The following is a 115,343-nucleotide window of genomic DNA, read 5'->3' as shown; positions in this document are numbered from 1 at the left end:
GGCGCCAAGCTGGCAAGTTGCGCGGACCTGGCAACCCGTGCGCCATACGCCGGCATGACGATCACGGCGGCGACCGTGGCCCCGGCGGGCAGCGTGACGCAGACGCTGAACGGAGCGAGCGTGCCGATGCCGGAGCATTGCGTGCTGCAAGGCCGCCTCAACGAACGCACCGGCAGCGACGGCCGGCCGTACGCGATCGGCTTCGAGATGCGCCTGCCGCGCGACTGGAACGGCCGCTTCTTCTACCAGGCGAACGGCGGCAACGACGGCAGCATCACGGGCGGCAACGCCGCGTTCGGCAACCTGCCGGGCGGCGGCGCGACGAGCAATGCGCTGGCGCAGGGCTACGCGGTGATCAGTTCGGACGCCGGCCACGTGCCGGATGCGACGCGGCCGCCGGCGATCGCCGGCCAGGTGTATGGCCTCGATCCGCAGGCGCGGCTCGACTATGGCTACAACGCCGTGGCACAGCTGACGCCGATGGCGAAGCACCTGATCCGCGCCGCTTACGGCAAGGGCCCGGACCGTTCCTACATCGCCGGTTGCTCGAACGGCGGCCGGCATGCGCTGGTGGCGGCGAGCCGCTACGGCGACCAGTACGACGGCGTGCTGGCCGGTGCGCCCGGCTACAACCTGCCGAAAGCGGCGGTGGCGCAGATGTATGACGCGCAGGCACTGGCGCAAGCCGCGCCGCGCGGCGCAGACGGCCGGCCCAACATCGGCGCCGGCTTCACGGACGCCGATCTGCGCCTGGTGGCGAACAAGGTGCTGGAGCGCTGCGACGCGCTCGATGGGCTGGCCGACGGCATCGTCGCCGCCACGGCGCGCTGCCAGCAGGCGTTCTCGCTGGAGCGGGACGTGCCCACCTGCACGGGCACCGCGGACGGCACGTGCCTGACCGCCGTGCAGAAGGGCGCGCTGGCGAAGGTGTACGCGGGTGCGAAGAACGCGGCCGGCACGGCGCTGTATGCGGCGTGGCCGTACGATCCCGGCATCGCGGCCTCCGGCTGGCGCGCCTGGAAGCTGGGCAGCGCCACCGCACCCGGCCTGACCGCGACACTGGGAGCGCCGTCGATGGCATACATCTTCTCGACGCCGCCGGCCGATCCCGCCGTGCTGACCGGCACCGGCACCACGTTGCTGGACTACGCGCTGCGCTACAGCTTCGAGACGGATGCGCCGAAGATCCACGCGACGACCGATGTGTACCGCGAGTCGGCGATGGCGTTCATGACGCCGCCGAACCCCGGCCACCTCGACACGCTGCGCAGCCGCGGCGGCAAGGTGCTCGTCTACCACGGCGTCAGCGACCCCGTGTTCTCGTTCGACGATACGGTGGCATGGCTCGACGCGCTGAAGGCCAATTACGCCGACACGCCCGCGTTCGCGCGTCTGTTCGCCGTACCCGGCATGAACCATTGCTCCGGCGGTCCGGCCACCGACCAGTTCGAGATGCTGGGGGCGCTGGTGGACTGGGTGGAGAAGGGTATCGCACCGGAGACGATCCGCGCCACGGCACGCCCGGCCGCCGCCAACCCCGGCATCGGCACGATCCCGGCGGGCCGCACGCGGCCGCTGTGCAGCTGGCCGAAAGTGGCGACCTACGCGGGCGGCAACGTCGACGACGCGGCCAGTTTCATCTGCCAGTGAAGGTTGGCTAAATAGCGCTTGCATGGCCGCCGGCATCGGTATAGTATGAACTTAATATCAGGGTGCCTGATACACATTGCAAGCTAAGAACCGAGAACCCGACCCCGAGAACGAAGGAGACGTAGATGTCGAAATACGAAGCGCGCTGGCAGACCGTGAAGGTGGAGGTCGCCGATGGCATCGGCTGGATCACGCTGAACCGTCCGGAAAAGCGCAATGCGATGAGCCCCACGCTGAACCGCGAAATGATCGATGTGCTGGAAACGCTTGAGATGGACCAGGACGCGCAGGTGATCGTGCTGACGGGCGCCGGCGAATCGTGGTCGGCCGGCATGGACTTGAAGGAGTACTTCCGCGAGACGGACGGCCAGCCGGAGATTATGCAGGAACGCGTGCGGCGCGACTGCTCGCAGTGGCAGTGGAAGCTCTTGCGCATGTACAGCAAGGCGACGATCGCGATGGTGAACGGCTGGTGCTTCGGCGGCGCGTTCTCGCCGCTGGTCGCCTGCGACCTGGCTATCGCGGCGGACGACGCCGTGTTCGGCCTGTCCGAAGTGAACTGGGGTATCCCGCCGGGGAACCTCGTCAGCAAGGCCGTCGCCGACACGATGGGCCACCGCCAGGCGCTGTACTACATCATGACGGGCGAGACGTTCACGGGCCGCCAGGCCGCCGAGATGGGCCTGATCAACCGCAGCGTGCCGAAGGAGGAGCTGCGCGATGCCGTCGTGGCGCTGGCGCGCAACCTGCTCGAGAAGAACCCCGTCGTGCTGCGCTACGCGAAGCAGGGCTTCAAGCGGGCCCGCGAGCTGACGTGGGAGCAGGGCGAGGATTACCTGTACGCGAAGACCGACCAATCCAACTACCGCGACCCCGAGAAGGGCCGCAAGGAAGGCTTGAAGCAGTTCCTGGACGATAAGACGATCAAGCCCGGCCTGCAGGCGTACAAGCGCTGATTCCAAGCGCTGATCCCATAAAGTGCCGACAAGAGCGGGGCGCACGACGCACCCGCCGGCCAATCCGAACCGCAGAGGAGACCTGTGATGTTTGCAACCGATTTGCTGGTGGACGGGCAACCGTCCGCCGCTTCGAACGGCGCCGTGTTCGAGCGCCGCGATCCCGCCACCGGCGACACCGCCACCCGTGCAGCCGCCGCCACCGTCGACGATGCCGAACGTGCTTGCGCCGCCGCGCAGCGCGCCTTTCCCGCCTGGGCTGCAACGGCGCCGGGCGAACGCCGCGCACTGCTGCTGCAAGCGGCCGACACGATGGAACAATACCGCGCCGAATTCGTCGCACGCGGTGTGCGCGAAGCGGGTGGCAGCCCGATCTGGTACCAGTTCAATGTGACCCTTGCCGCGAACATGCTGCGCGAAGCGGCCGGCATGACGACGCAGGTGGCCGGCGAAGTGATCCCGTCCGACGTGCCCGGCTCGCTGGCGATGGGCGTGCGCCAGCCTTGCGGCGTGGTGCTGGGCATCGCGCCGTGGAATGCACCCGTGATCCTCGGCACGCGCGCCGTCGCGATGCCGCTCGCCTGCGGCAATACCGTGGTCCTGAAGGCTTCCGAACAATGCCCGGCGCTGCACCGGCTGATCGGCACCGTGTTCGACGATGCGGGATTCCCGCCCGGCGTCGTCAACGTGATCACCAATGCGCCGGATGATGCGGCGGCCGTCGTCGAGCGGCTGATCGCCCACCCGGCCGTGCGCCGCATTAACTTCACTGGTTCAACAGCCGTGGGGCGCATCGTCGCGCAGCAGGCGGCCCGGCACTTGAAGCCCGTGCTGCTGGAACTGGGCGGCAAGAACCCCGTCGTCGTGCTGGACGATGCGGACCTGGATGCGGCCGTCGAGGCGGCGGCGTTCTCGGCCTTCTTCAACCAGGGGCAGATCTGCATGTCGGCCGACCGCATCATCGTCGACCGCAAGATCGCCCCGGCCTTCCTCGACAAGTTCGCGGCCAAGGCGGCCACGCTGAAGGCCGCCCATGCGGATGCGCCGCTGGCCGGCATGGTGGACCCGGCCGCCGCGGAGCGCGTGGCGCGCATGGTGCGCGATGCCGTGGAGCGCGGTGCCACCGTGCTGCCTGGCGTCCCGGCGCCGGACGGCAACCTGCTGCAGCCGGCGATCGTCGACGGCGTGACGCCGGAGATGGCCGTGTACCGCGAGGAGGCGTTCGGCCCGATCGTGTCGATCGTGCGCTTCGATACGGACGAGGAGGCGATCGCGCTGGCGAACGACAGCGAATATGGCCTGTCCGCCGCCGTGTTCAGCCGCGACATCGGCCGTGCGATGGCGGTGGCGCGCCGCATCGAATCGGGCATCTGCCACATCAACGGTCCGACCGTGCACGATGAAGCGCAGATGCCGTTCGGCGGCGTCAAGGCCAGCGGCTACGGCCGCTTCGGCGGCAAGGCGGCCATCGCCGAGTTCACCGACCTGCGCTGGATCACGGTGCAGACGACCCCACGCCACTACCCGATCTGAGGAGGGCCCATGACTGCATCGGAGATGCCGGGGCGCTGCCGCCCCGTCAGCATCGGCTGCCCGCAGATCGCTGTCCGGCGCACCGGCGACACGTGGTACGTGGACGCGGCAACGCCACTGGGCGATGTGCCGCGGCGCTTCACCGACCCGCTGGTACGCGGTGCCCAGCGGCATCCGGCGCGCACGCTGGTGGCGCGGCGCGGTGCCGACGGCGCGTGGATCCGCATCGGCTACGGCGACATGCTGGAACGGGCGCGCCGTATCGGTCAGGCGCTGCTGGACCGGGGCTTGTCGGCCGAGCGGCCGCTCGTGATCCTGTCCGGGAACGACCTGGAACACTGCCAGCTGGCGATGGGCGCGCTGTACGCGGGCATCCCGTACGTGCCCGTGTCGCCGGCGTATTCGCTGGTGGCCACCGACCACACCCGGCTGCGGGACATGGTCGCGCACCTGACGCCGGGCGCCGTCTACGTGTGCGACACAGACCTGTACGGCCGCGCGCTCGATGCCGTGCTGCCGGCCGGCGTGGAGCTGATCGCGGAACGGGGCACGCGGCCCGCCACGCCCTTTGCCGCGCTGATCGAGACGCCGCCGGCGACCGTCGATGCGGCCTGCGCAGCCGTCGGCCCGGACACGATCGCCAAGTTCCTGTTCACGTCCGGCTCGACGAAGGCGCCGAAGGCCGTCGTGACGACCCACGGCATGTGGGCCAGCAACCAGCAGATGTTGCTGCAGACGTTCCCGTTCTTCGGCGAGGAGCCACCCGTGCTGGTCGACTGGCTGCCGTGGAATCACACGTTCGGCGGCAGCCACAACCTGGGCATCGCGCTGTACAACGGCGGCACGCTGTACCTGGACGACGGCCGCCCCACGCCACAGGAATTCCACAAGACGCTGGACAACCTGCGGGAGATCGCGCCGACCGTGTACTTCAACATCCCGAAGGGCTGGGAGATGCTGGCCGATGCGCTGGAAGCGGACGAAGGCCTGCGCACCACGTTCTTCGCGCGTGTGAAACTGTTCTTCTGCGCTGGCGCCGGGCTGTCGCAGGCGGCGTGGGACCGGCTCGACGGGATCGCGCTGCGCCATTGCGGCGAATCGATCCGCATCATGACGGGCCTGGGCATGACGGAAACGTCGCCGTCCTGCATGTTCGGCACGGGCCCGATCGTGCGCGCCGGCTATGTCGGCGTGCCGGCGCCGGGCTGCCGCGCGAAGCTGGTGCCCGTGGGCGGCAAGCTCGAAGCGCGCTTCAAGGGGCCGCACGTGATGCCGGGCTACTGGCGTATGCCGGCCCTGACGGCCGAGGCGTTCGACGACGAAGGCTACTACCGCACCGGCGACGCGCTGCGCTTCGCCGACCCGGCGCACCCGGAACTGGGCTTCATGTTCGACGGCCGCATCGCCGAGGACTTCAAGCTGTCGACCGGCACCTTCGTCAGCGTGGGGCCGCTGCGCGCGAAGGCGATCAGCATGGGCGCGCCGTATGTGCAGGACGTGGTCGTCGCCGGCATCGACCGGCATGCGATCGGCCTGCTGGTGTTCCCGCGGATGGAGCATTGCCGCGTGCTGGCCGGATTGCCGGACGATGCGCCGGTGGCCAGCGTGCTGGCCAGCGCTCCCGTGCGCGACTGGTTCGCGGGCCTGCTGGATCGCCTCAATGCCGATGCGACGGGGGCGTCGACGACGGTGGCGCTGCTGCGGCTGCAGCACGAGCTGCCGTCGATCGACCATCGCGAGCTGACCGACAAGGGCACCGTCAACCAGGGCGCCGTGCTGGCGCGCCGGGCCGCCGAGGTGGCGGCGATGTACGAAGGCCGCGACGACGGCACGATCCGCGCCGCGCAAGCGCACCGATAACTACAAGGAGGAGACAGATGAGAATCCGCACCATTGCAGCCGTCGTCGCCATTGCCTGCCTGCCGCTGGCGGCCCAGGCGCAGGACACGATCAAGATCGGCGTGATCGCCGCGCTGACCGGCCCATTCGCCAACACGGGCAAGCCGTTCGAGGACGGCATCCGCACGTGGCTGCAGCAGAACGGCAGCACCGTCGCGGGCAAGAAGATCGAAGTGATCTACCGCGACGATGGCGGCACCAATGCCGACCTGTCCAAGCGCGCCGCGCAGGAACTGATCGCCCGCGAGAAGGTGAGCTTCCTGATCGGCTTTTCGCTGACACCGAGCGCGCTGGCCGTGGCGCCGATCGCGACCCAGGGCAAGACGCCGATGATCGTGATGAACGCCGTCACGACGGGCATCACGGCCAAGTCGCCCTACATGGTGCGCACGTCGATGACGATGCACCAGATGACGGAGCCGTTCGGCACATGGACGGGGAAGAGCAAGATCGGTAAGGTGTACACGCTGGTCTCCGACTACAGCACCGGCATCGACGCGGAATCGAAGTTCATCAAGGGCTTCAACGAAGCGGGCGGCAAGGTGATCGGCTCGGCGCGCGTGCCGCTGGCGAACCCGGATTATTCGCCGTTCGTCCAGCGCATCAAGGACGAGAAGCCCGATGCGCTGTTCTTCTTCGCGCCGGGCGCCGAGGACGGCACGGGGCTGCTCAAGGCGTTCACCGACAAGGGCCTGGACAAGGCGGGCATCAAGTTCCTAGGCGTGGGCGACATGACGAGCGATACGCCGACCTTGGAAGCGCTGGGCGAGCGCGCGCTCGGTGCCGTGACGGTGCTGAACTACTCGACGGCGCTGGACAACGATGCGAACAAGGCGTTCCTGAAGGCGTATGCGGCAGCGAATCCGAACCGGCCGCCCGCCACGTTCGTCACCGTGGCCGCCTACGACACGATGGGGATGATCTACGAGACGATCCGCAAGCTGAACGGCAACGTGACGGGACCCAAGGCGATCGCCGCGCTGGCCGGCATGAAGTGGAACAGCCCGCGGGGGCCGATCACCATCGATGCGACGACGCGCGACATCGTGCAGAACATGTACATTCGCGAGGTGAAGAAGGTCGGCGGCAAGCTGGTCAACGAGCCGATCGGGGTGCTGAAGGACGTGCCGCCGCAGTAATGTTGAAATAAAAGTGGCAAGTGTGACCTTTGGAGAGATTTCCAAAGGTCAATTTCTTTTATCGTTACGCTTTTTGGCAACAACGATAAAGGAACGCGTTTTGGACCCGCAGCAGTACACCCGCCTCGTCAGGCGCCTGGAACTCGATTCGCATGCCGATCCGGCCGCGTTCCGCCGCCGCGTGATGCTGGTGAGCCTGGGTGCGTATGCCGTCATCGTCGGCACGCTGGCACTGTGCGTGCTGCTGGTGGGCCTCGCGGTGCGCTTCGCGCTGGCCGCCTACCTGAACGCAGGCGTCGTCAAGTTCGCGCTGCTTGGCGCGGTGTTCGTCGTCTTGCCGCTGGTTGCGCTGGCGCTGGTGCTGCGCACGCTGTTCACTCGCCTGGCACCGCCACATGGGCGTCCGTTGACCCGCGACGAGGCGCCGGCACTGTTCGACATGCTGGACCGGATGCGCGCGAAACTGGGCGGGCCTGGCATCGACCACGTGCTGATCGACGACCGGTACAACGCGGCGATCGCCCAGTTGCCCCGTTTCGGCCTGTTCGGTTGGCACGCGAATTACCTGACGATCGGCCTGCCTTACCTGCTGGGCGTGCCGATGAAGGAAATGCTGGCCACCGTCGCCCACGAGTATGGCCACATCTGCGGCAACCACGGCAAGTTCGGCGCGTGGGTGTATCGCCAGCGCCAGGTCTTCGTCGCGTTGTACGGCCAGGTACGGGAACAGGCGGACGACAACCTGTTCCAGCGCGCCGTCGCCGCCGTCCTCGACCGCCTGATGCCTTACTACAATGCGTACACGTTCGTGCTGTCGCGCCAGAACGAATACGACGCAGACCGCACGGCCAGTGCCCTGGTCGGCACGGTCGCCAATGCGCAAGGACTGGTTCGCGACGCGCTGCAGTCGCGCTGGATGGCCGAGGAATTCTGGCCCACGTTGCTGCGCCACGCCGAGCGCGACGCGCGCCCGCCATTCATGCCGTTCGCGGCGATGAAGACGGCGTTCAAGGCCGGCTACGAACAATGGGCGCGGCCGCAGGTGCTGGCCGCCGCGCTGGCGGTGCGCTCAAGCCCGCACGACACCCACCCGTGCCTGCGCGAGCGGGTCGACGCGACAGGCGAGAAGGCCGCGCTGCCGCGGCCAGTCGACCGTCCCGCCGCCGACGTGCTGCTGCCGCCCGAGCTGCTGCGCACATTGATCCGCACGTTCGACGACGCGTGGTGGGAACGCGAAGGCCGGCATTGGGAAGCGCGGCATCGCCAGGCCAGCCGCGCGCGGTTGCGGCTGACGGAGCTGAGTGCCCGGCCGCTGGCCGAACTGGCGCTGGGCGACCTGCAGGAGCTGGCGCTGCTGCGCATCGAACTGGTGGGCCCGGCGGCCGGCAAGGACGTGCTGGCCTATCTGCTGGCGCAACCGGGCGGGCCGTTCCCGAAGGCCGCGTATCACTACGGCTGCATCCTGCTGGGCGAGGGCGACGACGAGGGCCTGTTCCACCTGGAGGCAGCCGTGGCGCACGACCGCTCGCTGGCCGATGCAGCCTGCGACGCGGGCCACGCGTTCCTGCTGCGTACCCGCGGCGAACGGGCCGCGCAACTGTGGATGAACGGCCTGCTGCCGCGCGCCGCTTAAGCGAACGGCTGGCGCTATACTGGACAACCCTCATTGAACAGGAGCTGACGATGAATGCCTATCTGGTGGTGGTCGATACGCTGGCCGATTGGGAAATCGGCTACCTGACGGCGGAGCTGCACAGCCGCCGCTTCTTCGCCAACCCCCTGATGGAGTTCAAGTTCCTGAAGGCGGGCCTGACGGACGCCCCCGTGACCAGCATGGGCGGCGTCACCCACACGCCGGACCTGCAGCTGCGCGACATCGTGCTGCAATCGGGCGACGTCGTCATCCTGCCGGGCGGCGAGACGTGGGACCAGCCGGCCACGCGCCCCATCCTTGAATTCGCCCGCGATGCACTGGACGCGGGCCACAACGTCGCGGCGATCTGCGGCGCCACGATCGGCCTCGCGTCGGTCGGTGCGCTCGATGCGCGGCGGCACACCAGCAACGACCTGGGTTTCCTGAAGCAGACCTGCGCCGATTACAAGGGCGAAGCGCTGTACCGGCACGAGCCGGCGGTGCGCGGCGATAACCTCGTCACGGCCACGGGCCTCGCGCCGCTGGAGTTCTCGGCCGAGGTGATGAAGATGCTGAAGGTGTGGCGGCCGGAGACGATCAGGGCGTGGTACCAGCTGCACAAGACGCGCAAGGAGCGCTGGTATCACGCGCTGGTGGCGTCGATGCAGCCGGGCGCTGGTGTGGTCGGCGGGGCCGGCAACGGCGGTTGAAGCTGTAGCCGTAAAGATAACGACATCGCCAGTGCCGTACGTAGCGAGAATATGTGATCTAGACAGCGCGCTACTGTTTGCGCCAGATGACTTTGCTGGCCGGTGCTAAGCTCTGTTTTTGAAAATATTTGGTAATGACGAAGAAATCGAACCGTACCGTCGTGCATCTGATCCACGGTACATGGGCTAACGGCTGGGTGAAGCCGAAAGAAAGTTGGTTTCAAAGCTCTTCGCCGTTGGCGAAGAGACTTGTGGAAATATCTCCTAGCGAAATACAACTAAAGCCGTTTTTTTGGAGCGGACGTAATAGCGTAAACGGACGAGAGCGAGCAGCTGAAAAATTTGCGGCTGAATTGAGGGCTTTGGATGATGATAACGTAGACCAGGTAATCGTAGCCCATAGCCACGGAGGAACGGTAGCGTATGAGGCGGTCCAAAAAGTAGAAGTGGATCGAGATTCGATTCCTTCGTTGAAAGGGATGGTCTGCATGGGTACGCCCTTCGTCAACGTAACTTCGACGACAAGCCATCGCTATATGTCTGATCTATTGCTCATTGCAGGATTCATTGATGCGCTTATTTGGACGGGCGTTCTAAAATGGCAATCAACCTTACTGAATACAACCTGGATGTTGATATTGGTCCCGGCGCTTACACTTCTCACCTTACTCGTGCTGAAGGTTATCTCACCTTTTCCGAGCCCCCAGAGGCTCAAGCCTGCAGAAAACTTATCACGGATACCGATATTTCTGCTGCGGGCTACAAGGGACGAAGCGGCGCTTTCGCTGGGGTTAATGCAGACATTCAATTGGATATCGTCTTCTTTTGCCTTGCGAAACGAGTTCTTCTTTATATTATTTCGTAGGCCTCTAACGCTGGTTATATTCGCGGCCGTTTATATGGCAAGCGTGGTTCTCGCGGTCCTGGCGGCGATGAAGGTCCGTCGCGCATTCGGTGGCGCCCTGGATTCGGAAGGGGCATTTAATTTGGTGTTGATCTATTCGTTTGGTGCGGCAGGGTTTGTTTTTCTGCTTGGCTATTCACTCTTGGCGTTCTCGGTCGGCTTTTTTCGAGCATGGAGGTGGCCAGGCATGAGAGTGGAGGTCGATGGCGCTCCACCAGGTCTCTTTTGCAAAATCAAAGTTTACAGCTCTTTGGGCCAATTTTCCGGACTCCGGCATGGCTTATATGTGAGTGATGACGTTATCGCGGACGTCGTTCAAATCGTCCGGGACGTCACAGCTAGGCAATAGCGCCGGCAGCTTTTATTGGGCAGAAATGCACGGCAAGAACTGGAACGATTATCTCCACACTTTTCCGAAGCGGATAACCTTCGTCCTATCATGAGATGTTTGGTAGGAGATGATACGAATTGACACGATGTCAGACCAGCGCGCATTTGGCGGGACAGTACTTTACGGTTGTCGTTCGTGCACTAGGACCATCTCCTCACTGATGAAAATACCTAGCCGTACTTAACGATGCAATCTTACACCGCCATCGGCGCCGTCAGCGGCGGATGATGCTGGTAGCCTTCGAGGCTGAAGTCCGACGGCTCGATCTTCTCCAGCCATTCCGGTTCGTACTTGCCAGTGGCAGCGAACTCCGGCACCCGGTCCGCGATCGCCAATTTCGGCAGCGGCAGCGGTGCGCGCTTCAACTGTTCCTTCACCATGTCCAGATGGTTTTCGTAGATGTGCGCGTCGCCGATGAAGTAGGTAAACCAGCGGGGCGTGTAACCCGTCAGGCGGCCGACGAGGTGCAGCAGCGCGGCGCCTTCCGCGATGTTGAACGGCGTGCCCAGACCAATGTCGTTGCTGCGCACGTACAGGCACAACGAAATCTCTTTCGTGGCCGGATTCGGAATGAACTGGTACAGCAGGTGGCAGGCCGGCAGCGCGACCTGGTCCAGCACGGCCGGGTTCCAGCCGTGGAACAGGATGCGCCGGCTCGACGGATTGTGGACGATCGTGTCCAGGCATTCGCGCAGCTGGTCGATCGCCTTGTACATCAACACCTTGTTGACGCCATCCACGACGAGCGGCGCCACTTCGGTGAAGCCGTTGCGGCGCGCGGCGGCGATCTGCTCGGCCGCGTCGGCGTCCAGCACCTTGTAGCCGGGCCACTGGCGCCACTGCACGCCATACACGGGGCCGAGATCGTCGGTGCCGGTGCGGAACGGGTTCGCCAGCCACTGCGCGTTTTCGTTGGCGTTCTGGTCCCACACCTTGCAGCCCAGCGCACGGAAGTCGGCCGCGCTGCGGGAAGCGCGCAGGAACGCGCACAGTTCGCCGACGACGGACTTGAAGGCGAGCTTCTTCGTCGTCACGGCCGGGAACCCTTTCGCCAGATCGAAGCGCATCATCGCGCCCGGCACGGACAGCGTACGGATGCCGGTGCGGTTGTCCTGCCACGTGCCTTCGGCCAGGACGGTTTCGATCAATTGCTGGTACTGCTGCATGCGGTTCTCCGGCTTACAAAAACGGGTGATTTTATCAGTTTGGTACGGGTCAGCGTTTCTTCGGCCCGCGTGAGGTGGCCTTCACTGCGGTCTTCGCTGCCGCCTCCGCGGCGGACTTCGCGCCGCGCCCGGCCGCCACGACGACCGCGCCCTTCGGCACGCGCGGTTGCGCGGGCTTGGCCCGTTCCTGCGCCGCCTGCCCGAAACCTCCGGCAGGGCGGGGCGCATTCGATGCCGGCATCGGCCTGGCCTTCGGGACTGGTTTGCGCGGTGCCGGCGCGGCGGCCTTTGGTGCATTGCCGGTCGATGGCACCCGATGATCCGCCTCGAAGCCCGGCGCCTCGCTGCGCGGCAGCACCTGCCGGATCAGCGTTTCGATCGCGCGGAGCAGCTCCACCTCGTCGGCGCACACCAGCGAGATCGCCTCGCCTTCGGCACCGGCACGGCCCGTGCGGCCGATGCGGTGCACGTAATCCTCGGCCACCGTCGGCAAGTCCAGGTTGACGACCAGCGGCAGGCCGGCGATGTCGAGGCCCCGCGCGGCCACGTCGGTGGCGACCAGCACCTGCACGTCCTTCGCCTTGAAGCGAGCGAGCGCGCGCAGGCGTGCCGGTTGCGGCTTGTCGCCGTGGATCGCGTCGGCCGCGATGCCTTCGCCCTGCAGCACGTCCACCAGTTGGTCCACGCCCTTGCGGGTCTTCGCGAACACCAGCACCTGGCCCCAGCCGCGCGTGCGCAGCAGGTGCAGGAACAGGTCGGCCTTGGCCTTCTTGTCCGTCGTGACGACGAACTGGCGCACCGTCTTCGCCGCCGCATTGGCGGGGCTGGCCTGCACGGAGATGGGATCGCGCAGCAGGCGGTTGGCCAGCGCGCGGATCGCATCGGGGAACGTGGCCGAGAACAGCAACGTCTGGCGCTCGGGCGGCAACGCCGCGAACACGGCATCGAGGTCCGCCGCGAAGCCGAGGTCCAGCATGCGGTCCGCCTCGTCCAGCACGAGGGTCTCCAGCTGCGCGAACGTCAGCAGGCCCTGGCGCTGCAGGTCGAGCAGGCGGCCCGGCGTGGCCACGAGCACATCGAGGCCTTTTTTCAGCTTGGCCGCTTGCGGCTCAATCGGCACGCCGCCGTACGCGACGCCGAAGCGCAGCGGCACGTGCGCGCCGTAGCGGCGAAAGCTCCCGTAGACCTGTTCGGCCAGCTCGCGCGTGGGCGCCAGCACGAGGCAGCGCACGCCCAGCGGCGCCACGGCGCCGGCCAGCGTGAGGCGCTGCAGCAGCGGCAGCGCGAAGCCGGCCGTCTTGCCGGTACCCGTCTGCGCGGCGGCCATCAGGTCGCGCCCGGCCAGCACGGCCGGTATCGCCTGGCGCTGCACGGGCGTGGGATCGTCGTAGCCCAGGTCGTCCAGCGCGCGCAGCAGCGGGTCGATCAACTTCAACGTGCGAAAGCTCATCGTGCCGCCTCCAGCGCGGCCTGCCATGCTCCCAGCGCCGCATGCACCGCTTCGTCCGGCAGGTGCAGCAGGTTGTCGCCGACGTACCATTCCGTGTAGCTGGTGCCGTCCAGCTGGGCGTGGTGCACGGCGTTGTGCAGCCAGATGCCGTGCGCGGCGGCGACGTCGTTGCGGATGGCCAGCGCGCGCTCGCGGTCCACGGGCAGGTGCAGGTGCAGCAGGTTGGCCTGCGGCGCGACCGGGTTGGCGCTCAGTAGAGGATAGCCGCGCAGCGCGTCGTACAGCCATTGGGTGCGGCGGAAGTACGCCGGCATCGCGGCCAGCCGCGCATCGAGCTGCATCGCGGCCGCCACGACGTACGGCGAGCGGTGGATCACGTTGCCGCCCTGGCGCCGGTACCATTCCTGGGCACGGGCGATGAAGGCCTTAGGGCCCGCGAGCAGCGCGCCACCGAGGCCGCCGATACCCTTGTAGAGGGACACGTAGACGGTGTCGAAGCCGGCCGCGATCTCGGCATGGCTGCGGCCATACGCGGCGGCCGCTTCCCACAGCCGCGCGCCGTCCATGTGCAGGTGGATGCCGCGCGCGCGGCAATAGTCCTTCATCGCTTGCAGTTCATCCCACGCCGGCGCCTGGCCGCCCAGCTCGCGCGCCGGCAGTTCCAGCGCCACGGCGCCCAGCCGGTCGGGGATCGCCTGCAGCTCCGCCAGGGTGAACGGGCGGTGCGGGCTGCCGATCGTCAGCGCATCGAAGTGGCCCAGCAGCTGATGGTTGCCGCGTTCGTGCTTCAGGATGTGCGCCGTCGGATGCAGCGCGACGAGGCGCGAACCCCGTTCATCGCAGGCCAGGCGCAGCGCGGTGGCTTGCGCCATCGTGCCGGTGATGCAGAACGTGGCAGCTTCAGTGCCGAGCAACGCGGCGACCTTGCGCTCGAGCGCCTCGATCAGTTCCCCTTCGCCATATACGTCGTGGGCGATGCCGTTTTCCTCGCACCACGTGGCCATCGCCGCGAAGAGTTGCGCGGGCGTCTGCTGCCGGTGGCCCGGCAGCACCGTGTGGCAGCGCTGCCGCAGGTCCGCCTCATCCATGCGCATGCTCCACGTGCACGTTGTGGAACTGCAGCGCTGCCAGCTTCGCGTACACGCCGCCCAGCGCGACGAGCGTCTGGTGCGTGCCCGTCTCGACGATGCGGCCGTCCTCCATCACGATGATGCGGTCGGCGCGCTGCACGGTGGCGAGACGGTGCGCGATGATGACGGTGGTGCGGCCTACCATCGCTGCTTCCAGTGCCGACTGCACCAGGCGTTCCGATTCGGCGTCCAGCGCGCTGGTGGCTTCGTCCAGCAACAGCAGCGGGGGATTCTTCAGCAGCGCGCGGGCGATCGCGATGCGCTGGCGCTGGCCGCCGGACAGCCGCACGCCGCGCTCGCCCAGGAACGACTGGTAGCCGTTCGGCAGGCGTTCGATGAATTCGTGCGCGGCGGCCAGCTTCGCGGCCTGGATCACTTCCTCGTCGGTCGCACCGGCGCGGCCGTAGCGGATGTTTTCCATCGCGTCGGCCGAAAAAATCACGGTGTCCTGCGGCACGATGCCGATCGCGTTGCGCAGGTCGTGCAGCGCGATCTGGCGGATGTCCACGCCGTCGAGGCGGATCGTGCCCTGCTGCGGATCGTAGAAGCGCAGGAACAGCTGGAACAAGGTCGTCTTGCCGGCGCCGGACGGGCCGACGATCGCCACCGTCTCGCCGGGCCGGATGTCCAGGTTCACGTGCGACAGCGATGCCGTATCCGGGCGGGAAGGGTAGTGGAACGTGACGTTCCCCAAGGTCAGCGCGGCCCCGTTGGCGGCCCGCGGCGGCAGCGGCAGCGGGTGTTCCGGCGACTTGATGTCGGAATTCGCGGCCATCAGTTCCAGCAGCCGCTCGGTGGCGCCGGCGGCGCGCTGCGCTTCGCCCATCACTTCGGACAGCGCGCCGATCGCACCAGCGACGATCGACGCATACAGGATGAACTGGCCCAGGTCGCCGCCGGACATCGTTCCTTCCAGCACAGCATGGGCACCGAGCCACAGCACGAACACGATCGCGCCGAACACCAGCACGATGGCGAGCATCGTCAGCAGGGCGCGGGCCTGGATGCGCCGCATCGCGGTCGTGAACGCGCCTTCGACGGAGCTGCCGAAGCGCTCCGTCTCGATGTGTTCGTGCGTGAACGCCTGCACGGTCGGCATCGCGTTCAGGATCTCGCCGGCCACCGCCGAGGCATCGGCGATGCGGTCCTGCGAGTCGCGCGACAGCTTGCGCACGCGGCGGCCGAACATCACGATCGGCAGCACCGTCAGCACGAGCAGGCCGATGATGATGGCAGACAGCTTCGGGCTCGTCACGAACAGCATCACGAGGCCGCCGGCAAACAGCAGCATGTTCCGCAGCGCCATCGAGATGCTGGTGCCGACGACGGCCTGGATCAACGTCGTATCGGTGGTGATGCGCGACAGTACCTCGCCCGTCTGCGTCGTCTCGAAGAACGCGGGGCTTTGCTGCACGACGTGGCGGTACACGGCGCTGCGGATGTCCGCCGTCACACGTTCGCCGAGCCACGACACGGAATAGAAGCGCGCGGCGGTCGCCAGCGCCAACACGACGGCCACGCCGAACAGCGCCAGGAACACGGCGTTCACGTGCTCGGCGCTGTGCACGCCGGCACCGGCGCCGAAGCCCAGGTCGATCATCCGCTTGAACGCGGCGGGGATGGCCAGGGTGGCGGCCGCCGCGACGACGAGCGCGATGCCGGCCATCGCGAAACGTGCGCGGTAGGGCTTCAGGAAGGGCAGCAGCCCGCGCAGGGCGGCCAGGCTGCCTTTTTCCTGTGCGCGGTTGGCGGGAGTGGTCACGGTGTCGCGGGCGCTGCTGGTGGTGCTGTTGCTCATTCTGGTGGCTTTTGGTGTTGTTACAGTTTCATCGGCCTGACGTAGCCCGTCAGCTCGAGGTAGGCACGCCCACGCGGGCGGCCGTCGCGGCTGACCGTGACGGCGCCTTCCCAATACACGGCACCGGTCGAGCGGCGCGAGTCGAGTTCCTGGTCCTGCTGCAGGGGATCGAGCTGCCAGAGCGTGGCGCCGGTGCTCACCGTCATCGCCACGGGGTACTCGGCTCCCGTGCGCGGCGAGCGCCAGCGCGTGCGCGGCGTGAACGTCACGTCGTCCGGGCCGTAATGCGTGATCTTACCGGATGCGTCGCGCCACGTCGCGTGGGCCCATAGTTTACCACCTCGCTTGTCGCGGATGCGGAAGGCCATCAGCGCGCCGCCGTCGTCCAGGTTCGCGCCGACCCAGTCCCAGCCGGCGGCTTCCGGGTCCAGCACCTGGCTGGACCACTCGTGGTCGAGCCACGTCACGCCGGTGACGGCACTGCGCTTGCCGCCGGCGCCGACGATCGTGCCCGTCGTGCGCAATTGCGGCTTGCTGTAGTAATAGCTGGCCTGGGCGGGCCGCGGGCCCTTTTGCGAGTAGCCGCGTTCCCCTTGCAGCAGGATCGGCTGCGTCGGTTCCAGCACCAGCTCCAGCGCGAAGTCGGCCGCGGGGATGGTCACGCGGTAGCGGCCGTCGGCGGCGCGCGTCATGCGCCAGCCGGCCAGCTTCACGTCCGTATCCGTCTCGCTGGCAAAGGCCAGGCCGAAGCCGGCGCGCGCGCTGCGCTGGTCGTGCAGCAGCTTGCCCTGCGCCGGATCGGACAGCGCCGCGTGGCCGATGATCAGCTGCTTGGGCGCGAAGCGGCTCGGATTGGCGTCGTCGACGCCCGTGCGGCTGCGGAAGAACGTCACCTGGTAGCCCAGCGCCTTGCCGTCCGCCGTCGTCAGCCAGCCCGTGGCATACCACCATTCGGTGCGGTGCTGCGGGTGGGCGCCGAAGTCGCGCGGGAAGCGCAGCGCCTCGCCCGGGGCCAGCGGTGCGACGGGTGCGAAGGTGGGCGCGGCGCACCACGCGGGCAGGCACAGCGCCAACAGAAGCAACAGCAAGGTGCGCATCACCAATCCTCCCTGACGGCGCGGATCGGCCCGCCGGACAAGGCCTGCCGGCCGGACGCCAGCGCCGTCAGCATGCTGGCGGCCAGCAGCGCACCGGCCACGGCGCCCAGCAGCGGCCACGGGAAATGCATCCGCATCGTCCAGTGGAACGATTGCGGGTTGACGATGTGAACCAGGATCAGGCTGATGGCCCAGCCCAGCGCGAAGCCGGTGGCGATGCCAAGACCCGTCAGCGCGCCGCCTTCGAGTGCGAGGATGCCGAGGATCTGGCCGCGCGTGACGCCGATGTGACGCAGCATGCCGAATTCCTTGGCGCGCGCCAGCGTCTGCGCGGAGAACGTGGCGGCCACGCCGAACAGGCCGATGACGATCGCGATCGCTTCCAGCAGGTACGTGACGGCAAAGCTGCGATCGAAGATGCGCAGCGACAGGGCGCGGATCTCGGACGGTGCCGTCACGTCCAGCGCGGCGCCGAACGGCAGCCGTTTCAATGCGGCCTGCGCATCGCCGGTGCGGGCATCCTTGGCCAGCCACAGCGCGGCATCGCTGACGTCCGCATCGCCCGTCAGCCGAACGTAGTCGGCGCGCGCCACGATCACGGCGCCCGTCGAACGGGCGTAATCGCGCCATACGCCCGCGACAAAGAACGGCACGGTGCGGCCGGCCAGCGGCAACGGCAGCGTCTGGCCGGGCTGGATGCGGTACAGGTCCGCCATCGCTTCGGACACCCAGGCGCGCGGCAGGTTGCCGGTGCGCTGCGGCACCTGCTCGCCGACCAGCACCATCGAGCGCTCCGGGTGGGCCGGGTCGAGGTCGCGCGCCAGCAGTGCCACGTTCGGGCGATCCGGCGCCAGCGACACGGAGCGCAGCCGCAGGAATTCGACGCGGGCTATGCCCGGCGCGGCCTGCAATGCGGCCTGTTCGCGCGGTGTCAGGCCCGCCGTGCTGCCGCCGCTGGCGGTGCGGGCATACAGGTCGGCCGGCAGCACTTGCAAGATCCATTCGTCAACCGAGGCGCGGAAGCTGGCGACCATGATGGCCATCGCCACCATCAGCGAAAAGCTCGACAGCACGCCGCCCAGCGCGATGCCGGCCTGGCCGGAAGCATTGGCGAGCCGGGCCAGCGTCAACGTCGGCACGGCCGGTGCTGCCGGGTCCTTCCCGGTGGCGGCGCTCCAGCGGCGGTGCGCGAAACGGAACGCGGCCGCGGCGATGCGCGGCATCAGCGCGATGCCGCCGATCAGCAGCAGCGCGATGGACAGGTAGCCGAACACGGGCAGCTCGAACACGGGCGGCAGGCGGGTCAGCACGCCGGCAAGGACCAGGCAGGCCAGCGCGGGCCAGGGGCGCGCAAGCCGGCGCAGCGCGACTTCGTCCGCACCTGACTTCAAGGCGACGGCCGGCGCAGCCCGCGCCGCTTCCCACGCCGGGGTGGCGCAGCCGACCAGCGCGACGCCGGCGCCGAGCGCGAAATAGACGACGGCGGCGACCGGCGTGAAATGCACCGACGGTTGGACGCCAGCGAAGTAGCCGGCACCCAGGTCGCCGCCGAACAGCTTGAGCGCCGCGGCGGCGATCGCATAGCCGCCGGCGATGCCCAGCAGCGAGCCGATCACGCCCAGGCTCGCGCCTTCGATCAGTACCTGGCGCAGCAGCTGACGGCGTTCCAGTCCCAGCACGCGCAGCAGCGCGAACTGGCTGCGCCGGCGCATCACGGACAGCGCCTGCGTCGAGAAGACGAGGAAGGCGCCGGTGAACAGCGCGACCAGGGCCAGCACGGACAGGTTGACGCGATATGCCCGGCTCATATTGCTGTTGCGGCTTTCCTGGTTCGCGTCGTTGGGCTGCCCGACGCGGAAGCGGCCCGGGTAGGCGCGTGCCAGGTCGGCGGCCAGGGCGGCCTGGAATGCGTTGCGGTCGACGCCGTCGCGCAGCTTCAGGTCCACGCGCGACAGCTTGCCGAGCCGCCCGAAGCGCCATTGCGCGGCGCCGATGTCCATCACGCCCAATCTCTGGCCGACGCGGGCACGCTGCAGCGAACCGGCCACCCGCAGTTCGAGTTGCCGGGTGCCGACCTGGAACGCCAGCTTGCCGCCGGGTGCGACGTTCAGCCAGCGCTGCGCGGCGGGGGACAGGAACAGGACGTCGTCCGCCAGCGTGTCGGTGGCTTCCTGCGTGGCGGGCGCGCCGATCAGGTCCGGCGTGATGAAGCCGGCCTGGAACACGTCGAGCGCGACGATCTTCAGCGGTTCGGTGCCGCCCGGCAGCGATGCGGCGAATTCCAGCACGGGCGACGCGACGGCGACCTCGGGGCGCTGCGCCAGGCGCGGATAGATGTCCTCGTCGAACAGCGGCTCGGTGCCGGTCACCTGCACGTCGGCCTGGCCGGACAGGCTTTGCACGGCGGCGGAAAACTCGTTGAACGCGGCCGCATTGATCAGGTGGATCGCAAAACCGAGGGCGACGCCGACGGCGATCGCGGCCACCGCCGTCAGCGCGCGCACGGGATGGGCGCGCCATTCACCGAGCAGCAGCCAGCGGGACAGGGTTTGCAACGACGTCATTGGCCTCACTTGCACGCGGCCGCGTAACGTTCGGCGGCGCGGCGGGCTTTCAGCCGTGCCGCTTCTTCCGCCTGCGGGTCGGCGCGGCGGGCGTCTTCCTCGGCCCACTTGCGCGCAAGCTGCAGCTGTTCGCATTTTTCGCGGCGCCGCAGGGCCTGCCGGCCGGCCTGCGCTTCTTCCCTCGCTTGCACGGCCTCGCGGGCGTGCCGTTCCTTTTCAAGCACCTTCGACTCGCGCCGCAGCCGCTCCAGCTCCCGGGGGGCATCCGGCGCGGCGCTCGGCGCAGGCACGTCCAGCGTGCTCTGGGCACCGCCGGCGCACGGGGCTTCGCTGTACGTCACCTTGCCGTCGCGCGTGCATTTGTACACCTGGCCGTAGGCAGGCAGTGCCAGCACCAGCATCAAGGTCAGCGAAAAGCGCGTCACAGGATCTTCCCCGGGTTCATGATGTTGTGCGGGTCCAGCGCCGCCTTCACCGCGCGCATCAGGTTCAGTTCCACGGGCGACTTGTAGCGCGCCAGTTCGTCGCGTTTCAACGCGCCGATGCCGTGTTCGGCCGAGATCGAGCCGCCGTATGCGACAACCGTGTCGTGCACGAGCCGGTTGACGTTGGCCTGGTTGGCGAGGAAGGCCTCGTGGCCGATGCCGTGCGGCGGTGCGACGTTGAAGTGCAGGTTGCCGTCGCCCAGGTGGCCGAAGCACACGAGGCGGCAGCCGGGGAAAGCCTGTTGCAGCAACGGTTCCGTATGCGCGATGAAGCTGGCGATCGTCGATACGGGCAGCGAGATGTCGTGCTTGATGTTCTTGCCGTCCGCCGCCTGGGCCAGCGGGATGTGCTCGCGCAAGGCCCACAGCCCCCGCGACTGCGCGACGGACGTGGCGACGACGGCGTCCACGACGATGCCCGCATCGATGGCCGCGGCGATGGTCCCTTCCAGCAGCGCCACGCCGTGCGCCTCGCTTTCATTGCTGGAGATTTCCAGCAGCGCATACTGCGGATGGGTCGTCGCGAAAGGGCGCGGCAGTTGCGGGAAGTGCGTGGCGACGAGCTCCAGGCAGTATTCCGAAATCAGTTCGAAGCCCGTCAGGCTGGCGCCCGCGCGGTCCTGTGCCAACGATAGCAGCTGCAGCGCGTGAGCGGGCGAGGGCAGGGCGGCCAGCGCCGTGATCGACGCTTTCGGCAGCGGATACAGCTTCATTACGGCACCGGTGATGATGCCGAGCGTGCCTTCGGCGCCGATGTACAGGTCGCGCAGGTCGTATCCCGTGTTGTCCTTGCGCAGGCCGCGCAGGCCGGACCACAGCTCGCCCTGCGCCGTCACCACTTCCAGGCCCAGGCACAGCTCGCGCGTATTGCCATAGCGGAGCACCGCCGTGCCGCCCGCATTCGTCGACAGGTTGCCGCCGATCGTGCAACTGCCTTCGGCCGCCAGCGACAGCGGGAACAGGCAGCCCGCGTCGAGTGCGGCCTGCTGCACGTGCTGCAGCACGGCGCCCGCATCGACGGTGATCGTGCGGTTCACGGCATCGATGGCGCGGATGCGGTTCAGGCGGGTCAGCGACAGCACGACGGCCGTGCCGCCGGCATCAGGCACGCTGCCCAGTACGAGGCCCGTGTTGCCGCCTTGCGGCACGATGGGCACGCGGGCATCGGCACAGGCTCGCACCAGTTGTGCGACTTCGTCGACGGAGCCGGGGCGCAGCACGGCGCGCGCGGCGCCCGTGAAGCGGCCGCGCCAGTCGCGCAGGAACGGCGCCATGTCGCCGGGGGTGTCCAGCACGAAACCGGCGCCGACGATGGCGCGGCACCGGTCGAGGAAGGCATCCACACTCATCGCGTCATTGGTGACTTCATTGATGACGTCATTGTTGACCATTGCGGCTGCGCGCGACCTTGTCCAGCAGCTGGCGCGCGGCCAGCTTGGCCGCCTTCTTGTACGGGTGGACGTACATCAGCGCGCAGGCGAAGAACACGGCGACCAGCGCCGCCTCGCCCCAGCCGAGCCACGGCATTGTGCGGTCGCTCCAGCCGCGCACCACGCCTTCCGTGAAGTAGGCAAGGATCATCATCGATGACCATTGCAGCGTGTACAGGTCGCGTTTCAGCACGCCGACCAGCGGGAACAGCAGCGGCGCGGCCTTCAGCGCGAGCCACGAGCCGCCCGGGTGCAGCGGCGCGAGCACCAGTTCCCACAGCAGGCACCAGACGATCAGCGCGGCCACGCTGGCCAGCGCGCCCCACCAGGCCACCTTGTGCGAAAGGCTCGTCATCAGCGGCTCCGCAGCCGCACGGCCGTCTCGGCGAGGCGCTTGCCCAGCGCGACGGCCAGGCGTTTTTCCTCGTCCGTCACGGGCTTCTTGCCTTCCAGGCCGGCCCAGTGGCTGGCGCCATACGGCGTGCCGCCGGAGGACGTCGTCATCAGGTCCGGGTGCGTGTACGGCAGGCCGAGCACCATCAGGCCGTGGTGCAGCAGCGGGATCATCATCGACAGCAGCGTGGATTCCTGGCCGCCGTGCAGGCTGCCGGTGGACGTGAATACGCAGGCGGGCTTGCCGGCCAGCGTGCCGGCCAGCCACTGGCTCGACGTGCCATCCCAGAAGTACTTCATCGCCGCGGCCATATTGCCGTAGCGGGTCGGCGAACCGACCGCGATGCCGGCGCAATCCTCCAGGTCGGCCAGTTCCACGTACGGCGCCCCATCGGCCGGTACGTCCGGTTCGGTGGCTTCGGTGACGGTGGAGACGGCGGGCACGGTACGCAGGCGGGCATCGCAGCCCGGTACGCTCTCGATGCCCTGGGCGATCAGCTCGGCCAGTTTGCGCGTGGAGCCATGCCGGGAGTAGTACAAAACAAGGATAATCAGATTGGACGCGTTCATCGTTGGTATTATAGAACGCTTTACAGAGCGGCCTCAGGGCCGCGGGGAAGCGTGCATTTGAAGTTCATCTCACCGTTATACACCTATGTGGCGAAGAGCTGCGGCGAAGGCATCGCCGAGCTGCGCGCGCTGTCGTGGAGCGAGATCCGCGACCTGTACCTGTTCGCGCGGCGCCGGCTGCGCGAGGAAAGCCTGCCGCAGGTCGCCGGCGGCCTCACGTTCACCACCGTGTTCGCGCTGGTGCCGGTGCTGACGATCGCGCTGGCCGTGTTCACCACGTTCCCGATGTTCAAGACGTTCCGCACGGCGCTGGAGGCGTACTTCATCCAGAGCGTGATGCCGAAGGCGATCTCGAACACGATCCTGTCGTACCTGACGACGTTCGCGGCCAGCGCCACGCGGCTTTCCGCCGTCGGCGCCGTGACGCTCGTGCTGACGTCGGTGGCGATGATGGGCATGATCGAGCGGGTCTTCAACCGCATCTGGCGGGTGCGCGCCGAGCGCCGCTGGACCCGCCGCATCCTCGTCTACTGGGCGCTGATCACGCTGGGGCCCCTGGTGATCGGGGTGTCGATCTCGCTGTCGACGCACCTGTTCTCGGCCACGTCGAACCTGGTGGGCAACGTGTTCGGCGCGCTGTTCTACGCGATCCTGTCGATCGTGCTGACGTCGGCCGGCTTCACGTTCCTGTATATCGCCGTGCCGAACAAGGTCGTCGACTGGCGCGATGCGCTGTCCGGCGGCGTGCTGGCCGGCCTCGCGTTCGAACTGGCCAAACGGGGCTTCGCCGTGTTCATCACGCAGTTCCCCACCTATTCGAAGATCTACGGCGCCCTGGCCGCGCTGCCGCTGTTCCTTCTGTGGGTGTACGTCTCGTGGCTGATCACGCTGCTGGGCGCCTTGCTGGCCGCGGCGCTGCCGATCGTCAAGTACGAGCGCTGGTGGTACGAACCCGTACCGGGCGGCGCGTTCGTCGACGCGCTGGCCGTGCTGAAGGTGCTGCACGGTGCCTGTCGCTACGGCGACACGGCGCTCGTGTCGGCGGCCGCGCTGCGGGCCCGCACGCGGCTGGGTTTCGCCGAGCTGGAGGACCTGCTAGAGCGCATGCAGGCGCCGGGCTGGGTGGGCAGGGTGCGCGGCGATCCCGCTCCGCGCGTGCAGTTCGGCAAGCACATCAGCGATACGGGCGACCACTGGGTGCTGCTGGCCAATGCCAGCAAGCTGACCCTGGCGGACGTCTACCGGCTGTTCGTGTTCGGCGGCATGCCCGTCAACGCGGGCGTGGCGCAGGAGTCGATGGACCCGCGCGATGTGCAGGCCCGGCGCGACGCGGCGCGGCTGGCGCGGCAGGTGGAGGAGGCCGTCGAGGCCGGCCTGGGCCTGAGCCTGGCGGACCATTTCGGCCCGGCGCCGGGGCGCACCGGTGTTGCGGACTGATCGGGCGCAACGCTGGATTTTTTACGGGGCATACGCTACATTGCCTCGGAAGGCTTAGAATAAAACAAACTTCATTCATAGCCGCGTCAGCGCGGCGGACAGGACGGCGACCATGAAAGTCTCAGAAATCCTTCAAGTCAAGGGCAACATCCTCTACACGATCACCCCGGACCAGCCGCTGGTGGAAGCGGCGAACACGATGGCCGAAAAGGACATCGGCTCGCTCGTCGTGATGGAGTATGGCGACCTGGTCGGCATGCTGACGTTCCGCGAAGTGCTCAAGGCGCTGCATGCGAACGAGGGCTCGGTCGGCGGCGGCACCGTGCGCAAGCACATGGACGACCACCCTATCACGGTGACGCCGGATACCGACGTCAACGAAGTGCGCCGCATCATGCTGGAAAAGCACGCGCGCTACCTGCCCGTGATGAACGCGAAGACGCTGCTCGGTGTGATCTCGTTCTACGACGTGGCGCGTGCCGTGCTGGAAGCGCAAAGCTTCGAGAACCGCATGCTGAAGGCCTACATCCGCGACTGGCCGGCCGAGCAGGACGAAGCCACCAGCTGAGCCGTAACACGGTAGACGCGCTGCCGCGTCACCGTTTGGTCCGCACGCAGGCGTCGGCCTAGGCGCGCGCCGCCTCGCCGGCCAGCCATGTGGACAGGTCGCCGGCCGCCATCGGCCGCGCGAACAGGAAGCCCTGCGCCAGCGGGCAGCCCAGGTGGTACAACACCTGCGCCTGGCGCTCGTCCTCGACCCCTTCCGCCACGATCGACAGGCCCAGGTTGCGGCCCAGCTGGATCACCATCTCGGCAATGCTGCTGCCGCGCGCGGAACCCGTGATTTCGGTGACGAACGCGCGGTCGATCTTCAGCCGGTCCACGCGCAGCCGCTGCAGGTGCGACAGCGACGAGAAGCCCGTGCCGAAGTCGTCGATCGCGATATGTACGCCCGTCTCCTTCACCTGCGCCAGCATCTCGACGAACGTATCCGGCTCGTCCATCGCCATCGATTCCGTGATTTCCAGCTCGATGTAGCGGGGCGGGGCACCCGTATCGGCCAGCGCGCGGCGCAGCATCTGCACGAATTGCGGGTGCCGGAACTGCACCTGCGACACGTTCACCGACATCGTGAAGTCCGTATGGCCGGCCGCGCGCAGCCGCACCAGCTCGGCGCAGGCCGTGCGCAATACCCATTCGCCGATGTGGATGATCAGCCCGGAATACTCGGCGATCGGAATGAAGCGGTCGGGCGACACGTTGACGCCGTCCGCCGTGCGCCAGCGCAGCAGCGCTTCCGCGCCGACAGGGCGGCGGGTGTGCAGGTCCATCTGCGGCTGATACGCGAGGTACAGTTCGTGGCGGTTGAACGCCGTGCGCAGCGCATGCATCATCCGCACCCGTTCGCGGATCTCCACGCCCATATTGCGCGTGAAGTAGAAGTGGCCGGCACGCTGCTGCGATTTGGCCCGCTTCAAGGCGATGTCGGCATCCTTCAACGCGTCCGTGCCGCTGCCGTCGTGCTCCGCCAGGCGCACCAGGCCCAGCGTCGCGGTGACCTGCACGGTCTGACCTTCGATGTCGAACGGTTGCTGGAACAGGCCGAGGATCGGCCCCGGCTGCACTTGCGCGGCACTGCCCAGCACGCAGAAGATGTCGCCGCCGATCCGCGCTACCGTCAGCTGCCCGCCCAGGCTGTGCCGGAGCCGGCGCGCCACGGCGGCCAGCAGCATGTCGCCGAACTCGTGGCCCAGCGCGTCGTTGGTCTCGGCGAAGTGGTCGAGGTCGACGAGGCACAGCGTGGCGTCGGCACGCGCCGGCCCGGCCAGCGTCGCGTCGAGGATCTCGATCAGGCGGGTGCGGTTCGGCAGCTTCGACAGCGTGTCGAAGAACGCCGCCTCGTGCAGATGCGACAGCAGCTCGACGTTGTCCAGCCCGACGGCCACGTTGGCCGCGTACACGTCCAGCAGGCGCTGCTCCAGTTCCGTGGGCAGCCGGGGCACGTCGATCAGCGCGCCGAATGTGCGGCACGACTTGCCGGCCAGGTACAGCGCCACGGCATGCTCGGCATACAGGTTGCGCCGCTCGGCCAGCGCCCGCGCCAGGAGTGGCGGCACGCCGCCGGCATCCAGGTCGCGGCCTTCGTATTCCTGCCAGGCGCCGATGGCGGCAAGCACGTGCTGCGCCGGCCCGTCGGTGCCCACGCACAGCAGGCCGGAAGGCTGCGCGCCCAGCAGCGCGGCGGCCTGCGCCAGTGCGCCGACGGCGAAATTGTGCACGCCGTGCAGCGCCATCAGCTCGGTGCTGGCGTGCACGATCCGGTCCAGCCCCTGGCGGCTCGCATTGATGCGGCGGATCTGTTCGTACGAGCGGATCGCGGCCGTCACCGTCGTGTACAGCTTGATCCGGGTCAGTTCGGACTTGGTCTTGTAGTCGTTGATGTCGAAGTCGCGGATCGCGTCGATCTCCGGCGCGTAGCCGGGCTGGCCGGTGCGCAGGATGATGCGCACGTCCGCCAGCTTCAGCGTTTCGCGGATGTGGCGCACGAGGCGCAGGCCGGCATCGTCCTGCTCCATCACGACGTCGAGCAGGATGACGGCGATCTCGCTTTCCCGCGCCAGCAGCGCGCGCGCTTCGGCGGCCGAGTAGGCGTGCAGGAATTCCAGCGGGCGGCCCTGCATGTCCAGGTTGCCCAGGGCGAATGTGGTGGTGGAATGCACATCCTCGTCGTCGTCGACGATCATCACGCGCCAGGGCCGGCGCGGCGCGCCGTGTTCCTGCACAGGGTCCTCTTCCAGGAAGACAAGGTCGTCCTGGTCCGCGGGGCCGGCGCCGAGAGGAGTGATCGATGGGGGCATGCGTCCTTCTCCAGAGTTGTCTAGTCGCGCGCGGCCAGTATATAGCGGAAAGGGCACGTGTCCGGCGCGTGACTAGCTCGATTATAGACCCGTCTATAAAGTTTCCAATTAGAAAATTTACTCGGTTGTCGCATGCAGGACGCATGGCGGGCCGTGCCGAGCGGCCGCGCTGGATAGGCCGATGGCCAAGTGGTAAAATTGCCAGTTATTCCAAGATTGAGATCATCATGTCCGGTAATTCCTTTGGCAAGCTGTTCACCGTTACGACTTTTGGCGAATCCCATGGACCTGCGATCGGCTGCGTGATCGACGGCTGCCCGCCGGGGCTGGCGCTGTCCGAGGCGGACATCCAGCCCGAGCTGGACCGCCGCAAGCCCGGCACGTCGCGCCACGTGACGCAACGCCAGGAGCCGGATGCGGTGCAGATCCTGTCGGGCGTCTACGAAGGCGTGACGACCGGCACGCCGATCGCGCTGCTGATCCGTAACGAAGACCAGCGCAGCAAGGATTACGGCAATATCGCCGACAGCTTCCGCCCCGGCCATGCCGACTACACGTACTGGCACAAATACGGCGTGCGCGACCCGCGCGGCGGCGGCCGCTCGTCGGCGCGGCTGACGGCGCCAGTCGTCGGCGCCGCGGCCATCGCGAAGAAATGGCTGAAGGCGCAGTACGGCACCGAGTTCTTCGGCTGCATGCGCCAGCTGGGCGACATCGAGGTGCCGTTCCAGGACTTCGCCCACGTGGCCGGCAACCCGTTCTTTGCCGCGACCAGCGACGCGGCCTTGATCGCGCGGATGGAAACCTATATGGACGAGCTGCGCAAGGCCGGCGACTCGATCGGCGCGCGCATCGACGTCGTCGCGAAGAACGTGCCGGTGGGCCTGGGCCAGCCGATCTACGACAAGCTCGATGCCGACATCGCCTACGCAATGATGGGCATCAACGCCGTGAAGGGCATCGAGATCGGCGCCGGCTTCGACTCCGTCGCGCAGCGCGGCTCCGAGCATGGCGACGAGCTGACGCCTCAAGGCTTCGTCGGCAACCACGCCGGCGGCATCCTGGGCGGCATCTCGACGGGGCAGGACATCACGGTATCGATCGCGATCAAGCCGACATCGTCGATCCGTACGCCGCGCCGCTCGATCGACAAGGCCGGCAACCCCGTCACGGTGGAGACGTTCGGCCGCCACGATCCGTGCGTCGGCATTCGCGCCACGCCGATCGCCGAGGCGATGCTGGCGCTGGTGCTGATGGATCACGCGCTGATGCATCGCGCCCAGTGCGGCGACGTGCACGTGCAGACGCCGGACATCGCGCGGGCTGGCTGAGGGGAATGCCGCCGGGGTTGACCCGGCGGTACCGCAAGATGCCGCTCAAGCAGCGCGGCTGCTGAGCATTTCGTGCTGGTGGCGGCGCTCGACGGACTTGACGACGAGCGCGCGCATATCGTTGAGCAGTGCGAATTCCGTCTGCGACAGCTGGATCGGCGGGAACGTCTCGTCCCAGTCGCCGTACAGGAAACCGGCCGGCTGGCCGTTGGCGGACAGCGGCAGGATCACGAAGCTGCGCGCCTCGGCCAAGGTCGACTTCCACCAGTGCGGCAGCTTGGCCGCGAACTTCGGATCGCGCGCATTCTCGATGAAGATCACGCGGTCGCTGTTCAACGCCGCGTGGAACACGTTCGGCTCGTAGCTGTCCTCGAACGCCATATTGGCCAGGTGTTCCTTCATCGCGTCGCCAAAGCACATCCGCGCCGAATAACGGTTTTCGCGGCGGTTGCGCACGAACGCGACGGCGCGCGAGAAGTCCAGGCCCTTGTACACGGTCTCCAGCGCCATCGACACCATCTGCCCCGGGCTCGCGGTATCGAGCACGTCGCGCATGTCGGCCAGGCCGCTTTGCAGGATCTTGTTGCCGGCCGCACGCTGGCGCGTCTTCGCCAGCGCCTTGGCGCGGCGCTCGGCGGGTTTTGACAGCGGCGCGATCGTCAGTTCTTCCAGCGCCGCTTCCTTCGCGTGTTCGATGGCCGCGTCGATGCGCGCCAAGTCCAGCCCCAGCATCGGCGCGTACGCGGCCGCCACATTGCGTACCTCGGCGGTGCCGGCTTCGTTGTCGTGCCACAGCGCGGCGGCGCAGCGGCGCGCCAGGGTTGAAATCGTCGCGACCCAGTCGGTGGCGCCCAGCGGTGAGCCGGGTTCGGCCGGTTCGACGGTGCGCATGCCGGAAACCAGGTTCCTCGGCAAGCCCCAGCGCTGCGCGGTGGCGATGCCGACGTCGGCCAGCGACAGGCCCAGCACGGCAATGGCCGCCTCGTCCTCGTTGCCGGTACCGGCCTGCTGCCGCAGCCTGGTCCACAGTTCGGGCATGTAGAACGTGATCATCATGCGGCCCAGCGTGTGCAGCATCGAGCAGACCACGGCTTCTTCCGTCTGCGGGCTGCGCGCGGCGCCGGCGATTTCGCGGGCGATCAGGCCGGCCAGCACGGCCTTCTCCATTTCGATGTGCGCCTGCGTCGAATCGGGTGACGCGGCGGCCAGTTCCTCGACGAGCTTCAGGCCCAGCGCGAGGTGGCCGATCGCCTCGGTACCCAGCACCAGCACGGCCTTGGTGACCGTGTTGACGTGCTGGCCGAACGCGGAATACATGCTGCTGTTCGCCAGGCGCAGCACCTTGTTCGTCAGCACAGGGTCGGACAGCACCGTCTCCGTCATGCTGAACTGGCCGTCCTCTTCGCCGCGCATCGCGCCCAGCACGGCCGAGATGGCCTTGGCGAAGGCCGGCATGTCGCCCTGGCGGCGGGTGCGTTCCCACAGCAGCGCGAGGGTCTGGTTGCCGAGGACCGTGGCGGCGTTGAAGGACTCGATCATGGCATCGCCCGCAATGCTGGATGCGGCGCGGCGTCCGCCGGCATCAGGTCGGCATAGTGACGCTCGGTCAGCGCCGTGATCGCGACGTTGGCCGCCATCGGCTTGCCGGTCAGGTAGCCTTGCACGTACTGGCAACCGCGCTCGCTCATGTAGGCGAACTGCTCCTCCGTCTCGACGCCTTCGGCGACGACGGACAGCGACAGGTGCCGCGCCAGGTCCAGCACCGCGTTACAGATCGCGCCATCCTTCTGCGAACCGGGCAGGTCGCGGATGAATGCGCGGTCGATCTTCAGCACCGAGATCGGGAAGCGCTTCAGGTAGGCGAGCGACGAGTAGCCAGTGCCGAAATCGTCGATCGCGATGCGGGCGTGGCGCTCGGCCATCTTGGCGAGAATCGTTTCGGCGTGGGCGGGATCGATCATCAGGGTACCCTCCGTGATCTCCAGCACGAGCTGCGCGCCGGAGATGCCGGAAAAGGCGATGGCGTCGTCGAGCACTTCAAGGAATTTATCGTTGCGAAATTGGCGGGGGCTGATATTAACAGAGATGTACAGCGGCCGCCGGGCCGCCTCCTCGAACTGCTTGAGCTGCACGCAGGCCGCCTTCAGCGCCCACGCGCCCAGCAGGTTGATCAACCCATTGGTTTCGGCGATCGGAATGAAGCGCGCCGGCGAGACCATGCCGAGCGTCGGGTGCTTCCACCGCATCAGCGTCTCGAAACCTTCGATCTCGCGCGTCTTCGCGTCGACGATCGGCTGGTAATACAGCACGAACTCGCCTTCGCGCACGGCCTGGAACATCGCCGCTTCCAGCGAGATGTCGTGCTCCGTCGGGCTGTTGTGGCGCGGGCTGTAGACGACGCAGCGGGCCTTGCCCGTTTCCTTCGCGCGCGACAGCGCGGCGTCGGCCAGCGCCACCAGCCGGACTTCGTCTTCCGCGTGCTGGGGATAGACGGCGACGCCGATCGAGGCGCCCACGTAGATCGTGTGGCCGGCCACTTCGAACGGCGACTGCACCGTGGCCAGCAGCCGGCCCGTGACGAGGCGGATCTGCTGCTCGTTGAAGGTCCCCGGCAGCACCGCGACGAATTCGTCGCCACCCACGCGTGCCAGCGTGTCGCTGTCGCGCAGCGTGCGGCGCAGCCGCTGCGCGGCCATTTTCAGCACGGCGTCGCCGACCGGGTGGCCCAGGCCGTCGTTGACTTTCTTGAAGCCGTCCAGGCCGACCGTCGCGACTGCGAAGCCCTGGCCGGAGCGGCGCGCCTGCGCGATCGTCATGCGGATGCGGTCGGACAGCAGCAGGCGGTTCGGCAATTCGGTCAGCGCGTCGTGCGTCGCCATGTGGCGCAGCCGCTCCTCGGTGGCTTGCTGGACCGAGAGGTCGCGGCCGACGACGAGCACCTCGGCGGCGCCTGCATCGTTCGCATAGGTCGACAGGCGCAACTCGAACCACACTTCCGTATCGCCTGACGGGATGCGCACGTCGACCCGGCCGGCGCCGCTCCTGGCCACGTCGGCCAGCGCCGTGCGCAGCGGCGTCTGGTCCAGGTCGGAAACATAGGCCGGCAGCGGCTGGCCGGCCAGCGGCGCGGCGGCGCCGATCAGCGCGGTGGCGCGGCGGCTGGCGAACAGGATCTGGCCCAGCAGATTCAGCCGGAACACGATGTCGCCTGCTTCCTCGAGCATGGCGTCGACAGCGTGCCGGTGGGACTCCGGCGCAGGAAGAGTGGAACTGGAAAGCATCGTAATGCCTGGGTTTTCTGGTATTTCTTGCAAAGAGAATGACTCTCGTTCATGCCAGCAACAAATGTATCACTTCGCGGACATTAATTACATGAAAAAAGGCAATATTCGTGCATGTCGCAAGGAAATATGTTGCCTTGCACTCGTAAAAGGTGTTCTTCGAAAACTATTTTGCTTGAATGTCAGCAGAGCCGGTCCTCGCTTGCCTCGCCCCGGCCTTTCCGCTAGGCTGGGTGCAAAACAGACAATATCGGCTGGGGCCCAACGGAGACGACAATGCATCCATTCGACACGCATGAGGTGTTCAATCAGCCGCCGCGCTTTGCCGACGTCAATCTGTTTGCCTGCGATCCGGCGCTGCGCGAGGCGGTGGAGCGGGAAGGCGGCGCCGATGCCTGCGCCGGGCTGCTGGAACTGGGCGCCCGGCTGGGCAAGGCCGAGACGCTGGACCTGGCGCGCGTGGCCAACCGCAACAGCCCCGTGCTGAACAACTTCGACCGGGACGGGCGCCGCATCGACGAGGTGGAATTTCATCCGGCGTGGCATGCGTTGATGGCGCTGCTGATCGGCGCCGGCGCGCACTCGTCGCCATGGCGCGGCGACGAGCCGGCGGGCCAGGTGCTGCGGGCCGCCCGCTACATCCTGTTCGGCCAGGTCGAGAACGGCTCCCAATGCCCCGTGACGATGACCTACGCCAGCGTGCCGGCGCTGCGCCAGTCGCCGAAGCTGGCCGCGAAGTGGCTGCCGAAGATCCTGTCGCGCACCTATGACCCGCGGCCGCTGCCGATCGAGCGCAAGGACGGCGCGCTGATCGGCATGGGCATGACGGAGAAGCAGGGCGGCTCGGACGTGCGCAGCAACACGACCCGCGCCAATCCGGTTGCGCCGACCGAGGCCAGAACCGTGTTCGGCGACGATGGCGACGACGTCTGGCGCATCGTCGGCCACAAATGGTTCTTCTCGGCGCCGCAGGCCGATGCCCACCTCGTGCTGGCGCAGACGGACGAGGCGGGCTCCGCCGGCCTGTCGTGCTTCCTCGTGCCCCGCTTCCTGCCGGACGGCAGCCGCAACCAGGTGCGCGTGCAGCGGCTGAAGGATAAGCTGGGCAACCGCTCGAATGCGTCGTCCGAGGTGGAATTCACGGGCGCCTACGGCCACCTGCTCGGCAAGCCGGGGCGCGGCATCCCGACCATCCTGGAAATGGGCAGCCACACCCGGCTCGACTGCGTGCTGGGCACGACGGGCACCTTGCGCGCGGCGCTGACCCATGCGCTGCACCACGCGCGGCACCGTCATGCGTTCGGCCGCCCGCTGGCCGAGCAGCCGCTGATGATGAACGTGCTGGCCGACCTCGCGCTGGAATCGGAAGCGGCGACGGCATTCGCGCTGCGCCTCGCGCGTTGCTACGACCGCAGCGACGATCCCGCCGAGGCGGCGCTGGCGCGCATCCTGACACCGGCCGGCAAGTACTGGATCTGCAAGCGCGGCCCGGCCTTCGGCGCCGAGGCGATGGAGGTGCTGGGTGGCGGCGGCTATGTGGAGGAGGGCGAGCTGGCGCGCCTGTATCGCGAGCTGCCCGTCAACTCGATCTGGGAAGGTTCCGGCAACGTGATGTGCCTGGACCTGCTGCGGGCGCTGGCGAAGTCGCCGGCCGCCGGCGAGGCGCTGCTGGCGGAGCTGGCGATCGCCGGCACCGCGAACGCCGATTACGCGCGCTTTACGGCGGACTTGAAGCGCGACCTGGCGCAGGCGCAGGGCGATGAATTCGGCGCCCGCGTGCTGGCCGAGCGCATCGTGCTGGCCGTGCAGGCGGGCCTGCTGCTGCGGCATGCGCCGGCTTACGTGGCGTCCGCGTTCGTCGCGTCGCGGCTGGCCCGCGAACCCGGCGGAGCATACGGCCGGCTGCCTGCGGGCACGGATTGCGCGGCGATCCTGGCCCGCGCGCTGGTCACCGCGTGAGCTTTTTTACAGTGGCGCCATGGACAGGGCGTGGCGCGGGCTGGGATAATGCGGTGATACTGTGTCCGTACCTTGGAAAAAATGAAACAAGATCCGCGCTTCCCAAACCTCTTCATCACCGATCACCCGCTGATCCAGCACAAGCTTTCGCACATGCGCGACAAGGCGACGTCCACGCGCACGTTCCGTGAGCTGCTGAAGGAAATTACCTTGCTGATGGGGTATGAGATCACCCGCGACCTGCCGCTGACCACGCGCGAGATCGAAACGCCGCTGATGACGATCGACGCACCGGTGATCGCCGGGAAGAAGCTGGCCGTCGTGCCGATCCTGCGCGCCGGCATCGGCATGAGCGACGGGTTGCTGAACCTGGTGCCGTCGGCCCGCGTCGGCCATATCGGCGTGTTCCGCGATCCGGACACGCACCAGCCCGTCGAATACCTCGTCCGCCTGCCGGACCTGGTCGACCGCACGTTCATCCTGTGCGATCCGATGGTCGCAACGGGCAATTCGGCCGTCCATGCCGTCGACGTGCTGAAGAATCGCGGCGTCACGGACGAACAGATCATCTTCCTCGCGCTGGTGGCCGCGCCGGAAGGCATCGAAGTGTTCCAGAAGGCGCATCCGAACGTGAAGATCTATTGCGCTTCGCTCGATTCGCACCTGAACGAGCACGCCTACATCATGCCGGGCCTGGGCGACGCCGGCGACCGCATCTTCGGCACCAAGTAACGTGGCCACGCCCGCCGATCCCGCGTTCCGCGACCACCTGCGCGCGCTCGGCGACAAGTTCGCCGCGAGCGTGCCGGAGCGGATGCGCGCGATCGCCGATGCGGTGGCCGCCGCCGGTTCCGCGCCGGACACCGCGCAACTCGAGCGCGTCCATCACGCCTTGCATACCGTTGCCGGTTCGGCCGGTTCGTTCGGCTTTACGGCGCTGGGCGACGAAGCCCGCCGGCTGGAACAGGCGGTGCGCGCGATATTGGCGGGCGGGGAAGGGTGGCCCGCGCTGATTCCGCAAATCCGCGCCTATCTGGCCTGGGCTACCAAAAACCCACGCGACAGCAAATTCGTGGCGCACGATTGATATTAATCAAACGCCACCGACGAATATTGTCTATAGTTACACACATGCCGAACAACACTGCAGGTGCATCTTTCACTGCAATTTCATTGGCTACCGGTTTGCGGCACGGATTTCGGAGATCGGCGACGTGTTCGACGATTCTTCGTTGACTCTGCGTCGATTTTTCGTCGACGCCGCGTCGACCCAGCGGCTGCATACCGGAGGCAATGAGAGGGCGGTTGGAGGTGCTGAAAGTGTCGTGATCGCGGTCGTAACCGCGGTTGCGGCACCGCCGAAGTGACTGGAAACGTTTATCAGCAGCATTTTTCTGCCGTTTTTTGCGCCGGAAAGGCCACGAAATAGGCGGTTTCTACCACTTTCGGCTCAGCAGTAGCAAATATTTCGTGAAAACGTGCTCTACGACGGACTTTTTGGCGCTGTATTCGGTATAATGCGGGATCGTTTAGATTCAAGGGTAGTGCAGGTTGTCTGCCATTGCATACTTGCTTCGAACGATATCACGGGCGCAAGCTCATTTAACTGTAATAGGAATTGTAATGGCAACTGGTATCGTAAAATGGTTCAATGATTCGAAGGGTTTTGGCTTCATCACCCCTGACGAAGGCGGCGAAGATCTGTTCGCTCACTTCTCGGCGATCCAAACCACCGGCTTCAAATCGCTGCAGGAGAACCAACGCGTATCCTTCGACGTGACCGCTGGTCCGAAAGGCAAGCAAGCATCGAACATTCAGCCTCTGTAATACGCTGAATCAAACGACACAAAAATCCTCGGTTCCCGGGGATTTTTTTTTGGCCAGGCGAAAATCGTTTCGCTGAGCAATTCATGGTCTCCAGGTTCCATCGCCTGCAACGGCGGGCGGCATTGGTAATCGGGCCGCGGTTCGGTGGTGCAACGTGAGGTGCCCGCAGCGTTGCTGCTGCGCCTTTGCTTGTGCCGCCATCGCCGGCATGGCGCCCAAGTCCGCATCGCTGCATTAAGCCCTTTGCGGAGCTCGTCAGGGCATCCCGCGCGGCAACCCCGATGATCCCGTCAGCCCTGGCGCCAATAGCCGGGCTGCGCATACGTACGCCGCAGGAAATCGACGAAGGCACGGATGCGCAGCGGCAGGTGGCGCCGCTGGGCGAACACGGCATAGATGTCGTTGCCGGGCGCCGCGTATTCGTCCAGCACGCTTTGCAGGCGGCCCGCCTCGATGTCGACGCCGACTTCCCACATCGAGCGCCACGCAAGCCCCTTGCCGGCAAGGACCCAGTCGTGCAGCACGGCGCCGTCGTTGCAGCTCATATTGCCGCTCACCTTCAAGGTAACGCTCTTGCCGTTGTCGCGAAACGTCCAGCCGCGCTGGCTGCCTTCGCTGCTGATCGCCATGCAGTTGTGCTTCGCCAGGTCGTCCAGCGTGGCGGGGATGCCGTGGCGCGTCAGATAGGCGGGCGTGCCGACGACGACACGGTGGTTGTCCGCCAGCTTCACGCTGACGAGGTTCGAGTCGGACAGGCTGGCGATGCGGATCGCCACGTCGACGCCTTCGCCGATCAGGTCAACGACGCGATCGTTCAGGTTCAACGTGACGGTCACGTCGCGGTGCTCGGCCAGGAACGAGGGAATCAGCGGGGCGACGTGCTGCCTGCCGAACCCGGCCGGTGCGGAAATCATCAGGTGGCCGGTCGCATGCGCGCTGCGTTCGGACACGGCCGCTTCGGCGCTTTCCAGGTCGGCCAGGATGCGCTGACAATCCTCCAGGAACGCGGCGCCTTCGTCCGTCAACGCCAGCTTGCGCGTGGTACGCTGTAGCAGTTTGACGCCCAGACGCTGCTCCAGCGCATCGAGGCGGCGGCCGATCACGGCCGGTGCGATACCCTCGGCGCGGGCCGCCGCCGACAGGCTGCCGCGCGCGACCACGTCGACGAACGTGGAGATCTGTCTGAATTGTCCCATCTCATCCAATCGTCATCTGTGACAAATTTGCACAGATGAAGTGATTAATAGTCTCGTTTAGCTAAGTATTCAGTCAATATACTGCAAGGTATCCAGTTCCACCAGAGCATACAGAGCATACAAACCAAGGAGATCCAGATGAGCATCGCATTACCCGAAGGGATGGAGATCAAGGGCGAAATCAGGCCCGATTATGAACGCGTGCTGACACCGGAAGCGCTGGCGCTGGTGGCCAAGCTGTCGCGTGCATTCGAGCCGCGGCGCCAGGAATTGCTGGCGGCGCGCGTTGAACGGGCCAAACGGCTCGATGCCGGCGAGCGCCCGGACTTCCTGGCCGAGACGGCCCACATCCGTGCCGGCGACTGGAAGATCGCGCCGATTCCCGCCGCGCTGCAATGCCGGCGCGTCGAGATCACCGGCCCGGTCGAGCGCAAGATGGTCATCAACGCGCTGAACTCCGGCGCGGACAGCTACATGACGGACTTCGAGGATTCGAACACGCCGAACTGGCACAACCAGCTGCAGGGCCAGGTCAACATGATCGACGCCGTGCGCAAGACGATCACGCTGGAGCAGAACGGCAAGTCCTACAAGCTGAACGACAAGACGGCGACGCTGGTCGTGCGCCCGCGCGGCTGGCACCTGGACGAGAAGCACGTGCTGGTCGACGGCAAGCGCATCTCCGGCGGCATCTTCGACTTCGCGCTGTTCATGTTCCACAACGCCAAGGAACAACTGGCGCGGGGCGCCGGCCCGTACTTTTACCTGCCGAAGATGGAATCGCACCTCGAAGCACGGCTGTGGAACGACATCTTCGTGATGACGCAGAATGAGCTGGGCCTGCCGCAAGGCGCGGTCAAGGCGACGGTGCTGATCGAAACGATCCTGGCCGCGTTCGAGATGGACGAGATCCTGTACGAACTGCGCGAGCACAGCGCCGGCCTGAACGCGGGCCGCTGGGACTACATCTTCAGCTGCATCAAGAAGTTCAAGGTGGACAAGGACTTCTGCCTGGCGGACCGCCCGAAGGTGACGATGACGGCGCCGTTCATGCGCGCCTACGCATTGCTGCTGCTGAAGACGTGCCACAAGCGCGGCGCACCGGCGATCGGCGGCATGTCCGCCCTCATCCCGATCAAGAACGATGCGGAGAAGAACGAGACGGCGATGGCTGGCGTGCGCACCGACAAGGCGCGCGATGCGACCGACGGCTACGACGGCGGCTGGGTCGCGCACCCAGGCCTTGTCGACCTGGCGATGACGGAATTCACGAAGGTGCTGGGCGATGCGCCGAACCAGATCGGCAAGCAGCGCCCGGACGTCGACGTGACGGCCGCCGACCTGCTGAATTTCCAGCCGGAAGCGCCGATCACGGAGGCCGGGCTGCGTTACAACATCAACGTGGGCATCCATTACCTTGGCAGCTGGCTGGGCGGTAACGGCTGCGTGCCGATCCACAACCTGATGGAAGACGCCGCGACGGCCGAGATCAGCCGCTCGCAAGTGTGGCAGTGGATCCGTTCGCCGAAGGGCGTGCTTGACGATGGCCGCAAGGTCACGGCCCAGATGGTGCGCGCGATGATTCCCGAGGAACTGCCGAAGGTCAAGGCAGCCGCGCCCGATGGGACGAGCGAGAACTACGAGCGCGCGGCCCGCATCTTCGAGCAGATGTCCACGTCGGAATCGTTCGCCGAGTTCCTGACGTTGCCGCTGTACGAAGAGATCTGACCGGTACCCCGCGTCACAGCGCGCGCGTCGCCAGCGCGGGGCGCGCGAGGAATTCCCTCAGCCGGCCTTCGTCGATGCGATGGCCGGCAATGCGCCGCAGCAGCAGGTCGATGCGGTCGCCGCCCCAGAACAGCTCCCCCTGGTAGCTGAACGTCGGCACGCCGAACACGCCGGCCTGCGCCGCGCGTTCGGTGGCCTCGATCAATTGCTGTTTCACTTCCGGAGTGTTCGCCGCGACCTGCAGCGCTTCGCCGTTCAGGTCGCACTCGGCGGCCAGCTGCGCCAGCACGGCGGGGCTGGACAGGTCCAGGCCCCGTTCCCAGCACGCCTGCGACAGCATGAACGTGAAGCGGCGCCGGCTCGTCAGCGAGTTCATCGCCAGGCACATGCGCAAGGCCAGCAGCGGGTTGAACGGATGGCCGGGCGGGCCCTTGAACGTGAGGCCTTGCGCGTCGGCGATCCGCATCACGTCGCGGAACATCGCCTCGCGTTTCGTCGGCACTTCGGCCGGCCCCTTCAAGCCATGCGCCTTCAACAGGCCCGCGAACAGCACGGGCTCCATTTCCAGGTGCACGCCCGCCGCCTCGATGCGGGCAATGTGTTTCGTGGCCAGCCACGCGTAGGGGCTGATCGGGTCGTAATAGAACCTGACTGTCTCCATGAGTGTTCCTGTCAAAAATGGTTCTTCCATTCGCGCAGTGCGGCAAAGACGGCCACGGGCGGCGCGCCGGCGTCGAGCTTGCCGGCGTCGTGCAGGCTGCGGGCGATGCGTTGCTCGCGATAGCGCAGGAAAGGGTTGGTGGCGCGTTCCAGCGCGATCGTGCTGGGCACCGTGGGCACGCCGCGTTCACGCTTGGCCGCCTCGTCCGCCATGCGTGCGTGCAGCGCGTCGTTTTCCGGTTCGACCGCCAGCGCGAAGCGCAGGTTCGACAGCGTGTATTCGTGAGCGCAAAAAACCTTTGTCCCGGGCGGCAGCGCGGCGAGCTTGTCCAGCGACGCGGCCATCTGCGCCGGGGTGCCTTCGAACAGGCGGCCGCAGCCACCGGCAAACAACGTGTCGCCGCAGAACAGCCATGGCGGGCCCACGTTGCGGAAGTAGGCGATGTGGCCTTTCGTATGGCCGGGCACGTCCAGCACGGTCAGCCGCATGCCGATACCGGGCACGGTGATCGTGTCGCCGTCGCCGAGCGGTTGCGTGACGGCTTCGATGCCGTCGCTGCGCGGCCCGAACACGGGTACCGGATAATGCTGCAATAATTCAGGCACACCGCCAATGTGGTCACCATGGTGGTGGGTGAGTAGAATGGCGGTAAGTGTCAGGCCGTGCGCCTGCAAGGCGGCGAGCACAGGCTGGGCATCGCCGGGGTCGACGACGGCCGCGTGGTGGCCGTCATGGACCAGCCACAGGTAATTGTCGTTGAAGGCCGGAACCGCCAGAACGTCCAGGGTATCATTCATTGCTTCAAAGGGAAGGCATGGATAGCGCAACATCCGAGAAATCCATTATAGCGCTGGACAGCTGGCTTCAAACGCCGGCCGGCAGCTATGTGCGCGCCTGGGAGCAAAGCCGCCTGGACGAACTGACGGCGGACATCTTCGGCTACAACGCCGTGCAGATCGGCACGCCGCAGATCGACGCGCTGGCGGCCAGCCGCATGCCGCACAAGTGGCTGGCCGACACGGTGCCGCACCCGACCGAGGTAACGACGGGCCGGCCCGTCGCGCTGACGTTGGACGGCACCGAACTGCCGTTCGCATCGCAGAGCCTGGACCTGGTCGTGCTGCCGCACGTACTCGAATACGCGGCGGAGCCGCACCAGGTGCTGCGCGAGGTCGAACGGGTGCTGATCCCGGAAGGCCAGCTGATCATCTGCGGCTTCAACCCGGCCAGCCTGTGGGGCCTGCGGAACGTGCGTGGCCGCGTCACCGGCAACCGTTACCTGCCGCCGGCCGAGCTGATTTCCATGCCCCGCATCAAGGATTGGTTAAAATTGCTGAATATGGGAGTCAGCCACAGCCACTTCGGCTGCTATGCGCCGGCATGCCGCACGGAGCACTGGCTCGCGCGCTACGCGTTCATGGATCGCGCCGGCGCACGGTGGTGGCCTTATTTCGGCGCCGTGTACATGGTGCAGGCGATCAAGCGGGTCAAGGGCATGCGCCTGATCGGGCCGGCCTGGAGCAAGAAGACGGCGAAGGCACCCGTAGCCGTCCCCGCAACGAACAAACACAGGAAACATGGATAAAGTAGAGATTTTCACCGACGGCGCGTGCAAGGGAAACCCGGGCGTCGGCGGCTGGGGCGCGCTGATGGTGGCGGGCGAAGCGCAGAAGGAATTGTTTGGCGGCGAGCTGAACACCACGAACAACCGGATGGAGCTGAAGGCCGTCATCGAATCGCTGAACGCGCTGAAGCGCCCGTGCGAAGTGGTGCTGCACACCGACAGCCAGTACGTGCAGAAGGGCATCAGCGAATGGATCCACGGCTGGAAGGCGCGCGGCTGGAAGACGTCGACGAAGGAACCCGTCAAGAACGCCGACCTGTGGCAGGCGCTCGACGTGGCGCAGGCCGTGCACAAGGTCGACTGGCGCTGGGTGCGCGGCCACAACGGCCACCCCGGCAACGAACGGGCCGACATGCTGGCCAACCGCGGCGTGGACTCGGTGCGCCGCAAGTAAAAACCCTGCGCCGCGCTTTGCTATACTGCGCGGCTGTCCTTAGAAGCCCACGTATTTATGCGCCAGATCGTCCTCGATACCGAAACCACCGGTATCAACCCCAAGCTGGGCAACCGTGTCATCGAGATCGGTTGCGTCGAGTTGGTCAACCGTAAGCTGACCGGCAATAACTTCCACCGCTACATCAACCCGGACCGCGACTCGGAAGAGGGCGCACTGGCGGTGCACGGCCTGACGACGGAATTCCTGTCCGATAAGCCGCGCTTCCACGAGATCGTCGAGGAGCTGCGCGAATACATCCGCGGCGCCGAAGTCATCATCCACAACGCACCGTTCGACCTGGGCTTCCTGAACCACGAGTTCCGCGCGCTGAACCTGCCGTCGTTCGAGGAACACATCGGCGGCGTCATCGACACGCTGGTGCAGGCCAAGGAACTGCGCCCCGGCAAGCGCAACTCGCTGGACGCGTTGTGCGACCACTACGGCATCTCGAACGCGCACCGCAAGCTGCACGGCGCACTGCTGGACGCGGAGCTGCTGGCCGACGTGTACCTGGCGATGACGCGCGGACAGAACAGCCTGGGCATGGATGTCGAGGTCGAGGAAACCAGCACCGGCATCAGCCTTGAGCAGGTGGCACTGGCCGAGATCCTCGTCGTGCGCGCGAGCGCCGACGAAGTGGCGGCGCACGAGGAACTGCTCAATGGCCTGGACAAGGCAATGAAGGGCACGTGCCTCTGGCGCACAGCGGCATGATCATCATCGGGGCTTGACGAAGCGCAAGTCACCACCTATAATCATGCCTTCTTCGGGAGGTTAGCTCAGGGGTAGAGCACTGCATTCACACTGCAGGGGTCGCAAGTTCGAAACTTGCACTTCCCACCAGGATTCTTGGAAAGGCCCGCAACGTCTAGTTGCGGGCCTTTTGTCTTTGGCGTGGCCCGCTGTTGCCCGCCGCAAAACGTGCAAGGGCGGACGACACATCGCAGGCGCAGCGGACTGGCTCATTCCCGTCCCTCTGCGGCATGATCGCGGCCGGATTGGTCGGAACTGCCCCAGTACTGCGCATGTCGCGCCCGGACTTGGTGGAGGTCGGGGGCGAAACCAAGCGCGTGCTCGGAGCGGCGCAGCGCCAGGTCGGCATGGCGTCGAGCTAACGCTCGCAGCGCCGGATCTTCTCGGCCGAGTTCGCCAAGGTGGCGCTGCAGCCGCAACGCCACTTCCACGATGCCCGCACCGTCGCGGGCGATGGCGTTGAAAGCGTCGTCGAACAGGTCGTCCAGCGCCAGAGCGGGAACGGCCACGCGTTCGCACGTGGGCGGATCGGGCAATCCGCCGCGCGACAGGGCCGCAAGCAGGCGCTGGAGCGATCCCAGTACGCCGATCGCGGTCCCCGGGTCGTTGATGCCGGGGGAGAGCGCACGCCCGGCGATTTCGGCCAGCACGACCAGACCGAACCTGGGGTCGTCGTCGAATTGGCGCTGGGTGCCGATCGTGAACGCTTGTTGAAAGGCGCGGTGTGCCGCCGACACGTCGCGGTACTGCGGACACTGCAGGTGACACAGCGGACGCCCTGGGCTCACGTAGGTGCCGGGCAAGACCGCCACGCTGACCCGCAGGTCGTGCTCCGCCGCGACGCGTTGCAGCCGTGCGACGTCGACGTGCTGGACATAACCGATGCGGTGTCCGTGCACCGGGACTCCCTCTTTTGGGGCCGCGGCCGGGACGCCCCCCAGGAATGGCTGGCACTGGCGCCGCGCCAGTGCCGCGGCCGTTGCTCGCTCGACCTTTTCGACGATCGCGCCGATGCGGCCCAGGCGCGCGATACGGTCGACCCAGCGCACGAAGGTGAGAACCACGATGACGAGGACCACCACCATCAGCGTGAACAGCGTCAAGCGGCCCGCCGGCCCGTAGTAGCCGTTCATCGCCGCGCTGATGCCGACGATGCTGAAGATGAAGGCGCCGATGAACGTCGACAGGGCGTTTTGCGATACGTCGTCGGCGACGATCAACGGGAACGCCCGCGCGGTCGCGATTTGCCCGGCCGAAGCATAGGCCGATACCATCGAGGCCACCGCGAACGTGGCGATCGCCAGCATGCTTGCGGCGATAATCTTCAACAGCTCCACGACCGAAGTCTGCGTTACCTCGGGCACGGCGCCCTCCACCAGGCGGTCGGCCAGATGGGCCAGCAGTACCCCGATGACCGACAGGGCACATGCGAGCAGCGGTTTGATCCACAAACGTTCGCGCAGGCGGCTGAGCAGGAATCGAAGTCGTTCACGCATGGGATGCTCCACTCGACGCGTACCGCGCGCCGTCAAGCCAGCTTGGCGCAAGAAGCACGCCCGGTCGGTTCGCTTGCGAACGGTAGCTCGCGGCTGCGCAGCGGCCATCGGGCGGAGTACGAAAGCGGGCCAGGCGGGCCTGCCGACTGTGCATGCCATGCAGAAGGCTCATGCGCCCAGCTGCACGTGACGCGGCGCCGCTCGAGCACAGGAGCCGGATATGCATTTGTGCAAATGGAATAGCCTTGCTATCATGCCCCCGCTTGCTGAGCGGGGGCGGGCTGTCCAGCCACGATGCCCCGGCCTGCCATGCCCCGCATCGCCGTCGGCGCCGTCGCACAATCCGACGCGTGCGCGCCCGCCTTGCGGCCCCAGTGCGGGCCATGGCCGTCTTCAACCCAGCGGCGGGCCGGCCTCGAGCCGACAGAGCGGAAAAGGAACCACATGCCTTACCTAGTTTTGCACAACGATCTTGCCACCTGGGCGATCGCGATTTGCATCGGCCTCGTCGTTTACGCATCGGTTGGCATCGCCAGGCGCGTCGTCGTGAAGCGCCTGAGGGCATTCGCACAAACCACGGCGACTTACCTGGATGATCTGGCTGCGCGTGTGCTCGACGCGACCCATCCATTGTTCATGCTGCTGATCGGCGCCTACGTCGGCTCGCATTGGCTGAGCTTGCCGGAAAGCGGTACGGTGCTGCTGTCGCGGCTTGCCATCGCCGCCTTGCTGTTGCAGGCCGCACGGTGGGGAGACGTCGGCGTGCAGGGATGGCTGCACCAGTACCGGGCACAGCGCAGCGCGCTCGATGCCGCCAGCACGACTACGACGGCGGCGCTCGGGTTCGTGGAGACGGTATATATATCGTCAACACGCCCGATTACGGGGTGTACATGGACATCCAGCAGGCCATCAATGTCGCGTTGTTCGAGCGCTTCGAACAGGAAGGGATCGCGTTTGCATACCCGACCCAGACCGTATACTTTGCGAACGCAGGCAACGGTGCCGGGATGAAGGAGTAGCTCCACATGCAGATGCTGTTATCCGCAGGATTCATCCTGCTCGTAGTGTTGTGGGGCATCCTGGCCCCGCGAAACATGGCGGCCGTCTTCGACGAGCTGCTGTCGGCGCTGACCCGCAACTTCGGCTGGCTGTACCTGTGGGTCGTGCTCGGTCTCGTGGTGTTTGCCGCTTTTGTCGCCTTCAGCCGCTACGGCAACATGAAGCTCGGCGGCGAGGATGACGAGCCGGAGTTCGGCGTCGGCAGCTGGTTCGCCATGCTGTTCGCGGCCAGCATGGGGATCGGCCTCGTTTTCTGGGGCGTCGCAGAGCCGGTCTCGCATTACGGCACCGCGCCGCCCGGCATCGCGCCGCACACGCCTGAGGCCGCCAATGCCGCGATGCGCTATGTGTTCTTCCATTGGGGCGTGCATCCATGGGCGGTGTACAGTGTGGTCGCGCTGGCGATCGCTTTTTTCCAGTACCGGCGGGCGGGCACTCCGCTCATCAGTACAGTGACCAGCGCATTACCGTGGCGGCCAGTACGCTCGATGGCGGGCCTCTTCAACGGCCTCGCGGTGGTGGCCACCGCGTTCGGGGTCGCCGCTTCGCTCGGTGTGGGCGCGCTGCAGATCAACAGCGGCCTGCATGCGGTCTTCGGCGTCGACGTCAATACCACGACGCAGGTGACGATCATCATCGTCACCGCGCTGGTCTTCATCACCTCGGCCGTGACGGGGGTTGAAAAAGGCATCAAGTACCTGTCGAACTTCAACATGGCAGTGGCCGCGCTGCTTGCCCTGGCGGTCTTCCTGCTGGGCCCTACGGTCGCGATCATCGATACATTCACGAACACGCTGGGCAGCTACCTGAGCGAAATTGTACGGATGAGCCTGCGCGCGACACCGTTTCGCGAGAGTACGTGGGTCGGCAATTGGACGATCTTCTACTGGGCCTGGTGGATCTCGTGGTCGCCGTTCGTCGGCCTGTTCATCGCGCGGGTTTCCCGCGGGCGAACCATTCGCGAATTCATCCTGGGCACCGTTCTCGCCCCCTCGCTGGCGGCCTTCCTGTGGTTCTCCGTCTTCGGCGGTGGCGCGTTGTACATGCAGATCTGGCAGCACGTGCCGCTCGCCGAAGCGGCGAAGGCCGATGTCGCGACCGCCCTGTTCACGATGTTCGATGCGATGCCTTTCGGGTACGTGATGTCGGTCGCCGCCACGCTGCTGGTGCTGGTGTTCTTCGTTACCTCGGGCGACTCGGCGGTGCTGGTGCTGGGCATGATGAGCACAGGCGGCAATCCCCATCCGCCCAATCGCGTGAAGATCGTCTGGGGGAGCCTGGTCGCGGGCATCGCGGTCAGCCTGCTGTTGGCGGGCGGACTGAAGGGAGTGCAGACCGCGACGATCCTGTTTGCGCTGCCCTTTGCGCTGGTCATCGTGTTGATGGTGATTTCGCTGTGGCGGGCGATGCGCGAGGATTGGATCGAGGAAGTACGGCGCGAACGCGAGATGCGGCGGCGCCTGCGCGAGATGGTGACGAAATAGCAGGGCGCGTAAAAAGTATTTCGCCGTAAGGAAATCTCTGGGAAAATTGCCGTCTGGCAGTCTTCCCGCCGGAAATCCTTTTACGGTAACAAGGTTCATGAACGCCCCCGAGACCCACCGCCCCTCCTTGCGCGCCGCGATCGCGCACCGCTTCAGCCTCCTCGACGACAAGGCGGACGACGCGGAAATCGACCGCAGCCTGCGCGCTGGCGTCGAATTGAGCGGCGCAACGCCGTGGATCCTGATGCTCGCGATCCTGATCGCGTCGGTTGGCCTGAACACCAATTCGACTGCGGTGATCATCGGCGCGATGCTGGTGTCGCCGTTGATGGGGCCGATTGTCGGCGTCGGCTACGGCATCGGCATCTTCGATTTCGCGCTGATCCGGCGTTCGCTCGCCAATCTCGCGATCGCCGCCGGCATCAGCCTCCTGACGTCCACGCTGTATTTCATGCTGACGCCGCTAGCAGAGGCACAGTCGGAACTGCTGGCCCGTACCACACCGTCGCTGTGGGACGTCCTCATCGCGCTGGCGGGTGGCCTGGCCGGCATCATCGGCCAGACGCGGCGCGAGAAATCCAACGTCATTCCTGGCGTGGCCATCGCCACCGCCCTGATGCCGCCGCTCTGCACGGCCGGCTACGGCCTGGCGAACGGCAATTGGTCGGTGTTTGGCGGCGCGTTCTACCTCTTCTCGATCAATTGCGTCTTCATCGCCTTCGCGGCGGTGGTCGTCATCGAATTCCTGCGGCTGCCGCACCGCAAGTTCGTCGATCCGGCCAGGGAGCGTCATGTCAAGCGCGCGCTGCTGGCGATCGTCCTGTTGACCGGCTTGCCGAGTATCTTCCTGGCGGCCCGCCTCGTCGACAATGAAGTGTTCAGCAGCCGTGCGCGCGAGTTCGTGCGCAAGGAATTCGGCGCGGCGCAAGTCCATGTGATCGAGACGCGGGTCACACCGGGTATGCACGACATCGAGGTCACGCTGATCGGCGCACCGCTGCCGCCGGCGGCCATCAAGGCACTCGAAGCGCGCCTCCCGGCCAGTGGACTGCAGCAGGCGCGGCTGCGCGTGCACCAGGTCCAGGCCGAAGACCACAAGGAGATCGACGTGCGCAGCCTGAAGGCGGACATCCTGGCCGAGATCGTGCGCAACAACCAGCAAACGCTGCAGGACAAAGACGCGGCGCTTGCCGCGTTGCGCGAGCAAGTGGCCAGCCAGCAGGCGTGGCTCAAGCAGGCGGATGCCGTGACGCGCGAATTCGAGGCGCAGTATCCGCAATGCGGGAACGTATTGTTCGGGCAGGCGGTGCCCGCCGGCAGCGCCGGCGCGGCCACCGTTCCCGTGCTTAGCGCCGAGTGCCGCCGAATGCCCAAGGCGAGCGAAGTCAGGCGCATCAACGAGTGGCTCAAGGTGCGCACCGGCAGCGCCGAGGTCAGGCTGGTGCTTGCCGCCGGACGGACCCGGATCGTGCGGCTCGCCGACAGAGAGCCCGCCCGATAGCGAGGCGCCGGCAGCACGCGGTTCAGCAGGTGCCCGGGATGCGCGCAGTGCGCCTTGGATCGGAGCCCCTGGCGGCAATGGCGCCACCGAGGCCTTCGAACACGGGGGGAGGGCTGCTGCGCCAGGCATCATCGGATCGCAGCGGCGCGACTTCGGCCCTGGTTGGCTGGAGCGAGGCCCGGGCTGGGTACCGCTACGGCGTGCTCAACTTTGCGGGCCGTTGCGTTCGATATCAGCGATCAGCGCCTCCATCTCGGCGATTTCCTTGCGCTGCGTAGCGGCAATGCCGTCGGCCAGCCTGCGAACGCGGGCGTCGCGGATCCTGGCGCGCTCGCTCGTCATGATCGCGATCGAATGATGGGGAATCATCGCTCGCATGTAGGAAACGTCGTCGACTGTCGTCTGGCTGCGAACCAGCCACAACGAGACTGCGAACACCGCGCAGGCGCCCACGAAAATGGCGGTGTTACGCCGCCTGTCCGCGTACATGCTCAACATGAACCCCAACATGACGATGGCCATCGCGGCACCCATGATCAGCGCCATCCATGCGCGCGTCTGGCTGAAGTGCACGTGCTCGAGCTCATACGTGTTCAAATACATCAGGCCATACATGATGACCGTCGAGCAGGCGATCATCCAGCCAAAACGGGCGTAACTTGCCATGTCACCTCCGGAATTAGGAATTTCAACAATGTCGGCGCTGAGGAACTGTCCGGCAATGATAGCTCTGCGCGCGGACCGACGGCGTTCGGCTGCTGGTCCCACCGGTGGCAGGCCGGGGCAGGTGCGGTGGCGTCACGCTACGGCAGGTCGGATACCGGTTGCCCGCGAATAGCCGGCCGGCGGCGGGCCTTGCCCCTTTCTGCCCACTTCGCTCCATCCGTGCGCGCCGGAACATTGCTATTCCCGGGGGGCGCTGTTCCGCATGACTCGGCATTGCGCCTTGATACGGCAACTTTTGACGCAGGGGTGGCAGGCATCGAATGCCGCACAATATCACCTGGTCGGCCCCCGGTTTCTCCATGGAGTGATTAATCCAGCGCTGGCGGTGAATATAAGCGACGCGTGTTTTAGCGCGCTTCGGCTTGCTTATTCGCATACATATATCGCGAAACGAGCGCATGGTCCGGTGCATTGTTAATGCGGTGTTAGCGCATGCGTCGGAGCCGCTTTCGCGCCAGAAAATACGATTACGGGTGCTGCTTGCGCTATATAAATTGCGTTACGGTATTTTAAGTCCCTACAAGTCAAACTATTGCGTGACCGGCGATAGCATCGTGGTCGGGTATTGGCAAGTCGGCAGTATTATTCTCCACACAGCAATGGTGCCGCGATGTGAACAGCGTGCACACAGTTCGAGTAATACTTGAAAAAAAGTGTGTTTCACTATGACTTTCGAGACATTTTTCGTGCCGATACTCATCTATGGTGTGCGTAACGAATGCTGCCAGTCGCGCCGTGTCGTTTCTCTGCCGCATTGGCACGAACGAGCTGGCTGAGAAGCCGCCGTGCCCCGCCGTATTTACTGCGATGTCATATGGCCGAGGGACGACTTTTGCCGCTGACTTACAAATTTGGACAACATTCATACTTTTGTGGCGTTGACACGAATGGCCTGACATGAAAAGATGATTTGCATGGCGGGTTTTCGCAATCGACCGGGTCTCCGCATGAAGCGGCCCAATAGCCCGGTCGGTAACGCAATGCGCCACCCTTGCTGTTTAAATGTCGTGGTTTCAGTCCTGTTTTCGAGAACCGGTGATTCAACCGGCGGAAGAAGTATCAGTCCTGGAGAATTGGCAATGCACGAGCACTGTAGCGAGTATCCATATAGTGGCACCGGTAGCGACCCGTGGCTGGTGCTGCGTACCAGAAGCCGGCATGAAAAAGTCGTCGAAAGCTCCCTCGAGCAAAAGCAGATCACCGCGTATCTGCCGAAGACGCGAGTCATCAATGTGAAGGACGGACGCAAACGCGTCTCCGAAATGCCTCTGTTCCCCGGCTATGTCTTCGTCCGCCCCCGGGCGGACCAGTACGAAGGCATCCGGTTCATCCGCGGCTCCTGCGGCCTCGTGTTCGCGGACGCCAAACCCGCCACCTTGCCGGACAAGGACCTGGAAGCCGTCAAGCTGCTGGTCGACAGCGGCGCCACGCTGACGGTCGACAGCGACCTTGTCGTCGGCAAGCGCGTACGCATCACCGGCGGGCCATTTGCAGGCGTCGAAGGGGAACTGGTCAGCATGAAGAACCAGGATCTGTTGTCGATCAACGTCGAAATGGTCGGCAGCTGCGTGCGGGTGGAAGTGGATCACGAGATGGTCGCTGCGCTCTGACGGCGGGCACCATCCTTTCAACTTGTCATCGACGCGTCATGCAGAGATGACAACATCATCAACCGGTTGGCCGCGCAGCTGAAGCACGCAGCGCGGTACCGACCGAGGCCACAAGAAGAACAATCCGTCGACGTTACGCCTGACGCACCTGCTGGTGCCGTCACACGGCGGAGCCTGCGCCGCTTGTTTGCTTAGTATTTCGCACACATCGACACCGCATCAATTCATCCGATGACCACCGCAAGGTGCCGTCACACGGCGGAGCCTGCGCCACGTTTTCGCGCAGCCCCAAGCAGCAACCCGGCAGCACATCACTGACAACCCATCCAGGCTGACGCACCGCACGGTGCCGTCACACGGCGGAGCCTGCGCCGCACATTTTCAACGACGCCTGGCACCGCCAGGTCTACCACCTACCGGTCGGGGAAAGAATGCCGAATCAAGACATGTCATTGGAATGGATCGAGTCCCACCTGAAGGCGCTCGTCGCCACGTTGCTGCCCGAAGGCGCAAGCCGCGACGTCGACGTGCAGGCGCCGTTCGGCGAACTGGGCATCGATTCGTTCCGCGTGCTGAAGATCATCAAGGCGCTGGAAGGGGACTTCGGCGTGCTGCCGAAGACGCTGCTGTTCGAGCACTTCAACATCGACTCGCTGGCGCGCTACTTCGCCGAGCACCATGGCGCGGCGCTGGCCACGCGCATGGCCGCGGCACCGCAGGCGGCCCGCCGGCCGGCCGCGCCGCAACCAGCAGCGATGTCGGCCCCCGCACCCGCATCGATCCCCGTCGCCGCCCCGGAGAAAACACCCATTCGCCTGTTCGAGCGGGACCTGCCGCGCCATCCGGAGCTGGCCGCCGTCGTCGCGGCGCTGTTCGAGCGCCACAAGAACGAAGGCTGCGTCTCGCGCGGCACGCGCAATATCGCGCCGAACCTGTTCATCGGCAGCGCGCGCAAGGGGTACTTCAACTACAGTCGCAGCAATGACCTGATCCTCGTCTACGCGTACACGGGGCCGGAAGACTACTTCGCCGAGAGCGCCGCCGAGATGCAGCGCTACTGCGTGGAGCGGGGCTTCCAGCTGAACATCTTCGTCGACGCCGTCATCGAGGCGATCGATGGCGTGCCGTTCTCCGCCACGCCGTTCGGTGCACTGCAGCGGGTATGCGACATCCGCAACTTCACGCTGGAAGGCGGCGCGATGCGGCGCCTGCGCTACCAGGTGCAGAAGTTCGAAAAGGTGGGGGCTTGCCGCACCGCCGAATACCGCTGCGGCACCGACCCGCGGGTGGACCAGGACATCGCGGCCGTGATCGACCGCTGGTGCGCCGCGAAGACGATGGTGAACCCGCTGATCCACATCGTGCGCGAGGAGATCCTGGCCGGCACGCTGCATGCGCAGCACCGCATCTTCCTCACATACCTGAACGACAAGCTGCAGAACGTGATCCTGATCTCGCGCATGAACGAGCAGTTGAACGGCTACCTGATGGACCTGGAGTTCTACGGCAGCGACATGCCGCTGGGCGGCCTGGAGTTCGCCATCGCGAAGATCATCGAGCAGCTGGCCGCCGAAGGCTGCGACATGCTGAGCATGGGCGGCACGTATGGTGTGCGCCTGGAAGCGTCGCCACATGCGGACCCCGACGTGGACCGCATCCTGGACGACCTGCACCGCCAGAACATCTTCAACGACGAAGGCAACCTGCAGTTCAAGAACAAGTTCCGCTGCGAGAACCGCACGATCTACCTGTGCCGGCCCGCCGGCAGCGGCCGCGCCGACAATGTCGTCGACATCATCATGATGATCGCCGATCCCGCGAAGGCACAGACGTCGGACGAGGAAAACCATAACGCGGCACCTTTGGCCGCGACGCCGGCAGCGCCTCCGTCCACGCCCGCGGTTGCCCCGGTATCGATGGGCGCCGATATCGCCATCGCCGGCGTACCGCGCACGCACGTGCTGGCGCGGTACGGCTACAACCCGTTGAACGTGCCCGCCGACCAGGTCGAGTTCGACCTGAAGACGGATTCGTGGGCCCAGCTGGAGACCCCATTCGTCGGCAAGCGCATGCGCCACCTGCGCGCCCAGCTGCAACAGAGCGTGGACGTCGAAGCGAGCCTGCGCGCCATGTTCCCGTTCGCGCACAACGTGTTGACGGACGCCGGCCGCGCGGCCGACCGCGTGTTCTGCAAGGCGTGGGAGCGCAAGGGGATCGTGCCGCAAAACCTGCTGTTCCCCACGTCGCTGTACCACCAGATCGACAACGGCTTCACGCCATGCGAACTGCCCGAGCCCAGCGCATTCCAGACGGACGCCGCCACCGTCTTCAAGGGCAACGTCGATGTCGACGCGCTGCGCCAACGCGTTGAACGCGACCCGGCCGCCATCGCGTATGTGTGCATCGACCTGGGCAACAACGGTACCGGCGGGCAGGGCGTATCGCTGGCCCATCTACATGAAGTCAAAGAGCTGCTGGGCCGGCACGGCATCGCGCTGGTGCTGGACGTCACCCGCGTACTGGAAAACGCCGCATGCGTGATCGAGCATGAGGCGGGGCAGGCGAGCCGCCCGTTGTGGGACGTCGCGCGCGACCTGCTGTCGTGCGCGGATGTCGTCATCGGCAGCCTGGCGAAGGACTTCTGCATCGACCGCGGCGGCATCATCGCATCCAACGACGAGGCGCTGCTGCGCCGCTGCCGCGCCGTCATCGAACGGGAAGGCGGCGGGCTCGATGTCGTCGACCGCAAGCTGGCCGCGCTGGCCTTAGCCGACCGCACGCATATCGAAACGCAGGTACGGCGCCGGATCGCGGCCACGCGCAGTGTCTGGACGTCGCTCGCCGGTGCCGGCATGCCCGTCGTCCATCCGGCCGGTGGGCACTGCGTGCTGGTGGACGTGAAGCGCATCGCGGCATTCGCCGGCCTGGCCGACCCGGTGGCCGCATTCGTCGCATGGCTGTTCGTCGCCACCGGCATCCGCGCCGGTGCCCACAGCGTCGGCATGCAGAAGGGTACGGCGCTGAATGGGCTGGTGCGGCTGGCGATTCCCGTCGGGATGAAGGGAGAGCAGGCGGAGGAGCTGGCGCGCCGCATCGTCGCGGCCTTTGCCGACCTGCGCGACATCCCCGAAGTCGTGCCGGCCGCCGATGCGCCGGCCGGCATCGACGTGCATGCCGAGTACCGGCTGGTGGGCTACCACCGGCCGTCCGGCGCGCAGGTCGAAGCAGGGGAGGAGAAGGCGGCCGTCGTCGCCGAGCAGGTTGTGCAGCCTGTGCCCGCGCAGCCGCCGCGGGATGAGCGCGCTGCGGTGCCGATCGCGATCGTCGGCATGTCCGGCCGCTATCCGCAGGCGCGCGATCTCGACGCGTTCTGGGACAACCTGCGCCAGGGCCGCGACTGCGTCACGGACATGCCGGCCGAGCGGCTGGCGCGCCGCCAACCGGGCTCGCGCGCCTATCGGGGCGGCTTCATCGACGACGTCGACCGCTTCGATTCGCTGTTCTTCAACATCTCGCCGCGCGAGGCGGAGGTGCTCGATCCACAGGAGCGGATCTTCCTCGAAGTGGCGTGGGAAGCGCTCGAGGATGCCGGCTACTATCCGGAGCTGCTGGGGCGCGACGGTGCGCCGCGCAACGTCGGCGTGTTCGTCGGCGCCGTGTGGGCGATGTACCAGATGGTGGGCGTCGAGGAAAAACTGGCCGGCAATGACGTGAATCCGAACTCCTTCCTGTGGAGTATCGCGAACCGGGTGTCGTTCTGGATGAACCTCACGGGGCCCAGCATGACGGTGGACACGGCCTGTTCGTCCAGCCTGACGGCCTTGCACCTGGCGTGCGCGGCGATCCAGGCGGGCGATTGCGACAGTGCGCTCGTCGGCGGCGTCAACCTCGACCTGCACCAGCACAAGTTCGACATCAACCACGCGGGCGGCGCATTGTCGCCCGATGGCGTGTGCCGCACCTTTGGCGCCGGCGCTAACGGCTACGTGGCGGGCGAAGGAGCTGGCGCGCTGTTCCTGAAGCCGCTGGACCGGGCGCTCGCGGACCGCGACCAGGTGTACGGCGTGATCCGCGGGGTGTCCGTCAACCACGGCGGACGCACCAGCGGCTATACGGTGCCGAACCCGAAGGCACAGGGCGAGCTGGTGGCCCAGGCGCTGTCCCGGAGCGGCGTCGATCCGCGCTCGATCGGCTACGTCGAGGCGCACGGCACCGGCACGGAACTGGGCGACCCGATCGAGATCGCCGGCCTGCGCAACGCCTTTGCCGATGCCCAGCCGGGCAGTTGTGCTATCGGCTCCGTCAAGACGAACATCGGGCACCTGGAGGCGGCCGCCGGGGTCGTCGGCGTGTCGAAGGTGCTGCTGCAGATGAAGTACCGGCAACTGGTGCCGTCGCTGCACGCGAAAGAAGCCAATCCCTACATCGATTTTTCCGCCTCGCCGTTCGTCGTCCAGCAGCGCCTGGCGCCCTGGCCGGAACGCGACGTTGACGGCGTGCGCGTGCCGTTGCGTGCCGGCGTCAGCTCGTTCGGCGCGGGCGGCGCCAACGCCCACGTCGTGCTGGAGAGCTGGGACATTCCGGGTGGCGTGGCGTCGCCGAGCGATCTGCGCGTGTTCCCGCTGTCGGCCCGCACCGAGGCCGAGCTGCGTGAGATGGCGCAGCGCCTGCGCACCCATCTGCAGCGCGACTTCGTCCGGCATGACCTCGCCGACGTGGCGTTCACGTTGCAAAGCGGCCGGAAGTCGTTCGAGCACCGGCTGGCCGTCGTTGCGTCCAGCGTGGACGAACTGGTGGACCTGCTGGGCCGCTATGTCGACGGCCGCACCGATTCGAATGTGCTGACGGGCCAGGCGAAGCAGGCCGACGGCATCGCGAAGCTGTTGAGCGGCGCGGAGCAGGCGCAGTTTGTCGCGCTGCTGGTGCAAGGCGGCGATCCGCACAAGCTCGCGGGCCTGTGGGCGGGCGGGCTGCTGCCCGACTGCCGCGGCTTCGACCGCGGCGTGGGGCGGCGCACGTCGCTGCCCACGTATCCGTTTGCCGACAAGCGCCACTGGATCGGCACGGGGCGGGCCATCGCAGCGGCAACCACCGCCAGTCAGGCCGTGCTGCACCCGCTCATCGACAGCAACGAATCGACGTTCCAGCAGCAGCTGTTCCGCAAGACCTTCCGCGCCGACGAGTTCTTCCTGCACGACCACGTCGTCTCCGGCGTGCCCACGCTGCCCGGCACCGCCTACCTGGACCTGGCCCGCAAGGCGGGTGAGCTGGCGGCTGGCCGGCCGGTGGCATCCGTCCGTAACGTCACGTGGGTCAGCCCGCTGGCGGTGCGCGACGGCGTTCCCACGGAGGCCTGGGTGGAATTGAAGCCCGCGCCGGATGCCGTGCTGTTCGAAGTGTTCAGCACGACGGAAGACGGGGCGCGCCGGCTGCACGCGCAGGGCAAGCTGCGCTACGCCGGTCCAACGGAACCGCGCCCGGACGAGTACATCGACCTGGCCGCGATCCGCGCGCGCTGCACCGGCACCATCGCGGCCAGCGAAGCGTATCCGTTGTTCGGATCGCTCGGCATGCAGTACGGTCCAAGCTTCCAGGTGCTGCGCGAGGTGCGCCGGGGCGATACCGAGGTGCTGGGCGAACTCGTGCTGCCGGAAGCGCGCGGAGCCGATTTCGACCAGTTCGTGCTCCACCCGTGCCTCCTTGACGCGGCCATGCAGGCCGGCGTGATGGCCCAGCTGCGCGAGCCGAACGGCGAGATGAAGGTGCCGTATTCGATCGGCGAGGTGGAGATCCTCCACCCGCTGCCCCGTACCTGCTACAGCTATGTGACGAAGGCGGGCAATCAGCGCGCCGGCGGCGTGTCGCGCGAAGACGTCGCGATCGTCGACGCCACCGGCAAGGTGCTGGCACGGATCCGCGAGGCCGTCGGCGTGCCGTTGGCGGGCGTGCATGGCCAGGCTGTCCCGGACGACTGCGAGACCTTGTATTACGCGCACGACTGGCAAGCCGCGCCGCTGCCCGAACGCCAGACCGACGTGGCGACGCTGCTGCTGTTCGACCGGGACGACGCGCTGTGGCAGGCCTGCACGGCGCGCGGCATCGACGCGACCCTGGTAATGCCGGGTTCCACGTATGCGGCGGACGGCAAGCGCGTGACGATCGATCCGGCCGATCCGGCCCACTACGCGCGGCTGATCGCGATGCTGCGCACCCAGGGTGGCCTGCCGGCGAAGATCTGCTTCGCGTGGGGCGACCAGGGCGAGGCGGCCGACGCGGCGGCGCTGCAACGTGCGCTGGAACTGGGCGTATACGCCGTGATGGCCTTCTGCCAGGCGCTCCTGAAGCACAAGCCTACCGGCCGCGTGCAGCTGCTGTACGTGGCCGGCACCGAGCCGCAGGACGAGGCGTTCAACGGCTTCGCCCGCAGCCTGCGGCTGGAGCAGCCGAAGTTCGACTGCAAGGTGCTGCAGGCCGACCGTGAGGCGCCCGACGCATTGGCCGACCTCGTGCTGGCGGAACTGCACGCGGATGCGCAGCAGGACGCCACCGTGCGCGTGCGCGACGGTATCCGCACGGTGCGCACGTTGCGCCGCGTCGCGTCCACCGAACTGGCCGCGGCGAGCGATCTGCTGAAGGAAGAGGGCGTCTACCTGATCACGGGCGGCGCCGGCGGCCTGGGCCTGATCTTCGCCGACATGCTGGCGCGGCGGTACCGCGCGCGGCTCGTGCTGACGGGCCGGTCGCAGCTCGACGAAGCACTGCAGCGCCGCCTGGACGCGCTGTGTGCCCTCGGCGCCGAGGTGCTGTACGTGGCGGCCGACGTCGCCCAGGCGGACGACGTGCAGCGCGTGCTGGCCGAGGCACGGGCACGCTTCGGCCGCATCGACGGCATCGTCCACGCCGCCGGCGTGCTGCGCGACTCGCTGCTGCGCAAGAAGACGCGCGAGCAGATGCAGGCCGTGCTGGCGCCGAAGGTGGCCGGCACCTTCCACCTCGATGCGGCAACGCGTGGCGATGCGCTCGACTTCTTCGCGATGTTCTCGTCGCTGGCCGCCCTCGGCGGCAACACGGGCCAATGCGACTACGCGTACGCCAATCACTACATGGACAGCTTCGCCGCACGGCGCGAGGCTTTGCGCGCGGCTGGGCAGCGCTCCGGCCGGACGGTGAGCCTGAACTGGTCGCTGTGGGCGGACGGCGGCATGAAGCTCGACGAGCAGACGGAATTGTTCTTCCGCCGCACCCTCGGCATCCGTCCGCTGGCAACGCAGGTCGGCGTGCAGGCGTTCACGCAGGCGCTGGGCGCCGGCCTGCCGCAAGTGGCCGTGCTGGAAGGCGAACGGGCGAAGATCGAGCATGCCTGGGGCCTGGCCACGCAGGAGGTAGCGGAAGAGCCGCAGCAGCAAGCCGCGGCCCCTCTGCAAGCGCCAACCCCCGCGGCAGGCGGCAGCCTCGTGCCCCAGGTGACGCAGGCGCTGGGCGCCATCGCAATGGACTTGCTGAAGCTGAGCGCGGACGAGCTGTCCTACGACAGCATCCTGCTGGAACTGGGCTTCGACTCCGTCGGCCTGGCCGCCTTCGCGAATGCCGTCAACGCCCGCTACGGCCTCGACATCAATCCCGTACTGTTCTTCGAATACCCGTCGATCAATGCGATCGCCGGCGTGCTGGCGGCCGAACACGGTGACGCCGTGGCGCGCGTGCATGCGGTCGGCGCACCGGCAACTGTGGCACCTGCCGCGGCACCGGTGCAGGATTCCGGAGCAGGCGTCGCAACATCCCGCTTTGCCGCGGCACCCGTGCAGCCGCCGGCGGCGATCCAGCCTACCGTCGCCGACACGCCGGCGGACCGCTATGCCGCGATGCCGATCGCAATTGTCGGCATCGCCGGCACGATGCCCCGCTCGCCGGACCTGGAAGCGTTCTGGGACAACCTGAAGAACGCCCGCGACCTCGTCAGCGAGATCCCGCGCGACCGCTGGATCTGGGAAGACCACGACGGCAACCCGCAGAAGGAGCCGAACAAATCGTATTCGCGCTGGGGCGGCTTCATGGACGAGGTGGACAAGTTCGACCCGCTGTTCTTCGGCATCACGCCGCGCGAAGCGGAGATGATGGACCCGCAACAGCGACTGTTCATCGAGGCCGTGTGGCGCGCCGTCGAGGATGCGGGGCACAAGGTGTCCGAGCTGTCCGGCACGCGCACCGGGCTGTTCGTCGGCGTGTCGTCGCAGGACTACATCGACGTGCTGGCGGAGAACCAGTCCGCGCTGGACGGCTATTCGGCCTCCGGCAATTCGCACTCGATCCTGGCGAATCGGATTTCGTATCTGCTGAACCTGCGCGGCCCCAGCGCGCCGATCGACACGGCGTGCTCCAGCTCCCTGATCGCGCTGCACCGTGCGATCGAATCCATCCACGCGGGCAATTGCGAGATGGCGCTCGTCGGCGGCGTGCAGGTGATGCTGACGCCTGTCGCGCACATTTCGCTGAGCGCGGCCGGCATGCTGAGCACGGACGGCAAGTGCAAGACGTTCGACAAGGATGCCAACGGCTATGTGCGCGGCGAGGGCGTCGGCGCCGTGTTCATCAAGCCGCTGGCCCGTGCCGAGGCGGATGGCGACCATGTGTACGCGGTGATCCGCGCCAGCGCCGAGAACCACGGCGGCCGCGTGACGAACCTGACGGCGCCGAACCCGAAGGCGCAGGCCGAGCTGCTGACGGAGGCGTACGAGCGGGCCGGCATCGATCCTTCCACCGTCGGCTACATCGAATGCCACGGCACCGGCACGAGCCTGGGCGACCCGATCGAGATCCAGGCGCTGAAGAAGGCATTCGCGGACCTCTATCGCCAGCACGGCAACGCCGCCCCGGCGGCGCCGCACTGCGGCCTGAGCTCCGTGAAGACGAATATCGGCCACCTGGAGCCTGCGGCCGGCATCGCCAGCCTGTTGAAGGTGCTGCTGGCGATGCGGCACCGCGAGATTCCCGCACTGCTGCACTTCGACCAGCTCAATCCGTACATCGACCTGCAGGGCAGCCCGTTCTACATCGTCGACAAGACGGTGCCGTGGCAGGCGCCGCGCGGGGCCGACGGCACCACGCTGCCGCGCCGCGCCGGTGTCAGCTCGTTCGGCTGGGGTGGCGCAAATGCCCACATCGTGCTGGAGGAGTACGTGCCGCCGGCCCGCGCCGGGCATGACCCACAGGGCGCGCTGCCGATCGTGCTGTCCGCAAAGAACGCTGACCGGCTGCGCGACCATGCGGCGAACCTGCTGGCCTGGCTGGAGCGCCATGACGTGGCGCTGGCCGACCTGGCCTACACGCTGCAGGCGGGCCGCGACGCGATGAGCGAACGGCTCGGCTTCACGGCCGCGTCGCTCGATGAAGTGCGCAGCAAGCTGCATGCGTTCGTGCAGGCCGACGGCGCCGTGCCAGGCGTGCTGCACGGCCGGGCCGGCCGCGGCAAGGACGAGCTGGGCCTGATCGGCGACGATGACATCCGCGCCTCCGTCGTCGAGCAGCTGGGCGCCGCGCACAAGTGGGATCGCTTGCTGGAGCTGTGGGTCAAGGGGGTGGAGCTGGACTGGGCGGCACTGGCCGGCACGCAGGGTTGCCGCCGCGTGGCACTGCCGACCTATCCGTTCGCCCGCGAGCGCTACTGGGTCGAAGCCCGGCCGCGCGCCGCGCAGGTGCAGGCCCAGGCGGCCCGCCCCGGCCAGCCCGCCGAAGAAGCGGCGCGCCGCATGCTGTTCGAGGAATATTGGGAGCCGCGCCCGGCGGGCCCGGTGCGCGCACTGCCGGCCGACCGGCAGACGATCGTGTTTGCCGACGAGACGCAGCGCCGGCTGCTGGCGACAGCCGACGACGCTGGCCAGCTGGCCGGTGCGGTGTTCGTGTACCCGGCGGATGCGTATGAACAGGTGTCCGAGCGGGTGTTCCGCTGCCCCGTCGGCGACGTGGACAGCCTGCGCCGGGTACTGGCCAGCGTCCAGCTGGCAGCCGGCCAGTCGCTCGGCATCGTCCATGCGTGGGCGCGGCGGCGCGGGGAGCCGGGCGTCCATGCGCTGTTCCAGCTGTTCACCGCCGTCCGCGATTGCGGCCGGCCGGTGGCGCACGTGACGCTGGTCGGCGCCTACGACCCGGCCGATGTCGACACCTGCTGGGATCATGCGTGGATCGGCTTCGAGCGTTCGCTGAAGCTGCACCTGGCCAGGACGCGCATCGCCTTGCTGTACACGAGCCACGGCGAGACGGTGGCGCAGCTGCTCGATGCCGTGCACGGCAGCGGCGCGATCTGGTACGACGGAACGGCACGCAAGGTGCTGGCCTGCCGGCCGCTGACGGAACGGCACGCGCCGCCGCCGCTGAAGCAGGGCGGCGCCTACCTGATCACGGGCGGCGCCGGCGCATTGGGCATGAAGGTCGCGCAGCACCTGGCCACCGCCTACCGCGCCCAGCTGCTGCTGGTGGGCCGCCGCCCAGCGGATGCGCGCATCGAGGGCGAATTGGCGGCGCTGCGCCGCGCCGGCGCCGTCGAGGTCCACTACAGCGCGCTGGACCTGGGTAATGCATCCGCGGTGGTGGCATGGGCCGAGCAACTGCCGTTCCCGCTATCCGGCGTGATCCATGCGGCCGGCGTCGAATCGGCCCAGCCGTTCTATGAGAAGACCCCGGCCGACATCGCCGCGGTGCTCGATCCGAAGACGGCCGGCACGCTGGCGCTCGATGCGGCACTGGCCCGCGAGCCGCTCGATTTCATCTGCTGCTTCTCGTCGTCGTCCGCGCTGCTGGGCGACTTCGGCGCCTGCGACTACGCGGTGGCGAACCGCTTCCAGATGGCGTACGCGCGCCACCGGGCCCTGCACCAGGACGCGCGGGGCCGGATGGTGGTGATCAACTGGCCGCTGTGGCAGGAGGGCGGCATGGGCATGGCCGACCCGGCCCAGGCGGCGCAATACCTGAAACGCACGGGCCTGGAGGCGCTGGGAACGAAGGACGGCCTGGCGACCTGGGAGGAACTGCTGGCGGCGCCGCAGGATCAAACGCTCGTCATCGTGGGCCAGCCGGCGCGCGTGCACACGCTGCTCGAACGGCTGTATGCCGGTACGCCGGCGGCAATGACGCAGACACAAGTGCCCGTAAGCCCGGCCGCGCCGCTGCGGCTGGCCAGCCATCAACTCGACCAACTCAGGCAGCTGATCAAGGCCGACCTGCTGAACCTGCAAGCGATGGAGGAATGACATGACCGTGGCAGCAAACGACACCGTGCTGGACGCCGTGCGTGCGATCGTGGGAGACACGATCCGCATCGGCGCGGCGAAGCTGGACATCGATGCGGAATTTCCGGAGCTGGGCATCGATTCGATCATTGCGATGGAATTGATGGAGAACCTGTCGCGTCACTTCGGCATCGCATTCACGCCGGCCCAGTTCCTCACGGTGAACTCCGTCAGGGAACTGGCGGCATTCATCGAGGGCCATGGTACCGCACCCGCCACGCCACCGGCCAAGCCGGGGGTGCCGCCGGCGCAGTTCGGCCGGCTGGACACCTTGCTCGGCACGGTGCGCAGCCGCTACGGCGTCGACCTTACCGGCAGGCGCTGGGAGTCGGTCGACCAGATCGTCGACGAACTGGTGTCGAACAACCTGGAGCGTGTATTGGCGAAGGTCGACGCGAGCAGCCTGTTCGCGGCGCCGCCCGCACCAGCGGAGCGCCCCGCATCGACCGACATCGCCATCGTCGGCATCGCCTGCCGCTTCCCGGACGCACCCGATGCCGCCACGTTCTGGCGCAACCTGATGGCCGGCCACGCCAGCATCCGCGAAATTCCAAAGGAGCGCTGGGACTGGGAGTCGTGCTACGCGCCGGTGGCCGAGCCGGGCAAGACGGTGTCGCGCTGGGGCGCGCTGGTCGACGACGTGGACCGCTTCGATGCGGCATTCTTCGGCATCGCACCGCAGGAAGCGGCGCTGGTCGACCCGCAGGAGCGCCTGCTGATGCAGGAGGTGTATCGGGCGCTGCAGGATGCGGCGATCGATCCGGGCACGCTGGCCGGCACGAACACGGGCGTGTTCGTCGGCTACGAATACTCTGGCTACGAGCAGGCGCTGCGCCGCAACCAGGAGCGCTTGCCGGGTCTCGTCTGCAGCTCGGCCAGCCCGACGTACTACCTGGCCAACCGGCTGTCGTTCCTGTTCGACCTGCGCGGCCCCAGCGAATCGGTAAACGTGAACTGCGCGTCGTCGGCGGTGGCGATCAACCGCGCCTGCCTGTCGCTGGCGCAGGGGGAGAGCGATGTGGCGATCGCCGGCGCGGCCTGCCTGCACCTGGCCGCGGACGACTACGTGGCCTCCACCCAGTATGGCCTGCTGTCGCCGGACGGCAGCTGCGGCGTGTTCGACGACGCGGCCAATGGATTCACGCGCGGCGAGGGTGTCGCCGCCATCGTACTGAAGCGCCTGGATACGGCGCTGGCCGATGGCGACCGGGTCTACGCTGTCATCAAGGCCAGCCACCAGAACAACCGCGGCGCAGCCGGCTCGCTGTCCGAAGTGAAGCACGAGGCGATCGCCGACGTGATCGCGCGCTGCTGGGACAAGGCGGGCGTGGCGCGCGACGCGGTGCGTTACATCGAGTTGAACGGCTATGCGAAGAAGTGGGCCGATTCGTTCGAGTTCGAAGGCATCCGCGCGGCGCTGGGCGGCAGCGGCGGCGGCAAGCACTGCGCGCTGGGCAGCCTGAAGGGCAATATCGGCCACCTGGAACCCGCCAACGGCATCGCCGCCGTCATCAAGGTGGCGCTCGCGCTCCACCACAAGAGGTTCCCCGCCACGATCACGCGGCGCACGCCCAGCAGCTTCATCGACCTGGGCAATCCATCGCACCCGCTGTACTTCGCCGACGCGCCGATCGCGCTGGACGACATGCGCGATGACGCGGGCGCGCCGGTGTGCGCGGGCGTCAGCTCGTTTGCCGACAGCGGCGTCAACGTCCACATCGCGCTGGAGGAATTCGTGGCCCGCAGCCCCGCTGCCGGCGTGGCGGGCGGTCCGCAACTGTTCGTGCTGTCCGCCCAGGATGGTGCCCGGCTGGCCGATTACGCCGGCGTCTTCGCGGCCTGGCTGGAGCAGGCAGGTCCGGAAGTGTGCTTCGCCGACGTCGCCCACACGTCTCAGGTGGGCCGGGCGGCGCTGCCGGCGCGGCTGGCCATCGTCGCCGCGTCGCTGGACGAATTGCGCGGCAAGCTCGCGCTGCTGCGCGAGCGGGGCCTCGACAATGCCGGCAAGCTGGAGTCGCACGGCATCTTCTGCCATACGCTCGGCCACGTGGGCCACGTGCCGCTGGCCAGCCTGGTGACGGAACGGATGGCGCGCGCCCAACTGGAGCTGGCGCGCGCCGAAGGCCAGTGGCAGCAGGTGGCACTGCTGTGGGTGCACGGCGTTGCGATGCCTTGGCAGCTGGCCTGGAGTGGCTTGCCGGCGCGACGGATCTCGCTGCCCGGCTATCCGTTCGCCCGCGAGCGGCACTGGTATGCGCTGCAGGAGCCCGGTGCGGCAGCCCAGGCGTCCCTCGTGCCGGAGGTGCACCTGCCGGCGGCGCTGTCGCTGCCGGAATTCGCCGTGGCGGCCGATACGCCGCGCGAACCGGCCGCGCTGCTGGAGCGCTTCCTGCGTGAGCGCACCGCCCAGCTGCTGGACTGCGCTGTCGCCGACGTCGATCCCGAAGCCACGTTTGCCGCGCTGGGGTTGCGCTCGATCGCGATCGCCGAGCTGGTCGCCCGCGTCAACCGGCTGCTCGACGTGAACCTGGCGCCGACCGTCGTGTTCCAGCACCCGCACGCCGCCGCGCTGGCCGCCCACCTGGCGCAGGCGTTCCCCGACGAGGTCGCGGCGCTGCTGGACACGATCGCGGGCGCCGAGCTGCCCACGCACGCCGCGGTACCGGACATCCTCGCACCGATGCAGCCGCACGGCGCCGGCACGCCGCTGTTCCTCGTGCCGGGGGCGGACGGCAGCACGCTGTCGCTGAAACCCCTGTGCGAAGCGCTGGGCACCGGCCGGCCGCTGTATGGCCTGGATGCGCAGGGGCTGGATGGCCAGTGCGCGCTGCCGGCCAGCATGGGGGACGTGGTGGCGGCCAACCTCGCAGCTGTACGCCGCATTCAGCCTTACGGGCCGTACCGGCTGTTCGGCTATTCGAACGGCGGCGTCGTCGCGTTCGCGATGGCGCGCAGCCTGATGGAGGCAGGCGAGGAGGTGGCGGCACTGTACCTGCTCGACAGCCTGTGCCCGGAGCAGCGCACGGCCACCGAGCTCGATCTCGTCGTGGACGTGTTCAGCCACGTGATGGCCACGCTGGGCGCGCGCTTCGACGTGGACATGGCCCGGCTGGAAGCCGTCGCGCCGGACGAGCGGGGCGAATACCTGTACCGGCTGATGATGGAGCACGGCGTCGTGCTGGATCGCCAGTACTTCCTGACGAGCTACCGCATCGCGACGACCAGCGAGCGGCTGGCCCGGGCATATGCGCTGGCGCCGCTGCCGCGCGCCGTTGACGTGCACCTGATCCGCGCGCTGGACGCGTACCCGGATGCGCCGGCCGATTACGGCTGGAACCGCTATCTCGTGGCGCCCTTGACGGCGCACGACGTGAGCGCGAACCACTACGCGGTGATCACGGCCGGCCATGCCGCCGCGGTGGCCGCCGTGATCGCGGCGGTGGAAACGCCTGCGGCTGATGACGCCGTGGATGACGCCGTGGATGACGCCGTGGATGGCACCGAACGGCCGCCCGCCACGAAGCGCGGCAAGGCCGGCAACCGCCGCCGCGGCGCACCCCGGCCGGTGGTCCTGGAATCCTGAACCGGCGCCCCATGACGGGAGCCGGCCCTCTGCAAGCAGCGCACAGCATGGAGATCGACAGTGAAAGCACACCTTAATCGCGCCGGGCAGGCGTTGATGCATTATTTCGACTCGGTGCCCGACCGGGTGCTGGCCAGGAAGTGGCTGGTCTGGCTGCTCGTGATCGGTATCACGGCCTTTGCCATCGCGGGCCTGGGCCGGATCCGCTTCGACATGACGATCGAAGGCTGGTTCGCCGACGACGACCCGACGATCGTGTCGATGGACGCATTCCGCGCCCGCTTCGGCAGCGACGATCACCTGTATATCGTGTACCGGGCCAAGGACGGCGACGTGTTCTCGGCGCAGTCGCTGGCGGCGGCGCGGGCGTTGCGGCGCGACCTGACGGAGCGCATGCTGCAGGCCGACGCCCATTCGCCGTTGAAGCGCATCGTCAAGATCACGACGCTCGACAACGCCCCGGTCCTGAAGGTGGAGGACGATGCGCTGGTCAGCCGCAACCTGGTACCGCCGAAGATCCCCGACGGCAAGGAGGAACTGCTGGCGATCGCCCGCACGGCGCACTCGCAGCGCTCGCTGCCGCAACAGTACTTCTCGCGCGATCATCGCTACGGCGGCATCCTTGTCGAGACGAACTTCGGGGCGATCCCTGTCGACTTCGAGGCGCGCGCCAGCCAAAGCATGGGTACCGGCGCGGGCAAGCTGGACATGGACAGCCTGAGCATGGCCTATGACGGCAAGGCCCAGGCGGGGCGCGTGAAATTCCAGCCGACCGACCTGGGGCAGTACCTGGACTTCATCAACGCCGTCAAGGTCACGCTGGCCAAGCCGGAATTCGCCAGCCGGTTCGACTTCCACCCGGTCGGCAACCCCGCGTCCACCGAATACAACATGCAGATGCTGCAGGAGATGGGGGCGCTGTACATGGCCATGCTGGCGATCATGGTCGCCGTGCTGTGGTTCCTGTTCCGCTCCTTCAGCGGCGTGCTGTGGCCGGCGTTGACCGTGGTGCTGGGCGCCGTCTGGACGATCGGCATCGCCAGCTGGCTGGGCGTCACGTTCACCGCCTTCCTGATCCTCACGGTGGCGATGATCCTCGTCGTCGGCATCGCCGATTCGATCCACATCCTGTCCGGTTACGAGTACTTCCGCAACCAGGGCCAGGACCACCGCACTGCGCTGCGCTCGTCCTATCATTCGTCCGCCAACGCGTGCTTCCTGACGGCCGTCACCAGCGCGGTGGGCATGCTGTCCGTGCTGTTCACGCCGATCGTGCCGATCCAGGTATTCGGTGCCACGACGGCGGCCGGCATCTTCGTCACTTTCCTGTTCAGCATCTTCGCGCTGCCGGCGATGGTGGACCTGTGGTGGGCACGGCGCCGCCCGGCCGCGCAGGGAGACCGGCCGCGCAAGGGAGCCGCGCTGGCCGGCCTGGCCGGGCGGTTCGTGCCGAACGTGGGCGTGCTGGTGCAGCGGGCGTTGACGCACGTGTTTCCGTTCGTGCTGAAGTACCGCTACCCGATCGCCGTGTTCTGGGCCGTGGTGCTGGCTATCTGCGTGGTCGGCATGGCGCAGCTGCGCATCGATACGGACGCCAGGTCGATGTTCCCCCGCGAAGCGAAGATCCGCGGCGACATGGACATCGCGGACCGCACGATGCTGGGCTCGCAGTCGCTGAAGGTGTACTTCGACCTGGGCCAGGAATACGCGCTGCACGATCCGTATGTGCTGAACCGGATCGACGCGCTGCAGCGCACGATCGAAACCCGCTACCAGAAATATGTGGTGCGCACGCTGTCGCTGGTCGACGTGGCGAAGAGCTCCTACAAGGCGCTGAACGAGGACCGGCCGGACATGTACGTGGTGCCGCCAACTCGTGCCGCGCTGGCCAACACGTTCTTCATGTTCGACAACTCGAACCCGTCCGAACGCCGCAAGATGGTCTCGGACGACTACAGCAAGGCACACATCGACGTGGCGTTGCGCAATGGCGGTTCCTATGAATACACCCGCGTGTTCCAGGCCATGCAGCGCGACATCGACGCGGCCACCGCCGACCTCAAAAAGCGCTACCCGGATGCGAAGGCTTCCGTGACGGGGCTCTTCACGCTGATGATGCAGGGCTCCGACTACCTGTCGTGGACGTCGCTGTCGGAGTTCTTCTGGTCAATCGTGACGATCAGCGTGATCCTGCTGCTGATCTTCGGTTCGCTGAAGGCCGGCATCGTGTCGGTCGCCGCGAACGCCGTGCCGGTGATGCTGACGTTCGGCCTGATGGGCCTGTTCGGCGTGCCGCTCGACTTCAACACGGTGCTGATCGCACCGATAGTGCTGGGCATGGCGGTGGACGACACGATTCACTTCATCAGCCACTACCGGCACGAGGTGGCGCGCGACGGCGACATGCACCGGGCCCTGCGCGACACGCTCCGCGAAGCCGGCCAGGCCGTCACCTACACGGCGATGATCCTGGCACTGGGCCTGGGCGTGCTGGCCCTGTCGTCCAGCCCCGGCAATGCCAACGTCGGCATCTACGGCGCGCTGGCCGTGCTGGTCGGCTGGCTGTGCGAACTGCTGCTGACCCCCTCGGTGATCCTGATTCTCGGCTTGAAGTTCGAGGGCAAGCATGAACCCGCGGCGGGACCGGCCCACGAACTGGCCGCCTGACGATACGCGCGGGCGCTGCCGCCCGCATTTTCCAGACTTACCAGCAAGAGGAACACCATGAACATCCGTACCATCATCCTGGCCGCGGCGGGTTGCGCGCTGGCCGCACCGGCCCTGGCGACCACCGAATCAATGAACGCGCAGCAGGTCGCGCAGAAGTACGACGACGAACTGCGCCACGACGCCGTGACCGCGAAGCTGAAGCTGAGCACCTGCGGCTACAAGGTCGAACAGGCGCAGATGCGCTGCACGGAACGCCCGCGCGAGCGCGTCGTCGAGAACGTGGCGAAGTCGTATGGCCGCGACATTCGCTCGATGGGCGTGCTGGCCGAACCGATCGGCGACCGTGGCATCGGCATGCTCGGCTGGGAATACTGGGACAAGGACAAGGTCAACGACTACTGGATGTACCTGCCCGCGCTGGGCAAGGTCAAGCGCGTGCTGTCGGTGAAGGACAGCGCCGACAGCGGCAGCTACTTCGGCACCGAGTTCTACATGGAAGACCTGGAAGAACCGCGGCTGGAGGAATACGACATCAAGCTGCTGCGCGAGGAGAAGGTGCGCGTGCTGGAAGCAGGCAAGGGCTATGTCGAGGTGCCCGCCTATGTGCTGGAATGGGTGCCCGTCGGGCGCAAGAAGGAAACCAGCAACTACGCGCGCTCGCTGACGTGGATCGACAAGGACCGCTTCGTGCTGCTACGCGGCGAGTACTACGACCATGACGGCCGCCTGAACAAGGTGCGCACCGTGAAGAACCTGCAGCAGGTGAACCACAAATGGCTACCGCGCCAGGTCACGATGGACAACCTGCTGACACGCCGCGTCAGCGTGATGGACCGGCAGGCGATCGCGCTGAACATCCCCGTCGAGGACGAATACCTGTCGCAGCGTGCGCTGACCGACCAGGCGTTCCGCGAACGCTACCTCGTCAAGTACCGCTCGTTCTGGAAAGAGTGATGGCCAAGCTGTTCGCACCGGTTGCGTATAGGTTGGCCCAGAGCGTGGCCCTGGGCGTAGCGCTGGCGACGCCGCAAGCGCTGGCCCAGGTCCAGCCGCAGCCGCCGCAGCCCGTGAGTCCGGCCCCGCAGCCGCAGCCGCAGGCGGCGGACGAGGTGATGGGGATCTCCGGCGACGACGTGCGCCCGGCCGCGCCGGGTGCCGACAAGCCGGTACAGGACGAGGGCCGCTCCGGCCTCGTGCCGGGCGCGCGCTTCGGCATCCGCCACGAGCTGGCCGCCCGGATCCGCGAGCCGCACAGCTTGCCGAACAACCGCACCTCGCTGCGCGTCGAGTACGAGAAGTACTTCCTCGACAATTACTACGTGCAGCTCGATGCGCTGGAAACGCACTACTGGCCGGGCGACCACCGCGCCAACGCGCGCGGCGAGACGTTCCAGGAAAGCACGGTGCGTTCGGCCTTCCTGCAGTACAGCAAGGGCAAGACCAGCGTCAAGGTCGGCCGCCAGATCCTCGTGTGGGGCGAGTCCGATGCGGGCGCGATCACCGACGTGATCAGCCCCCGCAACCTGTCCGAACTGTTCTTCGTCTCGCTGGAGGAATCGCGGCTGTCGCAATTCATGGCGACTGTCGACCAGTTCACGCCGGTCGGGGACTTCAGCTTCTTCTACGTGCCGCGGGCCCGCTTCAACAAGCTGCCGGAAAAGGGCACCGCGTATGCGCTGGACCTGACCGGCGGCCTGCCGCAGGAGCGTGCACCGCACGACAACCTGCGCGAATACGGCATGCGCTGGAAGAAGACGTTCGGCAGCAGCGACGTGGCCGTGATGGCGGCGCGGCTGTGGGACAACGACTATGCGTTCGAGGTCGATCGCACGCGTGCGCCGCCGACGTTCGTCGCGACGCCGCAGCGCTTCGACATGCTCGGCATGTCGTTCAACCTGGCCACCGAGAAGGTGCTGTACTCGGGCGAGATCGCCAGGAAGTCGCCGCGCGCGTTCCTGAACCCGGCGACGCTGCAAACGCAGCGCAAGGACCAGCTGGATACGTCGCTGCGCGCCGAGTACACACTGGGGAATGCCGGCAACCACGCCGTCAGCCTGGAAGCGGTGAACCGCCGCGTGCTGGGCTGGGAGCCGGGCATGGCGACAACCCGGAGCAGCAATATGTTCGTGCTGGGCTGGCGCAACAACTTCATCAACGACAACCTGACGGCGAACTGGCTGACCGTCTACAACCAGACCCACACGAGCTTCCAGCACTCGCTGTTCCTGACCTACAAGGTGAACGGCCGGGTCAGCGTCAGCCTCGATACCTTCTACCTGAAGGTGAAGGACAGGAACAGCGAACTGTGGCCCTATCGCGGCCAGAACGCCGCCGTGCTCCGCCTGCTGTACCAGTTCTAACCCAACCCGAGAGAACATGAAAGATCATCCCGAATACGACGCGATCGTCGTCGGTTCCGGCACGGCCGGCGCCATGCTTGCACGCGAATGGAGCAGACAAAACAAGCGCGTGCTGCTGCTGGAACGGGGCGGCGATGCGCCGCTGCGCGAGAGCGTGACGGGCTTTGCCTCCGTCATCGACCAGGTCAAGGTCGGCCGCAAGCTGGCCACCGTCCGCGCGCTCACCAAGGGCGGCTCCACGGGCCTGTACTTCGGCGTCGTCAACGCGCCGCCGCTGGACGTGTTCAACGCGCTCGGCATCGACCTGGCATCGGACGTGGACGCGCTGCGCCGCGAACTGCCGATCGCACCGCTGCCGGACGCGCTGCTGGGCGAGCAGGCCTTGCGGCTTCGCGACGGCGCCGTCGCGCTGGGCCACGCGTGGCACAAGCACGACATGCTGGTGGACCAGTCGCGCTGCGATGGCGGCTACAGCCACGGCGCGCTGTGGCGCGCACGCAGCTATGTGGACGACGCGGTGGCGCAGGGCACGCGGCTCGTGACGCGCGCCACCGTACAGCGCGTGCTGATCGAGAACGGCGCCGCCATCGGCGTCGAGTACCGCGAGCGCCGCCACATGTTCTCGAACGTCGTGCACCGCGCGTATGCGGGCAAGGTGGTGCTGGCGGCCGGCGAGCTGGCCACGCCGGCGCTGCTGCGCGCCTGCGGCGTCGATGGCGTGGGCCGGCATGGCTTCTACGTCAACCCCGGCTACGCGATCTATGGCCTGGTACCCGGCATGCAGGGGCGCGACAATTTCGTCGGCAGCATGGGCTGCCAGCTCGACGACGGCATCGAGCTGGGCGACGCCAATATCTGCCGCTTCCTCTACAAGATGATGATGCCGGCGAAGCTGAAGTTCCGCCATGCCGTCGCCTATCCGCAGGCGATCGCGATCGGCGTCAAGGTCAAGGATGGGCTGGGCGGCGAATTGCGCGCCGACGGTGGCCTGCACAAGGAACTGTCCGAGGCCGATTTCGCGAAGCTGAAGAAGGGCGAGGAAGAAGCGCTGCGGATCCTGCGCCAGGCCGGCGCGCAGCACATCTTCAACTTCGGCCTGTCGTGCGCCGGCCGGGTCGGCGGGCTGCTGCGGATCGGCGAACACGTCGACGCGCGCATGGAAAGCCCGGTGCGCAACCTGCACGTGTGCGACGGCTCGATCATTCCGGACGAGATGCGCGGCACGCCCACGCTGACGGTCCTCGCGATGGCCAGGTATCTGGCCCGGCAACTGGCGCCGGCGCTGTAAGCGCGCGCTTCCCCCTTTGTACCAACCAGGAGAACCCCATGACGGCTACAACGATGCAACCGGCGGCGCAGGACGCCGTCCCCGAGGCGGCGGCGCCCGCCGCCTCCCGATCGCGGCGCGTGCTGCGGGCCGCCGGCTACGGCGTGGCCGGCCTCGTGGTCGCGTTCCACGCGGCCAATGTGCTGTGGAAGATGTCCGGCTCCGGCAAGTGGGAGCTGGAGTTCGAGCGCGACGGCGTGCAGGTCTATTCGCTGAAGGCGCCCGGTGCCGAGAACAAGCAGTTCAAGGCCGTCACGCGGGCCGGCTACACGTTGAACCAGCTGGTCGGCGGCTTGATCGAGAACGCCACGCCGCAGAACTGCCGCGACAACATCCCCGGCTGCCTCGGCATGCAGGTGGTGGTGCCGTGGAGCGCGAAGACGATGTCGGACACGGTGCTGTGGCGCCTCGGCCTGCCCGGGCCGTTCGCGCCGCGCGAGATGATCCTGCGCTCGCAGGTGGTGCAGGACCCGCGCACGCGCGCCGTCACCGTCAACATCCTCGCCGCACCGAACGCGCTGCCGCGCAATCCCGGCACCGTGCGCGTCACGCACCTGCAGAACCGCTGGGTGTACAAGCCGGTCGGCTATGGCAAGGTCGAGATCGAGTTCCTGCAGGACATCGACATCGGCGGCATGTTCCCGACGATCCTGCTGAACCTGGGCGGCGCCGAGCAGACCTGGCAGTTCATCCACGACCAGCTGCCGAAACTGCTGAACACGGACAAGCTGCGCACGATCCGCTACGACTTTATCAAGGAGGCCGCATGAACGCGACGACGTGGAAGAAATTCGGGCGCCGTACGCTGGTGATCGCGGCGGCGCTGATCGCCGGCGGTTATGCGGCCAGCGCGGCATGGAAGCTGTCGGGCTCCGAACAGTGGAAGCTGGAGATCGACCGCGATGGCGTGCAGGTGTGGTCGTACAAGGAGCCGGGCCGTTCGACGAAGCTGTTCAAGGCGGTCACGCACGGCCACTACACGCAAAGTCAGCTGGTGGCATCGCTGATGCTCGACAACGACAGCCTGCAGAACTGCAAGGACTGGATCCCCGTGTGCACCAAGCTGACCGTGCTGGAGCCGTACAACGACAAGGCGCAGGGCGATGCCGTGCTGTGGACGCTGGAACTGATGCCGCCCGTGTTCGCGAACCGCGAATACGTGATCAAGTCGCACGCCGCGCAAGACCCGCAAACGAAGATCGTTTCGGTGGACATCATGGCCGCGGCCAACAAGATCCCGCTGCACGAGTGCTGCGTGCGCATCACGCACATCCACAACCGCTGGCAGGTCAGCCCGGCGCGTAACGGCCAGGTCGAGATCGCGCTGGTGCAGGACTTCGGCATGGGCGGCTTCTTCCCCGACGTGCTGCTCAACCTCGGCAACGCGGAGCAGACGTGGACGATGTTCCACGACAAGCTGCCCGGCCTGTTGAACAAGCCGAAGTACCGCAATGCCCGTTTCGACTACATCGACGAAGCGGCGGCCGCACCGTTGGTTAGCCGCTGAACCGCACACTTCAACACAGGAGAACGACATGTTACAGGTGGATATCCAACACGCGGTCGAAAAGGCGATCCGCGACGTGGCCGACGAATGGGACCTGGCCCTGCCGCCGCTGCGGCCGGACAGCGAACTGGTCGACGAACTGGGCTTCTCGTCGATGACGGTGGTGTCGCTGACGATGAACCTGGAAGAGGAACTCGGTGTCGACCCGTTCGCCGACCGCAGCGTGATGTTGACGGCCATGCGCACGATCCAGGACCTGTGCGACGTCTACGGCCGCGCTCTGGCCGCCGCCGCCCCGGCATCGGCCGCCAGCATCTGAGCACATCACCCTTACCGCGCAAGTTTTTCGAGAGATCAGCATGAACAGCATGAACGACGATGTGGCCGTCATCGGCATGTCCGGCAAATTCCCCGGTGCGAACAGCGTGCCGGAATTCTGGGACAACCTCTGCGCGAGAAAGGACTGCGTCCGCGACCTGACGGACGACGAATTGCGGGCCGCCGGCGTGCCCGAACGGGACATCGCCGACCCGGATTACGTGAAGGCGGCGGCGGCGCTGGACGGCGTCGACCTGTTCGACGCGGGCTTCTTCAAGGTCGCGCCGCTCGAGGCCGAGCTGATGGACCCGCAACTGCGGCTGCTGTTGCAATGCGCGTGGGAGACGCTGGAGGATGCGGGCCATGCGAGCGGCGAGGCGCAGCGGATCGGCGTGTTCGCCGGCGCCGGGGGACTGCCGACCAGCTATTACTCGAGCTATGCGAACCTGCATGAGCGCTTCCCGCGGATGACGGCCAGCGCCGCGCAACTCGTCAACGACAAGGATTTCCTCGCCACGTTCCTGTCGTACAAGCTGAATCTGACGGGGCCCAGCATGACGGTGCAGACGGCGTGCTCCACGTCGCTGGTCGCGCTGCACCAGGCGCGCCTGGCCGTGCTGGCCGGCGAATGCGACATGGCGCTGGCCGGCGGCGTGTCGGTGCGCGTGCCGGACCTGCACGGCTATCACTACCAGGATGGCTTCATCTATTCGCGCAGGGGCCGCATCCGCAGCTTCGATGCGGATGCCGACGGCGTGGTGTTCGGCAGCGGCATGGGCCTGGTACTGATCCGCCGGTTCGCCGATGCGGTCGCCGCCGGCGACCATATCTACGCGGTGATCAAGGGCTCGGCGATCCTGAACGACGGCAAGGGCAAGATGAGCTATGCGGCCAGCAGCGCGGCGGGCCAGATCGCCTGCGTGCGGACGGCGCTCGACAAGGCGGGCGTCGACGCGGCATCGATCGGCTTCGTCGAAGCGCACGGCACGGGCACGCGGATGGGCGACCCGGAGGAAGTGAAGGCGCTGTCCGCCGCATTCGGCGCGGCGCCGGCCGGCCGGCCCTGGTGCGCGCTGGGCGCTGTCAAGGCGAATGTCGGCCATCTGGAGGCGGCCGCCGGCATCGTCGGCTTCATCAAGGCGGCGCTGGCCATCGAGAAGGGCGTGGTCCCGCCGCTGGCGCACTACACGGCGCCGAACCCCCGCATCGATTTCGCCGGCACGCCATTTTTCGTGAACACGGCCGTGCAGGCATGGGAGACCGGCGAGGCGCCGCGCCGCGCGGCCGTCAACAGCCTGGGGATCGGCGGCACCAATGCGTTCGTGATCCTGGAAAATCACGTGCCGGTACCCGCCGCCGCGCCTGCGGGCCTCGTCATCGTGCCACTGTCCGCCCGCACCCACGAAGCGCTGCGCGCTGGCGTGGACCGGCTGGCACGCTTCCTGGACGGTTGCGCCGCGCGCGACGAAGCGGTCGATCTCGATGCGCTGGCCTGGACCTTGCAGACGGGCCGCGTGGCGATGGAAGTGCGCACCGCGTTCGTGGCCGAGTCGACGGACGCGCTGCGCCAGGCACTGGCCGCGTGGCTGGCCGGGGAGCCGGCGGCGCTGCCGGACAACGATGCGGGCCGGCTGGCTGCCGCATGGGCAGCCGGGGGGCAAGCGGACTGGCAGGCGCTGCGCGGCGACCGGCCGGGCCGGCGCATCAGCCTGCCGACCTACGCGTTCGCGCGCGAACGCCACTGGATCGACGGCGCCGTGGCCACCAGCGCGGCGGCGCTGCATCCGCTGCTGCACGAGAATACGTCCGACCTGCGCGAGCACAAATACTCGTCGACGTTCGGCGGCGACGAGTTCTTCCTGAAGGATCACCAGGTGCGCCTGGGTGCCGGCGGCGCGCCGGAGAAGGTGCTGCCGGCGGTGGCCTACCTGGAGATGGCGCGCGCCGCATGCGAACGGGCGCTGCCCGCCGGTACGTCGTTCGAACTGCGCGATGTGACGTGGCTTCACCCGCTGACGGTGTCCGGCCCCACGCTGGCGCACGTGGCGCTGGTTCCGGAAGAAGACAGCGGGCAGGCCGGTGAGACGCTGCGTTTCGAGGTGTTCAGCTCCGACGAGCGGATTCACTGCCAGGGCGCGTTCGTACCGGTCGCCCCCACCGGCGATGCGGCACTGGACCTGGACCGCCTGCGCGCCGCAATGACGCGTGGTGCGCTCACCGGTGCGCGGGTTTATGAAGCGTATGCGGCGATGGGCCTGGCGTATGGCCCGGCCAAGCGCGCCGTCGCGGGCATCGAGCTGGGCGACGGCGAATTGCTGGCTCGCCTGAAACTGCCGGCGAAGGTGAAGGATACGCGCGGCGACTACGTGCTGCATCCGAGCCTGATGGATGGCGTGCTGCAGGCGGCCACCGTGCTGATGTTCGATCCGGCCAGTCCGCCGGCCCGGCCGATCGTGCCGTTCGCGCTGGCCAGCCTGCGCGTGCATGCGCCGTGCGGCGGCGAGCTGTACGTTTGGGCGCGCCGCGCGGAGGGCGGCGGCATCGACGTCGACGTGGTGGACACCGCCGGGCAACCGTGCGCGCGGCTGCGCGGCTACACGCCGCGCGCGCTGGGCGGCAATGCCGTCGACAGCCTGATCGCCACGCGGGTGTGGGAAGCGCAGGCGGCGGCAGGGGCAACTGAAGCGGCGCCGGTGACGGAACGGCACGTGCTGCTGTGCGGCTTGCCGCAGGTGGATGCCACGGCGCTGGGCGGCCATTGCACCATGCTGAACGTGGACGGCGCCGATGCGGCCGAGCGCTACACGGCCGCCACGCTGGCGTGCATCGAGCGGCTGCAGGCCATCGTGCGCGCCAAGCCGCAGGGCCAGGTGCTCGTGCGGCTGGTGGCGGCGGACGATGCGCAGCATGCGCTGCTGGCCGGGCTGTCCGGCCTTCTGAAGACGGCGCAGCTGGAACACTCGTGGCTGACAGGCCAGGTCGTGCTGGTCGACGCGGACATCGATACGGCGCAACTGGCGGCATTGCTGCAAGCGGACGACGGGCACGCTGCCCTGGTGCGTCATCGTCGCGGTACCCGTGAGGTGGCACGCTGGCGTGAAACCGCGCGGGGGTACGACCATTGCCCGCTGAAGGATCGCGGCGTGTATCTGATCACCGGCGGCCTCGGTGGCCTGGGCATGCTGTTCGCGCGGGCCATCGTCGAACGCTGCCCGGCGGCGACGATCGTACTGACGGGCCGCAACCCGGCCGGCGCGGCGCCGGCGGCTTTGCAGGCATTGCGTGACGGCGGCGCCACGGTCGAGTACCGGCAGATGGATCTGGACGATGCCGCAGCTGTCGCGCGCGTGCTGGCGGAAGTGGTGGCCGAGTTCGGCCAGATGAACGGCATTGTGCACAGCGCCGGCATGACGGCCGACAGCTTCCTGCTGAACAAGGATGCCGGCACGGCGGCCCGCGTGCTGGCGCCAAAGGTGATGGGCACCGTCAACCTCGACCAGGCCAGCCGCGCGATCGACCTGGATTTCTTGGTGCTGTTCTCGTCGTTGGCGGCTGCGCTGGGCAACCTGGGGCAGGGCGACTACGCCGCCGCCAACGGCTTCCTCGACGAGTTCGCGGTGCATCGCAATGCGCTGGTGCGGGCCGGCGAGCGCCGTGGCACGACGGTGGCCATCCAGTGGCCGCTGTGGCGCGATGGCGGCATGCAGTCCGACGGCGCGACGCGCGAGCGGCTGTTCGACGCGACCGGCACCGTGCCGATGCGCACGGAGACGGGTATGCAGGCCTTCTTCCGCCTGCTGGGCGCGGGGCTGGACGGCGCGCTGGTGATGGAAGGCGACGGCGATGCGATGCGCCGCCGCCTGGCGTCCGGCCACGCGCTGGGCGACACCGGTGCGCAACAAACCGCGCCGGCGGGCGACCTGGAACTGGCCGGCATCGCCGAGGCGCTGCTGTGCCGCCAGCTGGCCGCACTGCTGAAACTGCGGCCGGAACAGGTCGATCCGCGCGCCGCGCTGGAAGACTACGGCATCGACTCGATCCTGGCGCTGGACCTCACCCGGCAGCTGGAAGCGACGTTCGGTGCGCTGCCGAAAACGCTGTTCTTCGAATACCTGACGATCCGCGAGCTGGCCGGCTACTTCGCCCGCCACCATGGCGCCGTGCTGGCCGGACAGGGCGCTGCACCGCGCATGGCAGCCCGCCCCGTGGCACCCGCAGTTGGCCCGGCCCGCGTCACGAGCATCCGCGGCCGCAAGCCTGCCGCTGGTGCGCAGCTCGCCGCCGAGCCGATCGCGATCGTTGGTTTGGCCGGCCGCTATCCCGGCGGGCCGGACGTCGATGCGTTCTGGCGCAATCTGCGTGACGGCAAGGATTGCATCGTCGAAGTGCCGCGCGAGCGCTGGGATTGGCGCGAGTACTACAGCGAGGACCGCGCCGCCAAGGGCGCCCACTTCAGCAAATGGGGCGGCTTCATCGACGGTGTCGATGAATTCGATGCGCGCTTCTTCAACGTGTCGCCCGTCGAGGCGGAACTGATCGACCCGCAGGAGCGGCTGTTCCTGCAGCATGCATGGCTGGCGATCGAGGATGCCGGCTACAGCCGCGCCGCGCTGCAAATCCCCAATGCAGACGGCTTGCCAGCCCAGGTGGGCGTCTACGCCGGCGTGATGTACGGCGAATACCAGCTGCTCGGCGCCGAGGCCAGCTTGCAGGGCAAGCGCACCGCGTTCGCCGCCAACCCGGCCAGCATCGCCAACCGCGTGTCGTATGTGCTGAACCTGCACGGCCCCAGCATGGTCGTGGACACGATGTGCTCGTCGTCGCTGACGGCGATCCACCTCGCTTGCCAGGACCTGAAGCTGGGCCGCACCGGCATGGCGATCGCTGGCGGCGTCAACGTGACGATCCACCCGAACAAATACCTGATGCTGTCGGCCGGCCAGTTCATCTCCGGCGACGGCCATTGCCAGAGCTTCGGCGAAGGGGGCGACGGCTACATTCCCGGCGAAGGTGTCGGCGTCGTCGTGCTGAAGCGCCTGTCCGATGCGCAGCGCGACGGCAACCATATCTACGGCGTGATCCGCGGCAGTGCGCTGAGCCACGGCGGCAAGACGAACGGCTACACGGTGCCCAACCCCCAGGCGCAGGCCGCCGCGGTGCGGCAGGCGCTGGCCGAGGCGCGCGTCGATCCCCGCCACGTCAGCTACGTGGAGGCGCACGGCACCGGCACGAAGCTGGGCGACCCGATCGAGATCGCCGCGTTGACCGGCGTGATCCGCGAACGCACCGCCGACACGGGTTATTGCCTGATCGGTTCGGCGAAATCGAACATCGGCCACGCGGAGGCGGCCGCCGGTATCGCCGGGCTGACGAAGGTGCTGCTGCAACTGCGGCACAAGCAGATCGTGCCGTCGCTGCATTCGGAACGATTGAATCCCCATATCGATTTCGGCAGCACGCCGTTCGTCGTCAACCAGTCGCTGTGCGCATGGGAACCGCCGGCGGTGGACGGCGCCGCGTTGCCCCGCATCGCCGGCATTTCGTCGTTCGGCGCGGGCGGCTCGAACGCCCACCTCGTGATCGAGGAGTATGCGGCACCGGCGCCCGCCGTCGAGGAGCCAGGCTGGCACGTGTTCCCGCTGTCGGCGCGCACGCCGGAACAGCTGCGGCGGAAGGCGGCGGACCTTGCCGCGTTCCTGGTGGGCGGCGCCGTCCCGCCGGCAGCGTCGATCGCCGCCACCCTGCAACTGGGCCGCGAAGCGATGGACGAGCGCCTTGCCGTGCTGGCCGACAGCGCGCAGCACCTGCGCGAGCGGCTGCTGGCATGGCTGGACGGCGGCGCCGGCGACGGCGTGTGGCAGGGTAACGCCAAGGCGAACCGCGAGATGCTGGCGTTGCTGACGCAGGAACAGGACGTGGTCGACAAGTGGCTTGCCGCCGGCAAGCTGGCCACGCTGGCGGAACTGTGGGCCAAGGGCCTGGAGCTCGACTGGGGGCGGCTGCATCCGGTGCGTCCGCAACTGGCCAGCCTGCCCGGTTACCCGTTCGCGCGGCAGCGCTACTGGTTCGACGTGCCGCGGCAGGCGCCGCAGGCCGCCGTGCTGCATCCGCTGCTGCACGCGAACACGTCCAACTTCGACCAGCACAGCTACACGAGCACTTTTACCGGCGACGCCACGGTGCTGGAAGGCCCGGCCGGCGCACGCCGCCTGAGCACCGAAGGCTGCGTGGCGATGGTGCGCGCAGCGCTGGCAATGACGCTGCCGGACAGCGACCTCACGCTGCGCGACGTGGCGTGGGCGCGGCCGCAACCCGTGGTCGAGGGCGTGCCGGTGACGGTTGCGCTGTTCGACCGGCAGGCCGACGAGCTGGCGTTCGAGATTTATACCGCGGGTGATGTTGTGCTGTGCCAGGGACGCGCAGGGAAGGCCGCCGCCGTGGCGGCAGAGGTGGCAGTGCCCGTGATGGCGACGGCAGCGGCAACCGTCAAGCCGCAGGCTGGCATCCGGCTGGCGGCGCTGACCGAACCGGCGCACGGCACGGCGGCCGCTGCCGGCAAGCCGCGCATCGCACTGGCCGCGGCTGCGCAGCAGGTCCCTGCGGCGGTCGAGCTGTTCGACGACGGCGACGGCATGTACCGGATTGCCGTCGGTGCGCCGGTGTTGGACTCCGCGGTGGCACAGGCCCTTGTGCGTGCGCTGGACACGGTGGCGAACGCCCCCGCCGCGAAAGTGGTGACGCTGGCGGCCAGCCTGGCCGGCGGTGCCGATGCCTGCCGGGCCGCCCGTGCCGCCGGGCTGTACGAAGCGATCGCGCGCTTCCCGTATCCGTCGATCGCGCTGGCGGCGGGCGATACCGCCGATGCCGGCTTCCTGGCGGCCGCGCTGTGCGATGTCATCGTCTGCGCCGAGGACGCCCGCTACAGCGCCCGCAGCCTGCCGGCCGGTGCCGGAGCGTTGCTGGCGCAGCGCTTTGGTGCGCCGCAGGCGGCCGAGCTGCTGTATTTGAGCAGCGGCGCAACCGGCACGACACTGCGGGCGCAGGGCTGGACATGCCCGATCGTGCCGCGCACGGAAGCGCCGCGGCACGCGCGCGAACTGGCCGCGAACCTGGCCCGCAAGTCGCAGTTGGCGCTGCGGCTGCTGAAGGAAGAGCTGGCACGCGACATCGTGCCGATGGTGACGGCGCTCGGCGACATCGCTGAGGAACCCGCGCCTGCGCCGTTGATGCCGCTGCCGCCCGTCTCGGCGCGCCTGCGCCTCGCATCGCGCGGCGACCGCATTGCCGCGCTGACGGTGGAAGCCACCGACAACGCCGATGGCTTGCCGGAGGAGCTGGCGGATGCCATGGTGGCCATTGCCGACGCCGGCTACCGCGCCGTGGTGCTGGCCAGCGACGTGCCGGGCTTCCTGCCGGCGGGGTTGAACATCGTCGCGGTGCGGCGCCTGGGTCACACGTTGACGCAGCTGCCGATCGGCGTCGTCGCTTCTGTCACAGCGGGGGCTCAGGGTGCCGGCTGGTACGTCGCGCTGTGCTGCGATGCCGCCAGCCATGGCGAGGCGGCGCGGTACGACGGTGGTGCGATGGCCGACGAGCTGGCGGGATTGCTGTCGCTGCGGCTGGGCGACGACGCGGCCCGGCAGCTGATACTGACCGGCACAAACGCGACGGGCGCCGAGCTGCACGCGCTGTGCCCGGCCGTGCGGCTGGGCGAGGACACCGCGCTGCAGGCGGCACAAGCCCTGGCAGCGCTGCCGACCGGCACGCTGCCCGCCTGCAAACAGGCGACGTCGGCCGCGTTGGCGGCGGCTCCACTCGTTGCCGCGCTCCAGGACGATGTGGCGGCACCCGCGCCAGGCGCCGTGCCGCTGCGTTCCCTGGTCGTCACCGCCACGTTGCACGCGGACGGTGTCGTCGAACTGAAAATGGCCGACACCGACGGCAAGAACACGTTCACCGACGCGCTGTCCGACGGGCTGCGCGAAGCGTTCGACTGGATCGGCGCGCAGCCCGCCTGCAAGGTCGTGGTGCTGACCGGTTACGGCAATTACTTCTCGTCCGGCGGCACGCGCGATACGCTGCTGGCGATAGGCGAGGGGGCACGGCGCTTCACGGACAATCTCGCCTTCCGCCTGCCGCTGGACTGTCCCGTTCCCGTGATCGCGGCGATGGCGGGCCACGGCATCGGTGCCGGTTGGGCGCTGGGCATGTTTGCCGACATCGCGCTGTTCGCCGACGAGAGCCGCTACGTCAGCCCGTACATGGAGTATGGTTTCACGCCGGGCGCCGGCGCGACCCTGGTGTTCCCGCGCCGGATCGGCCTCGACCTGGCCCGCGAAACGCTGCTGGGTGCCCGCGAACTGGCCGGCGGGGAATTGAAGGAGCGAGGGCTGCGCCACGCGGTGCTGCCGCGCGAGCAGGTGCTGCCCGCCGCATTGGCGCTGGCGCGGCGGATCGCGCAGGCGCCGCGCGCCCGCCTCGTGGCGTTGAAAGCACGCTGGGCTGCGCCGCTGGTGGACGCGCTGCCGGCCACGTTCGTGCGCGAACTGGCGATGCACGAACGCACCTTCGTCGGCCAGCAGGAGACGCTGGCGAAGATCCGCTTGGCCGGCACCGTGGCGGCCGTGGCGGCCGAGGTATCGACGCGCACCGGTGCCCCGGTACGCGATGCGGCAACCTTGGCGGCCGAGCTGCGCCGCATGCTGGCGCAGGAGCTGCGCATGCAGGAACACGAGATCGGCGACGACGAACAATTCGTCGACCTGGGCCTCGACTCGATCACGGGCGTGACGTGGATCCGCCGCATCAACGAGACCTACGGCACGGCGATCGAGGCGATCCGCATCTACAGCTATCCCACGCTGGGCAAGCTGGCCGCGTTCGTGCTGGAGCAGTGTGCCCCGGCAGCCGCGCAGCCGGCCATTGACGGCGATCCGGTCGAAGCCACGCTGCGTACCTTGCTGGCACAGGAGCTGCGCATGGCCGAAGCGGACATCGGCAGCGACGATCCGTTCGTCGACCTGGGCCTCGATTCGATCACCGGTGTCACCTGGATCCGCCGGATCAACGAGACGTTCGGCACGGCGATCGATGCGATCCGGATCTACAGCTACCCGTCGCTGCGGCAGCTGGCGCGCTACGTGCAGCAGGAAGCGGGCGAGCGGGCGCCGGTGGCGGCACCGGTGGAAGAAGTTGTCACGCTGACTTCGATGCGCGGCCGCATGCATGCCGTGGTGCCGGTGCGGAGCCATGAGACGCAGCGCGTAGCGGTCGTTGGCATGGCCGGTCAATTCGCCCAGTCGCCGGACCTGGCGGCGTTCTGGCGCAATATCGCGGCGGGCCGCGACTGCATCACGGAGATCCCGCGGGAACGCTGGGACATCGACCGCTACTACCAGCCGGGCGATGCTGCGGCGGGCAAGACCTACAGCCGCTGGATGGGCGCGCTCGACGGCGTGGACCACTTCGATGCGGCGTTCTTCAACATCTCGCCGCGCGAGGCGCGCGCGATGGACCCGCAGCAGCGCCTGTTCCTGCAAACGTGCTGGCACACGATCGAGCATGCCGGCTACAACCCCCGGGCGCTGGCCGGCAGCCGCTGCGGCGTGTTTGTCGGTTGTGCGGCGGGCGACTACCACGAACTGTCGCGCCACGAGCGGTTGAGCGGCCAGGGCTTCACGGGCGGCGCGCCGTCCATTTTGGCGGCGCGCATCTCCTACCTGCTGGACCTGCACGGCCCCAGCATGGCGATCGACACGGCCTGTTCGTCGTCGCTGGTCGCGCTGGCCGCCGCCTGCGATTCCCTGGTGCTGGGCACCAGCGACATCGCGCTGGCCGGCGGCGTCAACGTGATGGCCGGTCCGGCGATGCAGATCATGACGGCGCAGGTGGGCATGCTGTCGCCGCAGGGCCGCTGCTACGCATTCGACGCCCGCGCCAACGGCATTGTCAACGGCGAGGGTGTCGGCGCCGTGCTGCTGAAGCGCCTGGCGGACGCGGAGCGCGACGGCGACCATATCTACGGCGTCATCGAAGGGTGGGGCACGAACCAGGACGGCAAGACCAACGGCATCACGGCACCGAATGCGGATTCGCAGGCGCGCCTGCAGCAGGACGTGTACCACCGCTTCGGCATCGACCCGGACGGCATCGGCCTCGTCGAGGCGCACGGCACCGGTACGGCGCTGGGCGACCCGATCGAGGTGGCCGGCCTGAAGGACGCATTCGGCCGCTACACGGACCGCCGCGGCTTTTGCGCCCTAGGCTCCGTGAAGAGCAATATCGGCCACTGTCTGTCGGCCGCCGGCATTTCCGGGTTCCTCAAGGTACTGCTCGCGCTGCAGCACCGCCAACTGCCGCCAACGGCGCAGTTCGAGCGCCTGAACCCGCACATCGCGCTGGACGAGTCGCCGTTCCGCATCAGCGATCGGCTGCGCGACTGGCCGGCCCCTGCCGGCGCGCCGCGCCGCGCCGCCGTCAACGCGTTCGGCTTCTCCGGCACGAATGCGCACGTCGTCGTGGCCGAATACGGCGTGCCTGCTGTGGCGGCGCCGACCACCGGCCCAGCGATCGTACCGCTGTCGGCACGCACGCCCGATGCGCTGCGGCGCGCTGCGGCGGACCTGCTCGCGTTCCTGGAGGATCCCGAGGCCGACCTGGCGAGCATCGCCTACACGCTGCAGACGGGCCGCGAAGCGCTGACCGAGCGCGTCGCGTTCGTTGCCGCTAGCGTGGCGGAACTGCGAGAGGGCCTGCGGGCGTACGCGGATGGTGGCACCGCCGCTGCCGGCACCGTGGCCACTGGCCTGGCCAAGGATGGGCAGGAAGCTGCCGCCTGCATCGGCCGCAAGGACTGGGCGGCGCTGGCAGCACTATGGGTCGGCGGCGGCACGGTCGACTGGGCCGCATTGTATGTGGCAGGTCCCGCGCCGCGGCGCATCGGCCTGCCCGGCTATCCGTTCGCGGCGGAGCGGCACTGGATCGACACGGTGGATCAGGAGTTCGCCGAAGTCATCGCCGTGCCGGCATCCAGCGCCGCCGCGGTACCACCGGCGACAGGTGCGCCGGTGGTGCCGATCGAACAGGTCCGCCAGCAGTTGAAGGCGACCCTGGCCGAGGCGCTGTTCATGCAGCCAGCCGATATCGACATCGACCGCTCGTTCACCGAATTGGGGCTCGATTCGATCATCGGCGTCGAATGGATGAAGGCCGTGAACAAGGCGTTCGGCACGGCGCTGTCGGCGACGCGCGTCTACGATTACCCGAGCGTCAGGGAACTGGCCGCGCACGTGCAGGCGCAGCTTGGTGAGGCACCAGCGGCTGTGGCAGTGGAAGTAACACCGTCCGCGCCCGTAATGGCGCCGCGGCCGGCGGCACCGGCCAGCGCCGACCTGGAACGGCAATTGAAGGCCAGCCTGGCCGAGGCGCTGTTCATGCAGCCCGGCGACATCGATGCGAACCGTTCGTTCACGGAGCTGGGGCTGGACTCGATCATCGGTGTCGAATGGATGAAGGCCGTCAACCGGCGGTTCGGCACGAGCCTGTCGGCCACGCGGATCTACGACTATCCGACCGTGAAAGAGCTGGCCGCGTTCCTGCAGCGTGAGGTGGCGGTGGAGACGGACGTCGCACCGCACTTCGCCATCGTCGCCACGGACGGCGACCTGGAACGGGACGGCGAAGTGGCCGTGCGCTACGCGATCAGCCTGGAGAACAATGTCTGCCTGCGCGAGCATGTGGTGTTCGGCGAGCACCTGCTGCCGACCGACGCCTACCTGGAACTGGTGTACGGTGCCTGGGCCAGTGTCTCCGGAGGCCCCGTGCCCGCGCTGGAGCAAGTGGCGATCGTCAGCCCGCTGCTGGGTGCACGGGACCGTGACATCCACGTGCAGGTACGGTTCCGCCGCCATGGCGCCGCGGTGCAGTTCTCGGTGCGCTCCAGCGCCCAAGCCGATTTCCGCGACGAGCGGGTGCACATGCAGGGCCTGGTCGCGGCCGCGCAGCCGGCGGCCATCCGTTGCGACGGCCATTTCGCCGTCGAGCACGAGCTGGGCGCGGCGGATATTCCCACCAATGCCGGCACGTGTTACGCACCGCTGCGCGCGCTTCGCTTCGGCACCAGCCAGGCGACGGGCGAGATCCACGTGGCGGAACATCCGTACCGGTTCGCGACGAATCCGTTCGTGCTGTATGGCGCCGTCTGCACGGCGATCAATTACGGGCGCTGGCTGGCGGCGCGCCAGTACGGCGTCAGCAACGACCAGTTCCTGCCCGTGCGGATCGGCCGCGTCACGCCGCTCCGCGAGCTGGCCGGCGCGGACTACCGCTGCCACGCCGCATTGCGCCGGCTGGAGCGCGACGTGGTCGAATGCTATGTCGAGATCGTCGACGCGGAGGGCGCGCTGGTCGCCGTGTTCGACACGCTCGAGCTGCGCCGCGTGGCGCAACAGGCGATCGCACGGGTGGCCGCACCGATGACCTCCGCGCCCGCCGACAAGCCCGCCGCAGAGGCCGACGACATCGCCATCATCGGCATGTCCTGCCGCTACCCGCAAAGCGCCGATGTCGACGCGTTCTGGCGGAACCTGGCTGCCGGCCGGGAATGCATCGTCGAAGTGCCGGCCGAGCGCTGGGCCGATCACCCGGGCTGGTATCACCCCGAACCCGGCCATCCGCACACGTCCTATTCGAAGTGGGCCGGGCTGCTGGACCGCATCGACGCGTTCGATCCGCTGTTCTTCGGCATCGCGCCGGCCGAGGCGGAATTGATCGACCCGCAGCAGCGCATCTTCCTCGAGGAGTGCTGGAAGGCGATCGAGAACGCCGGCTATGCGCCGGGCGCGTTGGCGAACGTGGCATGCGGCGTCTACGTGGGCTGCGGCGCGGGCGATTACGCCCGCGTGCTGGCCGGTGCCGGGCAGGATACGGCGGGTGCCGCGTTCATGGGCACGTCGACAGCCATCCAGGCCGCGCGCATCGCGTACCACCTGAACCTGAAAGGGCCTGCGCTGGCGATCGACACGGCGTGTTCGTCGTCGCTGGTCGCCGTGCACCTGGCTTGCGAAAGCCTGCGCAGCGGCGAAACCCAGCTGGCTTTGGCCGGCGGTGTCAACGTCTTGACGACGCCACTGGGTCACATCCTGACGTCGCAGGTCGGCATGCCTTCGCATGACGGGCGCTGCGCCGCGTTCGATGCGTCGGCCGACGGCATCGTGTTTTCCGAAGGCTGCGGCGTGCTGCTGTTGAAGCCATTGGCGGCCGCCCGGCGCGACAACGACGAGATCCTCGGCGTGATCCGCGCGTCGGCCATCAACCAGGATGGCAAGACCAACGGCATCACGGCGCCCAGCGGGGCGGCGCAGGAACGGCTGCTGCGGCAAGCCTATGGCAAGTTCGGCATCGATCCGAAGCGGATCGGCTATGTGGAGGCGCACGGCACCGCCACGCCGCTGGGCGACCCGATCGAGGTCAATGCGCTGACCGCCGTGTACAACGGCGCCGGTGCCGGCAAAGGGGCCTGCGCGCTCGGTTCCGTAAAGACCAATATCGGGCATACGGGCTACGCGGCCGGCGTGGCCGGCATCATCAAGGCCGTGCTGTGCATGCGGCACCGCAAGCTGGTGCCGTCGCTGCACTACGACCAGCCAAACCCGCACATCGCGTTCGACGGCTCGCCGTTCCACGTCAACACGGCCTATCGCGACTGGGCCAGCGCCGCGCCGCGGCTTGCCGCCGTCAGCTCCTTCGGCTTCTCCGGCACCAATGCCCACGTCGTCATCGGCGAGCATGTGGCTGCGACGGAGACCCCGGCCTCTGCCCGGCCGGTGCTGGTGCCGCTGTCGGCGAAAACGCCCGAGCAGCTGGCCAACAAGGTGGCCGATCTGCTGGACTACCTGGAGCATGACGAGCAGGTCGACCTGGTGCGGCTGGCCTATACGTTGAGCGTCGGCCGCGATGCGATGGACCACCGGCTTGCGCTCGTGGTGGGCTCGGTGGAAGAGCTGGTCGCGGCACTGCGCGGCTGGCAAGCGGGCAAGCCCGGCATGGCCGTGCGCCAGGGCCAGGCTTCGCGTGACGGTGCCGCGCTGGCCGTTTTCGCCGGCGACGCGGCGATGCAGGGCGTGATCGACGGCTGGATCGCCCGGGGTGACCTGGGCCGCCTGGCCGACATCTGGGTGCGCGGCATGGAAACGGACCTGGGCCGCTTGTACCCGGGAGAACCGCCACGGCGCATGGTGCTCCCCGCTTATCCGTTCGCCCGCGAACGCTGCTGGGTGGAGGGCAAGGCCGCGGCGGCGCGGGAGACATTGCACCCGCTGCTGCACCGGAATGTGTCCGACCTGACGCAGCAGCGTTACGCCAGCCTGCTGACGGGTGGCGAGTTCTTCGTCGCCGGCCACCGCGTCAACGGCGCTCCGGTGCTGCCCGCCGTCGCGTTCCTCGAGATGGCTCGGGCGGCGCTAGCCGACGCGGCGCACGTGCCGGCTGCGCAGCTGGAGTTGCGCCACGTGGCCTGGGCGCAGCCGCTCGCGGTGACGGCGCCCACCGACGTGTCGATCGCCGTGTTCGAGGAAGACGGCGGCTACGGCTTCGAAGTCTATAGCGGTGTCGCCGACGTGCCGCATTGCCAAGGCAGCTGCGTTGCCGCCGTGGGCGGTGCCGCCCAGCCGCTCGACGTGGCGCTGCTGCGGGCACGGATGCCAACTGCCGGCCCTGCGCCGCAGGCCTTGTATGAGGCGTTCGCCCGCATTGGCCTCGATTATGGCCCGGCTTTCCGCGGCATCACGCAGCTGAACGTGGGGAACGGCGAACTACTCGCCGCGCTGGAACTGCCCGCCGCGGCGGACAACGGCGCCGATTGGGTGCTGCATCCAAGCCTGCTGGACAGCGCGCTGCAAGCCGGCGTTGCGCTGCTGGGCGACGTGGTGGGCGGCGCGGTCGCGCCGTGCCTGCCGTTCGCCGTCGAAGCGGTACGGGTGCATGCGCCTTGCCCGCCGCGGATGCTGGCGTGGGTGCGCGGCACCGGCACGAACGCCACGCTGGTCAAGGTCGACATCGACCTGTGCGACGGAGCGGGCAACGTCTGCGTGCAGCTGCGCGGCTTCTCGTCGCGCCCGTTGCGCGACGCCGCCTTCGACGAGGTGCATTACCAGACCGTCATTAACGCCATCCTGAACAACGACATCACGGTCGACGACGCCGTGGAATTGGGGAATGTATGAAAGAAGCGCTGTCGAAGATCTATCGCGAGCTGGCCGCCGGCCGGCTCACGGGGCAGGAAGCCATGGCCCGCATCAAGGCACTGAACGGCGCCCCGGCGGCCGCGGTACAGACGCTGTTCGCCACGCCGCGCTGGGAGCGCGCACCGTCCCTGCAGGGCAACGGTACGTACGCCACGCATCACATGTTGCTGGTCGGTTTCCCGGAAGCGGAGCAGGCGGCATTGGCCGCGGCGATGCCGGGTGCGCGCTGCACGTCGGTACCTGATGACGGCGACGACGTGGCCCAGGCCTACTCGAACGTGGCGCTGGCATGCTTCGATGCGTTGCGGCGCATCCTGCGCGACAAGCCGGCCGGCACCTGCTTGGTGCAGCTTGCCGTCACGGATACGGAAGAGCACCGCCTGCTGGCCGGGCTGGCCGGCATGCTGGAAACGGCGACGCTGGAGAACCCGAACCTCATCGGTCAACTGGTGTTCGTGCGCGCCGGGATGCCACCTGCGGAGATAGCCCGCTGCCTGCGTGCCGAAGCCGAGGCGCCGGCCGATTGCGTGGTGCGTTACACCGGGCAAGAGCGCCAGGTGCGCCGCTGGAGCGCGCTCGCCGCGCCGGCCGACGCTGCCCCGTGTCCGTACCGCGAAGGCGGCGTGTACCTGGTGACAGGGGGCCTGGGTGGCCTCGGCACGCTGGTGGCGCGCGACATCCTGCGCACCGCGCCGAGCGCCCACGTGGTGCTGGCCGGGCGCGCCAATCCTGATGCAGCACGACTGGAGGAGCTGCGCCGCGACGGCGACGTGAGCTATGTGCAAGCCGATGTCGTCGATGCCGCGCAAGCCACCCGGTTGCTGGAGACGGTGGTGCGGAGGCACGGCAAGCTGCACGGCATCGTCCACAGCGCCGGCATCGCTCGCGACGATTTCCTCGTCAAGAAGACGCCCGCGCAGTTCGCGGAAGTGCTGGGCCCGAAGGTGGCCGGCGCTGCGAACCTGGACCGATCCAGCGCCGGCATGGCGCTCGACTTTGTTGCGTTGTTCTCGTCGATCGCGTCGTGGAGCGGCAATGTCGGGCAGGCCGACTACGCGGCCGCCAACGGCTTCCTGGATGCTTACGCCCAGTATCGCAACGGCCTGGTCGCGGCCGGGCAGCGGCACGGCCGCACCGTGGCGATCGCGTGGCCGCACTGGCTCGAAGGCGGCATGCACGTGGATGCCGACAGCAGGGCGCTGCTGGAGCGCCGCACGGGCCTGCGCTCGCTGGATACCGCCACGGGCCTTGCTGCGCTGCGCCGTTGCCTGGCATCGGAGCAGGGCGCGCTGATGGTGATGCATGGCGAGCCGGCCACGATCGCGGCGGCATTGCAGGGGCGGCGCATGGCGCAACCGGCGGTACGGCAGGTGACGCAAGCTGCGGCACCCGCTGCCGGCGTCGCGGCGCAAACCGGCACTTTCCTGCGCGGCGAGTTCGCCGTCGTGCTGAAAATTCCGGCCGAGCGCATCGACACGAGCGCCGCGCTGGAGCAATACGGCATCGACTCGATCCTGGCGATGAAGTTGACCAGCCGGCTCGAGGCCACGTTCGGCGTGCTGCCGAAAACGCTGTTCTTCGAGTACCGCACGATCGACGAGCTGACCGAGTACTTCGTGCGCAGCCATGGCGGCAAGCTGTCCGGCATGTTCGGTGCTACCGCGCCCGTGGCCGCCGCCGCACCGGCACCGCAGCCCCGTCAGCCGCGTGGCCGCCAGCGGTCCCAAGCCGCACCGGCACAACCACCGCGGGCGGCGACGTCCGAGCCGATCGCGATCGTCGGCCTGTCCGGCCGCTATCCGAATTCGCCGGACCTGGCCGCGTTCTGGCGCAATCTGCGCGATGGCGTGGACTGCATCGTCGAAGTGCCGGCTTCGCGGTGGGACTGGCGGCAATACTACAGCGAGGACCGCGGCCACGCCGGCGCCCACTACAGCAAATGGGGCGGTTTCATCGACGGCGTGGACGAATTCGACCCGCGCTTCTTCAACATCGCGCCGCGCGAGGCGGCCGGCATCGACCCGCAGGAGCGCCTGTTCCTGCAGCACGCGTGGATGGCGATCGAAGACGCCGGCTACACCCGCGCCGCGCTGCAGATCCCCGACGCGAACGGCTTGCCGGGCCAGGTCGGCGTGTATGCGGGCGTGATGTATGGTGAATACAACGTCTCCGGCACCCTGGCCGGCATTGCCAACCGCGTGTCGTACTTCCTGAACCTGCACGGTCCGAGCCTGACCCTGGACACGATGTGCTCGTCGTCGCTGACGGCGCTGCACCTGGCGTGCCAGGACTTGCGGCTGGGCCGCACCAGCCTGGCGTTGGCGGGCGGCGTCAACGTCACCATCCATCCGAACAAATACACGATGCTGTCCGGCGGCCAGTTCATCTCCGGCGACGGCCATTGCCAGAGCTTTGGCGAAGGCGGCGACGGCTATATTCCCGGCGAAGGCGTCGGCGTGGCCGTGCTGAAGCGGTTGTCCGATGCGGAACGCGATGGCAACCATATCTACGGTGTGATCCGTGCCAGCGCGTTGAACCATGGCGGCAAGACGAACGGCTACACGGTGCCGAATCCGCAGGCGCAGGCGGACGTGATCCGCCGCGCACTGCTTGATGCGGGCATCGATGCGGCGGACGTCAGCTATGTCGAGGCGCACGGTACCGGCACGAAGCTGGGCGACCCGATCGAGATCGCGGCGCTGACGCGGGCGTTCGGTGCAGGCGGCCAGGCGCAATGCCTGATCGGTTCGGCCAAGTCGAACATCGGGCATTGCGAATCGGCGGCAGGCATCGCCGGCATCACGAAGGTGCTGCTGCAGATGCGCCATCGGCAGATCGTGCCGTCGCTGCATTCGGCCCGGCTGAACCCGCACATCGATTTCGCCGCAACGCCGTTCACCGTCAATCAGGCGCTGCGGCAGTGGGAAACGCCGCTGCGCGATGGCCGCCCGGCGCCGCGCATCGCCGGCATTTCGTCGTTCGGGGCGGGCGGTGCGAATGCGCACGTGATCGTCGAGGAATACCGCGCCCCCGCCGCTCCCGCTGTGGCGGCGCGCCCCGTGCTGGTGCCGCTCTCGGCCCGCACGGTGGCCCAGCTGGAGCAGCGTGCCCGCGATCTGCTGGCGGCGCTCGAGGATGACGGCATGGCGCTCGCGTCGGTCGCCTACACGTTGCAGGTCGGGCGCGAGGCGATGGAGGAGCGGCTGGCACTGGTCGCCGCGTCGCTGGATGAGTTGGCGGATGGGCTGCGGGCATTCCTGGCTGGCGGGCCGGCTGGGCAAGCATTCTGGCGCGGCCAGGCACGCAAGGTGGATGCGGCGGATATGGAGGCGACGACGGACCTGCCGCGCCTCGCACAACTGTGGGTGAAGGGACAGGACATCGATTGGCGCCAGCTCGATGATGGTGCCGCACCGGGGTTGGTCAGCCTGCCGTCGTATCCGTTTGCCCGCGAGCGCTACTGGAATGCGCCGGTCTCCGTGCAGGCCGCGGCACCGGCGCTGCATCCGCTCGTGCATGCGAACGTGTCCACGTTGGCAGGGCATGGTTTCGCCACGCGCTTTACCGGCAGCGAGGCATTCCTCGATAACGGCGCCGGTACGGCCGTGCTGCCGCCACTGCTGGTACTGGAGATGGCGCTGGCGGCGGTCCGGCTGGCCGCGCCGCGTGCCGACGATGGCACGTGGACGCTGCATGACGTGGCGTGGGGCGACCCGGTGCGGGCTGGTGCCGACATCGGCATCGCCGTGTTCGGGCAGGGCGACGATGCCGTGGATGTCGAGATCCACGACGGTGAGCTGGTGCTGTGCCAGGCGCATGCGCGGTACGCGGCGCTGGCGCGGCCGACCGTGGACGTGGCCGCGCAAGCGTTGGAAGCCACCGACCTGGGTGAGCACGGAGAAGATGGTTTTGCGTTGGCGCCCGCGCTGTGCCGCGCGATCGGCAACTGGTTGGACAAGACGGCTGACGGCGCGCTGCCGCTCGCGCTGGCGCAGTTGCAAGTGTTCGCGCCATGCCCGCGCCAGGTGCTGCTGGCGCCCCATGCGGGTGCGGAGGGCGCCATCGACGTCGACGTTTGCGACGTTGCCGGTAACGTCTGCGTCCGGCTGCTTGGCCTCGCGCTGGACGTGGCGGAGCCGGCGCCGGAAGAGGAACAAGAACAAGAACAAGAACGGCAACCGGCGCCCGCTACGCCGCCGCGCGAAATCACGCTGGCGGCCGCCGCTCCGGTGCAGAGTCCCGTCGCACGCAAGCCTGCGCAGATCGCACTGGGTGCCGGTGCCGACATCCCCATGCAGCCACCGGCACGCCGGCCCGTGCTCGCGCTGGCCGACCCGGCCAGCCCCGCCGCCGCCGCGCCGATCCGCTTGTTCGACCGTGGTGACGGCGTGTTCGTCATCGAAGCGGATGCGGGCGGCGTCGTCGACTTGGTCGACGGCTTGTGTGCTGCGTTGGCACAAGCGGAACGCGAACCGGGCTTGAAGGCCGTACTGCTGACGGCACGCCAGGCCGAGTTCTGGCATGGCGACCGGGCCGCCTGCAATGCGGTCATTTCTTCCGGCCTGCTGCGCGCCATCGCCGCATTCCCTTGTCCGGTGATCGCCGTGCCGGCGCAGGGCGCCACCGGCGCCGGCCTGTTGCTGGCCGCCGTCTGCGACTTCATGGTGGCGGGTGAAGGGGGAGAGTACCGCTATACGGGCCTGGAGCAGGGAATCTTCCCCAGCGCCGCGGAAGAGCGGCTGTTCCGCGCCCGGCTGGGCGATGCGCCCGCGCTGGCCCTGCTGTACCGGCCCACAGCGCCGCGCGGCCGGGGATTACAGGATATCGGCTGGGCGTGTCCCGTCGCGTCCGATCCGCTGGCCCAGGCCCGTGCGCTGGCCGCCGAGCTGGCGAAGAAGCCCAGGCTTGCGTTGTCGTTGCTGAAGACGCACCTGGCCCGCACCGTAAAGCCATTGGTGGACGCCCTGTCGCCGGATGCACCCGTCGTTGCGCGCACAACCCCGCTCCAGGCGCACCACGGTGCGTTGCGGGTGCAGCTGGAGGACCGTGGCAGCGTGAGCGCGATGCTCGACGACCTGGAGGCGGCGCTGGCAAACACTGATGACCACCACAGCGTGATCGTCACCAGCGCCGTCGACGGCTTCCTGCCGGCGCTGGACGCCGCGGCGGCTACGCGCCTGCTGCACAGCGTGCAGGCCTGTGCGGTCCCAGTGATCGTCGCCTGCGAGGGAGATGTTCGCGGCACCGGCTGGCTCACAGCCCTCGCGGCCGATGCGGCAGCTTACCGCGTGGGTGGCAATTACGGCATCACCGGCGAAGCGGCGGCCGCGTTCGACGCGCGCGAACTGGCGGCGCTGGCCGAGCTCCGGCTGGGCGGCGCCTTGGGTGCCGAGCTTTGCCTGGCAGGTATCGAACGCACCGGCGCCGAGCTGGCGGCCTACGGCCTTGCACTGGCGTCGGAAGACCCGCTGGATGCCGCGCTGGCAATGGCCGCGTTCTGGCACCAATGGCCGCGCGACACCGCGGTGGCTTGGAAACAGGCGCAGGTGGCGCACCTGCAGGCCGCTATGGCCGCGCTGCCGCGGTCCGCGCCAATGGCACAGACGGCGCCTGTCGCGCAGGATCGCGACGGTGCACTGGCACTGCGCTCGCAGGTCGTCACGGCGACGGCCCATCCGGACGGCGTGATCGTCGTGACGATGCAGGACCGCGCTGCCCGCAACATGTTTTCCGCCGAGCTGGTGGACGGGCTGAAGGAAGTGTTCGCGCTGGTGGCAAGCGATCCGGCGATCCGCGTTGTCGTCGTTACGGGCTACGACAGCTATTTCGCTACCGGCGGCACGATGGAAACCCTGCTGGCGATCCAGGAGGGCCAGGCCCGCTTCACGGACGAGAAGGTGTTCGAGCTCGCGCTCGAATGCCCGGTCCCCGTGATCGCGGCGATCCAGGGCCATGGCATCGGCGGCGGCTGGTCGTTCGGCATGTATGCGGACCTGGTGCTGCTGTCCGGCGAGAGCCGCTACCGCAGTCCCTACATGGCCTACGGTTTCACGCCAGGCGCCGGTTCCACGCTGACGTTCCCGGCAAAGATCGGCCTGGACCTGGCGCGCGAAACGCTGCTGAGCGCCGTGGAGATTTCCGGCGCGGACCTGCTTGAACGTGGAATGGCATTGCCCGTACTGCCGCGCCGCGATGTGCTGCCGGCCGCGTTGGCGCTGGCGCATCGGATCGCGCGGCAGCCACGCGCCCGGCTGGTCGAACTGAAGGGCCTGTGCACGCACGCGCTGCGCGCGGCCCGCGACGATGTCTACCGCCGCGAAGTGGCGATGCATGAGCAGACGTTTGTCGGCAATACCGGCACGCTGGCCGCCATCCAGGCACGCTTCGGCACTGCGCCGGAGACCCCGGCTGCGCCGACGCCGACCGCCGTCCCGACGGGTGCGGCGATCGACACGCTGCGGCAGATGCTGGCCCGCGAACTGCTGCTGCAGCCGGGGGAGATCGGCGACGATACGCCGTTCATCGACCTGGGCCTCGATTCGATCACGGGCGTCACGTGGATTCGCAAGATCAACGAGCACTTCGGCACGGCGATCGAGGCAACGAAGGTGTACAGCCACCCCACGCTGAACGAGATGGCCCGGCTGGTCGGCGGTACGTCACCGGCGCCAGTGGCCGCAGCTCCGGCCACCGCAGCTCCGGCCGTCGAACCCACCGGCATCGTCGCCCACCTGCGCACGATGCTGGCCCGCGAGCTGCTGCTCGACCCCGGCGAAATCGACGACAACGCCCAGTTCATCGACCTGGGCCTGGATTCGATCACCGGCGTCACGTGGGTACGCAAGATCAACGAGCATTACGGCACCGCCATCGAGGCCACCAAGGTGTACAGCCATCCGTCGCTGGCCGACATCGCCACGCTGGTCGCACAGGCCGCGCACGTGACAACGCCGGCGCCACCGGCACCCGTTGTCCCAGCCCCGGTGCCGCGCAAGGCTGCCCGTGCCGCGCTGGTTTCCTGGCGCGGCAAGCCGGCACCCGAGGCAAGGCCAGGGCGCGACCACACGGCCGACCGGATGACCAGCCCGATCGCCGTCATCGGCATGGCCGGCCAGTTCCCGCAGGCGCGCAATGTGGACGAATTCTGGGCCAACCTGGCGGCCGGGCGGGATTGCATCGCTGAGGTGGCCGCCGAACGGTGGAACGTGGCCGAGCACTTCCAGCCTGGCGCGCCGGTAGCCGGCAAAACGTACAGCAAGTGGCTGGGTGCGTTGGACGATTACGACCGCTTCGATCCGCTGTTCTTCAACATCTCGCCGACCGAGGCGGAGTGCATGGAACCGCAACAGCGCCTGTTCCTGCAGGCGTGCTGGCACGCCATCGAACATGCCGGCTACAACCCGCAGGCGCTGGCGGGCAGCCAGTGCGGCGTGTTCGTCGGCTGCGGCCCCAGCGACTACCTGCAGGGCGCTCCGGCCCAGTTCACCGCGCAGGGCTTCACGGGCGCCGCGGCGTCGATCCTGGCGGCGCGCATCTCGTACTTCCTGAACCTGCGCGGCCCGTGCATCTCGCTCGATACCGCATGCTCGTCGTCGCTGGTGGCCATTGCCGGCGCCTGCGACAGCCTCAATGCGGGCAACAGCGATGTGGCGCTGGCCGGTGGCGTGTACGTGATGACGGGGCCGGCGATGCACATCATGACGGCGCAGGCGGGCATGCTGTCCGCGGACGGCCGCTGCCACACGTTCGACCAGGGCGCCAACGGCTTCGTCCCCGGCGAGGCGGTCGGCGTGGTGCTGCTGAAGCGCCTGGCCGACGCGGAACGCGACGGCGACCGCATCCTCGGCGTGCTGGAAGGCTGGGGCGTGAACCAGGACGGCAAGACCAACGGCATCACGGCGCCGAACGAGGAAGCGCAGGCGCGGCTGCTCGAATCCGTGTACCGGCGCTTCGCGATCGACCCGGCGCAGATCGGCTTCGTCGAAGCGCACGGCACCGGCACGAAGCTGGGCGACCCGATCGAGGTGGCCGGGCTGAAGGCGGCGTTCGGCGCCTTCACGCAAGAGCGCGACTATTGCGCGCTGGGTTCCGTCAAGAGCAATATCGGCCACTGCCTGCCGGCGGCCGGCGCGGCCGGTTTCATCAAGCTGTTGCTGGCACTGCAGCACCGCGCGCTGCCGCCAACGATCCACTACCAGCGCTGTAACGAACATATCAAGCTGGACGGCAGCCCGTTCCGCGTCAACACCCGCCTGCAGCCATGGCAGGGCGGGCGCCGGCGCGCCGCCATCAGCTCGTTCGGCTTTTCCGGTACCAATGCGCACCTGGTCGTGGCCGAGCACGTGCCGGCCGCCCGCCAGTCCGGCGCCGTCGACGCGATCACGGAACACGGCAAGGTCATCGTGCCGCTGTCCGCCCGCGGCACCGAGCAATTGCGGCAGGCCGCGCGCAACCTGCTGGCGCATCTGCGTGCCGCCGAGGCGCCCGTCGACCTGCTCGACCTGGCGTACACGCTGCAGATCGGCCGCGAAGCGATGGGCGAGCGGCTTGCGCTGCTGGTCGATTCCGTGGGAGCACTGACTGCCGCGCTGGACAGCTGGCTGGCCGGCCAGCAGCCCGACGGCATCGCGCTGGGGTCTGTCAAGCAGCACAGGGAAAGCATCCGGATGATCGCGCAGGACGACGAACTGCGCGCGACGATCGTGGCGAAGTGGCTCGGCCGCTGCCAGCTCGGCAAGTTGATGGAGCTGTGGACCAAGGGGCTGGAGCTGGACTGGACCATGTTCTACGGTACGCGCAAGCCGCGCCGCATCGGCTTGCCCGGCTATCCGTTCGCGCGCGATCGCTACTGGATCGCCGCGGCTTCCCCATCGGCCAAGACTCCGGTGGCGGCAAGCGCGCCGGCAAAAGAGGAAGCCCCCGCCTGGGACGGCATCAGCTACCTGCAGGACTGGACCGCAGCGCCGCTGCCGTCCAGCCAAACGGCGCCGGCGCCGAACACGGTGCTGCTGGTGCGCACCGGGCCTTGCTTCGGCCTGGATGCGGCACTGGCCGCGCATTACGCTGCCGGCGGCGCACGCATCGTGCAGGTGTCGCTGGGTGACGCAACCGTTGCGCAGGGCACCGGCGAGCGCACGTGCGGAATCGCCGACCGCGATGGCTGGCACGCCTGCCTGCACGACGTCGGCCAGGTCGATGCGCTTTACTTCCTCGCGAGCAGTGAGGATGCGGCACCGCTGGACGTGCGCGCCGCCCAGGAAAGCAACGAGATCCAGCTGCTGCGGTTGCTGAAGACGTTGAAGCGGGACGGCAAGGGCGCGGCCGTCGATACGTGGGTCGTCACCGTGGACAACCACGGCAGCACCACGCCGCGCTGCTGGGGCGCCGGCGCGTCCGGCCTGGCCTATGCGGCGGCACAGGGCGACCACCACTTCCACGTTCGCAATGTGGACCTGGATTCGGCCGACCTCGCCAATGAAGCGCAACGCGCGGCATTGGTCGCGGCGCTGGCCCGCGAGCCGGCCACGGATCGCGGCGAGCTGGTCCGCCTGGCCGGTGGCCAGCGTTACCGCCAGGGCTTCCTGCGCCTCGAGTGGGACGCGGCGGCCCAGCCGGGGCTGCGGCACGGCGGCGTGTACGTGATTGCCGGCGGCAGCGGCATCGTCGGCCGCGTGATGACGCGTCAATTGATCGAGCGTTACGATGCCCACGTGATCTGGCTCGGCCGCGCGGAAGCGGATGCGCCGCGGATCAGGGAAGCGCTGGCATCCTTCGATGCGCTGCCTGTGCAGCCCGAGTACGTCCAGGCGGACGCGCTGGACGAAGCGGCGCTGCGCCGCGCGCTGGCCGCGGTGCGCCGCAAGCATGGCCACGTGCACGGTGCGATCTTCGCCAGCATGGTGTTCGGCACCGAGAACGGCATCGACCGGACCAGCGAAGAGCAGTTCCGCGACATCCTCGAAGTGAAGACGCTCGGTAGCGCCGCGTTTTACGCGGCGCTGCGCGACGAGCCGCTGGACTTCCTGTGCTTCTTCTCGTCCGGCCAGGGGTACGCGTTCTCGGGCGCGTCGAAGCTGTCGGCCTATGCGACGGGCATCACGTTCGGCGACAGCTTCGTGCGCGCAATCCGTTCCGATTGCCCGTTCCCGGTCGGCACGATCAACTGGGGCTTCTGGCAGGCGGCCGTCAAGGAACGCATCGAAAAGCTCGACAACGTCTCCACCCGCAGCCTCGCCGCACTGAGCGACGAAGAGGGATTCGCCGCCTTCGAACGCTTTGTCGGCGCACTGCGCGCCGGCCGGCTGCACCAGGTGCTGTGCATGCGCGCGGCGCCCGAGGTGGCCGCGCTGATGCATTGCAACACCCGCGAGTTCGCTGCGCTGGCGACGGGCACCGCTCCGGTAACCCTCGATACCGGCGCCGTACAGATCGATCGCGAACGCATTGCGCAGCTGGTGCGCGCCGACGCGGCACGGGCGATGGACGGCTGGATGGCCGGCCTGGTGCTGGTGCAGCTGGAGCGGCTGCGCTCCGCCGCCGGCGCCACCTTGCCGTGCACCGTCGCCGAACTGCAGTCGCGCTGCGCGATCGCGGACAAGTACGAACCGTGGCTGCGGATGTGCCTTGCGCTGCTGGCGCGGGCAGGCGCCGCGGTGTTCGACGGCGAAACGATCCACCGCTGGGAAGCGCCGGACATGGAGCAAATGCGCGAAGCCGGTGTGCGGTTCCGGCAGGATCCTGCCACCGCAGCGCTTGCCGTGCTGGTCGAGGAATGCATCGACGCGCTGCCGGCGGTCCTGCGGGGCGACCTGGCCGCGACGGATGTCGTGTTCCCGAACGGCGCCATGGACAAGGTGGCCGGCCTGTACCGCAACAACCCGACGGCCGATACGTTCAACGGCATCGTCGCCGCCACCGTCGCGGCGTATGTACGGCGCCGGTTGGAGGCCGATCCCGCCGCGCGCATCCGCATCCTCGAGATCGGCGCGGGCACGGGCGGCACATCGGCGCTCGTGTTCGACCAACTGCGCCCGTATGCCGCCGCGATGGCCGAATACTGCTATACGGACCTGTCGAAAGCGTTCTTCTTCCACGCCGAGCGCAACTACCTGCCGGAGCATCCGTATATCGTGTGCCGCCGGCTGGACATCGAACAGCCGCTGTCCGCACAGGGCCTCGTGCCGGGCAGCTACGACCTCGTGCTGTCGACCAATGCGCTGCATGCGACGGTGGACATCCGCCGCACGCTGCGGCACGCCAAGTCGGCGCTGCACAAGGATGGCTTCATCGTGCTGTCCGAGATGGCCGACAGCTCGCTGTCGACCCACCTGACGTTCGGCCTGCTGGACGGCTGGTGGCGCTTCGAGGATGCGCCGCTGCGCATTCCCGGCTGCCCGGGCCTGTACCCGGAAACGTGGCGGCGCGTGCTGCAGGAAGAAGGTTTCAGCGACGTGCTGCTGCCCGGCGGCGAGGCCCGTGCGCTGGGCAGCCAGGTCGTCGTGGCGCGCAGCGACGGCGTGATCCGCCTGCCGCTCACCGCGGTGCCGGTCCGGCAAGCGGTGCCTGGCGTCGTGGCGAAGCGGGTGCGCCGCGTGGCCGCGCCGGTGCGCGGTGACCTGCCGCGCCAGGTGCGCGACACGGTGCTGGACTGCCTGGCCGCCACGCTGAAGATGCCGGCGGCCGGCATCGATGCGGAGATCGCATTTTCCGATTACGGCATCGATTCGATCCTCGGCGTGAACTTCATCGACCGCGTCAACGCCCGCTTCGGCATCGCATTGAACACGGCCGTCATCTTCGAGTACTCGTCGGTCGAGCGGCTGGCGCGGCACCTGGCGGAGGCCCATGCCGCCGAGGTGACGGCGGCGCTGTCGGCGCAGGAGGTGGTGGAGGAAGTCGAAGTGGTCGAGGAAGCGGTGGCCCGGGAAGCGTCGCCCGCCGTGGCCGCGCCGCGTGCCGCCAGCCACGGTCCCGTGGAAATCGCAATCGTCGGCATGTCCGGCAAGTTCCCGAAGGCGGGCAATGTCGACGCATTCTGGCGCAACCTGGTCGACGGTGTCGATGGCGTCGAGGAAGTGCCGGCCCATTACCTGGACCAGCGCACGGCCTTCAGCACCGCCAAGCGGAAGGGCAAGACGCGCTGCAAATGGGCCGGCGTGCTGGCCGAGCGCGATTGCTTCGACCCGCTGTTCTTCAGCATCTCGCCGAAGGAAGCCGAGTCGATGAACCCGCACCAGCGCCTTGTGATGCAGGAGAGCTGGAACGCGCTGGAAGATGCCGGCTACAACCCGAAGGCGCTGGCCGGCAGCCAGACGGGCATCTTCATCGGTGCCGAGCCCGCCGGCTACGTGGGCGATACGTTCACGGGGCTGTCGGATGCGATCATCGCTTCGCGGCTGTCGTACGCGTTGAACTTCAACGGCGCTGCGTTCGTCGTCAACACGGGTTGCTCGTCGTCCGCCGTGGCCATCCACCTCGCTTGCGAGAACCTGCGCAACGGCGAGTCGGACCTGGTGCTGGCGGGCGGCGTCAACGCCTGCATGCACCAGGAATTGTTGGTGCGGCTGGACGGCATCGACATGCTGTCGCCCAGCGGCCGTTGCCACACGTTCGACAAGGCGGCCGACGGCACCGTGATCTCGGAAGGCGTGGGCATGCTGGTGCTCAAGCGCCTGGACGATGCGCTGGCGGACGGGGATCACGTGTACGCGACGATCTGCGCCTCCGGCATGAACCAGGATGGCGCCAGCAACGGCATCACGGCGCCAAACGGCGTGGCGCAGGAACAGCTGATCGCCAGCGTGTACGACCGTTTCGGCATCGACCCGCGGCACATCACGTACGTGGAGGCGCATGGCACCGGCACACGGCTGGGCGACCCGGTCGAGACGAATGCGCTGGTGCGGGCGTTCCGCCGCTACAGCAACGAACAAGCCTGGTGCGCCGTCGGCAGCGCGAAGTCGCACATCGGGCACGCGGCCGCCGCGGCCGGTGTGATCGGCATCATCAAGGTGCTGCTGTCGATGCGCCACGGCGAGCTGCCGGCGCTGCTGAACTTCAGCGAGATGAACCCGCTGATCCAGTTCGACGGCTCGCCGTTCCACCTGACGCGCACGCGCACCCCGTGGCTGGCCGCACCCGGCATGCCGCGCATGGCGGCACTCAATTCGTTCGGCCACAGCGGCACCAATGTGCACCTCGTACTGAAGCAGTACGACGACGCCCCGGACCCGATCACCGCGCCCGCCGGGCCGCTGGCCGTTCCGCTGTCCGCGCGCACGCCCGAGCAGCTGCGCCAGCGTTGCGCCGACCTGCTGGCCGTGCTGGCGAGTGGCGACGCGCCGAACCTGGCAGCGCTTGCGTACACCTTGCAGGTCGGGCGCGAACCGATGGAAGAGCGGGTCGGCTTCGTCGCCGATTCGGCGGCGGCGCTGGCGCGCCAGCTGCAGGCCTATCTCGACGGCGGCACAGCGATCGCCGGACAGGCGGCCCGCACTGGCGGCGCAACCGTGGCGCCGGGCGGTCGTTCCGCTGCCGACCTGCTGCAGCAATGGGTGCGCGGCGCCGCGGTCGATTGGCAGGCGCTGTGGCCGCGCCGCCCCGTGCGGGCCCGGCTGCCCGGCTACCCGTTCGCCAAGGAACGGTACTGGATGGCCGACGCGTTCGGCTCAGCGCCGATGCCTGCCGCGGCGCCGCCGGAACGCGACGGCGATGCGATCGAGCGGATCCTCGACCGGATCCTCGACGACGCGATCAGCGCCGACGAAGGCGTGGGGCTGTTGAAGACGGTCGTGTGACCGGCTGCCACGCATCTTTAAAGACACTTTGAGCAGAGAACCAACATGATCGATTTCGTTGCCTACGTCGTTTCCGAACTCAAGCGCAAGAACCTGTCGAAGACGGATGCGCTGGGCCTGATCAGGCAGTACTCGGCCGGCCCGGCGCAGCCGGGAGCCGTACTGCATCCGCTGGTCCACCGCAATACGTCGGACCTGGCGCAGCAAAGCTATGCGACCAGCTTTTCCGGGGACGAGTTCTTCCTGCGCGACCACCGCGTACAGGGCCGCAAGGTACTGCCGGCCGTCGCCTATCTGGAGATGGCCCGCGCCGCCGTCGAGATGGCATTGCCGCCCGGTGCGGCGGGCACGGTGCTGGAGCTGCGCAACGTGGCCTGGGTCCAGCCGATCGTCTTCCCCGACCAGCGCGACGTGACGGTGGCGCTGTTCAAGGACGAGGCGATCGGCAACCGGGTGGAGTTCGAAGTCGTCGCCGGCGACAGCGTGCATTGCCAGGGTGCTGCCGTCGTGTGTGCGCCGCAGGCCGCACCACGGCACGACCTGGCTGCGCTGGCAGCCCGGATGAACCAGGGTCGCACCACCGGCGCGGACTTGTATCGAACGATCGCGGGGCTCGGCATCGACCTGGGCCCGGCCCACCAGGGCGTGCGGGCAGTGCAGCGCGGTGCGGCCGAGCTGTTGGTGGAGATCGTGCTGCCGGCCGCGCTGGAGGGCGAGCGCGATCGCTACCGGCTGCACCCCAGCATGCTGGACAGCGCGATCCAGGCGGCCATGGGCCTCGTGATGGAAGATGGCGCAGGCGCGCCGCTGCCGTTCGCGCTGGAGACGCTGCGCGTGTTCGGCGGCTGCGAACGGCGCATGTTCGCATGGGTGCGCCGGGCCGGCGCGGGCGAGCGGATCGTCAAGCTGGACATCGACCTGTGCGACGAGGCGGGCGACGTGCGCGTGCAGATGCTGGGCTTCTCGGCCCGCGCGGTGGCCGATGCCGATGCGGCGCCTGCCACCGGTTGCCTGATGGCCGTGCCGCGCTGGCAAGCCACCGCCGCAGCGGGGCAGGGCAGCGCGCAGCGCCACGTGATCGTCTGCGACCTGCCGCAGGTGGAGGTGGCCGCACTGGGGTGCGACGCCGTGGCACTGGACACGCCATCGGCCGAGCGCAGCGACGAGCGTTACACGGCGCTGGCACTGGCTTGCCTGGACAAGCTGCACACCGTGCTGTCCGCCAATGGCGCTGACGCGCTGGTGCAGGTGGTCGTCCCGGACGATGCCGAGCACATGCCCTTTGCCGGCATCGCCGGGATGCTTGGCACGGCTGCGCAGGAAAATCCCCGCGTGGCCGCGCAGTTGCTGTGGGTGCCCGCCGACATCGCCACGCCGGACCTCTCGCCGCTGCTGGCGCAGGAGTCCGGCGCGGACCTCGTCGTCCGCTACGTGGACAACACGCGTCAGGTGCTGCGCTGGGAAGCGCTGGCCGGCACCGCGCCGCTGCCGGCCTGGAAGGACCACGGCATCTACCTGATCACCGGGGGATTCGGCGGTATCGGCCAGCTGTTCGCCCGCGAGATCCTGGCACAGACCAGTGCCGCGCAGGTGGTGCTGACGGGCCGCGCGCCTGCGGCCGAACGCGCGCAGGCGCTGCGCGAACTGGGGGCGCGGGTGCACTACCGCCAGCTCGACCTGACGTCGCGCGACGAGGTGGCGGATGCCGTCGCCACGCTGGCACGCGAGATCGGCCCGTTGACGGGCGTGCTGCATTGCGCCGGCACGATCCACGACGATTTCATCCTGAAGAAGAGCGCGGATCAGCTGAAGGGCGTGTTCGGGCCGAAGGTGGCGGGCACCGTCAACCTCGATCTCGCCACGGCCGGCCTGGATCTGGATTTCTTCGCGCTGTTCTCGTCCATCGCCGGGGCCTTCGGCAATCCGGGCCAGGCCGATTACGCGGCCGCGAATGGCTTCATGGACGGCTACGCGGACTACCGCAACGGTCTCGTCGCGCTCGGCCAGCGGCATGGCGCGACGGTGTCGATCGACTGGCCCCTGTGGGCGGAAGGCGGAATGCGGCCCGATGCCGCCACCGAGGCGGCGCTGACGCAACGCACCGGCATGACGCCGATGACGACGGCCGATGGCCTGCGTGCGTTCCACCATGCGCTGCAACTGCCGGCTGGCCGGCTGCTCGTCGCGGCCGGCGATGTGCAGCGGCTGCGGCGCACGCTGTTGGGCGCACCTGCCGCCGTGGTCCAGGCGGCGCCGCAGTTCGCGGCGGACGTGACGGCGGAACAAGTCGAGCAATTCCTGCGCCGCCAGTTCGCCGTCGTGCTGAAGCTGGCGGCCGAGAAGATCGACCCGCAGGCGCCGCTGGAGCGCTACGGCATCGACTCGATCCTGGCAATGGACTTGACGGCGCAGCTGGAAAGCAGTTTCGGCTCGCTGCCGAAGACGCTGTTCTTCGAATACCAGACGATCCGCGAACTGGCTGCCTACTTCATCGCCAGCCATGGGGCGAAACTGGCGGCCCTGTGTGGTGCGGCCGCGCCGGCTGCCACTTCACCTGTGGCGACGGCTCCCGCCGCGCCGCAGCCATCGCGCCGGCCGCGCCGCCGTGGCACGCCGGCCGCGATGCCGGTGCCGGCAGCCGAGCCGATCGCGATTGTCGGCCTGTCCGGCCGCTATCCGCAAGCGCCCGACGTGGATGCGTTCTGGGCCAATCTGCGCGACGGCAAGGATTGCATCGTCGAGGTCCCGGCCGAACGCTGGGATTGGCGCGACTACTACAGCGAAGACCGCACGGCGCCCGGCAGCCATTACAGCAAGTGGGGCGGCTTCATTGACGGTGTCGACGAATTCGACCCGCTGTTCTTCGGCATGCCGCCGGCCGATGCGGGGATGATCGATCCACAGGAGCGGCTGTTCCTGCAGCACGCGTGGATGGCCGTCGAGGATGCGGGGTATACCCGCGCCGCCTTGCAACAGGTGGCCGGCGGCCAGGTCGGTGTGTACGTGGGCGTGATGTACGGCGAATACCAGCTGTTCGGCGCCGAAGCCAGCCTGCGGGGCGAGCGCATTGGCGTGCCCGTCAGCTATGCCAGCATCGCCAACCGCGTTTCGTACCTGCTGAACGTGCATGGCCCCAGCATGACGCTGGACACGATGTGCTCGTCGTCGATGACGGCGATCCATCTGGCCTGCCAGGACCTGAAGCTGGGCCGCACCGGCGTGGCGATCGCCGGCGGCGTCAACGTCACGATCCACCCGAACAAATACCTGATCCTGTCGGCCGGCCAGTTCATTTCCGGCGACGGGCATTGCCAGAGCTTCGGCGAGGGCGGCGACGGCTATATCCCCGGCGAAGGTGTCGGTGCGGTGGTGCTGAAGCGCCTGTCCGACGCCGTGCGCGACGGGAATCATATCTACGGCATCATCAAAGGCAGTGCGCTGAACCACGGCGGCAAGACGAACGGCTACTCGGTGCCGAACCCGCGCGCGCAGGGCGCCGTGATCGAACAGGCGCTGGACGATGCCGGCGTCGACCCGCGCCACGTCGGCTATATCGAGGCGCACGGCACCGGCACGCGGCTGGGCGATCCGATCGAGATCGCCGCGCTGACGCAGGTGTTCCGCCGCCACACGGATGCGCGCCAGTACTGCGCGATCGGCTCCGTGAAGTCGAACGTGGGCCATTGCGAATCGGCCGCCGGCATGGCGGGCCTGACGAAGGTGCTGCTGCAGATGCGGCACGGGATGCTGGTGCCGTCGCTGCACTCGGCCGTGCTGAATCCTCACATCGACTTCGCCGCGTCGCCGTTCGCCGTCAACCAGGCGTTGAGGCCATGGGAGCGGATCGAGGTCGACGGCCGCCCGGTGCCGCGCATCGCCGGCATTTCGTCGTTCGGCGCCGGTGGCTCGAACGCCCACCTCGTCATCGAGGAATACCGGCAAGAGCGGGCGCCGCTGCGCGACAGCGTGCCGGGCGGCGTGATCGTGCCGCTGTCCGCCCGCACCGCGCAGCAATTGCGGCAGAAGGCGCTGGACCTGGCCGCGTTCCTGGAGCGCGGGCCGGTCGACCTGCCGGCGCTGGCCTGCACCCTGCAGCTGGGCCGCGAGGCCATGGATCACCGGCTGGCGTTCGTCGTCGACTCGGTGGCCCAGCTGGCCGAGCGTCTCGCGCGCTACACGCAAGGCGACGGCGGCATCGACGGTTGCCACCAGGGCCAGGTGCGGCGCGACGACGAGGGCCTCGCGCTCCTCGCCGACGACGAGGACATGGCCGAGGCGATCGGCAAATGGGTCATGCGCCGCAAGCTGGCCAAGCTGGCGGACCTGTGGGTCAAGGGCGTCGGGTTCGACTGGCGCGCACTGCTGGGTGCCGAGCGCCCTGCGTTCATCAGCCTCCCCACGTATCCGTTTGCGCGCGAGCGCTACTGGATCGGCACCGGGCAGGCCGCCACGGCGGCGCTGCCGCAGGCGCATGCGCTGCACCCGCTGCTGCATGCGAACACGTCGGACTTCCACGCGCAGGGCTATACATCCGAATTCACGGGACGGGAATTCTTCCTGGCCGACCACCGCGTCGGTCGCGCCGGCGAGGAGCCGCGGCGCATGCTGCCCGGCGTCGCGTGCCTGGAGATGGCACGTGCCGCGATCGACCTGGCGCTGCCGGCCGATGGGCCGCGCCGCATTGGGCTGGCGAATGTCGCGTGGACGGAGCCGGTGGTCGTGCAGTGCCCAACGCGGGTTGCGCTGGCCCTGGCGCCCGCGGGTGACGCGATCGACTTCGCGCTGCACAGCGCGGCGGCCAGCCATTGCCAGGGCCGCATCGTGCTGTCCGGTGCCCAGGCGCCGGAACGGCTCGACCTGGAGGCTGTACGTGCCGGTCTGTCGCAAGGAACGATGAGCGGCACGGCGCTGTACGATGCGCTGCGCGGGCTGGGCCTGCACTACGGCCCGTCGATGCGCTGCATCGTGGCGCTGGAGCGGGGCGATGGCCAGGTGCTGGCCGAGCTGGCCCTGCCCGCAGGGGCGAATATCGACCCGTATGTGCTGCACCCGGCGCTGCTCGACTCGGCCCTGCAGGCTGCGCTGGCACTGGCCCCGGGCGGCTTGCCGGACCAGCCGGCGGTGCCTTTCGCGCTCGATGCGCTGGAAGTCGCGGCACCCTGCACGGCGCGGATGTTCGCCTGGGTACGCGAGGGTGCCGGCAGCGGGGAAGCCGTGCGCAAGGTCGACATCGACTTGTGCGACGCGGACGGCACCGTGTGCGTACGCCTGCGCGGGCTGGCGGCCCGCACGTTGGCGCCGGCGCAAACGGGACCGGCCTTGCTGCTGGCCAGCCCCGCATGGGAAGCCGCGGGCGCGCCACAGGCGGCAGCGCCGGCCGGGCGGCACGTCGTGCTCCTTTGCGGCGATGGTTTGCCGGCGGCGGAAGCATTGCAGCACGAGCTGGCCGGTGCGGACGTGACGCGCATCGCGCTGGATGGCATCGCCGGCGTGGCGGACCGCTACCGCCACGCGGCACTGGGCACGTTCGCCCGGCTGCGCGCCCTGCTGCAGCAGGCGCGCGATGAACGCGTGCTGCTCCAGGTGGCGATTGGTGCGGCCGGCACCGATGCCGTGCTGGCCGGCCTGTCCGGCCTTCTCGATACGGCACGCATCGAACAGCCGGCATTGACGGGGCAGGTGGTGCTGGTGCCGCCGGCGATCGATGCGGCCGCGCTGGCGCGGCAGTTGCGCGATGCGGCAGGGCGCCCGGGCGACACGCTGGTGCGCTGCGTGGAAGGCATGCAGCAAGTGCTGCGCTGGCAGCCGCGGGTGGCCGAAGCCGATTACCCGAGTGCGCTGCGCAACGGCGGCGTGTACCTGATCACGGGCGGCCTGGGCGGCCTGGGGCTGCTGTTCGCCCGCGAGATCCTGACGCGCGCGGTCGATGCGACCGTCGTGCTGACGGGGCGCGCGGCGCTGCAACCGGAGCAGCGCGCGATGCTCGATGCGCTGGCGGCCGAACTGTCCGTACCGGCGGCGCGGCTGGCCTATCGCCAGCTGGACCTGGGTCGCCGCGACGACGTTGCGGCGACGGTGGCCGCGATCGTCGCCGAACATGGCGCGCTGCACGGCGTGCTGCACAGCGCGGGGATGGTGCGCGACGGCCTGTTGATCAGCAAGACCAGCGCCGCGTTCGGCGATGTGCTGGCACCGAAGGTCGACGGCACCGTCAACCTGGACCTGGCCACGCGCGGCATCGCGCTGGATTTCCTCGTGCTGTTCTCGTCCGTCGCGTCCGCGCTGGGCAATACGGGGCAGGGCGATTACGCGGCCGCCAACGGCTTCATGGACCACTATGCCGAGTACCGCAACACGCTGGTGGCAGGGGGCACGTGCCACGGCAAGACGCTGGCGATCCACTGGCCGCTGTGGGCCGATGGCGGCATGCGGCTCGATGCGGACAGCCTGGAACTGCTGACCCGTGCTTCCGGCATGGTGCCGCTGGCCACGCGGAGCGGCATGCGGGCGTTGCATGGCGCGCTGGCGCAAGGCGGCGGCCGGGTGCTCGTGCTGGAAGGCGACGAGCAGCGGCTGCGCCGTGCGCTGGCGCCGCGGCAGGCACCTGCAACGGCGGCCGTGCAGGCGGAAGCTCCCGCCACCGGCACGCCGCAACTGCAGGCGCAGGCGGAACGCTTCCTGGCCGACGAATTCTGCGCGCTGCTTGGCGTGCCCGTGCACGAAGTGGACGCGAAGGCGCCGCTGGAGCGCTACGGCATGGACTCCGTGCTGGCGATGAAGCTGACGAATCGCCTGGAGCAAAGCTTCGGTTCGCTGTCGAAGACGCTGTTCTTCGAGTACCAGACGATCGCGAAGCTGGCCGCCCATCTGGTGCAGGCCTACCCCGACGTCGTCCGCACCAAGACGGGCGGTGCGCCCGTCACCACGGCAGTTGCACCGGCTGCTGCCGCGCCGATCCGCCTGCCCATCCAGGCCCGCTTCGCCGCGCCGGCCACTGTGCGCGATGACGACGTGGCCATCGTCGGTGTCGCCGGCCGCTATCCGCAGGCGCGCGACCTGGCCGAGTTCTGGGACAACCTGAAGAACGGCCGCGACAGCGTCACCGAGATTCCGGCCGGCCGCTGGGACCATGCGCGCTTCTACGATGCGCGCCGCAACCAGCCCGGCAAGTCGTACAGCAAATGGGGCGGTTTCCTCGACGACGTCGATTGCTTCGATGCGCTGTTCTTCAACATCTCGCCGAAAGAGGCGGAACTGATCGACCCGCAGGAACGGCTGTTCCTGGAAACCGTGTGGGAGGCCATCGAGGACGCGGGGTACGGCCGCGACGCACTGGCGCAGCCCCGCGTCGGTGTGTACGTCGGCGCGATGTGGGGGCAGTACGAGCTGTATTCCGGGGCCGCTGGCGAGGTGCCCAGTTCGTCGTTCGCGTCGATCGCCAACCGCGTGTCGTACTTCTTCGACTTCAAGGGCCCGAGCCTGGCGTTGGACACGATGTGCTCGTCGTCGCTGACGGCGCTCCACCTGGCTTGCGAGGACGTGCGCAAGGGTACCGTCGACGTGGCGGTGGCCGGCGGCGTGAACCTGTCGCTGCACCCGAACAAATACCTGAGCCTTGCGCAGGGCAATTTCACGTCCACGGATGGGCGCTGCCGCAGCTTCGGGGCCGGCGGCGACGGCTACGTGCCGGGCGAAGGCGTCGGTGCGGTGCTCGTCAAGCCGCTGCGCGATGCGCTGCGCGACGGCGACCAGGTCTACGCCGTCATCAAGGGCAGTGCGATCAACCACGGCGGCAAGACCAACGGCTACACGGTGCCGAACCCGCTGGCCCAGGCGGAACTCATTCACGACGTGCTGGAGCACGCCCGCATCGATCCGGCCACGATCGGCTACATCGAAACGCACGGCACTGGCACGTCGCTGGGCGACCCCATCGAAGTGACGGGGCTGGCACGCGCGTTCGACGGCCGCGGCGCGACCTGCGCGATCGGTTCGGTAAAATCGAACATCGGCCACCTGGAATCGGCCGCCGGCATCGCCGCGGTGACGAAGGTGCTGCTGCAGTTCCGTTACGGCCAGCTGGCGCCGTCGCTGCATGCGGAAGAACTGAACCCGCACATCGACTTCGCCAGCGGGCCGTTCCACGTGCAGCGCGCGCTGGCCGACTGGCCGCGCATGGACGGCAGCCCGCGCCGCGCCGGCGTGAGCTCGTTCGGTGCCGGCGGTTCGAACGCGCACCTGGTCCTCGAGGAGTTCGTCGCCGTACCCGCGCAGCAGGCGGACGGCCCGGCGCTGTTCGTGCTGTCGGCCCGCAACCGCGCCACGCTGGCCCGTTACGCATTGGCGATGGCGGACTTCGTCGCCGCTGCGCCGGCCGCGCTGGCCGACATCGCCTACACGTCGCAGGTCGGGCGCACGCCGATGGCGGAGCGAATCGCCATCGTTGCGGCGGACAAACCGGATCTGGCGCACAAGCTGCGCCAGTGGGCCGCGGATGGCACGGCGGCCGAGGTGGTCGAAGGCAGCCTGCGCGACGCGCGCCAAGGCTCGGGCGCGCTGATCGACGGCGACGCCGGTGCGGCGTTTGTCGACATGACACTGGCCCAGCGCGATCTGGCAAAGCTGGCGCGCCTGTGGACCAGTGGCGTGAGCATCGACTGGGCGCTCTTGCATCGCGACAGACAGCGGCGCCGCATCTCGCTGCCGACGTACCCGTTCGAGCGGGAACGCTACTGGATCGACGCCATCCCCGTGGTGGCGGCAGCCGCGGCGCCGGCCGTACAGGGCGACCAATTGCTGTGCTACCGGCCGACGTGGCAGGCGGCACCGGCATCCGAGGGCACCGGCAGCGCCGGCCCGCTGCTGTGCATCGGCGGCCCGGCCCAGGTGGGCGCACTGCCGGCACCGGCCGGCCGCGACGAGGCCGCGCTGGACGCCCACATCGCGCAACTGGCGGCCGCCGGCACCTTGCCCGGCACGGTCCTGCTGATGCCGGAACACGATGGCGACACCGCCGCGCGGCTCGACCGCGGCCTGTACACATTGCACCACCTGAGCAAGGCGCTGCTGCGGCATGCGCCAACGGCGCCGGTACGGATCGCCTGCATGCACCGCGGCGACGCGCTGCACGCCGCGCTGGCCGCATACCTGAAGACGCTGGCGCAGGAACACCCGGGCTACACGTGGAAGACGATCGCGCTCGACAACGACGATGGCGTGGACGCCGTGCTGGCGGCCGAGCTGGCGGCACCGTTCTACAACGAGGAAGTGCGCTACGGCGCCGCTGGGCGCCAGGTCCGCGCGCTGGAGCCGCTGCATCTGCCGCAAGGCGGCCAGCCGCCGCTGCGCCATGGCGGCGTCTATCTCGTCAGCGGCGGTCTCGGTGGCCTGGGTTATCTGTTCAGCACAATGCTGTGCGCGCGGTATGGCGCCCGGGTCGTGCTGACGGGCCGCTCGCCGCTGGATGCGGATGGCGAAGCGAAACTGGCGGCACTGCGCGCCCAGGGCGGCGACGCGTGCTATTTGCAGGCCGATATCGCCGGTGCCGAAGGCGCGCGGCAGGCCGTGGCACAGGCGACGGTACGCTTTGGCGCGCTGCACGGCGTGCTGCACAGCGCCGGCGTGCACCACGACGCGTTCATCGTCAACAAGACACGCAAGCAGATGCGTCAGGTGCTGGCCGCGAAGGTGCAAGGCACGCTGAACCTGGACCTGGCCACGGCCGATCTGGACCTGGACCTGTTCGTGCTGTTCTCGTCGGTGGCCGGCGTGGCCGGCAATGCGGGGCAGTGCGACTACGCCTATGCGAATGCCTTCCTGGACGGCTTCGCGGCCGAACGGGACGCGGCCGTTGCCGCCGGCACGCGCCATGGCAGGACGCTGTCGATCGCCTGGCCGTACTGGCAGGAAGGCGGCATGCGCCTTGCGCCGGACGATGTCGCGCTGGCCAGCCGGCGTACCGGCCTCGCGCCGCTGCCGAGCGACGTGGGCTTGCGTTGCTGGGAAGCGCTGCTGCAAACGGATGCGGCGCAGGGCGTGGTGCTGTATGGCGACGCCGACCGCGTCAAGGCGTACCTGACCCGGGACACCCGGCAGGCGAGCGAACCCCCGGTGTCGGTGGCCGAAGCGCCGGCCTTGGTCGAAGCCACGGCCGCGTACCTGCAAGAAGTGCTGGGCCAGGAGATCAAGCTCGCCGCCGACCGCATCGACACGCAGGAGCGCTTCGACTCTTTCGGCGTCGATTCGATGATGATCGGGCGGATGAACGCGCGCCTCGAGGAAGACCTGGGGCCGCTGCCGAAGACGCTGTTCTACGAACATGCGACGATCGAGGCACTGGCCGCGCACCTGGCGGCATCGGCCCCCGCGGCATTGGCGCGCCATCTCGGTGCGGCGGTGCCGGCCGAACCGCCCCGCCAACAGCCGGAGCCCATCGCGCAACCGCGGGCCGCACAACCGCCCGCATCGGGCAAGGTGGCGATCGTCGGCGTGCATGTGCGCCTGCCGCGCTCCGCGTCGCTGGACGAGTTCTGGGAACACCTGCGTGCCGGCCACGACCTGGTCGATACGGTACCGCCGTCGCGCTGGGATGCGGAGGCACTGTACGAAGCCGATCCGGCCCGCGCCGCGCAAGGCCGCATCTACGGCAAGTGGGGCGGTTTCATCGACGACGTCGACCAGTTCGATGCGGCGTTCTTCGGCATTCCGGCCGACGACGCCCGCCTGATCGACCCGCAGGAACGGCTGTTCCTGCAATCCGTGTGGGCCGCGTTCGAGGATGCCGGCTATACCCGCGACAGCCTGAAGAAGCGGCACCCGCGTGGCGCCAGCGCGGACGTGGGGGTATTTGCTGGCGTCACGACGAACACTTACCACCTGCTGGCCGAGGAAGATGCGGACGGCACGGAAGTCGCGCGCCCCGGTTCGTTGCCATGGTCGATCGCGAATCGCGTGTCGTACGTGTTCGACTTCCAGGGCCCGAGCATCCCGGTGGACACGGCCTGCTCGTCGTCGCTGGTGGCGCTGCAGCTGGCGTGCGAAAGCCTGGCGCGGCAGGAGTGCCAGGTGGCCGTGGCGGGAGGCGTGAACCTGTACCTGCACCCGTCGAAGTACCAGTCGTTCTGCCGCCGGCGCATGCTGGCGCAGGACCGCGCCTGCCGCAGCTTCGGCGCGGGCGACGACGGCTTCGTGCCAGGCGAGGGTGTCGGCGCGTTCGTGCTGAAGCCGCTGGAACGGGCCATCGCGGACGGCGACCATGTCTACGGCGTCATCGCCGCCGCGGCAACGGCCCACGCGGGCCGCTCGAACGGCTATTCGGCTCCGAACCCGGCGGCGCAGGCGTCCGTCATCGGCGCGGTGCTGGACCAGGCCGGCGTGCCGCCGCAGGCGATCGGCTATGTGGAAGGCCACGGCACCGGCACCCAGCTGGGCGACAGCCTGGAAGTGGCGGCGCTGACGCAGGCATTCGGCCAGCGCCACGGCGCTGCCAGCCGCTGCGCGCTCGGCTCCGTGAAGGCCAATGTCGGCCATGCGGAGTCGGCGGCCGGCGTGGCCGCCGTGGCAAAGGTTCTGCTGCAGCTGCGCCACCGTGAACTGGTGCCGACGCTGCATTCGGAGACGCCGAATCCGAACATCGATTTCGCGCATTCGCCGTTCACGCTGCAGCATCGCGTGGCGCCCTGGCAGGCGCCGGACGGCGAGCCGCGCCGCGCGCTCGTCAATTCGTTCGGCGCCGGCGGCGTGAATGCCTGTCTGCTGCTGGAGGAATATGCCGCGCCCGCACCTGCGACGAGCCATGGTCCGCAGCTGATCGTTCTGTCGGCCCGCAACCGGGAGCGGCTGCGCGAGTGCGCGGCGCAACTGCTCGCGTACGTCACGGCGCAGCCGGAGACCGACCTGGGCCGGCTTGCCTACACCTTGCAAGTGGGCCGCGAAGCGATGGAAGAACGGCTGGCGGTCGTCGTGCACAGCGCCGGGCAGCTCATCGATGCGCTGGCCGGCACCACGGACGCCGGTGTGCTGACGGGCCGGGCGGAAAAACGGCGCAAGGACGACGGCTCGGCGCGTGCGCTGTTCGACGCCGGCGACCTGGCGGCGTTGGCGCGGCTGTGGGTGGACGGCCATGTGCTCGACTGGGACACGTGGTACGGCACGGCGCATCCCCTGCGCCTGCCGCTGCCGACGTACCCGTTCGCGCGCGAGCGTCACTGGGTTTCGAGCACACCGCGGGAGCGGGCGCCGGCACGCCCGCCGATCGCCCGGCTGCATCCGCTGGTATCGCACAACGCGTCGACGTTGCGCGAAGTGAGTTTCGCGTCGTCGCTGTCGGCGGCCGAGTACTACGGCCGCGACCACGTGGTGAACGGCCAGCCGATGTTCCCGGGCGCCGGCTTCCTCGAGCTGGCCGCCGTTGCCGGTGCGGTGGCTGGCGAAGAGACGGTGACGCGCATCGAGGACATCGTGTGGGCCCAGCCGCTGCTGCTGGGCGACACACCGCGGCCCGTGCGCACGATCCTGAAGGCGAACGGCGACAACGCGGAGTTCGTGATCGTGTCGTTCGACGAGGACGACGAGCGGGTGCTGCATTCGGAAGGCCGGGTCGGTTACGGCCGCATCAGCCGGCATGCGCGGACCGCGGCACCGATGCCGGTGCACCAGCTTGCCGCGGCCGCGGGCATCACCGTGCCGGCCGCCGACTTCTATGCCCGGCTGGCGCAGGCGGGCCTGCAATACGGTCCCAGCTTCCGCACCGTGACGGCGCTCCACATCGGCGACGGTTATGCGCTGTCGGCACTGGCGCTGGACGCACGGCTGCGCGACGACCTGGATCAATACATGCTGCATCCATGCCTGATCGACGGCGCATTGCAGACGGTGGCGGGCATCGCGGCCGTCGACGATCCGGGCACGCCGTGGCTGCCGTTCGCGCTGGACGAGGTGGAGATCCTGCGTCCGTTGACCGGCACCTGCTACGCGCACGTGGCGCCGGCCGCCGGCCAGCAGGGCCAGGCCGACATCCGGCGCTACGAGATCCGTCTGCTGAACGAGAGCGGCGAACTGCTGGTCAGGCTGAACAATTTCTGCGTGCGGGCACTGCGTGGCGCGCCGCAAACCCACGGCGGCAAGGTGGCGGCCGGACGCTGACGATTGCTCGAACACATTTCCAACACATTTTCCACATATTCCCGATACAACGGAGGACAGCGCGCATGCAAGATAGGGGCATCGGATGCATCGTGGAGCGCCGCATGATGGAGCACAGCATGGAGCGCAGCGTGGAGCACGCCGTCACGGCAGCCACCGAGGTCCACCTGATCAGGGTGGCCCGCGGGCCGATGAAGAACAATAACTACCTCGTCGTCGATCGCGCCAGCCGGCAGGCCGTGCTGGT

The 115,343-nt window shown here is 68.1% G+C and carries 54 protein-coding genes and 1 tRNA gene (2 of these 55 cut by a window edge); 37 read left to right on the top strand and 18 right to left on the bottom strand.

Annotated elements, in window-relative coordinates:
- From IP92_RS22840 to IP92_RS22805, 8 genes are all read left to right on the top strand, one after another.
- Nucleotides 1–1,650 carry the 3' portion of a tannase/feruloyl esterase family alpha/beta hydrolase gene (locus IP92_RS22840; protein ID WP_145879548.1) on the top strand. 111 nt of this gene lie to the left of the window's left edge, so 1,650 of the gene's 1,761 nt are visible here — the last part of the coding sequence; the start codon falls outside the window, past its left edge; the stop codon is at nt 1,648–1,650.
- Nucleotides 1,651–1,775: 125 nt separating this feature from the next.
- On the top strand, nt 1,776–2,606 hold the full coding sequence (locus IP92_RS22835) for a p-hydroxycinnamoyl CoA hydratase/lyase (protein ID WP_145879546.1): 831 nt from the start codon (nt 1,776–1,778) through the stop codon (nt 2,604–2,606).
- 87 nt (nt 2,607–2,693) lie between these two features.
- Nucleotides 2,694–4,139 (top strand): aldehyde dehydrogenase, encoded by a 1,446-nt coding sequence (locus IP92_RS22830; RefSeq protein ID WP_145879543.1) that lies wholly within the window; start codon nt 2,694–2,696, stop codon nt 4,137–4,139.
- Between the two features lie 9 nt (nt 4,140–4,148).
- Nucleotides 4,149–5,999, top strand: a complete 1,851-nt coding sequence (locus tag IP92_RS22825) for a feruloyl-CoA synthase (RefSeq protein ID WP_145879541.1) — start codon at nt 4,149–4,151, stop codon at nt 5,997–5,999.
- 17 nt (nt 6,000–6,016) lie between these two features.
- Nucleotides 6,017–7,177: an ABC transporter substrate-binding protein gene (locus IP92_RS22820; protein ID WP_145879538.1), complete on the top strand. Its 1,161-nt coding sequence runs from the start codon at nt 6,017–6,019 to the stop codon at nt 7,175–7,177.
- Between the two features lie 100 nt (nt 7,178–7,277).
- Nucleotides 7,278–8,810 carry a M48 family metallopeptidase gene (locus IP92_RS22815; protein WP_145879536.1) on the top strand — a complete coding sequence of 511 codons (1,533 nt, stop codon included), beginning with the start codon at nt 7,278–7,280 and terminating at the stop codon, nt 8,808–8,810.
- A 50-nt stretch (nt 8,811–8,860) separates the two neighbouring features.
- A complete protein-coding gene (locus tag IP92_RS22810; protein WP_145879533.1) occupies nt 8,861–9,520 on the top strand; it encodes a DJ-1/PfpI family protein in 660 nt (219 codons plus the stop codon).
- A gap of 134 nt (nt 9,521–9,654) precedes the next feature.
- Nucleotides 9,655–10,773, top strand: a complete 1,119-nt coding sequence (locus IP92_RS22805; RefSeq protein ID WP_145879531.1) for a lipase family protein — start codon at nt 9,655–9,657, stop codon at nt 10,771–10,773.
- Between the two features lie 236 nt (nt 10,774–11,009).
- Here the strand turns inward: IP92_RS22805 and IP92_RS22800 are convergent, their stop codons facing one another.
- From IP92_RS22800 to wrbA, 10 genes are read right to left on the bottom strand one after another with little or no spacing between them, the layout of a single operon-like run.
- Nucleotides 11,010–11,981, bottom strand: coding sequence for a thymidylate synthase (locus IP92_RS22800; RefSeq protein WP_145879528.1), 972 nt, complete (start codon nt 11,979–11,981; stop codon nt 11,010–11,012).
- Between the two features lie 49 nt (nt 11,982–12,030).
- Nucleotides 12,031–13,431 (bottom strand): DEAD/DEAH box helicase, encoded by a 1,401-nt coding sequence (locus tag IP92_RS22795; RefSeq protein ID WP_145879526.1) that lies wholly within the window; start codon nt 13,429–13,431, stop codon nt 12,031–12,033.
- On the bottom strand, nt 13,428–14,519 hold the full coding sequence (locus IP92_RS22790; RefSeq protein ID WP_145879524.1) for a threonine aldolase family protein: 1,092 nt from the start codon (nt 14,517–14,519) through the stop codon (nt 13,428–13,430). The genes IP92_RS22795 and IP92_RS22790 overlap by 4 nt, the downstream gene beginning before the upstream one ends.
- Nucleotides 14,512–16,359 (bottom strand): ABC transporter transmembrane domain-containing protein, encoded by a 1,848-nt coding sequence (locus tag IP92_RS22785; RefSeq protein WP_145879522.1) that lies wholly within the window; start codon nt 16,357–16,359, stop codon nt 14,512–14,514. Before IP92_RS22785 ends, IP92_RS22790 begins: the two co-directional genes overlap by 8 nt.
- Before the next feature lie 20 nt (nt 16,360–16,379).
- Nucleotides 16,380–17,456, bottom strand: a complete 1,077-nt coding sequence (locus tag IP92_RS22780) for a lipocalin-like domain-containing protein (protein WP_145879520.1) — start codon at nt 17,454–17,456, stop codon at nt 16,380–16,382.
- On the bottom strand, nt 17,456–20,020 hold the full coding sequence (locus IP92_RS22775; protein ID WP_145879519.1) for an FtsX-like permease family protein: 2,565 nt from the start codon (nt 20,018–20,020) through the stop codon (nt 17,456–17,458). The genes IP92_RS22780 and IP92_RS22775 overlap by 1 nt, the downstream gene beginning before the upstream one ends.
- Nucleotides 20,021–20,025: 5 nt before the next feature.
- A complete protein-coding gene (locus IP92_RS22770; RefSeq protein ID WP_145879517.1) occupies nt 20,026–20,445 on the bottom strand; it encodes a DUF4124 domain-containing protein in 420 nt (139 codons plus the stop codon).
- Nucleotides 20,442–21,896 (bottom strand): FAD-binding oxidoreductase, encoded by a 1,455-nt coding sequence (locus tag IP92_RS22765; RefSeq protein WP_229418927.1) that lies wholly within the window; start codon nt 21,894–21,896, stop codon nt 20,442–20,444. Before IP92_RS22765 ends, IP92_RS22770 begins: the two co-directional genes overlap by 4 nt.
- Nucleotides 21,883–22,290 (bottom strand): DUF2069 domain-containing protein, encoded by a 408-nt coding sequence (locus tag IP92_RS22760; protein ID WP_145879515.1) that lies wholly within the window; start codon nt 22,288–22,290, stop codon nt 21,883–21,885. Before IP92_RS22760 ends, IP92_RS22765 begins: the two co-directional genes overlap by 14 nt.
- A complete protein-coding gene (gene wrbA / locus IP92_RS22755; protein ID WP_145879513.1) occupies nt 22,290–22,898 on the bottom strand; it encodes an NAD(P)H:quinone oxidoreductase in 609 nt (202 codons plus the stop codon). Before wrbA ends, IP92_RS22760 begins: the two co-directional genes overlap by 1 nt.
- 66 nt (nt 22,899–22,964) lie before the next feature.
- Between wrbA and IP92_RS22750 the strand changes: the two genes are divergently transcribed.
- Together IP92_RS22750 and IP92_RS22745 are read left to right on the top strand one after the other, a co-directional pair.
- Nucleotides 22,965–24,335, top strand: coding sequence for a YihY family inner membrane protein (locus tag IP92_RS22750; RefSeq protein WP_229418936.1), 1,371 nt, complete (start codon nt 22,965–22,967; stop codon nt 24,333–24,335).
- Nucleotides 24,336–24,447: 112 nt separating this feature from the next.
- Entirely contained in the window at nt 24,448–24,903 is a 456-nt protein-coding gene (locus tag IP92_RS22745; protein WP_145879507.1) for a CBS domain-containing protein, read from the top strand.
- 58 nt (nt 24,904–24,961) lie between these two features.
- Here IP92_RS22745 and IP92_RS22740 read toward each other — a convergent pair whose 3' ends face one another.
- Entirely contained in the window at nt 24,962–27,193 is a 2,232-nt protein-coding gene (locus IP92_RS22740; RefSeq protein ID WP_145879505.1) for a putative bifunctional diguanylate cyclase/phosphodiesterase, read from the bottom strand.
- A 227-nt stretch (nt 27,194–27,420) separates the two neighbouring features.
- Here IP92_RS22740 and aroC point away from each other — a divergent pair, with 227 nt between their 5' ends.
- Nucleotides 27,421–28,524 (top strand): chorismate synthase, encoded by a 1,104-nt coding sequence (gene aroC, locus IP92_RS22735; protein ID WP_145879503.1) that lies wholly within the window; start codon nt 27,421–27,423, stop codon nt 28,522–28,524.
- A gap of 45 nt (nt 28,525–28,569) precedes the next feature.
- Here the strand turns inward: aroC and IP92_RS22730 are convergent, their stop codons facing one another.
- Both IP92_RS22730 and IP92_RS22725 read right to left on the bottom strand, forming a co-directional pair.
- Complete coding sequence (locus IP92_RS22730; RefSeq protein WP_145879502.1) at nt 28,570–30,063, bottom strand: HDOD domain-containing protein; 1,494 nt, start codon at nt 30,061–30,063, stop codon at nt 28,570–28,572.
- Entirely contained in the window at nt 30,060–31,748 is a 1,689-nt protein-coding gene (locus IP92_RS22725) for a putative bifunctional diguanylate cyclase/phosphodiesterase (protein WP_229418926.1), read from the bottom strand. The genes IP92_RS22730 and IP92_RS22725 overlap by 4 nt, the downstream gene beginning before the upstream one ends.
- Before the next feature lie 333 nt (nt 31,749–32,081).
- Between IP92_RS22725 and IP92_RS22720 the strand changes: the two genes are divergently transcribed.
- From IP92_RS22720 to IP92_RS22705, 4 genes are all read left to right on the top strand, one after another.
- Nucleotides 32,082–33,764: an isovaleryl-CoA dehydrogenase gene (locus tag IP92_RS22720; protein ID WP_145879498.1), complete on the top strand. Its 1,683-nt coding sequence runs from the start codon at nt 32,082–32,084 to the stop codon at nt 33,762–33,764.
- Nucleotides 33,765–33,845: 81 nt separating this feature from the next.
- Nucleotides 33,846–34,496 (top strand): uracil phosphoribosyltransferase, encoded by a 651-nt coding sequence (upp, locus tag IP92_RS22715; protein WP_145879496.1) that lies wholly within the window; start codon nt 33,846–33,848, stop codon nt 34,494–34,496.
- 1 nt (nt 34,497) lies between these two features.
- Nucleotides 34,498–34,851, top strand: a complete 354-nt coding sequence (locus IP92_RS22710; protein ID WP_145879494.1) for an Hpt domain-containing protein — start codon at nt 34,498–34,500, stop codon at nt 34,849–34,851.
- Nucleotides 34,852–35,387: 536 nt separating this feature from the next.
- The gene (locus tag IP92_RS22705; protein ID WP_145879491.1) at nt 35,388–35,591 is read left to right on the top strand and encodes a cold-shock protein; all 204 of its coding nucleotides are present in this window, start codon (nt 35,388–35,390) and stop codon (nt 35,589–35,591) included.
- Between the two features lie 290 nt (nt 35,592–35,881).
- On the opposite strand, the gene IP92_RS22700 is transcribed toward IP92_RS22705, so the two are convergent.
- Nucleotides 35,882–36,787 (bottom strand): LysR family transcriptional regulator, encoded by a 906-nt coding sequence (locus IP92_RS22700; protein ID WP_145879489.1) that lies wholly within the window; start codon nt 36,785–36,787, stop codon nt 35,882–35,884.
- A gap of 138 nt (nt 36,788–36,925) precedes the next feature.
- Between IP92_RS22700 and aceB the strand changes: the two genes are divergently transcribed.
- A complete protein-coding gene (gene aceB / locus IP92_RS22695) occupies nt 36,926–38,515 on the top strand; it encodes a malate synthase A (RefSeq protein ID WP_145879487.1) in 1,590 nt (529 codons plus the stop codon).
- Between the two features lie 13 nt (nt 38,516–38,528).
- Here aceB and IP92_RS22690 read toward each other — a convergent pair whose 3' ends face one another.
- Nucleotides 38,529–39,176: a 2-hydroxychromene-2-carboxylate isomerase gene (locus IP92_RS22690; RefSeq protein WP_158206626.1), complete on the bottom strand. Its 648-nt coding sequence runs from the start codon at nt 39,174–39,176 to the stop codon at nt 38,529–38,531.
- Nucleotides 39,177–39,187: 11 nt separating this feature from the next.
- Nucleotides 39,188–39,973: a hydroxyacylglutathione hydrolase gene (gloB, locus tag IP92_RS22685; RefSeq protein ID WP_145879483.1), complete on the bottom strand. Its 786-nt coding sequence runs from the start codon at nt 39,971–39,973 to the stop codon at nt 39,188–39,190.
- Nucleotides 39,974–39,990: 17 nt separating this feature from the next.
- Here gloB and IP92_RS22680 point away from each other — a divergent pair, with 17 nt between their 5' ends.
- The 4 genes from IP92_RS22680 (at nt 39,991) to IP92_RS22665 (ending at nt 42,079) form a co-directional block, all read left to right on the top strand.
- Complete coding sequence (locus IP92_RS22680; RefSeq protein ID WP_145879481.1) at nt 39,991–40,761, top strand: class I SAM-dependent methyltransferase; 771 nt, start codon at nt 39,991–39,993, stop codon at nt 40,759–40,761.
- Nucleotides 40,754–41,194, top strand: a complete 441-nt coding sequence (gene rnhA / locus IP92_RS22675) for a ribonuclease HI (RefSeq protein ID WP_145879479.1) — start codon at nt 40,754–40,756, stop codon at nt 41,192–41,194. Before IP92_RS22680 ends, rnhA begins: the two co-directional genes overlap by 8 nt.
- Before the next feature lie 57 nt (nt 41,195–41,251).
- Nucleotides 41,252–41,950, top strand: a complete 699-nt coding sequence (dnaQ, locus tag IP92_RS22670; protein WP_145879477.1) for a DNA polymerase III subunit epsilon — start codon at nt 41,252–41,254, stop codon at nt 41,948–41,950.
- A 54-nt stretch (nt 41,951–42,004) separates the two neighbouring features.
- Nucleotides 42,005–42,079: transfer RNA gene (locus IP92_RS22665), tRNA-Val, on the top strand.
- Between the two features lie 119 nt (nt 42,080–42,198).
- On the opposite strand, the gene IP92_RS22660 is transcribed toward IP92_RS22665, so the two are convergent.
- The gene (locus tag IP92_RS22660) at nt 42,199–43,485 is read right to left on the bottom strand and encodes a DUF2254 domain-containing protein (RefSeq protein WP_145879476.1); all 1,287 of its coding nucleotides are present in this window, start codon (nt 43,483–43,485) and stop codon (nt 42,199–42,201) included.
- 444 nt (nt 43,486–43,929) lie between these two features.
- On the opposite strand from IP92_RS22660, the gene IP92_RS22655 reads away from it, so the two are divergent.
- From IP92_RS22655 to IP92_RS22645, 3 genes are all read left to right on the top strand, one after another.
- Nucleotides 43,930–44,499 carry a hypothetical protein gene (locus IP92_RS22655; RefSeq protein WP_145879475.1) on the top strand — a complete coding sequence of 190 codons (570 nt, stop codon included), beginning with the start codon at nt 43,930–43,932 and terminating at the stop codon, nt 44,497–44,499.
- Nucleotides 44,500–44,513: 14 nt separating this feature from the next.
- Nucleotides 44,514–46,031, top strand: a complete 1,518-nt coding sequence (locus tag IP92_RS22650; protein ID WP_145879473.1) for a BCCT family transporter — start codon at nt 44,514–44,516, stop codon at nt 46,029–46,031.
- Between the two features lie 97 nt (nt 46,032–46,128).
- Complete coding sequence (locus IP92_RS22645; protein ID WP_145879471.1) at nt 46,129–47,532, top strand: DUF389 domain-containing protein; 1,404 nt, start codon at nt 46,129–46,131, stop codon at nt 47,530–47,532.
- Nucleotides 47,533–47,736: 204 nt separating this feature from the next.
- Here IP92_RS22645 and IP92_RS22640 read toward each other — a convergent pair whose 3' ends face one another.
- Nucleotides 47,737–48,198 (bottom strand): DUF305 domain-containing protein, encoded by a 462-nt coding sequence (locus IP92_RS22640; RefSeq protein ID WP_145879469.1) that lies wholly within the window; start codon nt 48,196–48,198, stop codon nt 47,737–47,739.
- 1,139 nt (nt 48,199–49,337) lie between these two features.
- Between IP92_RS22640 and IP92_RS22635 the strand changes: the two genes are divergently transcribed.
- The 14 genes from IP92_RS22635 to IP92_RS22570 form a co-directional block, all read left to right on the top strand.
- Nucleotides 49,338–49,868: a UpxY family transcription antiterminator gene (locus IP92_RS22635; protein ID WP_158206627.1), complete on the top strand. Its 531-nt coding sequence runs from the start codon at nt 49,338–49,340 to the stop codon at nt 49,866–49,868.
- Nucleotides 49,869–50,314: 446 nt separating this feature from the next.
- Nucleotides 50,315–61,111, top strand: a complete 10,797-nt coding sequence (locus tag IP92_RS22630; protein WP_158206628.1) for an SDR family NAD(P)-dependent oxidoreductase — start codon at nt 50,315–50,317, stop codon at nt 61,109–61,111.
- 1 nt (nt 61,112) lies between these two features.
- Entirely contained in the window at nt 61,113–64,733 is a 3,621-nt protein-coding gene (locus IP92_RS22625; protein WP_145879462.1) for a beta-ketoacyl synthase N-terminal-like domain-containing protein, read from the top strand.
- A gap of 60 nt (nt 64,734–64,793) precedes the next feature.
- Complete coding sequence (locus IP92_RS22620) at nt 64,794–67,400, top strand: efflux RND transporter permease subunit (protein ID WP_145879460.1); 2,607 nt, start codon at nt 64,794–64,796, stop codon at nt 67,398–67,400.
- 57 nt (nt 67,401–67,457) lie between these two features.
- The gene (locus tag IP92_RS22615) at nt 67,458–68,357 is read left to right on the top strand and encodes an outer membrane lipoprotein-sorting protein (protein ID WP_145879458.1); all 900 of its coding nucleotides are present in this window, start codon (nt 67,458–67,460) and stop codon (nt 68,355–68,357) included.
- Entirely contained in the window at nt 68,357–69,763 is a 1,407-nt protein-coding gene (locus IP92_RS22610; protein WP_145879456.1) for a DUF1302 family protein, read from the top strand. Before IP92_RS22615 ends, IP92_RS22610 begins: the two co-directional genes overlap by 1 nt.
- Nucleotides 69,764–69,779: 16 nt before the next feature.
- Entirely contained in the window at nt 69,780–71,051 is a 1,272-nt protein-coding gene (locus IP92_RS22605) for a GMC family oxidoreductase N-terminal domain-containing protein (RefSeq protein WP_145879454.1), read from the top strand.
- 38 nt (nt 71,052–71,089) lie between these two features.
- Complete coding sequence (locus tag IP92_RS22600) at nt 71,090–71,860, top strand: SRPBCC family protein (RefSeq protein WP_145879452.1); 771 nt, start codon at nt 71,090–71,092, stop codon at nt 71,858–71,860.
- Nucleotides 71,857–72,597, top strand: coding sequence for an SRPBCC family protein (locus IP92_RS22595; RefSeq protein WP_145879450.1), 741 nt, complete (start codon nt 71,857–71,859; stop codon nt 72,595–72,597). Before IP92_RS22600 ends, IP92_RS22595 begins: the two co-directional genes overlap by 4 nt.
- 37 nt (nt 72,598–72,634) lie before the next feature.
- Nucleotides 72,635–72,916 carry an acyl carrier protein gene (locus IP92_RS22590; RefSeq protein WP_158206629.1) on the top strand — a complete coding sequence of 94 codons (282 nt, stop codon included), beginning with the start codon at nt 72,635–72,637 and terminating at the stop codon, nt 72,914–72,916.
- A 40-nt stretch (nt 72,917–72,956) separates the two neighbouring features.
- Nucleotides 72,957–88,136 (top strand): SDR family NAD(P)-dependent oxidoreductase, encoded by a 15,180-nt coding sequence (locus IP92_RS22585; RefSeq protein WP_145879445.1) that lies wholly within the window; start codon nt 72,957–72,959, stop codon nt 88,134–88,136.
- Complete coding sequence (locus IP92_RS22580; protein WP_145879443.1) at nt 88,133–101,953, top strand: SDR family NAD(P)-dependent oxidoreductase; 13,821 nt, start codon at nt 88,133–88,135, stop codon at nt 101,951–101,953. The genes IP92_RS22585 and IP92_RS22580 overlap by 4 nt, the downstream gene beginning before the upstream one ends.
- Before the next feature lie 45 nt (nt 101,954–101,998).
- Nucleotides 101,999–115,096, top strand: coding sequence for an SDR family NAD(P)-dependent oxidoreductase (locus IP92_RS22575; RefSeq protein ID WP_145879441.1), 13,098 nt, complete (start codon nt 101,999–102,001; stop codon nt 115,094–115,096).
- 65 nt (nt 115,097–115,161) lie between these two features.
- Nucleotides 115,162–115,343, top strand: partial view of an MBL fold metallo-hydrolase gene (locus tag IP92_RS22570; RefSeq protein WP_145879439.1) — the start only. 574 nt of this gene lie beyond the right edge of the window; the window shows 182 of its 756 coding nt (coding positions 1–182); it begins with the start codon at nt 115,162–115,164; its stop codon lies beyond the right edge, outside the window.

It is taken from the genome of Pseudoduganella flava (assembly GCF_007830495.1).
Taxonomy (GTDB): Bacteria; Pseudomonadota; Gammaproteobacteria; order Burkholderiales; family Burkholderiaceae_D; genus Rugamonas; species Rugamonas flava.
This window is presented reverse-complemented; position numbering and strand designations above follow the sequence as displayed.

Bases quoted from the DNA above. Each gene is read 5' to 3' on its own strand.
- IP92_RS22645 (WP_145879471.1), top strand. From the start codon at position 46,129: ATGAACGCCCCCGAGACCCACCGCCCCTCCTTGCGCGCCGCGATCGCG.
- IP92_RS22635 (WP_158206627.1), top strand. From the start codon at position 49,338: ATGCACGAGCACTGTAGCGAGTATCCATATAGTGGCACCGGTAGCGAC.
- IP92_RS22630 (WP_158206628.1), top strand. From the start codon at position 50,315: ATGTCATTGGAATGGATCGAGTCCCACCTGAAGGCGCTCGTCGCCACG.
- wrbA (WP_145879513.1), bottom strand. From the start codon at position 22,898: ATGAACGCGTCCAATCTGATTATCCTTGTTTTGTACTACTCCCGGCAT.
- upp (WP_145879496.1), top strand. From the start codon at position 33,846: ATGAAACAAGATCCGCGCTTCCCAAACCTCTTCATCACCGATCACCCG.
- IP92_RS22605 (WP_145879454.1), top strand. From the start codon at position 69,780: ATGAAAGATCATCCCGAATACGACGCGATCGTCGTCGGTTCCGGCACG.
- IP92_RS22640 (WP_145879469.1), bottom strand. From the start codon at position 48,198: ATGGCAAGTTACGCCCGTTTTGGCTGGATGATCGCCTGCTCGACGGTC.
- IP92_RS22700 (WP_145879489.1), bottom strand. From the start codon at position 36,787: ATGGGACAATTCAGACAGATCTCCACGTTCGTCGACGTGGTCGCGCGC.
- IP92_RS22730 (WP_145879502.1), bottom strand. From the start codon at position 30,063: ATGATCGAGTCCTTCAACGCCGCCACGGTCCTCGGCAACCAGACCCTC.
- IP92_RS22680 (WP_145879481.1), top strand. From the start codon at position 39,991: ATGGATAGCGCAACATCCGAGAAATCCATTATAGCGCTGGACAGCTGG.
- rnhA (WP_145879479.1), top strand. From the start codon at position 40,754: ATGGATAAAGTAGAGATTTTCACCGACGGCGCGTGCAAGGGAAACCCG.
- dnaQ (WP_145879477.1), top strand. From the start codon at position 41,252: ATGCGCCAGATCGTCCTCGATACCGAAACCACCGGTATCAACCCCAAG.
- IP92_RS22830 (WP_145879543.1), top strand. From the start codon at position 2,694: ATGTTTGCAACCGATTTGCTGGTGGACGGGCAACCGTCCGCCGCTTCG.
- IP92_RS22575 (WP_145879441.1), top strand. From the start codon at position 101,999: ATGATCGATTTCGTTGCCTACGTCGTTTCCGAACTCAAGCGCAAGAAC.
- IP92_RS22835 (WP_145879546.1), top strand. From the start codon at position 1,776: ATGTCGAAATACGAAGCGCGCTGGCAGACCGTGAAGGTGGAGGTCGCC.
- IP92_RS22655 (WP_145879475.1), top strand. From the start codon at position 43,930: ATGCCTTACCTAGTTTTGCACAACGATCTTGCCACCTGGGCGATCGCG.
- IP92_RS22795 (WP_145879526.1), bottom strand. From the start codon at position 13,431: ATGAGCTTTCGCACGTTGAAGTTGATCGACCCGCTGCTGCGCGCGCTG.
- IP92_RS22775 (WP_145879519.1), bottom strand. From the start codon at position 20,020: ATGACGTCGTTGCAAACCCTGTCCCGCTGGCTGCTGCTCGGTGAATGG.
- IP92_RS22780 (WP_145879520.1), bottom strand. From the start codon at position 17,456: ATGCGCACCTTGCTGTTGCTTCTGTTGGCGCTGTGCCTGCCCGCGTGG.
- IP92_RS22790 (WP_145879524.1), bottom strand. From the start codon at position 14,519: ATGGATGAGGCGGACCTGCGGCAGCGCTGCCACACGGTGCTGCCGGGC.
- aceB (WP_145879487.1), top strand. From the start codon at position 36,926: ATGAGCATCGCATTACCCGAAGGGATGGAGATCAAGGGCGAAATCAGG.
- IP92_RS22705 (WP_145879491.1), top strand. From the start codon at position 35,388: ATGGCAACTGGTATCGTAAAATGGTTCAATGATTCGAAGGGTTTTGGC.
- IP92_RS22740 (WP_145879505.1), bottom strand. From the start codon at position 27,193: ATGCCCCCATCGATCACTCCTCTCGGCGCCGGCCCCGCGGACCAGGAC.
- aroC (WP_145879503.1), top strand. From the start codon at position 27,421: ATGTCCGGTAATTCCTTTGGCAAGCTGTTCACCGTTACGACTTTTGGC.
- IP92_RS22765 (WP_229418927.1), bottom strand. From the start codon at position 21,896: ATGGTCAACAATGACGTCATCAATGAAGTCACCAATGACGCGATGAGT.
- IP92_RS22625 (WP_145879462.1), top strand. From the start codon at position 61,113: ATGACCGTGGCAGCAAACGACACCGTGCTGGACGCCGTGCGTGCGATC.
- IP92_RS22760 (WP_145879515.1), bottom strand. From the start codon at position 22,290: ATGACGAGCCTTTCGCACAAGGTGGCCTGGTGGGGCGCGCTGGCCAGC.
- IP92_RS22660 (WP_145879476.1), bottom strand. From the start codon at position 43,485: ATGCGTGAACGACTTCGATTCCTGCTCAGCCGCCTGCGCGAACGTTTG.
- IP92_RS22580 (WP_145879443.1), top strand. From the start codon at position 88,133: ATGAAAGAAGCGCTGTCGAAGATCTATCGCGAGCTGGCCGCCGGCCGG.
- IP92_RS22610 (WP_145879456.1), top strand. From the start codon at position 68,357: ATGGCCAAGCTGTTCGCACCGGTTGCGTATAGGTTGGCCCAGAGCGTG.
- IP92_RS22800 (WP_145879528.1), bottom strand. From the start codon at position 11,981: ATGCAGCAGTACCAGCAATTGATCGAAACCGTCCTGGCCGAAGGCACG.
- IP92_RS22600 (WP_145879452.1), top strand. From the start codon at position 71,090: ATGACGGCTACAACGATGCAACCGGCGGCGCAGGACGCCGTCCCCGAG.
- IP92_RS22785 (WP_145879522.1), bottom strand. From the start codon at position 16,359: ATGAGCAACAGCACCACCAGCAGCGCCCGCGACACCGTGACCACTCCC.
- IP92_RS22615 (WP_145879458.1), top strand. From the start codon at position 67,458: ATGAACATCCGTACCATCATCCTGGCCGCGGCGGGTTGCGCGCTGGCC.
- IP92_RS22595 (WP_145879450.1), top strand. From the start codon at position 71,857: ATGAACGCGACGACGTGGAAGAAATTCGGGCGCCGTACGCTGGTGATC.
- IP92_RS22825 (WP_145879541.1), top strand. From the start codon at position 4,149: ATGACTGCATCGGAGATGCCGGGGCGCTGCCGCCCCGTCAGCATCGGC.
- IP92_RS22725 (WP_229418926.1), bottom strand. From the start codon at position 31,748: ATGCTCGAGGAAGCAGGCGACATCGTGTTCCGGCTGAATCTGCTGGGC.
- IP92_RS22720 (WP_145879498.1), top strand. From the start codon at position 32,082: ATGCATCCATTCGACACGCATGAGGTGTTCAATCAGCCGCCGCGCTTT.
- gloB (WP_145879483.1), bottom strand. From the start codon at position 39,973: ATGAATGATACCCTGGACGTTCTGGCGGTTCCGGCCTTCAACGACAAT.
- IP92_RS22820 (WP_145879538.1), top strand. From the start codon at position 6,017: ATGAGAATCCGCACCATTGCAGCCGTCGTCGCCATTGCCTGCCTGCCG.
- IP92_RS22650 (WP_145879473.1), top strand. From the start codon at position 44,514: ATGCAGATGCTGTTATCCGCAGGATTCATCCTGCTCGTAGTGTTGTGG.
- IP92_RS22690 (WP_158206626.1), bottom strand. From the start codon at position 39,176: ATGGAGACAGTCAGGTTCTATTACGACCCGATCAGCCCCTACGCGTGG.
- IP92_RS22810 (WP_145879533.1), top strand. From the start codon at position 8,861: ATGAATGCCTATCTGGTGGTGGTCGATACGCTGGCCGATTGGGAAATC.
- IP92_RS22745 (WP_145879507.1), top strand. From the start codon at position 24,448: ATGAAAGTCTCAGAAATCCTTCAAGTCAAGGGCAACATCCTCTACACG.
- IP92_RS22585 (WP_145879445.1), top strand. From the start codon at position 72,957: ATGAACAGCATGAACGACGATGTGGCCGTCATCGGCATGTCCGGCAAA.
- IP92_RS22805 (WP_145879531.1), top strand. From the start codon at position 9,655: ATGACGAAGAAATCGAACCGTACCGTCGTGCATCTGATCCACGGTACA.